The sequence below is a fragment of the Methanoregula sp. genome (assembly GCA_041645435.1).
Classification (GTDB): Archaea; Halobacteriota; Methanomicrobia; order Methanomicrobiales; family Methanospirillaceae; genus Methanoregula.
Genome location: JBAZQB010000001.1, coordinates 519,045 through 634,387 on the forward strand (window position 1 = coordinate 519,045; position 115,343 = coordinate 634,387).

Consider the following 115,343-nt stretch of genomic DNA (forward strand, 5'->3'; position numbering starts at 1 on the left):
CGCATAAATTGGCATACCCGAATCAGCAGCGTGTTTCAGTTCGTGCGTGCACCGGGATGCTTCAAGCGCGGCAAGATGGAGTTCCGGGTAACCCCCGCCAAGATAGACTGCATCGACTACCGGAAGTGAACCGGAGAGAGGACTGAAAAAAACCAGTTCTGCTCCCGCCTTCTGAAAATTATCAAGATTATCCGGGTAATAAAAACAGAATGCTTCATCGAACGCTACACCAATTTTTGTCCGAATCTGCGGTTTGCATTCATGAATATTATTCGTGTTTAGCAAGGATGGAACCTGATGCGCAGCAGCTAACAGTGCATCCAGATCGCAGTTCTCTTCAATGATCTTTCCAAACTCCCCCATACTTCCCGATTCATGTGCCATCCTGAGACCGAGATGCCGGCTTTCCACAGCTAGTTCCTCTTTACGGGGAATAAATCCAAAAGCAGGGATAGTTAATGATGGTTCAATCATTAAACGGTGACGAGGGCTTCCTATCCGGTTGAAGATCACTCCGCAAAATAAGATGGTTGGATCAAAGTTCTTGTATCCGTTGATTAGTGCATGGACGCTGCGGGACATGCCTTTGGCATCCACTACCAGCATAACCGGGGCTTTTAGGATCCGTGCGACATGGGCTGTACTCGCCATATCGGAACCATCAATGCCATCATACATGCCCATAACGCCTTCGATCACTGCAACATCTGCACCCTGCGTTGCCCGGAGAAATGTATCGATGCAGCCGTCTTCGCCCATCATAAAAGGATCCAGGTTCCGTGAAGCCCGTCCGCAGATCCGGGTGTGATGAGATGGATCGATGAAGTCCGGCCCGACTTTGAATGGCTGGACTTTCAATCCCCTCCGGGTAAGTGCAGCCATAATGCCGCTAGCTATCGTTGTCTTGCCACATCCGCTGTGGGTGCCTGCGATAACTATGCGGGGAACCGGATTCATGGCACGCTTCCGTTTTTTTCATTGAGTATTTTTGGCGGTGGTGTGAGTTGATGTACAGGAATATGAACTCCACTTTCCAGGCAATATGCATCCACTCTCTGGTACACGCGTTTGACCATGCTCTCCGTTGTGAGTATTAGGGAATCCTCTCCCAACAGGGCTTTGAGAATACATTTGTCTATAACGCCATAAGTAAAATCCAGATGAATCCGGGAATTTTCCGCACACTGCTTTGCCCGTGTGCCCATGGCACCTGTACAAATTCCGTTATGCATCGATATCCATTCCGACAGATATTCCTGGCAATCCAGATCAACATTGCATACGGTAATCATGCCGTGCTGGTTTTGTGCTCTGGTTTTTTCAAATAACGTTTCGATGCAGTGCATCATATCCAGCACCGTACGGGGTTTTTTCCCGGGTAGTAAAAAACCCCTTTTCTGGAGTTCCATGTGCAATTCAAGGAGAGTCGGAAGGGATAAGTGAGCCGTGCGAACGGATTTAAGATTGCCAAACGCTACTTCAGGAATATCTTCATGAAGGATTTTTCCATCAGTCATCAGGATAGCGCGATCTGCCCACGGGTACGCGAGTTCAACATCATGGGTGGAAATGATGATGGTCTTGCCTTCATGATTCAATTCATCGAGTAGTTCCATAATATCTTCTGATCCTGACGGATCGAGACCGCTGGTGGGTTCATCAAAGACAAGCATATCCGGGTCCATTGCCAGCACCCCGGCAATTGCCACCCGTTTCTTCTCTCCGCCGGATAACTGGTGTGGGGGGCGGCGTTCAAATCCCTCAAGCCCGACATGCCGGAGCGCAGTTGACACGGCCTCTTTTACATTGGCTTCACTATACCCGAGATTTGTCGGCCCGAATGCCACATCCTGGTACACGGTCGGGGCAATAATCTGGCGGTCCGGGTTCTGGAGGACAAACCCTACGCGTTTTCGCAGCATCCTTAACGATACAGTATCATAACGGATTGGCTGATCATCAAAGAGCATAACTCCAGAGTCCGGGCGTATCATGCCATTGAACATAGTCAGGAGCGTGGATTTCCCAGCACCATTGGGACCGACAAGAGCAATCTTCTCTTTTTTACGGATATGGAAACTGATACCACAGATTGCTTCCATTCCCCGCGGGTAACGATAACGGATATCGCGGGCTTCAAGTATGATGCTGCTCATGGTCTGGTCCTTAAATTATCGTGATAGTTCCTGATACAATCACAACAGCGGCAGAAAGCGTAAGAAATATCGCTACTGCAAGACAGGGAATTTTTTCGACAGGCCGGTTTTCCCCCAGCAGGGCAAATTTCCCGTCATAACATCGGGCATCCATTGCCCGAATAAGGTCATCCCCGGCATCCCAGCTGGCAATAAATGCAGCCCCACAGAGCGATGCAAACGAGTGTATGGATTCCTTTAACGTGGAATAGCCAAGACGCATGACTTGTGCCTGGTAAATCTGGATAACCTGGTCGATGAGGATGAAGATGGACCGGTAGATGATCATCATCAGGTCAATTACAACTTCGGGAATCCTGCACTGGCGTAACACAATGAAGATATCTGTCATGGGAGTTGTCAGGGCAATAAAACACATTGCAGACATTCCGCCAATCACCCGACAGAAGACAAACATGCCCTGATTTATGCTTTCCCGGGTGATGGATAATGAGAACCCGGGCAGGATATCCCATCTCCAGAATATATCCTGTCCACCTGTGATGAGAACGATGCCGGCTACACTCATTATAGCAAACCAGAGAGGAAAAATAAAGAGCTCTGAATAGGTTTTTGCATCCACCCGTGCCAGGATAAGAATTGTTGCGGTGAGAATAACGGCAATAAAAAGCGGAGCAATATAACTCGTTGAGAAAAGACAGAGAAGGATTGCCCCAATACCGGCTGCCAGTTTCAGGTATGCATTTACCTCACGGAGTCCGTTCTTCTGGGCAATATCTTCCAGAAGTTCCTCAAACATAGATAGTAGTCACGCTCTGTATCGATTATGCTTTCTTTTTCTGTCCAATCCAGAAACCGAATACACCGCCAACAAGAATCCCACCTATGGCAGCCTGGAATGCAAACAGGCAGGACTCGATCTCTTTGCTTGGCGGTTCCCACTGGGGGATCAGTGGTTGGAATTTTTCCACTGGTGTACCGGAAAGTTTTGCGATGAGTCCTGATCCGACATTATCGGAGCCGGAAAATTCTGCCCCGCTCATTGTTGAACTCGTGTATAGAAATATTGCACAGAATGCAAAAATCGCAATCACGGTCAGGACTTCAAGTGAATAATTGAATCTCATGAGATCTCATTCCGTGCAGCATTGATTTTTTCTTCAGAGAAGATTTTCAGCCGGATCAGGATATCCGGTTTGAGGGCTACGATATATTTGAACACCAGGGCAAGGACAATACCTTCGACAATCGCAAGGGGAATCTGCGTAATGGCAAATATGCTCAGGAAAAGGACAAATGAGCTGACAAATCCCCCGGTCTCTGCAGGGTATGCGAGTGCAAGTTCTAGTGATGTTGTTATATAGGTAAATATATCGGCCAGGGCAGTTACCAGGAATACGGTAATGTAGATATTGACAGAAGTATCCCTCAGGATCCGGTATAACGCATACCCAACCAGAGGTCCGATAATTCCCATGGATACGATATTAGCACCAAGAACCGACAACCCCCCGTGTGCGAGAAACATGCTCTGGAACAGGAGAACGATTGCGCAGACAACTGCGGTGATCCATGGTCCAAAGGAAATAGTTGAGAGTCCTGTTCCGGTGGGATGTGAACAACTGCCGGTAACGGAAGGAAGTTTCAAGGATGACAGGATAAAGATAAATCCTCCCGTAACCCCGAGCAGGGGAAGTGCCTCCCGGTCAGTTGCAAGGATTTTTTTCAACTGAAATATTCCGAGCAGGAGGCAGGGCAGAGCAACAATCCACCACACCAGACACCATTGCCACGGTAAGAACCCTTCCATAATGTGCATTATATCTCCTCATATGATCGGATCTTTCCACTCAAACAAATTCACTTGAATTAACTCAACTAAATTTTCATCCAAATGTTGAATCGACCTGTATTAATAATTTTTGACCTTTGAGGGAATGTGCAGAAAATTCCACCAGTTTCAGCGAGGAGCAATGATGTTAATATATATTAAAAAAAATTCTATTCCAATATTTTGTGCTTTCGTTCATTGAGCTATGCAGTGAACTATCTCTGATTAAAAAAAATCAGTAAAAAATTATTTTTTCTTCCGGAAATGATAAACTAAGTAGACTGCACCAATAATAATTGCAACGATAATTGAGAGATAGATCGGGTTGGAGAGAATGGCAGTTGCACCGGTGGGAGCGGTTACATCCACTTTCACTTTCATAGTATCGGAGATATACGTATTGTCGAGTTCATCCCGGTACCGTATTTCCGAGTCAAGACCATATTCCTTGATGGTTGCTGAACGATCAACGCTCATGACATACGACACAGTCCGGGATTCGCCGGGTTTCAGGTCGCCGATATAGGCAATATCATCATTGCTGGTAAAGGGATCAACCGCACTTATCCGTGCCTGCGCACTTTTTACCGTGGTATCTCCGGTATTTTTATATTCGACCTTAATAACTTTTTTATTTCCGGGATTCATTTCAGAAGGAGGTGATGTCACCGCAAAATCTGCTTTTCCCCCAACAGGTACCCCAACTGTATCACTACGGGAGGTAACAAAGTCCCCTTCATTATCCTCATACACAACGGTAACATCAATTGGATAAGTTTGTTTTTGCGCATCCGTGGAAACGGATACTTTATACCGGCAATCCACGGTGCTGCCAGGAGGAAAATCTCCGATATACACACTACTATCGGTTGGGATGATGGGACTATTACCATTTCTGGTAATTTTTACAATAGATTTAGAACCGTTGTCGGATCCTGTATTTTTTATTTTCATGTTGATGTACCCTTCAGTTCCTACGTTCAGGTGCTCCGGAACTGCTGAAAGGACATCAATTGAAACCTCCGGTTTAATTTTTATGGGGATAGTGACTGATTCGTTAATTGTTTTATAAGAGTACTGTATTGTATCAACGCCATATTGGTCGGCAGTCTGGAGGTAAGTATAAGTTACATCGAGCGGCAGATTGTAAGTTCCAGCAGGTGCATCTGCATTGATCTTGGTTGTGAAGACGGCATTTACACTGCTCGCTCCTTTAAGATCGCCCAGCATCTGGGTTTCGGATTTGATGACAAGGGGGGCATTTCCGGGTTCTAACCTGACGGTCAGGAACTTTGCGGTATTTGGCTGATCATCGCGATCAACGATGCCAGAATCGACAAATTTGAATTCATTGAGCCCGGTATTTTCAATAACAACGGTCATCTGGACCTCAGTACCCGGACTGAACTCGTTGGTACCAGAAATATATGCTGACAACTCAGGACTGCCAGCCATGTATTTTGTTCCTGCCATTGCAGGTGTAATCAGGCATGCATAAAGAATAAATAGCATGCATAATATCTTGAGATAATTTGTCATCGATTGAGCCTCCACGGTTTTGTTGTTTCCACGTTACAGTTTTTGTGTGTTAAATTTGTGCTGCAAGCGTCTTTGTTTTTGCTTTGACATTGTTAGTGTGGTACTAATAATGGTTTGATTCGTATTTATATTTTCTTGTTATATGTAATCAACAAGGGTTACATATATGTGATACCTTTATGGGGTACTCAAACAAAATAGGATAAGAATTTGAACGGAAGTTTTGCTACAATGGAACCTGTTAAAGAAGAGCTCATTCAGATTAAAGAGATATTAAAAAACTCCTCTCATGGTATGAGTATCACAGAAATTGCACGCGCACTTAACAAGAACAAACATTCGGTGGGGCACTATCTCGGGATCCTGCAAGTTTCCGGTCATGTCCAGATGCGTAATTATGGAAAAGCAAAAGTTTTCTCTCTCGCATCCCGGGTTCCTTTGGATTCCATAATAGGTTACACTAATAATATGATTCTTATTCTCGATGAAGAAGAACGTATTATCCGGATCAATGATCCATTCCTTGCGTTTATTCAACAATCACGGGAAGAAATTCTGGGAAGCCGATTTTCCTCGCTAAAAGTAATAGGATCATCGGCGGAAGGATTTATTAAGCAGGTACAGCAATCATTGAAAAAAGGGATTTTCGATTCGGAGATTGGGATCATAAAACCAACACCCCGGTTTTATTACCAGAAGATTCTTCCTACCGTTTTCGATGACGGTAAACAAGGAATGATCATTATCCTTGAAGATATTACGGTAAAAAAAACTGCCGAACAGGCTTTGCATTCAAGTGAAGAGAAGTTCCGCCTGATGGCAGAAAATCTTCAGGATGGTATTTTAATTTACAACAATGGCAGGTTTCTTTATGCAAATGATCGAGTAGAAGAGATCTTCGGGTACTCCCATGATGAGTTATCAACACTTACCCCCCAGGATCTTGCTGCCCCGGAAGATCGAGGACGGGTCAAAAAGAATATTGATGACTGTCTTATTTCCCGGAATGTGCCGTCTGATCTCAGGTTCTGGATTATCAGGAAAGATTGCACACGGCGTTATATCTACAGCCGTATTATATCAGTAGAACACGATAACTCGATTTTGCATTATATTATAATTACTGATATCACTGAGTGGAAGCACGCACAGGATGCACTTGAAAACCAGCTGGGCTTTTTACAGCATATAATCGATATGTTTCCCAGCCCGTTATTTTATATGGATACTCATGGCAGGTACCTGGGTTGTAACCGGTCCTTTTCCCGGGCTATCGGCAAGAGTTTTTCTGAGATTGCCGGAAAAACCTGTCATGAAATCCTTGATCCAGAAGATACCCAGATCTTGACTTCTCATAATGATGATCTCTTGAAAAAACCGGGTATGCTGATATACTCAGGCAATATTACCCTTTCCGGTAGAACGCAGCACACAATCACAATTCAGAAATCCACCCTCTCTACAAAAGACGGGGTCCCGGCTGGAATAGTTGGATTTATCCTGTCCACCAAGGAAAATTAAGAAATCTTCCTGAAATTTCTTAATAATACTTAATTACGATAAAAAACTCAATTATTGACTAATGAAAAAATTGTCTGGTTCTCTCATTTTGGGGATCATAATCGTTCTCATTATCAGTGTAACCGGATGTGTGGCACCTCCTGTCGAACAGCAGGATAAACCAGGAAGTAATACAACAGCCGGCCAACTTTTTCCTCCTGGGCCGATTGTTCCTACAACATCTCCAATATATGTAACGATAGAAACACCTTATGTTACAATAGCACCCACGTCAGCATCCAATACCACGAATTTCGATGGATATCATACCTTTCCCTCCTTAACCCAAATACCGGAAGATTATGTGATTATTTATTCCGTTAGAAATCAACCCTTTGCTTATAATAAATCTGCAGTTTCCTTCGATCTGAAAAATCCCCCTATGTTGATTGATTTTACCCTCTCTGTGACCAATACAACAAGAAAGGTTGCTGGTGATAGTCGAGTACTCTCCAATGAATTCACCACCGTTCAAGTCAATGATTTTGATCCGAATGCATATTTTGAAGTGACGGTTCGTGAAAAGTCCACCGGTAAAATCGTACTTCAGGATGGGTTTGGTCAGAGTAAACAATATGGGACAGTGAATCCCCGTCGCTTAACAATCCGTACCATGGGAAATTATCTTATTGAATTTGGTGGCAACAAGGTTGCAGCAAATATAAATATATCTGTAAAACGACAAGGGAATATTAATTAATCTAAGGAATAACCAATTACTTTTTTTTAAGAATCCTGCTAAAACAATTGAATATTTTTTTAATGGTGAATTATTTAAGCGATGAGAACATTTTATGTAAAGCAGAAAGTAATCGGGTCCCGGTAGGGTAGTGGACATCCTAAAAGATTGCGGATCTTTTGACCCGGGTTCAAGTCCCGGCCGGGGCGTACTGACCGTTGGTTAAGGTCTAAATCATTTTTGCTGCTCAATTCGCGCTTATTTCTGTAATGCTCTTTTCACATAGAAAAATGTGTCATTTTTACTTGCTCAATCTCATAAAATTTCAGTAAAAATTTTAGGTAAGCCGGTCGCGGAGCAGTGCGAAGCATGCGAAACGGGCGGCGATCCCAGCGTGATTACATGCAGCATCGACGAAGATTTACCTAGGAGGTTGCACTCAACGGGGCCCTGCCCCTCGCCGCGCAGGCTTCCCCGACGAGAACTTGTTTTGAGATTCATGAAGATCGGTCGGTCATGTTCACTCGTCTCGCTGATGCTCCGACTCGCTTCACATCACCTCCCTTGCTTTTCCGGAGTTGCCCGGTTGAGATGCAGTACGCCCCTGGCTTGTCGCAGGCTCCGGCGCCAGCGGCTGCTCTCGCCCGCTCCTCACATACCGCTTCGCGGAATGTTCGTCGCTGTTGATCGTACTCATGCAGTACGCTCAGTGACTCATCCGCACGACGCATCAGGGGCTCGGACTCACCGCTGATGCGGTTCGTTACCTTCGCACCCTGAAGCGGTGCTCCTTCGGGCCGCTGGGCCGGGTCAGGATAGCCCCCTGATGGGGGCACGGGATCGGTGTACGGGTGGGAGGACAAAGCGACGGTTACCGGACGCATCAGCGATCGGTCGCTCGCTTTGTCGGGGGGGCTCAACCGTGACAAGATGCATTTCCCTAAACAACCAAAAACGGGCCCCGGTCCGGGGGGGAGGGCGCGAGCCGGAACACGGCGACCTTCGCCGTGTCGCGTGAGCGCCGGGCGGGTCCTGCTCTAGCGATCTCATGCCAACAGGAAACCGGAAAATATCCTGCAGCGTGGGCGGGTCATGGCTACACGGCGCGGTTACGGGGCGCATCAGCGACCTGTCGCGCTGTGTGCCTGGGTGGGCCAAGCGTGAACAAAATTCTACGCAAAATCTTTATTTCGCAAATCGGACGGCGCACCGCCTTCACTTTCACACTGCGCACGGCGGAGACATATAAGCGCTAACGTCGATAGATGTATGGTGAATATCACCATGAGGTCAACAACAAACACAGATGTAAAGTTCGAGCACATAGGGGCAGCCCGCCTCTATAACGGCTCGGTCCGTATCGATGTCAAAACTATGCAAGCGGTTATTCCTGCCGGGGAAGTCCGAAGGCTCGAAGACCACTGGCCCGCACCGGTCTTTGATATATCTGATGTAATGAAAAACTCGGAAGCGGCACCGGTCGGGAAGGCATGGATCACCCGGTCCGGTAAAGCGGTGATGATAACGATCAACGATGTGCAGTACGTCTCCCCGCTTGCGCAGATCAAAGGGATGCTCAAGGGTGAACGAAAATACGCGAACGTTTCAACCATGCAGGCCATGATTACAGCCACCCAGCCCGCCGGGGTTCACGCATGAAAGCCGCTGATGTAAAAGCACAGATCAACGAACGAATTATAAAAGCCCTCTCTGAAGGCAAAATTCCCTGGCTGAAACCGTGGACCGAAAACGGCCCGCGAAATCTTTTCAGCAGCAGATCATACACCGGGCTTAACCGGTTAATTCTCGGGCTCAGTCCCTACCCTCTTCCTTTTTGGGCAACCTACCGGCAGTATCTCGCCGCAGGGTTACAGGTCCAGAAGGGCGAACACGGCCACGGGATTATCTACGCGGGCCGGACCGTAAAGACCGAGACAAAGACGGATAAGAACGGCAAAGAGACGGAGAACAAAAAACAAATCCGGTTTCTGAAAGCCTTCGTTGTTTTCAACGTCGCACAGACCGATTACATAGAGCAGGGGTACAAACTCCCCGATGTGAAGGAGAACGCTCACCTTCTCGGATGCGATGCGGTCATTCATGACTACACAGGCCGGGAAAATATAACAATCACCGCAGGAGATCGGGCCGCATTCCTCCCGCAGATGGATAGGATCACCATCCCGGATATCTGCCAGTTCAGAACATCCGAGCACTATTACGCCACGATGTTTCATGAGTGCGTCCACTCCACCGGGCCACGGCTCGACCGGTTCAAGCGGACCGATCCGGTCTGCTTCGGTTCCGACACCTACGGGCGCGAGGAACTGGTCGCCGAGATCGGGAGCGCTTACCTGGCAGCTCTCACCGGTATTGATTCATCGGCGATTGTCCAGAATCAGGCAGCCTATCTCCAGAACTGGGCGACAGCGATCAAGGCGGATGCCGATCTCGTGATGTATGCAGCAGGCAGGGCAGAGAAGGCAGCGGATTTTATGATCGGGGCTCCGGCCCCGGTCCCTGCCAGCGCCAGCGGGACCGATGCGGTGGAAGGGGTGACGGCATGAACACTATTTTTGATGCCCTGCCAGTGAAGGTCCTCGAAGAACTCGAACGCATCGAGATCACGATACACGAGAAGGAGCAGCGGGCTTTTCTGGATCAGGCAGATGCGCAGGATCTCCGCAGCAGGCACGATGAGATCATAGCTTCATGGAAAGCCCGGGCCGAGCGGGAAGGGCTCGACAACCTTATCGCAGAACGACAGCGGCAGGATATGATCGCATGGGTCTGCGATCCGCTGCCGAGCGGGATCCCAGCAGAGGCACAGGGGCGGGAGCGATGATCGCAGCATTGGATCTAAAATCCTCCCTCTCCCATTTTACCGGGACTTCCCGGTACATCCGCGACCCGTTCACCGGTCTGATGCACACGGACGGGATCGGGCACCTGGCCGACCGTGCGGAGGCACACTGGCTGCTCTCCGATATCGGCGCTGTCTTCGGGCATCACCCGAAAGTCAAAGAAATGCCGTTTCAGTTGTGGGCGCTCGTTGTCGATGAGGATCGAAAAGCGATCCTGACCTGCCGGGAAGATTGCGATATGCCGGCGATCTACGAGCAGAACTACGAGTACACGGATTTCCCGGTCGGGACCTGGAAGATGTACCTTGTCGATGGTGTGCTTATGCTGCCATCGGAGTACTGAGGGTGCAGCATGCTGACCATGAAGGAGATACGGCAGCACAAAAGAAATCGGATCACCCTCTGGGGACTGGGGAAATTTTTTGTATGGTGGCTGCACAGGATGAAGAAAAGAATTATTTTTTGTTGCGGGTAAACAGTGGCCCGGACAGGGTCACCATGAGGTCAATCAAAAGAGCCCTGCCGGGTTGATCTAATATTCGTCGTCCGGCAATATCTTTTTGTTCATGCTGGCCCACCCAGGCACACAGCGCGACAGGTCGCTGATGCGCCCCGTAACCGCGCCGTGTAGCCATGACCCGCCCGGACTGCTGCCGTGTGCCTGTCCTGTTGAGCCGCTTTGATCTGCCTTGGCCCGCCCGATGCTCACGCGACACGGCGAAGGTCGCCGTGTTCCGGCTCGCATCCTCCCTCCCGGCTCGGAGCCCGGTTCTCCAGTTAATCGGAAAATGTGATTTGCTCCGGTTGGACCCACCCGACAAAGCGATCGACAGGTCGCTGATGCGCCCTGTAACCGTCGCTTTGTCCCCCGCCCATACAAGAAGCCCGTGCCCCCATCAGGGGGCTATCCTGTCCCGGCCCAGCGGCCCGAGGGAGCACCGCTTCAGGGCGCGAAGGTAACGAACCGCATCAGCGGTGAGTCCGAGCCCCTGATGCGTTGTGCGGACGAGTCACTGAGCGTTAGTCATGTACCTGCATCACGAAGTCTTCACGGTTATTGTATAGTAATGCCTGGCTCCCTCTCTCACTTCGAAGCAGGTAATTGTCTCACGCTTCTTTTTGATCTGGTCCGCGATGGTTCTTGGGACGAGGTAGAGGGGTATGCCTTCGATCTGCTCCACGGTGCTTTCTGGAGATTTCGTTTTACCGGGCATCACGACCTCCATGGAACATCAGTATCGAATCGGGTTTCAATCATGGTAATTTCTTTACAGGTTACGTGCCCAGGAACCGGGTGAGAACAAGAATTTTTAATCTTTCGACACAACATTTGAGTCAGCCCCTACTGTTTTACTTCGTATTCGGTGGGTGGTTGCAGGGGCGATTTGTTTAGCGACGATGGCCCCTGCTTTTCCTTCTTCGTCATTCACGTTCTCACCCGGTGCATGAGTGCGTGAACTTTCCCCAATGGTTTTTAGTTTTTTCATAAGGTACTCCTTCGTACCGGATTTTACGGGGGACACGTCCTGGAATTGCAGGAATTGCAATGAGCCCCTGGACCCGATTGTAAAAGATAGATTTGTGTGAATTTAAGGTTTCGGTTTTAGGGGTTTTACGGGCTTTAAATCGAAAAAGGAGGGCTATACACTTTCACACCGCACACTCCATAATATATATTTAGGTGCAATTATTTTGTGGGTCGCGTGAAACGATGAGTAATCGAATTGCCCGGAATTGAACGCACTATTTTCGATAAAATCGGTGGGGGATTGTCAGGCCGCAGCGGCCCACGTTCGCACCGGGCGAGTGCATCAGCGCGAGGTCGGGGTGAATGTGTCACTGAGCGTACTGCATGAGTACGATCAACAGCGACGAACATTCCGCGAAGCGGTATGTGAGGAGCGGGCGGGAGCAGCCGCTGGCGCTGGAGCAGCGCGACGAGCCAGGGGCGTCATCGTGTGCCCGGTCAACCGCGAGAAACAGGGAGGTGATGTGAAGCGAGCCGGAGTGCAGTGAGCGCAAGCGAGCGGAACGAGGACGAGTGAACATGACCGAGCGTCTTCATGTCACCCCAGGACCGATCCCGGTTTAGTAGATCCGAAAGTAAAAATATAGTCTAATATAAAACTACAGGAAAAAATGATGAACTGTTTAAGACATAACGACTTTGCACCTAAACTCGATTCTACACCTAAAGTATGAGACTTGCACCTAATGTCTGGGGGATCGTGAAATCTGTTAATTGTAATGAAAAATTGATATTATCTTCTTAATTCATCTTCTTGTGCTTTGAAGAAATCAAAAGTAAGTTGCCCGGTAACCTTGTTTAATTTATCTTCATCGACTTTTTCAAACATTGCCGATAATTTATTTTTAATATCATAATCAGGATCTGTGATTATCCGCGAATTGGCAGCAACGGCTAATACATCAAAGAGGAATTTTTGACCGTTTTTGTTCGGTGCTATAACTAAGATCCCGTCTGAAAGTGGTTCTTTGCTTATAAGACCCATCCCATCCAATGTATTCCTGACCGATTGAACAATTGACACTTCATATTCATCCAACAAATCATCCTCAGATAATGTACCGTGTCTTCTTAATGTCTCTAGTATAGATCGCGAATCAGGAACACTCCTAATCAATCGTAATATATCGGTGGCATTATTGTATTCGTAATAATTCATATTTAGTAAAGTGCCACTTGTGGGTCGACTAAGTGCATCACCCATTTGGAGTGTACGGGTTTTTAATGCTAATCCCATATTACTTATATTTCTGATTAGTCGATTTACAATCCTCGGAGGCATCCCAGTTATTTCCGAAATCTCCGTTTGTGTAATATAGCCTCCCATTTCACCTTGAATTACAAGCAATTCTCGTAGACCAATCCTCACATTATCTACAGATTCTAGAACTGCCTCCCAAGTTTTAAACGACTTCTCGCCGGATATATAAGTTTGTGAAAATGTGAACGGTCTTCCTCCAATATTATATGGGAGAATTACATCTATGCTCTGTAATGCAGAAAGATCTCTTGGAAAATCACCCGGATTGGGAGCGTTTGTCTCAAGAACGGAGGTTAATTCGGGAAAATCTTGAACACTGTGAATAATATTGAAATGGTTTTTCTGTTGATCGAAAATGACAGGTTTATGTAAAAAATGATCGTAAATGTATAATTTGCTGCTCACTGGGTATGGCATTACCTGTTGTACTCTTTGTTTTGAGGCATCAAACTGAATTGTTCCGCTTGATATCATATTGGACATTACAGTACCATACACACTATCGTTGAAGCTCTTCCTTTGGGTAGTGGTTGGTGTTACGTTCCATATTCGTTCAACAATTTCATTTACAGATTGTGTGGAATGGGCTGTATCCAGAAACGCGAGGGCACGAGCAATACTAATTGTTGCACTAAAGCGCCCGGTCGTTGTTTGATGATTTCTTAATGGGTGTATTCTAGAAAAATCTCTAACACCCCGGGTAATCTGATCTAACGCCCTAATTACATCATTCAATTTGGGGTCATTCAAATGTGAAAGGGATCTTTCAGGAATTTTTTGTACCATTGGATCTGAAAGGTATGGTGTAAAAATATCATCTGCCATATCATTTCATCCCCTTAAGGATTTTATTTTTGGAATCGTTAAAAAAATCTTTAGAGATGATAATATTATCAGATTTTGAATCAAGTGAGACAACTGAAGAATTTTTTAATTTCAATCTCCAATTCTCTTGTTTGTATAGTCGATCAAGATCCTGAGCAAAATCGTAATTTTTGAGGGATTTCGTAAGAATATCTCTGTCTTCAGGTTGTTTTACTGACAATACAATATCAGAGAATAATTCAAAAATTTGCTCATTCAGATCAAGAATAGGTGCGAATGGATGAATAGAGTTGTCAGATGCCTTTCCCTCTAATTTATAACTCATAGCTGACGCCAAACCCCGAATCAGCGTTAAATACTGCATATATTGTTTATTAACTTTTTCAATTTTATATAAAGGCTCAAAAAGTGCGGAAATATCTTTGCCGGCAGAATTACGAATTGTTTTTATAGAAATTATGTTGTGGGTTGAACTGATAATCATGATTCTTCGAATTGTATCTAATGATGTAGCTTTACCTAACCGTTGAGATAATTCGAGATCGTTAAGTCCCTCTGCGAAATTCTCTATTACCTCCCAACAATGATTTTCAAAAATTAAGGAGAAGGGTGAAAACGGATCACATATCATTGAATCGTAACTTTCTACCAGTAGTGCGCCAGTAATATGATTTTTCGTCGAAGATTCCAGATCGTCTTCTAAGGCAGGAACCCCACCAACCCATTTAACAAAGGCTTTATTATTTTTGCTTCCTTTATATTTTATTATAAGTCCCTCATCTTGAAGTTTATTTGCCCTGACAGCAACATTTTTGGGATTAAGATCTATTTCAACAGCTAAATCCTGAATAGAGATTTCTTTTCTCTCGGAGATTATCTTTAATATATTTCTATTAACAGAATCAAACTGATTGTTCACTATTTTTGCCATTCGGGCTGTCTTAGAGCTGCTTGCTTTTTTTGGTTTAGACTTCATAATATCTCGATCTCCTTATGCGATTCTCCACTTTTACGACCTTTACACTTTTACGCACCTTTACGCATGACACATTAATTAGCAATTCTATTTGCTCTGCTATATCTTATTTCTTTGAGATTGTCTTAGGAGAGTCTCAGTACTTCTCTAATTTTTTTTTAGTTGATTAGAGTGTGATGTTGGTTGATGATTATTCAATATTCACGGAGGAAATTTTAAAGAAGCACTGAACCTGTCACAAGCCGGCAGACTTACCAGTATTTCACGGGTAGGGGCATCTCTTTTATTTTTTCATTCATGTAAATGCTCGACATCTGAAGAACACCGACAGCAAAAAAACCTGAAACTACTGCAAAGTAGCTGAGACCATTATTGTCGAATTCATACATCATGAAGCGAAGAGAAACTGCAATCAAAACAGCTGTGAGGATAACCACAGGATATAATTTTCCCAAAATACTCATAATCAGATTCTTCCATGCTCGTGTTTAATTCTGTCTACATTGGTTGACTCGGTCGGGGAAGCCCACGCGGCGAGGGGCGGAGCCCCGTTGAGCGTAACATCCTCAAGAAGAAAAACTTAATTTCTTTTGAACAGGTTCTGGTGTTGATCGCCGCCCGCATCGCCCGCATCGCACAGCTTCGCCGTGCTCGCCCCTGCTCCGCGACCGGCTCCCCGTATTCCAGGCTAAAACCCTGTTTTTCAGACCTCCCCCGGAAAAAACGACCCTCATATTCGCATTCCGGCAGGGTTTTCGGGGTCCGGATGGGGTAAAATAGGTGGCTAAAATCACATCGATGTACGGGCCTTTGGTGGGCTTTAAGAGAGATGCAATTCTGCCGTTTTTTGGCAAACGGAGGGAGAATCAGGAGTATTTTTTATACGTACTGAATCGGACCGTTTTACGGGGTTTTCCGGATTGGAGTCTAGCAAACGGAGCCCGAATTGGGCTTATTTCCCCTCATGGTTTATACCCCCAGATAAAAAGGGGACTCTGACGGAGGGTAAATGAAGAGGGGGAGATCGTTTCATCCCCCCATCCCGGTAATAATCCCTACCACCTGGTGAGCGGTCACCGGGTCCACCACCCGGGCCAGGACCAGCCCGGCCATTGCAACGAACAAAGTCCAGAAGACTCTCTTCACCTGCTCATTCTTCCCGAACGCCTCGATCGCTGCATCCGCATTCGCCTTCATTGCCTGTTGCATAATTTTCGGTAGGAATACAAACAGCGGCAGGAACAGCACCGCAGCTCCGATGAACGCAAGCGTGATCTCCGCCCGGCCCGCAAGGAAGATCCCGACCGGGACCGCGAACACCCCGGCCAGCATCGCGGCCATCCCGACCTCGCCAAACCAGAAGTAATGCCGCTTATCGGAATAATTCAACCGCTCTGCATCAGTAAGACCGGAGAGATCAAAGATGCCAAGCGTGTTCAGCATCCCGTACCAAACCGCGTGCGTCTCCTCCGGGTCCGCAACGAGACCAAGGAACAGCACCGCGATCGGTACGATGAGAAGAAGAAGAGGAAGATGGGCCAGCACCAGGACAATCCCGAGCAGGACCCCGGTGCCGCAGATGGCACACCGGGTCTGCACTTCATTCTCGAACATCGGGACTCTCCGCAATCCGGATCTCAAAGACCGGGCTGCTGTGCCCGCCATTCCCCGGACTGAAATCCCGGACCCGGCCCATCTGGGCGAACTTGCGCCGACCGGTCCGGATCTGGACCGTGTGGATACCGGGCGCTCGCGGGTAAACCCGGCGACCATCGATGTCATGCATCTCCTCATAGGGCGGGATGTCGAACCAGTCCGGCCAGAACCGGACTCCTCGCGGAATATCCGTACCCCGGCGCAGGTCCTGCAGGCGGATGGGTACGAGATTATCGTAAATCACATCGATGATCAGGTTCTCATCGCCCTGCTCCGGGTGCAGGTCCAATTCATAGAAGATGGGATTACGCCGCACTTCATCGCGGGTGAGCGGCTTATCTATGGTGAGCGGTTCGAGCCCGCCGAATTTCCCCCGGTACAGACCGGTCACGGTTGCGACCGGCTGTTTAGCGATTTCAGGTTCCATGATAGTTCTCCTTGTGTCGTTCATGTTCCGCCCGGAGTTTCTTGAACTCCTCGACAATCTCATCATATTTGCCGATCTTCTGATGGATCGTAAACAGGACGGGATAAATCGGAAGCACAGATCCTAACAAAATTCCTAATGTTTCAATATCCATAATGTTCCTCCGCAAAAGACGAGAGGACCAAAAAGAGAGGGGACCTGGGGGGTCTTCTCCCCTCCGGGTCTTATCGTCGGGCGATTCTAGGCGAGTGCCGTTACGGTATCAGCCCAGGTCTCGACACGGGTCCGGATGGCTTCATCCGAATAGGATGTCAGGGTCACCCGGTTGCGGCTGAAATTCACCATGTACAGTTCGCCGTTCGGGTCGTGGCACTTGAGAGTTGCGCTGAACGTTTCGTTATCAGTGTCGCGGAACGGAGTTCCGCCGTGAGCCGTTGCAAGGGCTGTGTTTGCGAGAATTGCTGCGGCTCCCGCATTGAATCCTGCGATGGTTGTGAACTTGTCCGACAGGTTACCGACAGTATTTGCTTCGGCGTCCTGGAAGACGATCTTGGTCGTGTACCCTTCCTTGGTCTTTTCAACCGGGTCATGGGTCACCCCGGCGGTCATATACGATACACACGCAAACGGGTTACCGGTGATAACCGACTGGATGATGGTGTTGAACGCTGCAACATCTGCAATCGGTTCCGCGAGTTCGCGGATTGCGCTCTTGGTCTGTGAGTTCTGTACGAAATCTGCCATTGTTTTTCCAATTCCTGCCATCATTGTGGCATCACGCCCCGGGCCCTCGGGCTATATTCATATTTTCCTGACGGCGATTTATGCGTGACTTGTTGATGAGCGATAGAGTTGGGGGGATGGTGGGGATGGGGAAAATTCAAAACAGAATCTTTATCGGACTTGTAGAATGAATTAACGTTTGAATATTCAAATGCCTCAAATCGTTATTGAAAACCCTGTAATCAATTCTCCTTTCACCGAACCGGACAAACATTTCCGATTCACTAATGAAGGAATTACTGATGAAGTAATTACCGGTAGGCGAGCGAGTTCCCGGTTTGTACCTATTGCCCAGCCTAAGAAGAAAGGCAAGCAACTCACCTTTGATACCGAATGGACGCAGGATCGGATTGAGGAAAACGCGATGGTTAACCGGATCCGTGAACGGATCTCGCTCTGGCGTAATGGGGGCTATGCCGGTGTTACGTCAACAACACGGAGACTTCTCGATTACTGGACGAGTGCCGAACGCGAGAAGAAATTCTTTTTCTGCCAAATCGAGGCACTGGAGACAGCGATCTACATGACGGAAACCGCATCCCGCTATGGAGACAGCTGGATGGAGGCTATGCTCCAGGAGGCTAATGAGAGCTCGAATCCAGGTCTGCCCCGGATTGCATTCAAAATGGCAACAGGCACCGGCAAGACCGTGGTCATGGGGATGCTGATTGCATGGCAGGCACTCAATAAACTTGAAAATCCGCAGGATGTCCGGTTTACTAATTCGTTCCTCATCATCACCCCGGGGATCACCATACGGGATCGTCTTCGCGTGCTGCTCCCGAACGATCCAGAGAATTATTACCGGCAGCGGGACATCATTCCTACCGATCAACTCCAGAAACTCGGGCAGGCGAAGATTATTATCACAAATTTCCACACGTTCCTGCCCCGCGAGAAGATCAAAGCGGGGAAACTGACAAAATCCCTCTTGGCTGACGGGAAGAACGGGGTATTTACCGAAACTCCCGATCAGGTTGTGCGACGTGTTTGCCGCGAGTTCGGCACGAAGAAGAATATCATTGTGATAAACGATGAGGCGCATCACTGTTACTGGAAGAAGGCAGAAGGAGAAACAGAGAAGGTCACGGGTGATGAACGCAAGGAGGTTGAGTCACGAGACAAGGACGCGAGGATTTGGATTTCCGGTATCGAATCGGTAAAGGCGAAGATTGGTGTGAAAAATATCTTTGACCTTTCAGCCACGCCGTTCTTCCTGAAAGGTTCAGGATGGTCGGAAGGTACGCTCTTCCCGTGGGTAGTGTCGGACTTCTCATTGATCGATGCGATTGAAGCCGGGATCGTGAAAGTCCCACGTGTGCCGGTGGCCGACGATTCTATGGCCGGTGCATTGCCCACATACCGGAATATCTGGATGCGGATCCGGGACGAACTCCCGAAGAAAGGGCGCAGGACCGATGCGATAATAGGTGAGCCGGTGTTGCCAAAGGAACTGGAAGGGGCCCTGCACAGCCTGTACAGCAACTATGAGAAATATTACCGGTTATGGGAGGAGAATGTCGAGGCACAGGCCAAAGGCCGGACTCCCCCGGTGTTCATTGTGGTCTGCAACAATACGAACGTGTCCAAACTGGTGTTCGATCATATTGCCGGCTGGGAGAAGAAGATTGGCGAGGCAACGGTGGTTCAGGCCGGGGCTTTGCCGATCTTCCGGAACGATGATGAGCATGGAGGATGGCTTTCGCGCCCGAATACGATTCTGGTGGACAGTGAACAGCTGGAGTCCGGGGAGTCGATGAGCGAGGAATTCAAGAAGATTGCATCCCGTGAGATCGAGGAGTTCAAGGCGGAATACCGGGTCCGCTTCCCGGGCCGGGATACCGACAAACTGACCGATGAGGATATCCTACGCGAAGTGATGAATACGGTGGGGAAACAGGGAAAACTCGGTGAGCATGTCAAATGTGTGGTGAGTGTCTCGATGCTGACGGAAGGCTGGGATGCGCAGACGGTGACGCACGTTCTCGGTGTCCGTGCGTTCGGGACTCAGTTGTTGTGCGAGCAGGTGGTCGGGCGTGCGCTGCGCCGGATGAGTTACGCGACGAACGAGAAGGGGATGTTCACACCGGAATATGCAGAAGTGTATGGTATCCCGTTCTCATTCATCCCGTGCAGCGGTTCGACCACAGCACCGGAACTGGGGCCAACACCGACGCGTGTGCGGGCGCTGGATGAGCGGATCTCCTGCGAGATCACATTTCCCCGGCTGCGGGGCTATCGGTACGAGCTCGGGAGCGAGCAGCTAACGGCAACATTTTCGGAAGATTCCCGGATGGCGCTGAGCACGGCTGATATTCCGACTAAGACGGAGAATGCGCCGGTTGTGGGGGAGAGTAGTTTTCACACGTTGGATGACCTGAAGCGCCGGCGCCCGAATGAGGTTGCATTCCTGCTGGCAAAGGTGACCCTGGAGAAATATTTCCGGGATGAAGACGGGAACGACAAGCCGTGGCTGTTCCCGCAGCTGCTCGGGATTACCAAACGATGGCTGGAGGAGTGCGTAGATTACAAGGATAACGCATTCGTACAGCTGCTCTGGTTCACTCAATCAGCGAATACTGCCGCCGACCGGATCTATCATTCAATCGTGCAGTCCGCTACCGGAAACCCGCGATTGACGCCTATCCTTCAGCCATACGATACACTGGGGACAACCCGGTTTGTGGATTTCGATACGATTCGCGGGACCTTCCAGACCCGGGCTGATAAGTGCAACGTGAACTATGTTGTCGGGGACACGCAGGATTGGGAGCAGAAGACGGCGATGGCGCTTGAGGATATGGACGAGATGATCCGGTACGTGAAGAACGATCATCTCGGATTTACGATTCCTTATACCTTCGAAGGTGAGGAGCACCAGTATATACCGGATTTTATCGCGGTGATGGATGACGGACATGGCATTGATAACCCGCTCAACCTGATCGTTGAAGTGACGGGGGAGCGGAAACCGGAGAAGGCGGCGAAGGTCAGTACCGCTAAGACGCTCTGGGTTCCTGCGGTGAACAACCACGGCGGGTTCGGGCGCTGGGCGTTCTTTGAAGTGACGGACCCGCACAATGTGAAGAATTCGATCAGGGGATACCTGAAGACGAGAGTTTCGGAGTGAGTTATGGCACGGAAAAAAGCAGTAATGGAGAACACACCGGTTGATACGATCCGGCACGCGGACAAGCGGACGAATATCCCCACCGAGGAACTCCGGGACTTTGTGGATGATGATGAACGAGCTCCCCAGATCATGCGATATCCCCGCGATACCTCGCTCGATCCGCAACTTGTCTGGAAGGGCAAGGACGAACAGGACGCACAGGATCTGGAAGTACCCGTGCTGCCTATCTACATCCAGGAGAAAATTCACCCGCAAGTGATCATTGAGGATTTCCTTGCCCATTCAAAACCGGGTGGGTTGAGTGAAGCACTTGGAGATTACCAAGCGGATCTCTTTTCAGATTTCAACGGGCTACCAGAAGATTTCGACCAGCGGGTAGACTTTTACCACCATGAGCAGAACTGGTCGAACCGACTGGTGCTCGGTGATTCGTTACAGGTGATGACATCGCTTGCCGAGAAGGAGGGACTGAAAGGTAAGGTCCAGATGATTTATCTTGATCCGCCGTATGGGATCAAGTTCAATAGCAATTGGCAGGTAAGCACACGGAAACGTGATGTTAGAGATGGTAAAGCAGAGGAAGTTACAAGACAGCCGGAACAGATCCGTGCATTCCGAGATACATGGAAAATTGGCATTCACAGTTATCTGTCATACCTTCGCGAACGCTTAACGAGTTCTCACGAATTGTTAACGCAATCTGGCAGTATTTTTATTCAAATTGGTGACGAGAATGTTCATCTTGTACGCTCGTTGTTAGATGAAACATTTGGAAGTGAGAACTTCATTTCCCAAATTACCGTTCAAAAGATGGCTGGATTATCCTCTCAATTTTTGAAGGGGGCGTGTGATTTTGTTTTGTGGTATGCTAAAGATATCACTCAAGCAAGATATCATCCAATATATCAAGAGAAAAAATTGGGAGTGGGTCATGGATCTGGAGCTCGGTATGACCAATTAATATCGCCGAAAAAAGAGAGATGCCCCATTCCGAAAACAACAATTGAAATTGATACGCTATTACAGCAAGGCTGGAAAGCATTTCAGGCAACAACTTTAACAACGTTTGGTTCCGGGGGTTCATCATTTTTTGAATTCAAATATAACGGACAGGGCTATCTCCCTGCGATAGCAAAAGGTTGGCTTACAACTGAAAGGGGATTAGGTCGATTATCTAACGCAGAGCGAATAATTCAAACCGGTAATTCAATTAGGTACGTAAGAAAAATTGATGATTTCCCATTTTTTGAATATAATAACATATGGACGGATATTGCGAGTACTCCTGATGTAATTTACGTTGTTCAAACATCCAATCAAATCATCGAACGTTGCCTCCTTATGACCACCGATCCCGGTGACATTGTGCTCGATCCTACCTGCGGCTCTGGCACCAGTGCCTATGTCGCCGAGCAATGGGGGCGCCGATGGATCACCATCGATACTAGCCGAGTTGCCCTCGCCCTTGCCCGTACCCGACTCATGAGCGCCCGGTTCCCATACTATCTTCTTTCCGATTCTCCAGAAGGGCTCGCCAAGGAAGGCGAGATCACCAAACAGCGCCCGCCGTTGTATCCCACTATGTACGATATTAAGAAAGGATTCGTGTACCATCGCGTTCCACACATCACGCTCAAATCAATCGCACATAATGAAGATATTGATGCCATTTACGACAAGTACCAGGCAAAACTCGAACCCATTAGGGCATCGATTAACAAGACGGCAAAGAAGCAGTGGGAAGATTGGGAAATCCCCCGCGAAGCGCAGGAGAACGAAAAACTCGCCGGGCTTATCTCGCAACTGTGGGATCTTCGGCAGCAGCGGCAGAAGGATATCGATGTCTCGATTGCGTTGCGGGCAGATACCGAGATGCTCTACGATCTACCCTACGATGATCCAAAACGGGTCCGGGTCACCGGGCCGTTTACTGTCGAGAGCCTCTCGCCGCATCGCATCCTCCCCGCTGACGAGAACATGGACGGGACAGTCAGCGAGAAAGAGGCTCACGACCGACAGGATTTCACCACCATCATCCTTGACAATCTCCGTAAGAGCGGCGTAGATAACCGGGTGAAGAACGAGCGGATCAAATTTGTATCGCTTGATCCTTTTGCCGGGAAATGGATTCATGCGAAGGGGACCTATATTGACGCAGAAGGTACCACAAGAAGCGTGGGTATCTCTGTCGGACCTGAACATGGAACTGTTGGTCCGTTGCAGCTCAAAGAGGCGGCGAAGGAAGCGGTGAAGGGGCTCGGATTTGACCTCATGATAGTCTGCGGGTTTGCCTTCGATCCGCACATCAGCGATGAGATAAAACAATACGGGAAACTCACTGTGCTTCCTGCCCGGATGAACAATGATCTCGGCATGGATGAGCTGCTCAAGAAGACCGGCGCCGGTAATTTGTTCGTAGTCTTCGGAGAGCCTGATATTGCGATCAAAAAGCAGCCGGGTAAGAAGATCGTTGTTGAGATCAAAGGTGTCGATGTCTATGATCCAACCACCGGGGCAATCCGGAGCAACTCAACCGATGATATCGCTTGCTGGTTCATCGACACCGATTACAACGGGGAGAGCTTCTTTGTCCGGCATGCGTACTTCACGGGTGATAAGACCAAAGACCCATACGAGAAACTGAAGAGGGCGCTCAAAGCGGAGATCGATGAAGCGGCATGGGAGAGTTTGTACCGGTATGAGAGCCTTCCATTCGCTATGCCGGATACCGGGAAGATTGCTGTGAAGGTGATCAACCACTACGGCGATGAAGTGATGAAGGTTTACTCAGTTTAAATTTTTTGATTCCCCCAATTCATTGAACAATTTAATAATGTTCTGACCCCGGGATTTCAGATCCGAGTAAGACAATACTTCAATTCCATGAAGAGAATAATTGAGTTTTCGTAACGCTTTGATTTTCTTTTCTTCCCAATCTTCAGAATTCCCAATGAGGATGAATGCTCGGGGCTTGATCGTAAATACGTCGATATGATATTCTTCCCGAATTTTCTGCTGAATTTGAAGTTGATTCAATTCCATCTCATGCAGATAATTCACAGCCTGTCCAATTGCCTCAGCACTTTTTGATGTCCATTTGTAGGATCCGTGGTGCGAGGAATCTTCATCAATTACATCATGTTGAGGGAGTTTGATTTCGAGGATATCCAAAAATCCATCGTGGGTTAGGAAAAGAAAATCGGGTAAATTATCAAAACCGACTTTTTCTTTTTCAAAAATTGCCTGGTACTTTACCCCGAATAACCACGTATTAGCATAGATCCATTTTTGCCATGAGCTATCACCGGATGTTTCAGGATATCTTTTCTTTAATCTTTCAACAAAATCATCAATCTTAATCTGAAAAACGGCAATATTCGATTCTTTCCTTAATTCTTCCAGACTTTTTATTTCTTCTTTGAGTTTTTTTCGCGTTTCCCTTAATTTTTTTATCCCCTTTGAAGTCTGATCATATAAATTTCCACGATTCTTTGAGTTTTTCAAAAACCCTTGGATTGATCGATTGAATGATCTCTCAAAAAGTTTTGGAGGGATTTCAGGATCTGGTAATGATGAAGAATTAAACGATTCTGGAAAGGTCCCGGAAAGGAATAGCTTTGCATTTTTTATTCCTATTTCTCGATACAAAGGAAAGAAAGATTTAGTCGCAGCTTTTCGATAGTCATTATAATTGATGAAGTAAGTATTGTCCACTTTATGCGAGAGTTCAGTAGTAAGGATAATTTTATTTTCAGGATTCTGAAAATTGATGGCTTCAACAAGGTGTTTGAATCCCTTTAAAAGTTTCCCGGTTTTAAAAAGGTTAATAGCAGATTCACCACGAATCTGTTCCTCGGTCAGTTTTTGATTTATTTGCAGGGTGACATAGATTCGATGTCCATTAAGATTTCCCCATGTGGGACTTGAAATTTGAATTTCAATTAAATCATTTGTCATTTCAATATGATGTTATTGCAAACTAATATGGCAATAATTCTTTTGATTTGATTACCAAATTTAAGTCTGCTAGAAGATTGCCGATAGTCTTTTAGTTTTTCAAATACGGGGGTATCCCACGCGGCGAGGGGCTAAGCCCCGTTGAGCGTAACATCCTCAAGAAAAAAACTCTATTCGTTTTGAACAGGTCCCGGTGTTGATCGCCTCCTGGCCCCCGCTTCTTCTCAGGCCGTTTGTCCTTATGCACATCCTCGCACTCCAGATCCCCGATTATATCGAGCGGCTCGGTGTTGCACTTCTTCAACCCGATAATCTCCAGCCGCCACTCCTCATCTTCACTTCCCCGGCACCACCCACACTACCCCGATCCCGGCAAACGCCTTCTCAAACCGCTCCGGTCCACCCCCAACATAGAACAGCGCCGGTGAAAATGTCGGTCCGGGTCCATCATCACCGGAAGGACCGACAAACCGGATCCTTGTAGAAGGAAAACACACCCGACACGATAGTGCCGTCAATGTCTTCCACGCTGCGGTCTCAGTCGCCGACTTCCACAACACAATCGCCTCAGTAGTCCGGCCAGCGGACCACTCCAGGTAAAGTTTCGAGAACCATCGCTCCACATCATGACCAAAAGGGGGATTGAGAAAAACCCGACCCTCCCACGGCTGCACAAGCCCGTTCTCCTGAGCAGTGTAATGCCTCGCTGCCGGCACGTTCGGGATCTCCCGGCTGTTGCTGCACGGGTCCAGATCGATCGCACCCATGCTGGCGATCACCGCATCGAGGATATACTGCGGCGTGTAATGCTCCGTGCTCTCGTGCGAGAGCAGGGCCGGGGGGACCGTCAACCGACACCAGCCCCCCGGGCTTTCTCCCTCACACCCCTCCCGTAACAATGCTCGCAGAGCTTCACCCCCGCCTCGCGGTCAATCCACTCAGCCCTCACTAGCCCACAGACCGAGCACTTCCCGATCGCCGCTGTCACCCGCTCACACCGGGAAACATCCACGGTGCCCGGTAAAGGAATAGAAGCCTCCTGCTCCGCCTTCACCGCTGCCTTGTAACACGTTTTGCAAATCCGTCGGGCATCCTGCTGATCCTTGGGCCGGGCCTTCCGTTCTGCAGTAAACTTTTCCACATACGATGAGCCTTTCTTCCCGCACACCGAGCACACCGACTTCGGCTCCGGGAGTTCAAGCGGTTTGTAGTCCCTGGCCCGGATGGTTAGGGAGCGTTTTGCAGCGGATGCTGCCGGGTGATCGCCATCTTTCAATTGTTTACAACAGGTGCTGGAAGAAATCGGAGCGCAAGCAGGTGCACTATCTGGCGATTGCTGGGCACCGGGCGGAATTTGATTATTGTTTGCAGCATTTCCGGATTTATGGACACACTGCATTACGTCCGGACCCGGTTGCTGAGTTACTCCATAATTCTCTTTCTGCTGAAAAGTACTATCTCTTAGTACATTTGTACTTTTATTCTTAGTAGTACCCGGGGAAACAGAAACCGAAAAATTATTTTTTTTATTTTCAGCAGGTTCCGCAACACTGCTGGAAGCCTGCTGCAATGATAAAACCGGATCGCCCCCATCCTTCGGATCGCGGTCAAGCCAGCATGCATCGCCACAATTCCACTCCCGGAACAGTGCCGTATCCCACTGGAAGGCATCGCTCCTGCGCCGGATCGAATTACCCTGCTCTTCAGAGATCGTCACGGTCCGGTCGGTAAAGGAAAGTGCCGGGCACTTTTCGAGAAGCCCGGTATAGTTCTTCCCCCGGCTCTCGTAGCCTTTCAGGGCCCGGTAGATGCTGATGTAGGACCAGCCGGTGAGCCGTTGCAGGTCCTGGATCGTGAACTCTTCCTGCCGGGCCTGCTGGATAGCATCGAGCAGATCCGACTCTTTCTTGGTCATCTTCGATTCCTGCCCGCCCGCCATACCGTTGAGGAGCGTGAAGAGATCTTTTGCCGATATAAAATCTGCCTCGCTCGCGTACACGCAGAGCGTCCCGTCTTCTGTGGTCTTCTGGTCGCGTTGCTGGTAGTAAAGTGCTGTGTGGCTCTTGATCAGGTCGTAAAGCATGTCGGGGTTTCGCCGGTTATTAATCGCATGAAACCGGATCCGCTCCGAGAATGGAATGATCACCCACATCATCTGCTCGTGCATGATCTGCCAGATGGCCCGGCAGGTCACGAGTTCGGGCGATTCATCGACGATCATGTCCGGGTCCTGCTGCTCCTTCTTCTGCTTGGCCGCAAGCACCTTTGCATCCTGCTCCGGGGTTTCGTCAATCCAGCAGGTAAGCATCCGGTTCATCACCTGGTCATCACCGGTCCCTTCCTTCTTTGCAATCCACCAGACGCACCGCTCGGGAATCGAGCAGACCCGGGGGGTCAGGTCCTTTGTTACGGTCGTATGGGTGATCGGTTCATCGAAGTTCGAGGTCGCCGACTTCAGGATCTCCTGGATGGCATCGGACAGATCGGTGTCGTCACTCATCAGCACGGTCCGGGGGGAGAGGTCGGTCATGTAATAGAGCGCCTTGTTGCTCATCGTGCCCTTTACTTTGTACCGGTCCGGCACCTGCCGCATCATCTTCTTGAACGCATGAGTCTTGCCCTTGCCGGATTCACCCGTAACCGAGACATGCAGTCCGTCCGAGTTCTTCACTGCCTGCGATGCCATCGTGAGGATCAGGCATCGTGCAAGAATCTCATCCCCGATATGCTCCTGCGCAAAGGCAGTGAGCATGAGTGAGAGCGGGTCCCCGTGAGCAAGCACTTCGGCAGCCTCTGCCCGGAGTTCCGGGTTCTCCGGAAGTACCGGACCTGCATCGCCTCTCGCCTCTGCCTTCATCTTCGCTTTTACTTTCCTCTGTGCAGTCTGTACCTGGTCCCATTGTTTCCGCCGGTCCCCCCGGCCCGGCTCGAACTGCTCCCGTAACTCCTGCCACCGCTGAGTACCGCCGCCACAGGAGGAATGCTTGCATCCCGCGAAGATCGCCCCGCTCCCGAACTGAATTGCAAATGCCCCGTCCTTGTGGGCCGAGGAGAACGGGCACTGGTCGAGAATGAAGAGTGTTCCGCCACTGTACGGTTTTTCGGACCGTACCCCAAGCCCGTGATCGGATAACCATCGGCACAGGTTGAAACCTTTGTCCTTCGCTGCGGTCGGCTGCTGTGCATGCTGCTCGGTCGGGAGCCGGGCCGTGAGGTCCCGGAGCTGTTCCGGACTCACGATCATCAGTTCATCCGGGGCCGAGAGGATCCGGCTCCGCCGGTACGGGCGTTCGGGTGTATTGTCACCTTTCCGGGAGACCGTGCCGTAGAGCTTCCAGATGCGGGCCGCGTTGAAATTCGCCGTATCCACGTTCACCCGCTCATCCGAGAAGAGCGTGTCAAGCGTAGTGAGGCACGCCTTCACGAGCGCGGTTGCGGCCTCATCGTTCGGCAGGTCAATGCGGTACAGCAGGTGAGCCCCGTTACCGGAGTCCGCACGGACCGGGTCCGGAAAGCCGAGCCCGGCAATCCACCGGGCGATCTCATCGGCTTTCGCCAGAGCGAGGCCATGCTCTTCATCTGTACTCGATACGCCGCTCGGTCGCAGCGGGTCGATGTCGATGGGCAGCCAGCGGCGGCGCAGGATATCCGCGTCACTCGTCGTGCTGTCCTTCTTGCCGAGCCGCATCTTGATCCGGTTCGCCCGGCGCGAGAGCAGGGCCGGGTTCACTTCATTGAGCGTGACATAGATGCCGTGGACCGAGCCATCGGCATCGAGCGGCTCCACAGACCGGACGAGCGCTTCATGATCGCTGAAGTACCCGCTATGGGTGAACTGGTCGGTGAGCGCCCGGATCTCGACAACCAGCCCGGGCCCGGCTATCCGGGCAACTGCATCACGGAGCGGGCCATCCACAGGCCACCCCCGTGCTCCGGTCGCTGCCGGTTGTCCGGAAAGAGGAGCGGTTATTCACCGGTCTCTCCCCCGGTCTCTGCGGCACCGGTGCGCCGGAACACGCGGCGTTCGGAGGTTTTTATCGTGATCGTGAAGAAGTGCCCTTTCTCCGGTCGCACTTCGATGTAGGCAACCGCCTCACGTTTCTTCCGGATCTGGTCGGCGATCGCTCTGGGGATGAGGTAGAGCGGGATACCCACCATCTGTTCGGAAGCCAACTCCGGCGAATCAACGCCATCAGTCATACCGCACCTCTTCGAAATGTTCAGCGAGTCGCCACCTGCCGTCTTTGAGACATGCTATGGCGACAAGGTAGTGTATCGGGCTGGTTGTCTTCAGGTGATCCAGGGTCTCCTGATCGATTGTGAAATTCGGGATTATCCGGGGTTTGGGTAATGTTGATGTGCCAGAAGAGAGAGACATCATCTGTCCACCTCTTCACGAGCTCTGGACAGGGGTGCCGGGACCACGGTGTTGGTAGCTAAGGGGTCCCGTGCATCGCCTTTCTTTTTTCTTTGAACCTCTTTCATACAATTCCCCCCGGGGTTGCAACAAATATGCGATTTCTTCCACAGGGATATTCCCGGACCGTGCCTTTTTTGGCCAGACGGGAGAGGTGTTTGGTGGCGGTGATCGTGGTCGTTTTTGCTGATTTTGCAACTTGTTCGATGTTCATCACCGGTGTGTTCTGGAATGCTCCAAGAATCCGGTTCGTAATTTCCGGGTCGGGTGTCGGCTTCATACACTTTAGCGTATTGAAGGTATTGTTAATATACGAAAACTCCCCGATTTACCCCTTTTTTGGGATATATACTAAAAATTGAAGATTTTAGGATATATCACTCAAAGAGTATATGCTCTCAACAACAATCTTCTTTTGATGTTATCAAAAACCTGGACAGAGACCTTTGATTCTGAAGCGAAGACTGTCCTGTTTCTCTATCTTATGATCAAGGGGAGAGATTACGCGTACAATATTTCAAACATTTTAAAAAACGGGGGAGTTGCTGGCAGGGAAGGTCTGAAACTTTTAGCACGACCGAATAAGGTAAGTGGTCTTCTGAATGAGATGGAACGCGATAACCTCCTGGTAAAATGGTCTGATTTACCGGATTATGAGCAGAAGTTCAAATTACTTTGTCACCCGGGAAATACACCATCGGATCGACAAAAAAAATCTGAACCCGTCTATTTCGTGATTAACAAGAATATTTTATTTCTTCGTCTGAACTACATGCCGGATGAAGAAGAAGTCCAGAAACTCTCACTCCGTGAAAAGGCGGAGTCAGGACCGATTTTAAATGACAGTGGTGAAGACGAGTGGGTTCCGTTCTCAAAAAATGATCTGATATACCGCTATTGCGGAGAGGAAAAATTCTCGCCAATTTCTGACGATATCTCCTATGGCGGGGGTTGGCCCCGGGTTATTTTTGATGAGTTTTTGTTTACGGATACTGAGATTGTAAAAATTCTCACCCGGTTAAAAAAATTCGATTATTTTACGGTTTTATTGTTAAACAAGCAGTTCCTCTTTCACATCATCGCCGTTTTGAATAATAAGATTGCAAGCATTGAACCGGGATCATCCGGTGTGGGGATCCAGATTGATCAACTCCCCCAGTCCGAATCCGAGAAACGGCAGTTTGTCCAGAAATCCCTCGACCAGGTGCGACTGATGCGGAACGGGTTTACCGGGGATACGGAGGTCACCGTCGATAAGATTCTCCGTGAAATTTATGCGAAATCGCAAAGAGACATCCGGCACTATTCTACGCTATTCTCCTTCATTGATTTAAAACGCACATTTGAGTCAACGGTGATAAACTGTAATTATTCTATGGCGGAGAAAGAGGATTTTCCCCCGCTGAATTTTGTGATTAATGATCAGCGGGTTTATGAGGAGTTGCTGATTTTTAACGATTCGTTGATTTCGGCAAGTCTGTCGAATGACCGGATAAAGGAAGGGGGATTTTGAGAATGGTGGGGGGTGTTGTGAGCAGGGACCCCGGGTACGGTTGGGCTGATGAACGCTTCCATCATGGTGACAATCCTCAACAAAGCGTCTCCGTTGATAATTACGGAACTCGTCATAGATCAGCATTCAGGTTTAGTTCAAGTTTAGACGATTCTGTTGCGTTTATTGTATCACAAGATGGCGGCGTTAAAGCAAGAAAAGGAGTTCAGGATAAAGTGTTTCTTTGGCCAGATATTATCTAAATTTTTTATCGAGCTAATAACCAAAATATTATGCTGAAATAAATTGTTTAGACTAATAAACAAGGGAAAGTGAAAATGTATCTCTCCGAGCTAAAAATTTGGAATTTTCGAAAATATGGAATGGTTGGAGATCAATTTGAAGGATCTTCACCCGGGATTTCGATTGAGTTCCATGATGGAATGAATGTCCTTATCGGAGAGAATGATTCTGGAAAATCTTCGATTATCGATGCAATCCGTTACACATTAGGTACCCAGAGCGGAGAGTACACTCGTATTGATGAAACTGATTTTCATGTTGTAGAAAAAACGAGAGCGCTAGAGTTGCGGATAGAATGTATATTTCGTGGTCTTACAGAAATTGAATCAGGAAAATTTCTTGAATGGCTTGAAAATGAGGATCTTGGGGGAGAGCCTGCATTTATTTTAAAGGTGAATTTGAATGCATGGATCAAAGGAAATAGAATTTTTTCCAGTGTAAGAGCGGGTTCTGATACGGACGGCTCACAAATTGAAGGGGAAGCGAAAGCTCTTCTCCGGACGACATATCTTAAACCTCTTCGAGATGCTGAAGCTGAACTAATACCTGGGCGACGTTCAAGGTTTGCTCAAATCCTTAAAGCACATTCTCTGTTTCAAAAAGAGGCTGACAGTGATCATGACTTAGAGGTCATTTTTAATGATGCTAATCAAAAAATCGAAGAATATTTTAAAATCAAACCCGATGATGCAGGCGCCAGCAAGTTAATGAAATCACTTAATAATTATGTTGAAGCATTTTTTCCGCAAGGTGATGATCATAACCCCTCCGTAACCATTTCTGGTGGAGATTTATTCGACATCCTTCAACGTCTTACGCTTTCATTAGATACAAACCCATCCGGTCTTGGGGCGTCGAATCTTTTGTTTATGGCGACGGAACTTTTACTTTTGCAATCTGAAAATAATATTGGGTTAAAACTCGCCTTGATAGAAGAGTTAGAAGCTCATTTACATCCTCAGGCACAACTTCGTCTAATCCACTTTCTCGGAGGAAAAGCAGACAAAGGGCAAATTATACTTACCACACATAGTACGACACTTGGATCGAGTATCCCTCTTGAAAACCTTATCATTTGTAAAAAGGATAGAATCTTTCCAATGGGAAAAAAATTCACGAAACTTGACCCAAAAAATTATGATTTTCTCTACAGGTTTTTGGATGCAACCAAGGCTAACCTCTTTTTTGCACGGGGAATTTTAATCGTAGAAGGTGACGCTGAAAATCTCTTGATCCCAACAATAGCAAAAATTATCGATAGGCCCCTGCATCGTTACGGTATCTCGATTGTTAATGTTGGTAGTACAGCATTTTCACACTACGTGAAAATTTTTCATCGTGAGAATAATGAATCGATGGGATTTAAGGTAGCTTTGATCACCGATATGGATATAAAACCATTAGAATTCAACGATGATTCCGAATTGAAACAAACCGAAAAGGAAATTGCTGATAATAAAATTAAAAGGGTTTCCTCACTTGCCCATCTAAAGAATTCAGAGGTTGAAGTTTTCGTTTCTCCTAATTGGACTTTGGAATATGAAATTGCAATGTCGTCATTTAAAACTGATTTCTATCAATCTTTACTTTGGGCTGAAAAAATCGGGAATTCAAAAGATGGTATTCCCCTTGAATCTTTGAAAGAATCTGTCAAAACAAAGGTAGGTACTGATATTGCTGAATGGGAACGGTCTTTGAGTAGAGATACTAGAAAACGGGAGAGAATTGCATACGCAGTATATAAAAAATACATGTTGGACAAAAAAGTCTCTAAAGCAATAACTGCGCAGGTATTCGCACAATCTTTGGAAGAAAAAAATAATTCTTCAGCTCCAGGTTCAGTAAAAACAAGTCTACAATCGGAAAAAACCTTAGAGTATATACTAAACGCCATCTATCATGTAACCGAATGTCGGGAGACCTGAATGCCCATTGAAATTTCTGACGATGATATCAATTACGCTGAGAAATTATTGCTCCATGACGGTCAGAAATTCGATGAAGAAAGACGAGCATTCATTCAATGCATGGAATCACGAGATGTTGTTGCATGTCCGGGGAGTGGAAAAACAACTGCATTATTAGCCAAAATTTTGATCTTATCGAAGAAGATGCCATTTGAAGACGGTCGAGGAATTTGTGTTTTAACCCACACAAATGTAGCTATTAACGAAATCAAACAACGAGCTGGATCTGCTGCCGATTCATTATTTCAATATCCAAATTTTTTTGGTACGATACAAAGTTTTGTTAATCAATTTCTTACAATCCCGGCATACCGATCAGAATTCCATAAATCAATTACTGCAATTGATAACGGACGATTTCTTATTGAACTATCCAAGTTATATCGGGCGGATCGAAAATTTCAGTACTGGATGGATAAAAGAGGCGGAATTCCGACGTTAGCAAATTACTGGCTGCACCCACAAACATTATCCGTTTGGAAAAGTCTCGATGAAAAAATCACGAATCCGGGGGAGCATACTCCTTCATATCAAAAAATATTCGGAATGCGAAAAACACTTCTTGAAGAAGGGGTTCTTAGTTTTAATGACGCTTACTCAATCGCATTACGCTATGTCAATACGATTCCGAATATTCATAAATCATTTATGGGTCGTTTCTGCATAATCCTCCTCGATGAAGCTCAAGATACTCACGAACATCAGTTTCGTGTTTTGGATCGTATCTTCCCAACCGATTTTTTTATTGTTCAACGTATCGGAGATCCCAACCAAGCAATATTCAATTCAAATATTGGAAGCGAAATGATTTGGTCCCCACGAAATTCACTTCATTTTTCTGCATCGCAGCGTTTTGGAAGAACAATAACTGCATTATTAAGTTCGGTCAGAGTTAACGACGATATTAGCTTAAAAGAAAGTCAATCAATGGAGTCATTTCCTGTTCATATTCTAATTTTTTTACCCGGAGAAGAGGAACAAGTACTCAAAGCATTTGGGAAATTGATCCAAATGTATGAAATCCAAAAGGGATTATATTGCGCGATAGGATGGATAGGAAAAGATAATCGTGAGGCTAAAAAACTCTGTATTCCTTCGTATTTCCCTCAATTTTGTAATCAGCGTCAGCGTTCAAATAACGTTTTTTTCAATTTAATCACTTGCTCTGCATCTACAATACAAGATGCGAAGTCTCATTCTGTAAAACATTTTTTTGATATTATTTTTCAAGGGATTGCATGTGGACTTAATGTTGCTGGCATAAAGAATGAAGAAAATGATCGTATCCATTCCCCAAAAACTATTAAAAAATATTGGAAAGAGCAAAATGAGGTCTCCTATTCAGAGTTTCGTGCAAAAATCGCGAAGGCTTATCTTTTAGCTTTAATATCTGATATCTCTCCGAAAAATCTTCGTGATACAATTAGTGACTGTGTAAAAACAGTATGGTCAATCACTAATAGTAATGGAAAATCATTCCTGACAGATGATGAAATTGATCCTTCAATACAACCTGATGTTGATGGACCCACAAATCAATTTGTTTCGGATTATGGTTCTACAATTAATGTAGGAACAGTCCATTCTGTCAAGGGTGAAACGCATATCGCTACTCTATATTTAGAAACATATTATCAAAAATTCACCGATTCACAGCGGTTAATTGATTTTTTAAAGGGTAACCGACCAAAAAAAGATCTTGAGAAATCGTATCATATTCAAAATCTACTGATGGCACATGTTGCTTTTAGTCGGCCGAAACATTTGTTAGTTTTCGCATGTCAATCTTCGAATATTTCTGGTCATGAAGATGATTTGATAAAAAATGGATGGGAAATTCATTCTGTTTCAAATCTGTTAAAAAAATAGTGTAATTTCATCATTCTTTTTTCTTCAAGTTACTTGCTCTAGTAAAACCATCAGAAGCGAATTCCTGTTTTTGAGGGAGATAAGTTCGAATAAGCGCCTTATTATCTGCATTTCGGCGCTCAATTGCTTTTTCTGTACGTGGAGTCTTTTCTATGCTACTCATTACTTTTTCGACATGCATGTCGATATATTGGTTGTAGTTAGCGAACGCGGTTTCCAATTTCTGAAGGTCCTTTAAGAGAAATTTGTTCGATTCTGCACTTAATGCTGCATTCTCAATGAGGTCAGAAATTTCTTGCTGAATTTTTTGCCTGCGATAGTTATCGGGGGAAATAGCTTCAAGGTGACTGGCAATATCCGCGTCATCTTTCTGGCCCCCCATGTATCAAAATATCGCGGGAGCTATGATAAATTATATCTATCGAAAACATTTGCAACATATTCATCAATCGATGTAACCGACGAAGATATACATAGTGTAGTAAGGAAAGGAACAAGTGTGATATCCATCACTTCCTTTAATCAGAATTTTGATCCCCTCGGTTTCTTCAGACAACAAGAAAAAAATATTGATTGGCAAAATGATTGTGAAGATAAACTAATTCCATTCTACTTATGCAATTCATTATCTCGTCAATAACCTCTCAAGCCCCGTCCCCTCACACCGATTTTCGAGACCATTTAATCAGTTGGGCATCACGTCCAACCCGTCTATGGATGTCATACGCACAGGAGAGGAACGACGGGGATTATCTCCCGGACCGCCCACCCAGGAGTCCCGCCCACCACGCCGGAGGGCGGGAGCCATCGGGTCCTGCTGACATGAAGATCGGTCGGTCATGTTCACTCGTCCTCGCTAACGCTCCGGCTCGCTTCACATCCCCTCCCTTGCTTTCCCCGGAGTTGCCCGGTTGAGATGCAGTACGCCCCTGGCTCGTCGCGCTGCTCTGTCGCCAGCGGCTGCCCCGGCCTACTCCTCACATACCGCTTCGCGGAATGTTCGTCGCTGTTGATCGTACTCATGCAGTACGCTCATTGACACATTCACCCCGACCTCGCGCTGATGCACTCGCCCGGTGCGAACGTGGGCCGCTGGGCCTCGATTCTGATGTACTTGAGAATACGGGGGTATGGACCCTGAAGGAAAATAACCCCAATTCGGACTCCGTTTGCCATGCCCCTATCCGGAAAACCCCGCAAAATCGTCCTTTTGGGGGCCGATGGAAACGGAGGCAGTATATCACTCTGTTTGCCAAAATACGGCAGGAATGTATCTCGTTAAACGTCCACCAAAGCCCCTTAAATCGAGGCAGTTTTTGCCACTTAGTTTATCCCATCCGGACCCCGAAAAGGCTGCCGGAATGCGAATATGAGGGTCGTTTTTTCCGGGGGTCTGAAAAAAAGAGTAATTTTCAGAGGTGATTACCCAAAAAATCAATGTTTTTGAGCATTTTGCATCTGCGACATGCACCCCATTGCGGGCAGTCCGATCGCAGGTCCTCCCTCTAACTCGTCACCATTTTCTTAAACGCTTCAAAGGGCAGTGTTTCCGGCTTCACATAATCCGACTCGTTGAGCCGGCGGGGGATCTTGTATCTGATCAACGCATCATCAGAGGTAATGAAGTAATCACAGTCATACGCGATCGCGTATGCAAGGTGTGTCCGATCTGTCTTCTGACTCATCATCCGGCCATCGGTCAGGTCCTGTGAAAATTCATAACAGATAACCGCTACATCGTCAGTGGGAACGAGAATCGTAATATTCCATTCACTGAGCAGAGAGAAAAAACCGGTCAGGTGTTCGGCAAATTTCGCATCCCGTTTCATGATCAGGATTACTTCACCGATTACTGACAGGGAAGTAAAAATCTGATATTCCCGGTTTATCGCGTGATTGATGAGGGTTTTTCTGTCCTGGCTTTCCAGGCAATCAAAAAAGATTCCGGTATCAAGAAATACCTTTTTACTCATTATGCGAGAGCCCGGTATTTCTGAACGCGCCGCTCTGCCTCATCACGGCTTCGGGCAAAAACCACCCGGCCATCGGGACCAACGCCGCCACCATACGGAAGCATCCCCCGGTGATAGGGAGTTCCTACAACTTTTTTTGGGTCGTACTCTTCAGTCATTGACACCACTCTAATACTCATCATATATCATCAACCCGTAATCAATGTTTTTGAGCATTCTGCATCTGCATCAATTCCCCTCTGAACCGGTCCATCATCGCCTGGAACTCCGGCTGGAGTTCTCCCTGCGTCTTTGCCTGCATTATTTTATTTGCCGCTTCTTCGGTGAGTTCGCATCCGCACGTATCACAAAGTCCCCGTGTCGGACCGTTGACCGTGAAACACCGGGGGCACTGCCGGGCCTCAAGAGTCTTTGATCTCTCCTCTTTGGTAATGATCCCAGCCTTCTCAGCTACTACCCGTTCCACATCGGAATCAACCAAGTGAAGGTACGTTGAAAACATTTTGCTGTTGAGATTCCCCCACAGTAATTTCTTCACTATGGCCTCACCGTATCCCTGCCGGATAAGGATGGTTGCCCGTGTGTGCCGGAAGATGTGCGGAGTGATGTGCTTTGTTATTCCCGCTCTCTTGGCGATGACACGGATTTGTTTTGCCAACCCGTTATATCCAAGCGGGGCCTTCTTGTTTGAAAGGAATACGAATGCATCCGGCGTTACGGAAAGAGGGTAATCATTGCGCCAGGATGCGAGGTAGGCCCGGGCCATGACAAGGGGAACGGTCCGGTTCTTTCCGGTCTTAAACGCGGTCGTGATGGTGACGTTCCAATCGGTAAATTTTACATTTTTCCAGAGAAGTGTACCGATCTCCCCGATCCTAAAGCCACCTTCATAGAGTGCAGCGAGTATTGCCCGGTCCCGTGAGTTCTGACAGACTTCTATCATCGCTTTGACTTCTTCTTCGGTCAGGAGCATCTCGGGGCTCTTTGTGTTGGTGTCGTAGGCTGGAGGCTGAATTTTCTGGATTTTCTTTTCCTCTATGGTTGTGTAATGGTTTTCACACATCCAGAGGTAAAACCGTTTCAGGAACCGGACAAAATCGCATATTGAGTTCTGTTTATACCGGGGAATTCCGTTGGAGTCTTTTGCATTTCTCACACTATCGACGGCAGTGTAGATGTCTGCAACGGTATTCTGTCGGTAGGGGCCGAGATATTCACGGAGGTTTATCAGCGTGTGATTGAGTTTGAATGCTCTCCCGGTGCTGATATGGCGGGTTGCGCTTATCTCGGCAACAAATTCCCGGATTAACAGGGCGTCATCTTCGGTAATTCGTTTTTCTTCGATACCCCGTATCATTACGCTCTTGGAATATCGCATAAAAGTCGCATCGTCCGGATGGAAGTGCGATATTTGGGTGGTGCTGGTAGCTGCCATGCATCTAACATGGGTCGGAACTTTATATCATTTTGCTTTAGCGTTTGACCATGAGTGCATACGCCCGGCCGGGGCGTATTTCCTTTAAAAAATAAATTTCTGCGGAATCAGATTTTCTGTTTTAAAGTACCAACTTCATAAAAAATCTTGAAAAACGTTTTCAGTGATTATTATATTTTCTGAATCTCTCTAAAAAATGGATTCTTTTGAAAAAATGGATCAGAGTACCTGTTGTACAATTAATGTTGCATATCCACAGCAAGCGGCAATGAGGATCATGAACGTGGCATAATCCCTTCTCTGGAATACAAACTCCCTGATTCGTGTCCGTGTTCCTGTACGATAACCCCGGATATCGATCGTAAGCCCCAGTACCGTTGCCCGGGAAAGAGCGTTAGACACAAGCGGGATTATAATCGGTGCAATGCTACGGATTTTTCCCAGTATGCCGCTGCCCGGGTTATACCCGCGTGCCAGCTGTGCTTCATGAATCCGTTTCCCTTCGATCTGGAGGGTTGGGATGAACCGCAGGGCGATAAGGAACATAAGGGTATAGTCAATGGGAATTTTCATACGCTCCATAGTATGAACAATATCCCGCGGCTGCGTCGAGATTACAAAAAGTTGGAAGACGCAGATGAGGATCATGAATCGGAGGGTGAGAACAAGCCCGAAGTCGATCGCACCGGTAGTGATCGGGAAATGTCCCCCGATTCCTGGAATCACTGACGGAATCAGATAACCAATCGTCTCTCCGCTGGGCATCGTGATGATGGTGAGACCAAGGAGAATGACACTCATAAAGGCGATCAGCTTGAACTGCTGCATCACTTCGGTACTAAGGCTGGCTCCATATGCAATAATAAGGATAACGATGACCAGCAGGAAGAGGAACAGCAAATTTGTTGACAGGATCGACATCAGACCAAACAGGAGTATGAATGCGATCTTGGTAAACGGGTGGAGTCTATGGAAGAATCCGTCTTTGTGGACATAGGCAAGAATCTCTGCCATTTATGCACTCCCCGTCATGATAGTGTCAGAAACAATCTTTCCTTTCTCCATGGTTACAACCCGGTCTGCACAGATTGCGGCAATTTCCCGGTTATGGGTGATGATAATAATCGTATGCCCCTTCTGCTGGAGGGCTTTTAATATTTCAAGGACAAGGCGCGCCTCATTTCCGTCAAGGCCGGTGGTTGGCTCATCCAGCACAATGATTGCCGGTTGCATGGCAACCACACAAGCGATGGCAAGCCGCTGTCGTTCACCGCGGGAGAGCCACCGGGGGTAGAGATCTTTTGTATGTTCGAGCCCGACTTCAGACAGGGCTGCATCGATGATTCTCTCCCCATCGGTTATCCCGAGGTTCTTTAACCCGAATTCCACCTCCTCTCTTACGGTATCGGCAAAGAACATGTGATCCGGGTTCTGGAATACAAGACCGACATGCCGGGCAAGATCGGTAATTGTGCATTCACGAGTATTTTTACCTTTGACCATTACATCGCCACGGGTGGGTGTCAGCAGACGGTTAAAATGCTTGACCAGCGTGGTTTTCCCCGATCCATTCTCCCCAACGAGTGCAATAAATTCCCCCGAGTGGATGGTAAGGCTAATAGAATCAAGAGCCAGGATGTCCCCATATGCATAGGAAAGGTCCTGAACCTGAATAATGGGGCTGGATAATTCCTCGGTTTTATCGTCATGAGTAATTGCGTTATCAGGGGTTCTGATGCCCGAAAAGTCCGCTATCACGATCTTTCTTAAACGATCATCGGCCAGCACATCACCGGGTTTTCCGATAGCACTGATAGTTCCGTTCTCCATCACCACAAGGGTATCGACCATGTCCTTGAAATGAGCGTACTTGTGTTCGATGAGAAGGATGGTTTTTCCCTGTTTTTTCAAATCGGTAAGTATTGCAACGATTCGCCTGGTCGCATGCTCATCCAGTTCGGACGTGGGTTCATCAAGAATTAGGATATCATTTCCCAGCGCCAGTGTTGCGGCGAGTGCTACCCGCTGCTTCTGTCCCCCGGAGAGATTATGTGGGGAACGATTGCAGAGCTCCGTAAGATACGTAGTGGTTATGATAGAAGCGAGCCGTTCTTCCGTTGCGGCAACATCCAGCCCCCGGTGTTCGATAGCCGAGATGATCTCTTCTTCAACCGTTGTGAAGATCATCTGGGCTTCAGGATCATCAAAGACAATGCCGATCTTTTGTGCCAAAGCCGTAAGATTGGAATAGTCTTTGACATCCCGTGCATCAACCATTACCCGCCCTTCTTTTTTCCCTCCATATTCGTGGTGGAGGATACCTGCAGCTGCAAGACAGAGTGTGGTTTTACCGGAACCAGATGGCCCGGTCACCATGATACAACTGCCCTCTGGTAAAGAAAAAGAGAGATTTTTCAGAGCTTTTTGCACGGAGTGGGGATATGTATAACTAACGTTCTCGAGCCTGATCATTCCTGTCCTCGTGACAATACCCTGCTGGAAGGTATGTAGAGGATTTGGACGATAATCGCATTAAATACCGCAGTTATGACAACGATCGGTACAAATACAATAATAAATCCTTCTAAGGTGGCGTACTTTGCAAGGATCTTGGGCGCAACTGCGATGAGTGCAAGAGCAGCAAAGGCAAATCCGCTTGCAAGTGTTGAGAGAAACGTTGTGACAACGGGTGCGAACTGTGACCGGTTCTTTAAGACAGCATATATGCCGAAACAGACCAGTGCCCCTATAGGTTCGCTGATAAGGTTGGCAGGAGGGAATATGGAACCGGATATCAGCATCGAGAGGATACCAGCAACAAGCCCGATACCCAATGCCTCAAAGACTTTCGGCCGGATAAGGATGATCGCAAGACAGTAAAATGCGATGATCATGTTCGGTGTGAGCGGCGTATGAAGCATTGCAAGGAAATAGCGAAGGATCGCTCCGATGGCAAGCAGGATTCCGACAATGGCGATATCTTTTGATTTCATGGTAAACACATCATTTGACCGATTTGGGTTAATGGATTAGGGAGCACATAAGGATTCTGGAACGGATCCAATTGACTAAGTTATACGCTGATGTATATTTTTATTCATTCGTGTATTAAAATGTAACTTATTTTAAAATGGAACAAATCCGGATTTTGCTACACCGGCACGCACATCCGTTTTAATGTCAGGTATTATGTTCCGGATAATCTTTACGAGGTATGGAGGTAACCTGTATGACACTCCTTGTCCTGTATTATTCGATGTTTGGCCACGTACACGCAATGACAGAAGCAGTGGCAGAATGTGCAAGGCAAGTATCTCGCACGGTAGTAATTCTAGCCCGGGTTCCTGAAGTCCTTCCTGTACCAGTCCTGGAAAAAATGGGAGTCGCAGAAGCCTAAAATTTTTCGCTCACATTCCTGTATGTACGCCCCAGCAACTCGCAGAGGCCGATGCAGTAATTTTCAGGAACCCTACCCGTTTTAGGAATATGTGCGGCCAGATGCGCCAGTGCTTTGATGCTACCGGGGGGATCTGGAAAGCAGGAGCCTTGTCAGAAAAAGTCGGGAGTGTATTTACCGGTTCGGCAACCCTGCATGGGGGGCAGGAATCCACAATCCTGAGTTTTCATGTAACTCTCCTGCATCACGGCATGATCATTGCCGGATTGCCCTACGCCTTTGAAGGACAGCAGCGAATAGATAAGATAACCGGTTGTTCCCCGTACGGATTGTTAACAATTGTAGGTAATGACGGGCAGAGATGGCTAAGCGAGAACGAACTGGCCGGGGCACGATTCCAGGGCAATTATGTTGCGGGAATTGCGTTGAGACTTGTGCAAAAAAATCCGTAATAATTTGATTTTTCCAGCATATTCCATTACCCCGGAATAAAACTCTTTTTCATCATCGCTTTTTAATAAATTCTCTTCATTGCCATGGCAAGGTTCATTGCCTTTCACATGCACTTTTCGTATAAGGAAGGGTTGCGATGCTGTTTTCTCCGGGAAGTGATGACATTTACAAAGAAGCGCTTGCCCTGCATGCGAAACACAAAGGAAAACTTGAGATCCGTTCAAAGGTGCCTTTAAATAACAAACACGATCTTTCCCGCGCATACACCCCCGGCGTTGCAGAGGTCTGCCGCGAGATTGCCAAAGACCGGAATCTCGCGTATAAATACACGTTAAAAGCCAATACGATTGCCATCGTTACTGATGGTTCAGCAGTTCTGGGCCTCGGAAATATCGGCGGGTATGCAGCTATTCCGGTAATGGAGGGAAAGGCAATTCTTTTTAAGGAATTTGCCGGTATTGATGCATTCCCGATCTGTTTTGAGAGTTATGAGACCGATTTTGCCGACCAGGTAAAAAACATCGCGCCGGTCTTTGGCGGGATCAATCTTGAGGATATTGCCGCTCCTAAATGCTTCGAAGTCGAAGATGCGCTCCAGGATATCGGTATTCCGGTGATGCACGATGACCAGCACGGGACAGCAGTTGTCGTACTTGCAGCACTGCTCAATGCCTGCAAAGTGACCGGCAGAAGATACGAGGATCTTAATATTGTAATATCCGGGGCAGGAGCAGCGGGTTTTGCCATCACCCGGCTCTTAAAATGTATAGGCTACAACCCGAATGTCTGCACCCGGGTGAACGAAATTATTGTCTGCGACACCAAAGGAACGATCTGCCGGGGAAGAGAGGGGCTATACAAAAACAAGTACAAGTTTATCCTTGCTGAAGAGACAAACCGCCCGGGGCTCTCCGGTAAACTTGAGGATGCGATGAACGGCGCTGATGTCTTTATCGGTGTTTCGGCCCCCAATATTGTCACGGAAGATATGGTACGATCGATGAACAAGGATGCTATTGTATTTGCAATGGCAAACCCGGTGCCGGAGATTTGGCCGGATGCAGCAAAGAATGCCGGTGCTGCTGTTGTCGGTACCGGCCGGAGTGACTTTCCCAACCAGATCAATAATGTGCTGGCATTCCCCGGCATTTTCCGGGGGGCCCTTGACGCCCGTGCCACCCGGATAACCGATGAGATGAAGATCGCTGCTGCCCATGCGATTGCCAGTTGTGTCCCAAAACCCCAGCGCGAGCGGATTATGCCCAATATCCTTGATAAAGATGTGACCCGGGTCGTCGCAAAAGCAGTGGAAGAAGCAGCAGTTAAATGCGGGTGCAGCAGGCCTCTTTAACAAAATTAACAGAAGTACTGTGTCAACAAGCACTCATAAAGAATATTTTGGGAAATTTCAGAAAAAAGATCAATGGGCTTCGTGTGCATATCGTTGAGCAGCTTCGCTTCCGGTTACACAGAAGTCATGATACATGAGACCGAGTTCGGCCTGGACGGGACAATTCCTGCAACTGCAATCATGAGCCTCCGATGTGCTAACCGGGCTTTTTCCGGTAATACAATAGATGAGTTCTCGGTCGTCACATGATTTCTGGGGATATGATGGGCATTTCGAACAGGAACATGCAGACTTTTTAACTGCCATACATTCCTTTCGGTCGCGGGCATTTTTCTGCCAGGAATTATCAAGCCATTGTTCAAAGGCATCCATACTAATCGCTATCCATATCCGGTTATCTCGTAATCGATAGCTGTCGAGTTCTTTGCACATTCCTTGCCATGGATAAGCACTTCTTCAACCATTTTTTTAAGGAGTGCCGGGTATACTGCACCGACCATTTCCTGCACAGCTTTGCCATCGCAGAAGAACTTGAATGTTGGCGTGCTCTTCACGCCATAGCGTTCGGATGTCCACGGGTTTGTGACAATATTGATCTTTGCAAAGAAAACGGCATTTTTAAATTCTTCTGCATAATTTCTGAAATACGGCTCCATCTGGTGACAAAAAGTACATGAAGGGCTATAGAACATAACGGCAACAGGTTTTGTCCCTTTCTCCACCATTTTTTCCCAAACAAGATCATCGACTTCTACAAGCAGTTCTTCGGTCATATGCATCCCCGCTCAGCCAGACATTAGGGGATGCTGTTCAAATAGTTTGTCCTGCCGGCATAAGGAGATCGGATCCCCACTTTGGAACTGCGGAGGCCCGAACTACTGCGCTCTCGATACCCAGAATATTGATTATGCATAGTCCTTCATCAGCACATTATGATTTTAACGCGCTCCGCTCAGCACGAAATGCAGGATAAGTCAGCTCTCTCCTGTCACTTTCTTTTATTGCACTTGCGATGCATATGTCCATCAGGTACTAAAGGAGGGATAGTTGAATGCTGATGCGGATTGGCGGGAAAGATGCCGGAGGACCTCATGGCAGCTGGATCGAAGTAAAAAATCCGGCTACCGGAGCATTTATTGATCGGGTGCCGTCCGGAACACCGGAGGATGTCGCTCATGCTGTAGATGCGGCGGATGCGGCGTCCGGGGGCTGGAAGAAAAAACCCATGCGGGAGCGGGGAATGATCCTGTTTCGTGCCGCCGGGCTGGTACGGGAGCAGCATAAGGATATCGCTCACATCCTGACCCTGGAGCAGGGAAAACCGCTCCGCGAATCAATCGATGAGGTCAGGGGTTTTGCCAATATTTTAGAGTTCTATGCCGGGATCTCGGCTCACTCAACCGGTGAGGCTGTTCGCCTTGGCCCGGCCGGTGACTGCATCATTGTCCATGAACCCTTAGGAATCTGCGGAGCGATCATTCCGTGGAATATGCCGGTTATCATCATGGGCTGGAAGGTGGGTCCTGCACTCCTTGCCGGAAATACAATGGTGCTCAAACCAGCGTCAACGACCCCCCTGTCCACCCTGAAACTCGCAGATATTCTTGATAAGGCCGGTCTTCCACCGGGAGTGCTCAATATCGTGACTGGCAGCGGGGAGTCCGTTGGAGCGGCTATTGTCCGTCACCCCCTTATCCATAAAGTTTCCTTTACGGGCAATTGTAAAACAGGTGAAAAAATCCGGAAGATGGCATCGGGAACGTTAAAAGATCTTACGCTGGAACTCGGGGGATCTGACCCGATGATTGTTATGGATGATGCCGATATAGACAATGCTGTAGAAGGAGCGCTCCGTGGCCGGTTCTACAATGCAGGTCAGGTATGCTCCGCTGTAAAACGCCTTTACGTACACGAGAAAATTGCCGATACCTTTGTCAGGAAATTACAGGTGCGGGTAAATGCCCTGAAAGCAGGAAACGGCCTTGAACAAGGAATCGATCTGGGACCCCTGAACAGCGCAGGACAGCGAGAACAGATTTCTGACCTGATTACTGATGTTGCGGACAAACAAGAAGGAACAATTCTTTCTGGGGGTTTCTCTCCTTCCGGACCTTCGTACAATGCCGGGTATTTCTACAATCCTACCCTGGTCTCGGATGTCAGCCCGGGCTCACGGCTCCTGACCGATGAGATCTTCGGGCCGATCCTGCCGGTGATGAGGATACCGGATCTCGATACGGCAATTATTGAAGCAAACCGTTCTCGGTACGGACTTGGCGCCTCGGTCTGGACAACCAATCTTGCAACAACAAAACGCGTGTTTGATGAGGTCCATGCCGGTATCATCTGGGTGAACCGCCACCTTACCGTGCCTCCCGAAATCCCATTCGGGGGCATGAACGCAAGTGGTATCGGCCGGGAGAACGGCTCTCATGCACTGGAGAGTTACAGCCGGACCCGGACACTGTTTCTGGGGTGGTAATTTTTTTGGCCGGTAAAAAGGTGGATCTTTATTATTTAAATGAACAAAGCATGTAAAAAAATATGATGTTTTCCCGTTTCAGGGCCTTTTTGAGGTACGACGGGATTAGGATTATTAAATTTTTACTTACCAAAATCGCCGGGAGCGTGTCCTATTGGGGGCGGCAACGGTCATCGTATTTGAGGTATGGAGGCATCAGCCCTCATCATATCTTTAGGTAAATACCAGCGATACCGATACAAAATGGCAATTGATCAACAAAATGTGTTGAAGAACTAGGATTGTTCTTGGCAAGTGGTGTTAACCCAAATCTATTTTTTCTTGGCAGAAATTTTCTCTCAAAAAGATATTGCACATTTTTTTTTAAATTACGTAGCATCCCCATCCAAATAATTGCGGTTGTTAAAATTGGTACTCCGGTGCTTTCCGGTACTGCTCGAAATAATTCCCAAGAAGATCATTTTCCCGTTCCTTAAGCTGATGCGGGAGGACTGTTTTTTCCATTGTCTGGAAAGAAAACTGCAGTTCCTTACCGTCCCAGGAGTTCCTGCTAAGATCTGATAATTTTTCAGCACAATTCCCGGACTGGCCGATAGAGCAAATCTCCTGCGAACCGGCATCGAACAGGATATACACGCCCGGTCCTGCGGGAACCGTCAGTGTTTTTTCTGCCACGAGTGTTTCACGAACACTCCACGTGAGCCCCATCCAATCCGGTTCCCCGGGTTTTCCTGCAGGAGGCAGCGGCAGGAGACTCGGTCCCCCAGCCGGGTTATCCTTCTGGTCAGCATCTAGTTTCCCTCCCCGTAAATTTTCTTTCCTTGTCGTGGACTTTCGGTAACGCGGGTGGAACCGGCCGAAATTGCAGAGTGTTGATTCCCCGCATTCCTGCCGGCACTGGTACAGGAGGTAGTTTTGCATGCCCCGTCTCCCGTTTGTCGTGGCATCGAGCGGTGCGGCAGAACACTCGTATTCAAAACCTTCTGCATCCTGCCAGGCCCACAGGGCCGGAGCTTCCGTGTGAGGGTCAGTCCATGGCATCAGATCCCTGCCCCGGAGCTCCATGCGGAGATCATGCAGCCGCTGGTGGAGCGTCCGCCGGGTCTCCCCAATGTACATGAGGATGTCTTTTCCCACCGGCCGTATGCGATAGAGCCCGGGCTCTTTGGGAATCATTCGGAATTCGGGTTTGTCTGCGGTGAACGGGACCCACGGGGTCCAGGGAAGAGCAGTCCTGATTTCCGGGACGTTCTCCGGCTCATTGACCCCTGACGGGGATTGCTGGTCGGGATGGGGCATCATTCGTAATCATAAATAGGCGGGTGACAGGATAATGGTGGCGGGGATTTGTAAAAAAAGTCTCTTCCCGGTGATCTTTTCCTTACCTGTGCACCCGGGAAGTGAGAATCCCATCAATCTCCCGCTTGATCAGTTCTTCCGGGGTTCGACTGAAAACTTCAAAATCCGCTTCAGCTTGGGCAAGTTCCCGCGCCCGTTTTTCGACAGAGGACCGGAGTATGATCCGTTTCTTCAGGATATCCTGTTGTATCCGTTGCAGCTTTAAAATCCCCCTCTGGAGCTCCCGCTCTACTGGTCTCATCATAGGCTGGTACTTATGGATGAGGGGTTTGATATCGGACTGCTCGATCCCCTGGGTTGAATCATAAAGGAAATTTCTCTCCATTTTTTCGCGCCAGGCAAGAAGCTCGTTGGTCAGGGTATTGTCGAGCTGGGGAATATCGACTAACCTGTTCCGGGTAATATCAGCGGCAGTGACGATCCCGACAGACTTTAAGACATTTTTCAGCGGGGAATTGATATGGGGTGAGGAGCAGGAATCTATGCTGCAGCGCTCAAGGAACTTGTCCCGCTGCCGCTCTTTTTTTGTGTGTTCCAGCGTCAGAAGGCCGGCCCTGTATCCTCGGTCTATGCCCTCAAATTTTCCTTTGAGCTCCCGCAGATGATTCAGCTGCGCAAAAAATGCAGAATCACCTGCTTCTGCCGTCCACTTCTTGTTCCACAGGTCCCACATGTAGCGTGCACTGTCGAGATTTGCCCTTCTTCGTTTCTTCTCACTGGCTGCTTCCCCGGGATACAGGAACAGTACCGCAACGATAATAGCTACGGGAAGGAACGCGAGATAATCCGTAACCATCTCCATCAGTGCCATAACGACACAGCCCGCGATAATCACCATGCCCGCGAACTGGCGGAAATTCCTCCAGTCAAGGGAACGTCCAATTGCCGGAGAGATGGGTTGCGGGCAGGAGTAAAAATTGCCGGGGCTGATCTGCGGGATTGGGCCCGGGGGGTTTATCGCATCTACTTTTTGCCACTCGCGCCGGAGATCGATCTTTGTTATCCGGTCGGCACTGAGGAATAACAGGAGACCGGATCTCTCTTCGAGCCTGCACCACGGACATGCAGAGAGTCCTGAATAGTAACTGTGGACGGAATCCGCACCGCACTTGCGCATTCTCTGTTCGAGTTCCTCAAGAGCGTCCCACCAGTCCCCGGCACCGGGGCGGCCGGCGGGCCTGGCCCCGTTTTCAGTAAAAGCACTTTCAAAGAGCCCGGCCACTTGGTTGGGGACAACGGACAGGTCGACGGAGTTCGGTGGCGGGGCGATCGATTTGAGCGGCGCATTTTTTCCGTAAGCAAACCGGAATTCAGCTATTGCTTTTTCGAGTGGCATGTCTTCTTTTCCTGCGTACACGCCCGAATAGGGATGCCTGCCGAAAAAGAGGAGCTGGAATAAGAGGATGGATAGTCCGAAATTGTCGTGGTTTGCCGTCCGCTCCATTTTAAAATGTTTTGAGTTCTGGATTTCCGGCGGGGTAAACTGGGCCACCCCGACTTCGCAGCAATAGAGCCGGTTATTTGTCCGGACCTGGAACGAGTCGCAGTCGATAAGCCGTACACACGCCTCGTCATTGACAAGGATATTGCCCTCATTGACATCGCCGATAACGTACCCGAACTTGTGGATCACGAAGAACGCAGCGGCAAGGTTTTTTGCCGTGCGGACGAGAAAACGCCAGTCCGCATGAGGGAAGTGCTCTTTTCTGTGCGTGGGTCCGTACACCTTGTGTACGGGTTCGTAGTCACTGATCTTCGGCATGAGGAAGCCGATAACCGGTCCGCTTTCGGTTGCATGGAGCACATCGGTCGGCCATGCCGAGATGCTCTTAAGCTCATCATTGCATCCCCTTGCCATAAGGAGCAATTTCTCCTGTTTCTGTGTCTCGAGCGGCTTGTGATAGATCTTGGCAACGACATTTACGTGCGACGGAAGCGTCTCGTACACGTCCCCTTCGCCCCCGCTCCCAATCTTCCTGCCAAGGAGGATACGGTTGCCGGAACTATCAAAAAACGGCCTGAAGGGAACAGACGCCATAGATTAACCTGTCATTCGCACGGCAAGGACGAGTGTCTTGTCATCATCGCTTCTCTCGCTGATATCGTCACGGCAGAGAAAGTTTTCCAGTTGCGTCGAAAATGACTGGGACCCATTCACCGGGTGTTGCCCGAGTGCGGAAAAGAGTGGCTGGAAAAAGCCGGGGTGGGCTTTTTGAAGCGCAAACGAGAGGACAAGGTTCTGCAGACCATCGGTGAACAATGCAATCTCATCCGGTAATTCCGCGTGGAGGATGTGCAGGTGATCGAGATACTGCTCATCCGTAATGAAGTAGGTCGTATTGGCATACTCTCCCTGCTCCGGCCAGAAAATGGTCCGGTAGTCCGTGCCAGAACCGGTCACGATTGCGCCATCGCCGATCTGGAAAAAGACAGATCCACCGTTTCCCGCAACCGAGCCCAGGATGGTACAGGCATATTCCCGCAGCGGTTTTCCTTCTGGCTGCGTTTCGGCAATGATCGCATCCCGGGCAGCGGTGATCCAGGCTTTCACATCATCATCAGTGATGCCGGAAAGGTCGCCGTTTTTGCGGAGCGTTTCAGAGATTTGTGTGTACAGCATTTCACAAGTGATCTCTGCCCCCTTGCCGCCATCGGACGTGCTGCCGGCGCCATCAGCAGCAATGCCAATAAAAAATTCAGAATCTGAAATCTGGATTGTACCGGCCCGGGAGGAATCCTGGCCATTCTCACCGCGCCGGGTATGGGCTTTTCCGGTAACAGATGCGCAGGTGTACTTCCATCTCATATCTCGCTCCAGCCGAGGGGGGGAGCGAGCTGGATACGGTCGCCGGGATTGCTCCGTGAGGCCGATTTCATCGAATTGGAGAGCCACTGGAAGAATTCGCGGAACTTCAGGCCCTGGAGTTTGACCGGGTCCCGTACCGAAATCTGCTTTAAGATCTTCATGTCGGCCTTGTTGACGCCAATGGCAAAGAACGCAAAGGATTTTGCACTCTCGCCTTCGCGGACCATGGCAGCAGCACTCTGCCACTCGTCGGTTGGGGCGCCGTCCGTGATTAGGAAGATCCAGGGGCGGTAGAACGAGATGCCGTTTGCCCGGTACTGTTCTTTGCGGGTTTTAATAAGATCGATGCCCTTTCGTATTGCTTCACCCAGAGGTGTGTCGCCATCTGCCTGGAGCTGGGGATCAAAGAAACATTCAGCGGTATTGAACTCGGAGATGAGCCGGACCGGGCCAAACGAGAGTAAGGCGACTTCGACCCGTTTAATTGCGAGCGAGTCGTTCTGCAGCTCATTGTAAAAATCACGGATCCCGGCATTCAGTTCGGTGATGGGCTGTCCAGCCATCGATCCTGATGTGTCGAGCAATAAGAGGCAGGGGCACCGTGGCTCGGGGTTCTCTGCAAAAGTCACCGCTCCCAGTGGCTGCTGGTCGGGGAGTATCGTGTTGAGATCATCACTCATTGTATTTCACCGTAAAATGTCGGTAGTAATACTATCGGCTGTATATTCTTAGTTAGCGTTCTTTTGTTTTAAATTAAATTTCTTGTCCTGAACTAAAAAAATATGCAAAGGGAGGTGTGGGAGGAAAAATCCGGAGTAATTCATTAGCTCGTAATCCGGTATTAATTGGCATTTTCTGGAATGTGGTGGGAGAAGACTATTACGCGATCAGCCGGAAAACGTCGTCCAGATGTCTAAAAAGATGTATACTAAATACACGTCAGGTAAAATACAGGAATACTATGAGCCCCGCTGTCCGTTCACAGAAGGTGAGTTCTGTATGCAGGAGATGAAAAAACCGTTAATTCTTCTCGCAGGACTTCTTGTCCTGCTGGCCGGTATTGTTTTCCCGGTGACCGCTGCCATAACCGATTCTGCCAACTGCCCGGCCTGCGGTATGGTATGGAAGGATACCTGCATACCGTTCGAGCGGAACAACGAGACTGCGTATAACGAGGAAATTACTGCTTCCTTTGCACCCGTTGCGGCAAACCAGACCCCGGTTCCCGATTACAGCACCCGGTCCTGGAGCTCGGCGTTCCTTGCCTTTCATAATCTCATCAAAGAAAAGTATGCCTTTACGCAGTGGCGAGCGGTTGATTTTGATGCACTCTATGCTACCTTTGCGCCGGCTATCGCAGATGCAGAAAAAAAACAGGACAAGGCCGCCTATTACCGGGCCCTCAGGGGATACCTGTTTGCCATCCCGGACGGGCACGTTGACGTACTCGACAACCGGCGATTTCGGGGCTAAGTATGCCGACATCGGCGGGGGGTATGGGCTTGCCGTGACCAGGCTCGATTCCGGAAAAGTGATCGTGAGTTATGTGGCAAACGGGAGTGCAGCAGAAACTGCGGGAATCCGGCCCGGGGATAGAGTGACCTCATGGAACGGCAGGCCCATCATGGATGCCATCAGCGCCACGTCTTACATATGGGCCGTGAAGAAACCTTCCACCGCTGAGGGGATCCTGCTCCAGCAGCAACGGCTCCTGACCCGGGCCCCGGTCGGAACACCGGCTACCATTACCGTAACTGCAGGTACCGGTTCGAATCCTCGGACTGTGAACCTCACGGCCTACGATGACGGGGCCGACACTCTGAAAAGGACCACCTTTTTCCTCGGCAAACAGATCAATGATATTGGAGCTCCCAGTATCCTGACCGATATCAAGCCGCAGATCAGCAATGATACGCTCACGTACCGGATCTTGCCCGGAGGGTACACATACATCGCAATCTACGATGAGTCATATGAGGTCTACCAACCGTTTAAGGCCGCGATGCTTTCCGCAATTGCGAACAAGTCACCCGGCATGGTGATCGATCTCCGGTACAACAGCGGTGGGGATGACAACATCGCGTCCTGCTTTGCCGGCTGGTTTGTGGACAAGCCGGTATTCTACGAATATGCCACCAAGTATGATACCGGTTCCCGGAAGTTCATGGTTGTGTCAGAAGCCTGGACCGTGCCCCGGCCAATCGGGTACCATGGGCCGGTAGCGGTGATGGTCAGCCCGGACACCATCAGCTCCGGGGAAGGAGTCCCGATGATCTTTGCAAAGTCCGGAACCGGCACGATCATCTCCTGGTACGGGACCAACGGGGCTTTCGGCATGAACGGCCTCCAGGCTATCCTGCCGCTGGGCATGTACGTAGTCTTCCCGGACGGGGCATCGCTCAATGAGAAACACGTGATGCAGGTCGACAGCAATGCGTCTGGCATCGGCGGCGTGTCGCCGCAGATCCGGGTTCCGCTCAACGAGGATACGGTTGCACGCACGATGTCCGGAGAAGATGTCCAGCTGACCTATGCGCTGAATTGGTTAATTGAGCAGCAGAATCCAAAAACTCCGTCAGCAACTGCGGCAACAGCTATGCCAACACAGAAATCTGCACCGGGTATTACAATGATTGTCGTTGCGTTCGGTCTTCTTGTCGTGATTGCCGGACGGAAGTAATTTTTTTTCTTTTCGATAGTCTTCTTTCAGATAATCGGATTGATGAGAAGTAATTCCGTTCTTACCGGGCAGATACTCATCGAATTATCCGCGACCCTGTGCCGTTACCTGCGGCAGAGGATCCCTGTCAATCTTATTCACTAAAAAACCATGATTGAAGGATTTGTAAAATTTTGTCACCCTTGAATGAGGGGCGGGAATGAGGTAAAAAAATTACGGGGATACAACCACATTTTCAAAACGGATCATCAAATCCTGGCTGTTGAGACCAGAGGGCAGCGTGCAGGATATTATGGTATCTTTTGTGACATGGCTGCCGGCATTCAGGGTCCCGAGGTAGATCGTATTCCAGCAGACCTGCCGCCCTTCATAGTACAGGTTAGCCGAGACCGTTACTTCCCGGGCATCAGTATACCCTACATTGAAGCTGTCGACATGTACGAGAACCGAAGACGGGTTGGAAGTACCGGCAGATGGCGGCCATGTCCAGTATCCGTCAACATGGATCTGGGGGAGATCGGTTTTCGCTATGCCCGGATTTACGATGGCAAAAGTTACGGGCAGGGTAGAAGGAGCGCTCACCAGCGCAACCGGGATTTCTGAAAGATTTTCGTCAACCTTGATGGTGGCAGACCAGCGCTCATACCCGCGCTCCCGAACTTCAAGCGTGTGGTTACCGGTCGGGATTGCTGTTATGGTGGCCGGTGTGGTACCCCGGTATTCATTGTCCAGGTAGATTTCTGCCCCGGTCGGCGAGGAGGTGATCCTGACAGACCCGGTCTCCGGTGCCGGAATGGGTGCCGTAGTGCACCCCGATAGTAAGACTCCCAGTATCACAAGGCAGATGACAATATTCCTGAGACGGGAAGACTTCTGCTGCATAGGTACCAGATTTCATACACTTTTTGTCTATATCTTTTGTGTATGTTATTGCCGCTCACGATAATATTCCGGCAGGTAACCCGGTATGTACTAAGAATTCCCGGTGTGGTCACGATCGATATTCCTGTCTTGCTGTTCGCTGTATCGGAACCAAAGCATCAGATATAGGGAATGTCTGTGAAAGAACAAACTAAAAAAAAAGAAAAATTAACCGTAAATACACTCAGAAGCGGGGCTTCCGGTGTTTCGGGAGGCAGTCTCTGCAGTAGACGGGCCTTCCCTCAGTTGGCTTGAACGGTACTTCGCATTCTTTTCCACAGTCTGAACAGACTACTTTTGTCATTTCACGGGGACCGAAGTCACGGGGACCGCGGTTTCCGCCAAAATTTGATTCTCCATACATGATAAATTACTCAAACAGTCTGATTATAACTGTGCCACTATACAGGTCTCCAGAGTATAAAAGTGTCTGTATTGGGACAGATATTCGTACGGGGTGACCCGGTCTCCCCGATAACCCTGCTTATGATCAGCTAGGGCTGTTTCAGAGATCATCAATGATTCTTTTTACAATAATCTCAAAATCTTCTTTGGAACAATCGATGGTTATATCGGCATACTTTTCATACAAAGGAATCCTCTGGTCATACATGTGACGGAGGCTCTGGCCCGCAACCAGAACAATTCCCCGGGTCGTGATATTTTTGAGTCTATTTTCCATCTCCTCATAAGAGATCTTCAGGTAAACGACAATGCCATCCTTTTTGAGATGCGCCATTGCATTTTCATAAAAAACCACACTACCCCCCGTCGCAATAACCGTATTGAGGCGATGGAGGGACTGGATCGTTTCTTCCTCGATTTTTTTAAATGCATCAGGTCCGTCCTCATCAATAATTTTCTGCAGGAGCCTTCCAGCCTGTTCCTGTATCATAAGATCGGTATCAGTAAATTTCATTCCCAGGGTTTTTGCAAGGATCACGCCAGCAGTACTCTTCCCTGCGCCAGGCATGCCGATGAGGATGATGTTTTTCATAAGTTTTCCTTTTGATTGAAAGAGAATATTTCCGTGGAAGGATATGAATGGTGGGGGCTAGAGGGATATCTCTCCAATACATATAGCGAAGATTAGGGAGCGGAGTGTCTGACACTTAAGGGGAAAATACCGCTTATTAGTATCGATGCTTCCTGCAAAGGGCCATATGCCACCAATCCCATCTCACAAAATTTCTCCGTCATATGTCCTCTCTAAATAAAGTGGTTCGGGCACGAATTATTACTTAAATTGAGCGAATTCCGGAACACTTATTTTAGGAAACTTCATAATGATCTCTGTTTGGCCGGATTCGGCATGTTTCGGGCTCAGAAAAAGACGCTAATAGAGCCTTTTAGATTGACAATCGCTTACTGGATGGGCTGGAACAGGGTCTAAATGAAAGGAAGGGTTGTTTTGGGGGTAAAATCGGACCTTGCTCTCATCGAACTGCGTCAAAAATTTCAGGTATGTTTTTAATCCCCTCTTCATGCAATTCCTCCAGGAGTTTTCGATAGAACTGGGGATGATCTTCATCCAAACGGGGGTCATTTTGGGCTTTGTCAGGTCTTTTCTGGCAACGGGGGTTATTGCGCAGCCGGATTAGGGGGATTGTGAACTCTGAAAACAGGTGATTTTGACCTCCGAAAAAAAGATCCTCACATTCGCTTTCCTGCAGGCTTTCCGGGCACCGGAAGGGGTGAACTAAGTGGCGAAAATCTCCTTAACCCCAGGCCCTTTGGCAGCCATTGGGCGAGGTCTTTTCCACCCGTATTTTGACAAACCGGTCGAAATTTAAACAGATTTTTCAAGTGAACTGAAACGGGCGGTTTTGCGAGGATTTTTGAAATGGAATTTTGTAAAAGAAGCCCGGTTTGGGCTTAATTTTACTCAGGGTCAATACCCCCCATTCCGGCACAACCTCCCGCCTCCTCTCAATACCCGTTCTTCCCCATCACAACCCCGCGTATCCCGCCACGGGGTTCCTTGACATCCCCGACATACCGTGGGATCATGTGACAATGGCAGTGCATCACAGTCTGCCCGGCTGCCACACCCGTATTGAATCCGATGTTGTACCCGGCTGGAGTGAAATTCTCCTCGATCACTTCTTTACAGTCATCGATCAGGGCAAACATTGCCAGCTTCTCCTCAATCGTCATCGTAAAAAGAGTCGGTGTATGGCGGTAGGGAATCAGGAGCAGGTGCCCCTTGCTGGCCGGGAACCGATCCCAGCGGGCATAGCAGAGCTCGTTCTTTGTTACAATATCATCGGCAAATGGTTTGCAGAACGGGCATTTGGCAGGTTCCATGAAGACATATTTTTGATATTGATAGGGTATGAATATTTTTTATTTACCGTGCCGGTCCCGACCCCCAATCTCAAACCATAAATGCCGTGAACTATAACATCAAGCGCCGATGAGCGTAAATTCCTCATCCTCTCAATTTCCAAAATTTTTCCCGCGAGACTGTACTTTCATCCAGACCTTGCCGCGCTTTTTCCGGTTAGCCAAATATCTCAAAATGAATCATAATCGTGTCCCGCTTCACAAAAACTTTTTCCCCCGTTCCGCCCAACAATTCGATTGAGCATTCATGGATATCCAGCAACTCTATACCACCTTCACCAACAAAAAAGTCGTGACAAGCATGCTCGTCCTTGGCATGGCCCTTGGAATCGTCCTCTCGGCCTTGCTGCGTTACCTCGCGGGGCAGTGGTACATGCCAACAGCCTTTGTCGGCATCTGTCTTGCCACGGCCATCGTGTACATGTACTGGCTCGACAGGCAGGACTGGCGGGATGAGTAATACTATAGGTTGAGTTCCGGGCCGGCTACAACCCGATTAATTTATCTTGGATATCCCACAATCTCCTGTTCATGAAGATCGCACCTACAATTCTCATGGTAATTCTTGCCCTGCTTGCCTGCGGGTGCACGTCAACGGTAACACCCTCGTCTGCAACACTGGCTGCGGCTACTCCGGCAGCCGCTTTCCCAGCCACGCCGAACCTGATCGGCACCTGGACCGGCACGATGTATGGCTATGAAGAGAACATAGGATTTACTGACTATGGTAAAATGCCCATAACCCTGGTTGTGACGGAACAGCAGGGGCGGCTCTTTTCGGGTCATCTGAAGTTTGGGGTTAACCGCACCGAAACACTCGCGATGGCCGGTGTTATTGGACGCGATGGTAAGACGTTTGCCATGGTCGAGAACGTTAACGGGTATACGACCGGTGAAATTATCGGAACCGACACTATCGAATTGACCCATGTGGACGACGCCGACCCCTACAGTGTTGCTCTGGATACGCTGAAGAGAGTGTAGGGCGATTTTCTTTCGAGCAATGGTTCTGGGAGAGCAAATCTCCTTTTATTTTGTTCTCCCTGCAGATGATGAGGTGCAGACCCCCTCTCCTATGCGGGTTATGGAGTAAACGTTCCGGCTTACACATGCAATTGTTTTGCAAAACTTATCAGCCCATACTGCCAAAATAAGAGGATGCACCCGACTCTCAAAGACACGATAGCTCTCGGTGTCATACTCTGGGTTATCGGGTATGCAATTTTAATGGGGTTGTATTACTCGCCTTTTGCAAGCAGCATGAGCTGGATAATCATCGTTGTTTCAACGCCTCTCGCCATTCTCTACACCTGGTGGTGGTTCAAAGAGCGGGATCATCATCCCCTTTCGTATTATGTGATTGTGGGGTTGGTGTGGGTGTTGATCGCATTAGTGCTCGATTACCTGTTCATTGTCTTCCTTTTCGGGATTACGAATTATTATTCCCCTGATGTGCTCCTGTATTATGCACTTATATTCCTTGTTCCCGTAGGCGTAAGCTGGTACCTGGACTGGGCTGATATGGTAAGTTACCCTGTCGAATCGTGATACCGGGAGTCGTATTCCTGAACTGAAATGATCGGCAAGTCTTTTTAAAACCGATTGAGTCCCGGTCGTTGGAGCATCCCGCAACATAACCGGAGTATATCACCTTTTATCCGGCCGCTACCGGGTCTTAACACATTCCTGATGCACTATACATGCACCCCCAAAAAATGGTATTGGCGACAGGCAAAGAGGGAAACATTCCTTATAATGGCGAACCATTTTTCCCTAAAAAAATAAGCAACTTTGAGCGTCCCAAACCACTGCAACCGGAACATACCATAAAGGTTCTCCATCAGTATTATGATTCAACGAGAATCATAGAATAGACGATGGTTGATAAGAAGTACGAATCTTTGAAGATTGAGAATATCGTAGCATCCGGAGTCATTGCCGAATCCATTGATCTTGTCGAGTTGTCAAGCAAGGTCAAGAACTGCGAGCTCAATAAGAAACGGTTTCCCGGAGCGGTCTATCGTATCGAGGATCCCAAGATTGCATCCCTGATCTTTTCGTCGGGCAAGATCGTGCTCACCGGCATCCGGAATAATAAGGCGCTTGTTGACGGGCTTGCAATTATTATCAAATCGTTGAATGAGGCAGGTATTGCGACCCTTAAAGAGCCAAAAGTTGCGATCACCAATATGGTCTGTTCCTACGATCTCGGTAAATATATCAATCTCAACAAGGTTGTCGTCACGCTCAATGTTGAAAATATCGAGTACGAACCCGAACAGTTCCCCGGCTTGGTCTACCGGATTAAGGATCCCAAGATTGTCGTTCTTATCTTCTCTTCAGGAAAGATCATTCTCACGGGTGGCAGGAATCTTGAAGATATCCGGAAGGGCCTTGGCGTTCTCGAGCAGAAGCTCGAAAGCATTATGTAAATCATTTTTTTACACCGTAATATACTCCCGGGATAGCAGCAATTTCATGGGGACACGACATTTTAAAAAAACCGTTTGTGATCTTATCGCAGATGGGGTAACCCAGCCGGCTGATGATTTTCTTTCATACCTTCCCCGTAATTATCGACCGGGATTGGCAAAATCAGTACCTTCTTTGGTATATTGATTTTATGCAGGTTCCGATACCCCGGCTTTTGAATCTCTCATGCCGTGAATTTCCACTGCCGCACCTTTTCGAGCAAATCCTCAGGCAGCTGCCTTATAACCTGAACGGGTCCTTTGAATACGGCGCCGGAGTTGCCGTCCAGAGAGAGGATATCGCCTTCATGGAAGGAAACATCCTTGATGGTACACCGGTGCTGTGCTGGTTCAATGTTCAGGTCTGTGCAGTTTACCACGCATACTTTGCCCCGGTGCCGGGCAACGACAGCCGCATGAGAGGTGCGGGCCCCGCGGGCAGTGAGAATTCCGGCAGAAACAACGATACCGGCAATGTCATCCGGTGTAGCAGTCTCTCTCACCAGGATAACTGGCCCCGTCTGACTGTCAAGAACTGCCCGTTCAACAGAAAACGCGATAGATCCCTGCGCTACTCCTCCGGAGGCGGAGATGCCATATGCAATCGGGGGAGAATCAGAAAGAACCGTCTGAAGTTCAAGAGACTCGACCGGGATTTTTTTGACCCGCTCAAGCAATTCCTGTCGGCCGATAATTCCCCCTTCGCACAGTTCAACAACAATCCGTAGTTCGGCCAGCGGAGATCGTTTCCCCGTCCGGCACTGGAGAATGAACAACCTCCCTTCCTGAACCGTGAATTCCATGTCCTGCATGTCCCGATAATGCTCTTCAAGTCGTGCACCAATCTGGAGAATTTCGCGGTAGACATCCGGCAGCAGTTCGACCAGTTCAGCCTGGGTGATTGCCGAGCGTGCACCGGAGACAACATCTTCACCCTGGGAAGCAAACCGGAAATCGATAAGAAGTTCTTTTATACCGGTCCAGGGGTTCCGGGTAAACGCAACCCCGGACCCGGAAGTTGCGCTGAAGTTGCCAAAGACCATCGCCTGGACAGTAATTGCGGTTCCTATGGATTCATCAATGCTGTGAAGGCGGCGGTATTCCACCGCTCTTATGTTCATCCAGGTATTAAGGACGGCACCAAAGGCACATTCCAGTTGCCTTCGTGCATCCGTAAGGCAGGAACGTTCCTCATCGGTCACATACAGGGATGCGTATTCACTGCAGAGCGTCCGAAGGCTCAAAAAGTCAAGTTCGCGTTCATCTGCCAGATCTTCCTCTTGAAGCGCGTTTTGCAGCAGCCGGTAATATTCCTGTTTATCATGATTAAATACACAGACACCAAAATTTTCCAAAAAACGCCGGTAGGTATCGTACGCGAAACGGGGACTGCCGGATTTGGCAATCATCCCGTGAACTGATACCGGGGTAAGACCGACGTTGAGGATGGTATCCATGATCCCAGGCATGGAGACCGGCGATCCGGAACGGACTGAGACCAGCAGTGGCCGTCGCTCACCCCCAAAGACCGTGCCTGTAGCCCGTTCAAGGAAGGTGATGCCCTGACTGATGAACTGGGGTGTTTCCGGAGGTAGTGTCCGCTGACCTTCATAATATTCCCGGCACAATGCTACGGACAGGGAAAAACCGGAGGGGACCGGTATCCCCAGCGTAGCCATCGTGGCCAGACCGGCAGCCTTGTTGCCGAACTCTTCTGCCGGAAGTATATTCTGCTGCCCGAATCCGAATGTGGCAAGCCTGACAGGTTCCTTCTCCATGGTATACTACCTGTTCATCTCCTCGAGAATGTGGTCATGCATGATATATACCGCTTTCATAAGAGAATTGGTTGACTCCTCGATAAGTCGTGCAAGTTCACGGTATACTTCCAGTTCCCGGAAATCCTGGCTTTCTTTGAAGATGATCTTACCGGTCTTCCGGAGTGCCTCATCACATTCATGCTCAAGGCCGATCACCCGGTTGACTGCCATGAGAAAGTCCTGCATCTCGTCCTGGTTGTATCCTTTGTGAAGCGACTGGGCGGAAATGAGGACTTTTAAGTACTCCTGGCTCCCCCGGATGGAAATATCAGCCATGTTTGCCAGCTGTATGTCGGCATTTTTTGACCGGGAGATAGACGGAAGGAGCGTTATAAAAAAAGACGCTTCTTCTAAGAAGTCCAGCGCATCATCGGCTGTATGAATTAGGGAGAAGAAGAACTCCGCCTCTTCTATCCTGCGGGATAATATCCGCAGCTGCATCACCAGCTGGTCAGCTTTACTCTCCCACAGTTTGGCATGTTTTGCATTACGTTCGAGAAAGTCCCCGTTACCCGCCTGCCTGATATGAAACAGGGAATCGCGTATTACCGTCCCGACTTCGATAAGAAGGGAGGCATGCTCAACACAGATATCCATCATTCCCTCATGGGCGGAACGGAAGTTCCGGAGCAGTTCTGTCTTGATCTCGTCCTGGAGAAGGAGACTGGGCTGGTTCTGCAGGAGACCTGAAGAGGCAGTCTTCAGTACCCATTTGAGATATTCGACAGTCCGGTCCCGGCCGAGTAGCTGGTGAAGCGGTTCTCCGTACCGGAGCGGTACTTTGGCGGCCAGTTCGAGAGCGGAATAGACCATCTTGTCACCTCCCAGCTGGAGAAAACCGATATGGCCGACATCGTTATCCGCCGCCCACTTGAGGATCGCGATACAGTCCTTGTTCAAGAGAAAGTTCCGGAGTTGTTTTCGCGCCCGGTTCCAGTCAACAAGGAATACGATCCGTGAGCCAAGGAATGACAGGAACTTCTCGAGGTCTGCGTTTGTGGTGGCAGTAAAGGTTCCCACTGATAAGTGGTACACCTTTTTCTCAAACTGATCGCTTCCCCGACGGGTGAGCGTATCCTGCCACCGGACCTGCCAGTCATTGAACAGGCTCTGGAAAAAATCGAGCCGCTGCATGTGGATATCGGTATAGACAATTGAAACGGTCATTCCCTGGACCGTAATTACCAGCACATGGGCATCAGTAATGCCGATATCATTCTGGATCAGGAGTTTCTCACCGGCCCGGGTTGCCGTGGTACCAAGGCCCGGATGATCGAATTTCAGGGGGGCCGTGCGATTCACTCCGGCCATGAATGCCCGGACAAAGACCTCGTCATCCTTCTCAAGCATGTAGGTCAGGGCGCCATCAATGGTCTCCCGCGCAAGGGATGCCTGGAGCACGTTGAGCTCCCGGTGCAGGTCCATAACAAGGAGATGGAGACTGTCACCCGCCGACCGGTCACCAGAGGTTAAAAGACGGATTTCCTGCCGGTCGATACAGCCACTCTTTCTGGATTGCACGCTACTGAAGAGAGCTTTTTTCCGTTCTGCAAAGGTACTGTCGACAGGTTTCTGCCCGGTAAGGAACGGTGCAATCATCTCGTCCGTGCAGGTCTCCATTGATGAGATAATTTCTGCGAGAAAAGGAATTGCATATTCCCCCCTGCCTGTTGCCTGTGAAGCCGCTATGACCGAATCGAGATCACGGTTCTCGATCCCCGCTGTTTCACGTTCTGTCCTGAGCGTCGGGTAGTCGCGGTCAGGGTGAGCTGCCCGTTCTGCGGCTGTCTGAAGTAATGTAAAATAATACTTTATCCGGTCATTGGCCAGCAGGGAAGTATTTACCAAGGCCGGCAGGAGCAATCCGTCTTCTCCAAGTTCCCGGATGATGACTTGTTTTTCTGTCATGGTGTATCTCTGATGGGATCGACTATTGTTCCAACGATATGATATTATAAAAAAGTATTTTTACATCAATCGTTCCGCCAATATCGTGACAGGAAAACATATGCGTCCTGTCTGGTGTGCATAATAATAGGTCATCCTGCAGGAATCCTGACTGGACAATGGGAATTGATACCTTGCAGAAAAAACCCGGAGAAAATCCAGACCCTTGAATAAAAAAACTGAACTCTGGAGAGAACCTTGTTTTTCAAAACTAAATAAAACACATCTTGATGAAAGCGACGGTGAATATTTTCTGAACAAACCCGGTGCTTAGCAAAGTCCGTCTGATCGTACTAGAAATTCTGACTTGATTCTTGTTTCCATGATTGTATGAAAAGGAGTGACTGCTAGAGTTCTGCCTGGCGTTAAGTGAATTTTCGAATGATTTTACGAGGGTACGTAAAAAAGAGGACTTATTTTGTACTACTGACGGTCTTTGACCCGCGGAGGATCCCAATCGTTCCGGTCCGGACAAACTCTTTGACGCCGTACTGGCGCAGGAGTTTTTCGAGTGCATCGATCTTTTCCGTATCGCCGATTACCTGGAGGATGATTGACTTCGGGCTCACATCAACAATCGATGCCCGGAAGATCGTAGCGATCTGCATGATCTCTGCCCGGGAGGATCCCTGTTCCGCGGTAACCTTGATAAGGGCGAGTTCCCGTTCCACCCGCTCGTTTTCGGTCAGGTCCGAAACCTTGATGATATCGATCAGCTTGTTGAGCTGTTTCATCACCTGCTCAACCTTGGCATCGTCACCGATCACCACAATGGTGATCCGGCTCATGCCCGGTTCTTCACAGGGTCCGACAGCCAGGCTCTCGATGTTGAACCCCCGGCGCGAGAAGAGCCCGGTGACCCTTGAGAGGACACCGGCCTTGTTCTCGACAAGGATCGACAGGGTGTGCGGCTTCATCGCGGGTGCCCTCCGATCATCTCGTTGATGGCAGCACCGGCCGGGACCATGGGGAACACATTCTCTTCCCGCTCGATCCGGAAGTCCATGACAAACGGGCCATCGCAGTCGAGCGAAGCATGGAAAGCCGGAAGTACATCTTCAGGCGTCTCGACCCTCATACCTTCGATGCCGTATGCCTGGCCAATCTTCACGAAATCAACGGGTGGAAGTTCGGTAAACGAGTAGCGGTGGTCGAAGAAAAGCTCCTGCCATTGCCGGACCATGCCGAGATACATGTTGTTTAAGATCGCGATCTTCACCGGGATCTTGTTCGCTGCAACCGTTCCCATCTCCTGGATGTTCATCTGGATACTGCCATCACCGGCAATCACAAAGGTCGGGACATCCGGCCTTGCAAAATGTGCGCCAATGCCCGCAGGGAACCCAAAGCCCATGGTACCCAGTCCGCCGGAGGTAATCCAGGTTCGCGGGTTGTGGAAGCAGAAGTGCTGCGCAGTCCACATCTGGTTCTGGCCGACTTCTGAGACGATCACCGCTTTGTCCTTCACCAGATCGCTCAGGGTCCGGATGACAAACTGCGGGTGCAGGCCCCCGGTTGACGGGCACTTAAGCGGGTGGTGCTGTTTCCAGTGCTTGATCTTCTTTAACCAGATGTCATGGGCATCCTGCTTCTTCATAAGCGCAAGAATATCCTTTAAGACCGCTTTCACATCCCCAACTATCGGCACGTCCACCCGTTTGTTCTTGCCGATCTCGGCCGGATCGATATCGATATGGATGATCTTTGCGTGGGGAGCAAACGTATCGATCTTCCCGGTCACGCGGTCATCAAACCGGGCCCCGATGGCGATGATGAGATCACATTCCGTGACCGCAAAATTTGCATATTCTGTGCCATGCATACCGAGCATGCCGAGATTGAGCGGGTGGTGACAGGGAATGCAGCCGATGCCCATCAGGGTAGTCGTGACCGGAACCGATGCCAGTGTTGCAAACTCTATGAGCTCGGGCGAGGCATTGGATGAGATGATGCCACCGCCGGCATAGATGAGCGGGCGCTCTGCATGACCGAGCAGTTCGAGTGCTTTTTCGATCTGGCGCTTGTGGCCCTTATAGGTGGGATTGTAGCCGCGAAGTGTGACCTTCTCAGGTAACTTCACATCTTCGGCCATGCCGGTACTCACATCCTTGGGGATGTCGATTAAGACCGGGCCCGGCCTTCCGGTTCCGGCGATATAGAACGCTTCCTGGACAACCCGGCTGACATCGCCGGCACTCTTTACCAGGTAATTGTGCTTGGTGATAGGCAGGGTGATACCGGTGATATCCGATTCCTGGAACGCGTCGTTGCCGAGAAGATTTGTCGGAACCTGGCCGGTGATAGCTACTACCGGGGTGGAGTCCATGTAGGACGTGGCAATACCGGTGACAAGGTTACATGCACCGGGGCCTGATGTGGCGAGGCATACCCCTACACGACCGCTAGCCCGTGCATACCCGTCTGCGGCATGCGCTGCTGCCTGTTCGTGCCGTACGAGGAGGTGCCGTAATGGTGAATCATAGAGTTCATCATAGATCGGCAAGACCACTCCGCCAGGATATCCAAAGATAATTTCAGTACCTTCGCGCAGGAGTGATTCAACGAGTATTTTTGCCCCGGTTTTCATGTTTTTCCCTCTAGTAGTCTGTTCATGCCGGCGATCATCGCCTCGACGCTCGCCATGATAATATCCGTGCGTGCGCCGCGAGAAGTAATTATCTTCCCGTCTTTACTTAATCTTACTGTCACTTCGACCAGCGCATCGGTTCCGCCACTGATGGCATCGACGTGATATTCTTCGAGCCGGATATCGGCCAGTTCTGATACCGATCTTCTCAGCACCTGCATGGCGGCATCCACCGGTCCGTCTCCGGTAGCTGCGCCGGTGATCTCTTCGCCGTTTACCAGCAGGGTTACCGATGCGGTAGGTAACATGTTGCTTCCCGAAATTGCGGTGAACTGCTTCATCCGGATCACGGGTTTGCACTCGATCGCAAGTACTGCATCGGCAACCGCCATGAGATCGGTATCGGACACCCGCTTGCCCTCATCGCCGAGCTGTTTGATCCGTTTTAAGATCTCCTTGAGTTGCGGTGCATCCGGCGTGTATTTCATCTCGTTGAGGGCTGCCTCAACGGACGCAGAACCGGAATGCTTGCCGAGCACAATCCGCCGCTTGCGGCCGATCTGCTCGGGCTTGATCGATTCATAGGTTGATGGTTCCTTTATGACCCCATGAGCATGGATGCCGCTCTCGTGGGTAAAGGCCATCTCGCCGACAATCGCTTTGTTTACCGGTAATGGTACACCGGTCAGCCGCGAAACGAGCGTTGAGAGATGGTAGATCTTCTCTTTTTTGATCCGGGTCGGGCACTCGTACAGCACTTCCAGCGCCATGACGAGTTCTTCAAGCGGGGTATTGCCCGCCCGCTCACCCAGCCCGTTCACCGTCACATGCGCACACCCGGCCCCGGCTTTTAGTGCGGCAACCGTATTTGCGAGCGCAAAACCAAGGTCGTCATGGCAATGGATGGACAGGGGCGCTATCCGGCTGAGCGGTGGGATGATCCCGGCAATTTTTTCCGGGGTCAGGAGCCCGACCGTATCACAGAAACAGAGGCGGTCTGCTCCCCGCTTGATGCCTTCAGAGAAGATATGGTGGAGAAACTCTTGGTCCGCACGTGAGGCATCCTCACCGGAAAGTTCCACAATAAGTCCCCGTCCTTTTGCGTACTCGACAGCCTCCCATGCCATCAGTGCCACCTGATCGCGGGTCTTTCGCATCTTCTTTTCAATATGAAGATCGCTGACCGGGATAACGAGGTGGACTGAATCCGCGCCAAAATCGGCAGCCGCATCGATGTCGAGGTGCAGGGCACGCACGAACGTGCAGATCTCTGCAGAAAGGCCGGCCTCCGAGATCATCTTCATTGCATCCCGTTCGCCAACAGATGCGGCAGCTGAGCCGACTTCAACGACATCCACGCCAATATCAGAAAGCGCAGTTGCAATCTCAAGTTTCTTTTGCGGGGTTAAAGAAACGCCGGGCGTCTGCTCCCCGTCACGTAATGTTGTATCAAAAAAACGCAGCCTTTGGCCCAATAAAACACTCACTCATGGCAAATCACCATAGATACACGTGGGAAAGTGAAATATATATATTCTCTGCTATTTTCCCGATCGGAGCCAATAAATGCCTTCAGCGGCTACTATCGATATATATGGGCAGAACCTGCTGCCCGTGACGGGGGAATGAAAATGTTTACCGGGCATAGGCCGGACAACCAGTCTGCAGTTGTTGAACAGATCCGTTCGGATATCACCCATCTCAAATCCGCACGGAACCGGGGAGAACTGGGTACAATTATCTCCTCAATAGTTCTCCGGTATTCCCCCAAAGATATCGAGCAGATGCGGTGCAATTTCAAAGAGAAGATCCGCAATGTATCCCCGGAATACCGGGACCACCTCCAGGCAAAGATCACCGAACACCTGCTGGGCACGTGGCAGACCCTGCGCCTCATGCAGCAACAAGGCGCTTTCTCTCCCATGAAAGAACCGGTATCCGCAGAAATGAAAACGTACTGGGATATGGTTACTACACAGTGCAGTAGAGAAGAAGAAGGGGATGATAACCGGCTCCGGTTCTTAAAATTCCTGATAGCCGGCTTTAACATGTTTGTGCAACACGAACCGGGGCATCCGGTCGGTACGCTGTTTCCCGGGGGTGACACGGTCCAGTATATCGACGGTGTGTATTATTGCCCGGTGCGGGAAAAGGCAAACGATGTGGATGCAGCACTCTGCCCATTCTGTCCCGCCCTCCAGAGTCCGGTGATCGGGTACCTCAAACCCCCGGTGAATGCAAGCGAGCACCGCAAACAGGAGTTCATAAGAAACTGCCATGATTTCCATCATTTCAACGGGTGAGTCCAACCTGGAACTAACGGACCTAAAAAAATTCCTAATTCCCTTTGTCACACGATCGGAGAATCACAGACCCGGGTACGTTTTTCTACCATGTCGATGGGGGTATACACGTTATATTCTCCAGCCAATACCTTTTTAATAATTAAAATTTTGACGGTTCGAAAGTATCCTCCCGAATCCGATTTTTCTTAATAAGGTATTTTTGATCGCACATCATAAGAGAAAATTATACCGGAGACGATATGAGTCTGGCACGACTTTTTAAATGGATCGGTTTGATGGCATTGGTTATAGGAATAATCGGTTTTCTGCTCCCGGGACAGTTCATCTATTTCCCGTTACTGGAAGAACTGCTCACCAAGTATGGCAATGCCCTTTCCCCGGGGATAAGTTCAAACCCGTCCGTAAAAATGCTCATTGTAAAAGCCCCGGTCATCGGTATCGCGGTAATCGGATTTGCCATGTTATTCTGGGGAATAATGAAAGATATAACAGAGCCCCCGGAGACAATGGCAACAAAACCTCAGGATAGCAGGAAGTCGATACAAGATCTGATAGATGCTCAGGATGCAGAGAAAATGAAAAGCAAGCATCCCCAGAAATCGGTAAAAGAGCTGGTAGATCGCAAAAAACTCTGAGTGAGGTACAATAGCCAGATAAGAAAGATAATCCGGAAAAACCCGGTTTTACTATCTTCACTTTTTCCCTTAAAAAAGGTTGGATTCCATGATTCCTGCCGAGGCCCTGACTGTTTAATGATTGATGTTTAAAAAAACCCGGGTCATCTTCACGCGCTACCTGTTCGCAATAAATTCGCCTCTTTTTTCATATTTGTCCCCAGATTCCCGTAAATATCAAAGAACGGGTAATAACTGTTATATTTCACCGGTACCCATTCTAGCATTGTCATTACCCGGAAATAATTCCTGCCAGGTGCAGCCTTATGGATACCGCCCCGACAATCCCTCTTGATGATCCCGCATTGTATATCAACCGTGAACTCGCATGGATCAGGTTCAATCGTCATGTGCTGGACGAAGCCATGGATCCGTCCCACCCCCTGCTCGAACGGGTAAAATTCCTGGCGATTTTTTCCAATAATCTCGATGAATTTTTTATGGTCCGGGTATCCGGGCTCCAGCGCCAGTATACAAAAGGTGTCCGGAAATTTCCCGCTGATGGCATGACTCCTGCCCAGCAGCTGGATGGAATCCAGAAGATGCTTTTACCGGAACTCGAACAGGAATACCGATGCTGGCATGAAGACATCCTGCCAAAACTTGACCAGACTGGCGTCCATATTCATGCGTACCGCGATCTCGATGTGCGACAGAAATCCGCGATGCATCGCTTTTTTGTCGAAGAGGTATTTCCGGTACTCACACCTCTTGCCTTTGACAGTTCGCATCCGTTCCCTTTCATTTCCAATCTTTCATTAAATCTCGCGATTATTGTCCGGGACACCAGCAATAAAGAATTTTTTGCCCGGGTGAAAGTGCCGACCAATCTTTTCTCGCGGCTCATCCGCATTCCCGATGCTGAAGAGAACTGTCGGAATGATCAGAATGTGCACTTTGTCTATCTTGAAGAGATCATTGCCGCACATCTCGACATGCTCTTTCCAGGGCTTGAGACGGTGGCATCGTTTCCCTTCCGGATTACTAGAGATGCGGACCCGGAGATTGAAGTGGACGATGCATCTGATCTCCTTACAACAGTCGAAGAGATCATGGAACAGCGTGCGCATGGAAACCCGGTACGTATCGAAGTCGAGTGTTCCATGCATGACAGCATCTGCCATATGCTTGAAAAGAAGTTAGTCGTCACGTCGGCGATGATCCACCGTGTCGGTCATCCCGTGGGTATGGCTGATCTCATGCAGCTCCTTTCGCTGGATCGCCCGGATTTAAAGGATCGGCCATTCAATCCTTCACTACCAACGGATCTTGCGGAAGGCAAGGATATTTTTTCTGCAATCCGCCACCATGACATCCTCCTGTACCAGCCTTATGACAGTTTTACACCTGTAGTCAATTTAATCCGTCAGGCAGCTCAGGACCCGGATGTTCTTGCCATTAAGATCACCCTCTACAGGGTTGGCTCCAATTCCCCGATAGTAAAAGCGCTGATGGAAGCCCGGGAGAATGGCAAAGCCGTTGCTGCCCTCATCGAACTCAAAGCACGGTTTGATGAAGAGAATAATATAGGCTGGGCCCGCGCCCTTGAGCGGGAGGGCGTGCATGTGGTTTATGGTGTCGTCGGCCTCAAGGTGCATGCAAAACTCTGCATGATAGTCCGCAGGGAAAAAGACGGCATCCGGCGCTACATGCATCTCGGTACCGGCAATTACAACGCCACAACGAGCCGTATCTACACGGACTTTGGATTTCTCACCTGCGACAAGCAGATCGGAGAGGATGTGGCAAACCTGTTCAATTTCCTGACCGGGTATGCACGGATCGAGAGTTACCAAAAACTCCTGGTGGCCCCCTTATCCCTGAGAAAAGGTATCCTTTCGATGATCGATCGCGAGATTGCCTGTCACCAGCAGAATGGCGGGGGCCACCTCATATTCAAGATGAATGCACTGGTTGATCCATTATGCATCGCGGCGCTCTACCGCGCTTCACAAGCTGGCGTGAAAATCGATCTCCAGGTACGGGGTATCTGCTGCCTTCGTACAAAAATCCCGGGTGTCAGTGAAAATATTGAAGTAACGTCGATCGTTGGCAGGTTCCTGGAACATGCCCGGATATACTATTTCCGCAATGGCGGGAACGCGGAAGTATTCCTGGGAAGTGCAGATCTTATGCCCCGTAATCTCGACCGGCGTGTGGAAGTGCTCTACCCGGTCCAGAATCCTGCTATCCGGGATGCCATTATTGAGAAGATCCTTCCGGTGCAGCTCAACGATAACATCAAACTGAGATTGCTGCAGAGTGACGGAACCTATGAACGTCGCACCATTCCGGATGGGGCAGAACCCCTCAATGCCCAGGCATGGTTCGTGGAACACAGTGGTTGCTGGTATGATGGCATTCTCTAATCTGTCCGTCAACAGCGTAAAGAAGCAGACGGAACCCGTTACCGCGGCCTGTATCTTCGGCAAAAAAGGATTACTCCCCCTCTTAGAAGCATTTGCAAAAGAGATTCCGGGAGTAAAGGCGGCAGAAGATATCGAATATATCCACCGGATGCGGGTGGCATCCCGCCGTCTCCGGGCTGCGCTTCCCCTGTTCCGTTCCTGCTTCTTGAAAAAACCGTACGTTAAATGGATAGAAGAGATCAAGGAGATCACCCGGGCATTGGGAGAGGCACGGGATTGTGATGTCCAGATTGCGTACCTGACAAAATACCAGAAGCGGGCTGAGAAAACCTGGAAAGCCCATAAGCATGAGGGTGCGACAGAATTTCCCACCGGTCCTGCTGTGAGGTACCTGCTGACCGATCTCCAGAAACGCCGGGGTACGTTACAAAAGGAAGTGCTCAAGGCACTTGATAACCTGGAAAAAAGCCATGTCATTGAGGATATGCGAACTGCCTTAATTGAGGACCCCCGCGTAAGAAGGGGAATGAAACGGGCCTTTGCGTATGGCATTGCTCCCATTGCAGCCATCCGGATTGAACGAAGATTATGTAACCTTCTCTCATTCGAGCCCTGGGTTTCCCACCCGGAGGCGGTTGCCGAACACCATGCCACCCGGATTGCGGCAAAAAAACTCCGGTACACGATGGAAGTCTATGCCCCGGTCTACCGGCTCAACTTAAAAAAACCGCTCTCACGGGTCAAGGCCGTGCAGGAAGCATTGGGCAATCTCCATGACTGTGATGTCTGGATTGACACCATTACACGCCTGCTCCTCCATGAACGCTCTCTCCTCCGGTCTGAAAATGAAGAGAAACGCCCGGATACGTTCACCTTATCAAGCCTGAAACTCTTTTTAGCTGAGCGGGAGAAGGAGCGTATGGCGCTGTACCGGCATTTCGTACGTTACTGGGCCTCGCTGAAACGGACTCATATATGGGAAGCACTCCGTACCGCCCTTGACACCGGAAGGAAAACAAGCTTCAGATCTCATGAACAGGTTCCGGAACCGGAACTACGGGAAATTGTCGCGATGATATCGGGCGAATATCCTGAAGGACAGAAACACTGCCAGCTGGTGACAAAACTTGCTCTTCTGCTGTTTGACAGTCTTTTGCCTCTCCACAATCTCGATAAACGGGACCGGTTCTTACTCGAATGTGCAGGCATACTGCATGATATCGGTTGGAAATACGGGCAGAAGAACCATAACAAACGCAGCGCAGCCATGATCTTTGCCGACGAGCGCCTGCCCCTCGACCTTGCCGAACGGGGGATTGTTGCCCTGACTGCTTTAGCTCACCGGGGTCAGGTAACCGTGGAATCGCACAGTTTCTTTACACTCCTGTCTCCAAAAGACCAGAAGAAAATTCTCCTGCTTTCGAGCCTCCTCCGCATTGCTGATGGCCTCGATTACCTGCACCTCGGAACCGTTCAGGAGATTCACTGTGTTATCGATACCACGATATTCTGCGATGTCATCGGTTCTGCTGATATATCGGTTGAAAAAGAGCGTGCACGATCAAAAGGAGATTTGTTCAACCGGGTATTTGGCAGGATCCTGGTGATCCGGTGAAAACAAAAACCCCGGGCATCAACGGCCGCGTTGTTGCATTTGTCGATATCGGGACCAATTCCATCCGCCTTTTGGTTGTCCGGCTCAACCCGAATCACTCGTACACTATCCTGACCCGGCAGAAACAGCAGGTGCGCCTGGGCGAAGGGGAATTTGATGATGACGAGATTCTTCCTGAAGCTGTTGAACGGGCGGTTATGGTCTGCAAAAAATTTACCGATCTTGCCCGCACGTTCAATGCTGAAGAATTCGTTGCTGTTGCCACATCAGCGATGCGGGAGGCTTCCAACCAGCAGGAGATCCTGCACCGGCTGCGACAGGAAGTGACGATAGATATCCGGGTTATCTCCGGCCAGGAAGAAGCCCGGTTGATCTACTTGGGTGTTGCAAGTGGCATGCACCTCGAAGGAAAATCAACGTTCTTTATCGATATCGGCGGCGGAAGCACAGAAATCGCGGTGGGTGATGAGCGCAATTACCAGTATCTCGACAGCTTTAATCTGGGAGCGATACGGCTTGCAAACCAGTATATATCCCCGACAGATACCGGCCCGGTTACCCCGGAACGCTATAAAAAGATCCAGCAGCACATAAAAAACGTCATCATCCGGTCCATAAAGAAGATCCATAGACTGGACCCGGTCTGTGCTGTTGCAAGTTCAGGGACTGCAGTAAATCTAGCCGAGATTGCCTTTAAAAACCTGCACCCGGACCCGGGTCATGAAGGAATGATCACGCATCACGAATTAAAAAAAGTCATAGGCATGATCTGCTCCCTGCCTCTCGAACAGCGCAGGAAAATTCCCGGGATCAATCCTGAACGGGCAGATATCATCGTGCCGGGTGCTGCCATCCTTGACACGTTCATGCAGGAACTGTCCCTCAAGTCGATAATGGTGACGGGCAGGGGTTTGCAGGACGGGCTTTTGGTTGATTATCTCTCACGGATGGACGAGTTTCCCCTCTTAGGCGAGTTGTCACTCCGCCAGCGCAGCATCCTCCAGCTGGGCAGGTCCTGCGGCATCAATGAGTCCCATGCACGGACGGTCACGGCACTGGTCCTTGCCATGTTCGATAGCGCAAAGGAGCAGGGGCTTCATACCTATGGCGATGCGGAACGCGAGCTTCTGGAATATGCAACGTTTCTTCATGACATCGGCTCGTTTATCTCGTATACCAATCACGAGGCACATTCGTATTACATGATAAAAAATTCCGAATTACTGGGCTTTGACTTAAAAGAAGTAACATTCATGGCCAATCTAGCCCGGTTCCACCGGAAAAAAAGCCCGCGGAAAAAGGATCTCGAGATTCCTGAGCTTGATATGCACGACAGAGAAGCCCTGCGGGTACTTTCAACATTCATCCGGCTCGGTGAGAGTCTTGACCGGAGTCATGCAGCCCTGATCCGGCATGTCCGTTTCATTGCCGACGGCAATGATACTGTCCGTGTCGAGATTGTTGCAAGAGGTGACTGCCAGCTCGAGATATGGGGGATCGAGAGCGAGAAGAAGGCCTTTGAAAAAGTGTTTGGGAAAAAAATTTTCTTTGAGATTCTCGGAAATCCCTCCCCTGCCTGAAAAACAGGGTATTGTGGGATCCCTCAAAAAAACAGAATGGTTACGCAGTTGGACCCATTGCGTTTTTGACGGCTTCTTTAACTGCCGGCGGGAGATTGAGCCCGTCGAGAACGACCGGAAGGATGCTGATCATTGTTTTCTGTCCTTCGGGGGATCCAACGAATCCTTTGAGCATGGCAATCCCATCGGGGGTTGCCAGGTATTTCTTTGCTGCTTCCTGTCCTTCGGGAGTTGCAAGATAACTGCCAACCGCTCCGCCCATACCACCAAGACTTCCAAAATTCATATGTTTACACTCCTTTTTTGATTGTACACTTAAGACAGTAAATGAATTAAAATATTGGGGCGTGACATCAAATATTCAGAAAAAATCTGCAATGATTAAAAAAAGGTTTCTTATTGTGTTCCTACCAGCATCTGGATATCCGCATTAACCTCATTTCCTGACATCACGATCAGGTAATTTCCTTTCTGCCTTACCATGAAACTATGTTTTGTGATATCAGGGTAATCATTCCCATATCCCTGCTGGTCGATAACTGCTCCGGATCCTGCATCAAGCACCTTTACCTCAAACCATGCATAGGGACTTGCCTCGGTAGTATTTTCATAGTGTTCATTGCTCGTCCCGATGGAGACTAACCGGTGTTTGACAATCATTGTCGGAGTAAGATTGAACTTGATATACAGGGGGGGACGCGTAAGATCATAGGGAAAATTTACTTTCTGCCCAAACGAAAACTTCTGGTTAAGGGCATATACCGGCTCGTAATCCTCCTCCAGTCGGTCATCCCGCACCTGAACCGGAATGCCGGTTGTATCAGGAACGGGTGTTGTTTCCTTAATTGTGGGTCGTGCAGACGGGACAGGGGGGGGTGTAATTGCAGGTGTTGGTACCAATCCATCAACCGGTTTCTGGGCGCCGTTTTTCAGCATCGGCAGTCCCACGAAATAGATTGCGGCTATAATCACAATGATGGCAATAACTCCTCCGATGATAACCATATTTTTCGGAGTCTGGGGTTTTTTAAGAGGTGGCGAAAAGACCGGAGACGGGATTGCGGGAGCTTGTTGCTCAACAGGTATGACCCGTGTGACAAGAGCTGCCGGTGCAGGGATGGATTCAACGGGAGCTCCGCACTGCCCACAGAACTTTTTATCTGCGGCAATCTCTGCACCGCAGGATGTACAGAACGGCATATGATCAGCATTAGTTGCGAAGGTTTGATACTTTTTTGTATTGGTCATTAAAAAAATGACCCCAGAAACCGGTAAAAATTAACGTAAAAAAAAGAGACTGCTTATTCTTCCCGCAACATCTTATCGATCGCGTGTGCAGCACTCTTTGCCGCACCCATAGCGAGAATAACGGTTGCGGCGCCGGTAGCCACATCGCCACCGGCAAAGACCTTGCGCATTGACGTGTGGAATTCATTGTCGACTTCTACATTGCCGCGTTTGCCGCGTTTGAGATCCGGAATCTCGCTGATCAGGAGCGGGTTGGGGCCCTGCCCTATTGCTGCAATGAAGACATCGGCATCGATCGTGAAATGGCTGCCCTCGATTGGAACCGGTTCCGGCCTGCCGGACTTGTCCAGCGCACACATCTCCATCCGCACGCATTCGACACCGGTTATGGCCTGGTCGCCAAGTATCTTTATGGGGTGTGAACACATGACAAATTCAATACCTTCTTCCTTTGCCCGCCGGGTCTCGGCCTCGCGGGCAGGGAGGTCTTCTTCGCGCCGCCGGTACACGAGCATGACTTTGCCCCCAAGCCTCCGTGCGACCCGGGCTGCGTCCATGGCCACGTTCCCGCCACCGACAACGACAACGCGGCTTCCCCTCTTAATCGGGGTATCAAAGACCGGGAACTTATCTGCATGCATCAGGTTTACCCGGGTTAAGAACTCGTTTGCCGAGTACACCCCCGGCAGGTTTTCTCCGGGCAGTCCCATAAAATAGGGAAGACCGGCACCGGTGCCTAAAAATACTGCATCGTAACTGAGCAGTTCTTTTACCGTGACACTGCGGCCGACAAGATGATTGAGTTTCAGTTCAACGCCAAGGGAGAGGACCGCATCAATCTCTGCCTTTACAATCTCTTTGGGCAGCCGGAATGACGGGATACCATACATGAGTACCCCGCCGGCAGCATGAAGCGACTCAAACAAGGTGACCCGGTAGCCCATGCGTGCCAGCTCAGCAGCTGCAGTCAGCCCGGCCGGGCCTGCGCCGACAACGGCGATCCTTCGCCCGGTGGATGCCTTTTTCTGAGGGAGTGCCATGCCGTGTGCCCGTTCAGTATCAGCCACGAACCGTTCCAGTTCACCAATCGAGACGGGTTTTTCCTTGATCCCGAGAATGCACTGCCCTTCGCACTGGACTTCCTGCGGGCAGACCCGGCCGCAGATGGCCGGGAGCATATTCTGTTCCTTGATGATCGCGGCCGCCTTTTTGAAATTGCCGGATGCAACTTCGCGGATGAACGCGGGAATATCGATAGTGACCGGGCAGCCTTTCACGCAGAGGGGTTTTTTGCACTGGAGGCAGCGTTCAGCTTCGATCATCGCTTCTTCAGGAGTCATTCCGGCATCGACTTCGGAGAAATCATGGATGCGTTCACCAACAAGTCGGTCATGCATGCTGATCACCGCCTTTGCAGGAACAAATATGCGCATTGTAGCGCTCAAGCGACTCTTTCTCTTCGGGCTGGTACGTGCGGAGCCGTCCCATCAGCATATTGAAATCTACCTTGTGGGCATCAAACTCCGGGCCGTCAACGCAGGCAAATTTTGTCTCGCCACCAACAATCACCCGGCAGGAACCACACATGCCCGTCCCGTCAACCATGACCGGGTTGAGACTGACAAATGTTTTTATTCCTGCGGGACGGGTTACTTCGCAGGTCACTTTCATCATCATGGCAGGACCGATGATCCAGACCGCATCGACCTTTTCCCGGGCCATTACCTGCTTGAGCAGGTCAGCGGCAAACCCGTGAAAGCCTTTTGTGCCGTCATCGGTGGAGATAAGGAGTTCATCGCAGGCTTTGCTCATCTCGTCTTCCAGAATTAGGAGACCTGCATTACGGGCACCGACAATTCCTATGACCCGGTTACCCGCGTTTCTCAGGGCACGGGCGATAATAGGGAGACTTGCAGTTCCAACGCCCCCGCCAACGAGCACGCACGTGCCAAAACGGGAGAGATCGCTGGGTTTGCCAAGAGGACCTGCCACATCCAGTATATGATCGCCGGCCCGGAGAGCGGCAAGGTGGGTGGTGGTCTTTCCGATTGTCATAAAAATGACCCGGAATGAATCTCCATCGACAGCAGAAATGGTGAGAGGGATACGCTCACCTTTCTCATCAATCCGGAAGATCACAAACTGTCCGGCCTGTGCGTGGTGGGCGACATGCGGTGCCTTAATCCACATCTGGTACACTTTATCGGCAAGCTGCTCAGATTTTTCAACAGAATACAACCCTTTCACTCCTTAGTATAAATAATCCGGATAAATCAGGAATTCCTGATTAGAAATTTTCTTTACAATCGCTTAATCTTACGCACCCGGACTGCAACCCCGCGTTTCGAGCGGAGCATCTCATCCGCCGGCATGGCTGCCCGTCCCGTTGCAAGGGCACGCGCACCTACAACCAGCACTTCATCGCCATCACGGATATTCGGATCTGCCCGCATTACTCCCGGTGTCAGCACATCACCTTCGGGAATGAAGTCGTCGATATACACCCGGTAGCCGTCAGGGATCAAGTTCCATCCATCAACAGTCGGGCGGAGCATGCCGGTTCCGGTGTCGATGGAGAAAAGCTGGAGATTATTCCGGCTGTAAAAGACTTCCGGGAAGTGTCCCCGGAGCGTAGTCCCCTTGGTATCGAGATCGATATTGAACTGGTACGACGCCATGCCGTGCAGCCGGTCATCCTTGATCCGGCGTTCCCCGGCAAGCGCACTGTCCAGTGCATTAAGTGCGGTATCGCTGGTCGGATGCTCCTCGCAGGTACATTCGAGCATGATTCCCGCTGCCTCGGCTGCCTGCCGGGCAACTTTGAGTGCCCCGTCTTCAAGGTGAGCGATAATGCGGCGGTACGGGTGTCGTTTGAAATACCGGGTGAGGATGCTGCTGATGAATGCACATTCTTCTGCATCCCAGTAACCTGTGACGGGAACATCATAATGACCTGCCGGGTAAACCGTTTCGAGTTCACGGGGCACCAGACCGAGCGGGGAGGTAACGATCAGTTCGTGAGCCCGGGCGCCAATGGCAAGCTGGAAGCGCTTGTGGCTTTGGGAGAGCGAATAGGGTTTCCGGGCAGAGCAGGGTAACAGAACGGCAACATCGGTCTTGGGCGGGAGATACCGGGTCAGCACGCGTTCTGCAAACCTGCGGACTTCCACCCGCTGCATGGAATCGCCGGAATTCGCCCGCATCACGCCACTACGGGCAACCGGTTGGGCAGCATCCATGAACGGGTACTGGTTGTCAAGATGGCGCATGATTGCTACCTGGCTTGCGTTCATACGGCAGCGGGACTCAATAAGATCCCGTAATTGTCCCAGTTCGATGAAACGCCCAATCAAGGCAAGCTCCTGCCGGAGTGCATTCCGGTTGTGTTCTTTAAGATCTTTTACTGCACAACCGGTACAGGTGCAGATGCCGCTGTTCATTGCATCAGCGGCAAACTCGCCGTCAGCAGTGCAGAAAATGCCTTGCGCAGATTTCAGATCAACGCCGATGAAATCGAAGAGATCAAACCCGGAGTAGCAGAGAATGGCAGCCGTTGAGGGGATGGCAGCAGCAGGTGCGTACCATGCGGTATCGGCTGGTGTCTTTTTCTTGAGCGTGACTAACCAGTCCACATAATTCCGGGGATTTGCAAATGTGGTATGCCAGTTGGCCACCATTACGCAGTCCCCGCTGATGGCGGTGTTGTCCAGCTGGGGATGAATGGTGACTGGTATTACACCCGATGCCGGAGGAAATTGCCGTGCAACTGCTGCCGGAGCACAGACCGGCATATTGGCGTTGTGCAGGTTGCCAAGCGCGGGGAATAACGTAATTGTATCCGTAGCAGCCGGAAGTCGCAGTTCTGTCCCCTCGTGCCTGAATAAGCCGGTCCGGCCAAGACCGTCCCGCTTCCGGATATTAAACTGGCTCAATGCGCACCTCGCAACCAGTCACTTCCTGTCGCAGAATAGTTTCCCACCGTGGGCTGCAGGATACAACAACATGGGTATCCGGGTGGCTCTCTACGAGCGCCCGTATTCCCCGGCATCCCTGCCGCACCATCGCTTCGTCCCATTCGGGAATCTCGCTCTGGCCTATGGGAAAGGTCTCTTTGAGTTCCTTCTGGTAGGGGCCGAACGGGGGTTTGAAGAGAAGGGTATCTTCAAACTCTTCACGTGCACCGCCATCGAATGCTACCAGCACTTCCCGGCCGAGCCGGAGCCGTGCAAGCTGCTGCTGGTAGCGCAGCACTTCAGTCCGGGCACAGCTCTCGTCGCCCCGGTAGAAGAAGCAGCGCTTGGAGGTCCGGTCGGTCTTTTCAAGTTCGGCATTGCGGAGGAGAAGGGCCCGATAACCGGCAAGCAGCTGCGGGTGACCCCGGCAGCGCTCATCAACCAGTTCCCAGAGAGAACCGTCCGTGATAGCCTGGCGGATGCGGGCGATCTCGGCAAGAGTCACATGCAGGTTGTGGAGCGCGAGCAGGCGGTCGCGCTGGGGAGATGTGCGAAGTTCTTCAACCGTGTGAGTGCGACAGACATTGCAGGCGCAGGGGAGATCGGCGAGTTCATCGATCTTGTAACTGCCATGGACGGTCATGTACCGGCCTTCCTTGGCATAGAGGGCATAAGCTGCCGAGTCAAAGAGATCGCAACCCATCGCAGTTGCGAGCGCGAACATGGCCGGGTGACCGGCTCCAAAAAGATGGACGCAGGCAGACGGAGAGATCGTACGTTTTGCTGCTATAACAACACTGACGAGATCCCGGTATCGGTACTGCTCCATGATAGGGACTACGGCCCCTATCGGGCAGAACGTAAAACCGAGATCGGTAACTGCCTTTCCTGCCCGTTCCCTCAGGTCTTCAAAGATGCCGCCCTGTACCGGCCCGGCAATCGGGGCATCGCTGCCAAAGACCTGTTTGGCCTCGGCAAGGCGCTGCATGGTGATCGCAAGTTCACCTTCGGCAGTCTGCCGGTCAGATGCGGGGGAAGTGGGGATATCGAGCGGTACCCAGATATCACTTTTTATGTCGCGCTGGAACGAGAGGGTCTCGGTATTGGTGATCGAGACTTCACCATAGACGGATAACTGGAATGAACCGGAGTCGGTCATGATCACCCCGTCATAATCAAGGACCTTGTGCAGACCTTCTGATAGGGCGCGTTCCCGATATTGTTTGCTCTGGGAAAAAATGTAAGCGTTTGTTATAATCGCCTCTACGCCCATCTTCCGGAGTTCTTTTGGGGTGACAAGCTGAAGGTGGGGGTTGATGACCGGGAGCAGCGCGGGAGTCTTTACTATCTTTTTGCCTACGGTAAGTTTCCCGCAACGGCCGGCGATATCGCTGTACAAGCTCTCGAATGAAATTCCCATAAGGCATCCTGATGTGCCTTTATATGTGCGCTCTGGAGGTTAAACGGTTCCCTTCTTTTCGGAAAAGATCTGGCCTTCAAAAGTCATCACTTCAACGTTCTTGGAAGTCCAGCATTTGCCCGACAACCCGGCTTTGGCACAGGTATGGTCAAGGAACGTAATGGTATCCCAGCCATACTCGGTGGCCACCTGGGGGAGCAGGAGACCACTCGAACCCATCCCTTTCACAATCAGTCCGTGTTTTCCCACTTTGATATTTGCCGGGCGTTCTGCCGGTTCACAGAGAAGCGGTAACGGTACGGTGAGAATGGTAACTTCCAAATCGATAATTGCAAGCTCGTCTTTAATTACCGGCGGGAACCGGGGATCTTCAAGTGCTGCGGCTTTGGCAGCATGTTCAATAGCATCACCAAGAGGCATCACCGGGTACGGTAGACCGATACAGCCGCGCAGTTCGCCATTTTCTGTGAGTGTAACAAAGACGCCCCGTTTTGCGTTGAAAACCCGACTGAGTTTAAGTTCGGGTTTTGGTTTTTTCCCTACTGCGTGTTCAAGTGCGCCGCGTGCGAGCCGGATTGCCAGGGTTCCTTCTTCTGCTGTCAGCATACCATCACTCCCTCGTTGTGACTCTGCTTAGCGCAGGTTGGATAACTATGTTTCGAACGGTGCAGTATTCTCTAATACAGGTACTGACGGAATCTACTCTCTTACATATAGTAGGAGGGGGACCTCCCCTCTTACCTAGGAGAAACAGCCCAAAAGGGGCCTCCCTTGACTCCCCGCGTTTTTGGAATTTCTTCAACGTTTCTGCTGATCGCTGGTTCGTGTAGATCACTTTTTCATTCAAATGAGAGTTGGCACGATGCAGATGAAACAGAAAATAATTCATGTATTTTTTGCATCGACATGACCGCTGCGGGGGTACCCCTTTGGAGCGGCGTTTCATGCTAACAAAAAAATCTGGAAACCAAAGATAGTCTGGTCAAGAACTTTTTTATAAACCTGACCAGAAGTTGGTCGCTGCGCTTATCTGCCCGGCCGAACAATATATAGAGCGAGAGGGAGAGAGCGGCCGACGGTGACTTAAGTGTCGCTGAGGAAAGTCCCCCCACCCACCGGTCACGCAGCCGTACGCAAGTACGGGTGGCGAGAGTCACGGCAATGGCACAGAAACGACACGGCCTGTTTTTAGCAATGATGCGATCGAGCCTTTACCGGCAAGAAGTGCAGGCAGCTGCACGAGTAACTCGCTGAGCGTCTGAGGAACAGGATACGTTGGAACGACGAATCCCTGCGGGTGCAAGCCAGAACAGGGCCAGAGGATAGTCCGGTATCCGCCCGGGTATGGCGCAGAGCTGAATGCCGCTAGAACAGAAGGAGGCTTACTCCTCCCACTCACACTTTTCATCAATGTTATTGATTAATCTCGTAATGCAATACTCTCAATCGGATAAGAGTACCTGAATTTGACTGATTATTATTCCAGAAAGGAATGTATCGTTAATCCTGTAATCCCGAAAAAACTATCGCAATTTTCGATAGTTCCTATGATAAGCACTTTTGATGAGGATCCGTAAAAGCAAAATGCGTACCGGATTTTTGCCGACAAGTTCCGATACTGAATAACCTCTCCTTTTTTATGCCGCCGCCCTATAACCATGTATGGATAAGAACCATCAGGGAACGGATCAGGCGGGTTTTAATCTCCTGATTATCTCCATCTCCCTTGCTGCATTCATGTCGGCACTAGACGGGACGATTGTCAATATTGCCCTGCCGACTATATCATCGGTTTTCAATATCTCGACAAGTACCGTAAGCTGGGTGTCGACCATCTACCTCCTGGTGATGGCCGGTTGTGTCCTTATTTTCGGGAAATTATCCGATGGCATAGGGTTTAAGAAAGTTTTCCTGTCAGGATTTCTGATCTTTACGATTGGATCGTTCTCCTGTGCTCTCTTGCCCGATCTCTTATCTTCCTTTCCCGTGCTTGTAGGTTCACGTGCATTCCAGGCTGTGGGGGGTGCGATGATAACGGCAATTGCACCGGCCATGGTCACTGCGTACATCCCTATGAAGCAGAAAGGAAAAGCGATGGGCATTATTATGACGGTCGCCGCACTTGGGACTGCCATCGGACCGACCATCGGGGGTGTGCTCACCCAGTATCTTTCCTGGCACTGGATCTTTTTAATTAATGTGCCGGTGGGAATCTGTGCAATCCTGCTCGGAGCAAAAGTTATTCCGGCAACTACGCCGCATGACAGACCTGCAGGCTTTGACAAAGCCGGGGCATTATTGATCTTCACCGGTCTTGCATCCCTGCTCTTTGCAGTCTCTGAAGGTAACGAACTCGGGTGGACCTCGCCGGTTATTCTTGGCACTCTTGCCCTTGCCATCATCACTCTTGCTTACTTTGTCTGGCACGAGCTCCGCGTTTCCGACCCGTTGTTAGAACTGCGCCTGTTTAAGAACCGTAATTTCTTACTGACCAATCTCATTATGTCACTGGTCTTTTTCAGTTTTGCCGGAATTAGTTACCTGCTCCCGTTTTATCTCCAGTACGTAAAAGGTTACGGTGCTTCTGATGCCGGGCTCATTTTAACAGCTCTTTCGGTAGCAATGATGATATCCGGTATCCTGGCAGGAATGCTCTATAACCGGGTTGGGGGAAGAGTGCTCTGCATTGCTGCAGGAATCTTCCTGGTAGCCGGTTTTTATATGATGACGCTTCTCCGGGTTGGTTCTTCAACCGGATTTGTAATCCTCTGCCTGCTCGTTATTGGTTTTAGTCTTGGCCTGATGATAACTCCGGCATCGAATATGATCATGAACTCGGTGGGTAAGGGATACCAGGGCATGGTCTCCAGCCTCACTAGCCTTGAACGGTTTGCCCCCTTAACCCTGGGGATCGCTTTTGCAAACCTGGTATTTACCCAGGGAATCATAGCAATTGCCGGTCAGCGTGGAATCACCAAGCTAGCACCGGCTAACATCAAACTGGAGCTGATCACTGCGGGATTTGACCTTGCCTTCTTCTTCTCGTTCATTATTGCGATTGTCATTCTCATCCTTGCCCTGTTTGCACGACAGGAGATTCACCCTGACTACCTGTCAGGCAGTAACGAAGAAGCGAAGACCGTAATCATCTGAATATTTTTTTGAGATCCGGGTTCATCATCAAGATTCTTAAAAAAAGGTTGGGATCAACTATAACAGTGTAATGTTGCATTGTGTCCCAATAACGTTCAAGAACCGGTGAAAGAAATTTTAAAATAGTTGCCACGCTACCAATGAAATAGTGTTATCCCTCATGTTTGGCATTGGTGCAGGAAAAATTGAGATCCGTATCCCTAAAATTGCCTATGTTGTAGGAGAGGCGATTGAGGGGGACCTTATCCTCTCGATGAATTCCCCGCAAAAGGCCCGGGGAGTATTTCTCAGATTATATGCTGAACAGAAATATCGGGAATATACCCACGGTTCCGGATCGCATCATTCACATGGGCATTGGGAAACAACCAGTCGGAGAGTGCATGAATTTGTTCTCCAGTTCGATGGCGAGCGGGAGTATCCCAAAACATCCCAGCCCTTAGTATACCCGTTCAGGATCTATGTGCCACAACAGGCACACATACTCAGACAAAATGCATCTGGTGGATTTACCGGGGGGGCAGGTCCCGTTGGGTACCCGGAATGGTTTTTGGAAGCGTATCTTGATCTCCCCCTGGCATTTGATGTCCAGACCCGCGTTCAGCTGAGTATTTAGGCCATAACTGCAACCTGAAAAAAGCCATCAGGTATCTAAAAACACCGTATACTAAAAAAGAACCCTCCCTCTTATTTTTTCAACAGATCAAAAAAACCTTTTTTCGGCTTTGCCGTTTTCTTTTCCTTGGGAGGTCCGGGGTAATAAGGAGTCTCAATTTCAAGACGCGGGGATTGTTTCTCTTTGAGTTCATCGGCTATTAACGGGATATGACCGTATTTTTTTGCGTTTCCTGGAATTACAATGCTCTCATCCCGGGTTTTCCCCCCGGCAAATTCATCTGCCACAAGGGGGAGATGGGCATATTTTTTCCGGGGGGATATTGTGGAGGGTGCTACTGCGGGCGGGTCATATGTTTCAGCGAACTCCTCATCCGGGGTCTGATCCCAGAGATCTTCCGGAGTAATAACCGTAGCGGGAATCTGTTTCTTTTTGGAAATTTTGACGGAGACCTGCTGGGCCTGTTTGTGTGCTGACAGGTGCACGGGTTTTGGATTGGAAACTGAACGAGTGAACGGTGTTCCGCACCGGTTACAAAAAAGGGTCTCTGCATCTAGAGCAACAGCCCCGCACTTTGCACAGACCGGTTTTTTGTTTACGGGTTCTATGCCGATGGTTGCTCCGCACCGGTTGCAGAACTGCGATTGATCATCGGGAAGGGTATAACCGCAGCGCGGGCAGAGCGGGATTGTGTTCTCCGGTTCCTTTTTGTACCCTGTGCCGCACTTGTTGCAAAAAAGCGCTTCAGCATCTGGTGCAGGGTTGCCACACCTGCTGCAGACCGGCAACTCGGGTTCCGGTTCTGACCTCACAGAAGCACCGCACCGGTTGCAGTACTCTGACAGTTCATCATGAATTATATACCCACAGCGCGAGCAGAGCGGGTAGTCCTGCTCTGGTTCTGCCGCCGGGTATTCCGTACCGCACCGGTTACAGTAGAGCACATCAGCATTGGGAGCCGGGTTACCGCACCTGCTGCAGACCGGCACATTGGATTTTGGCTCTTCAATGACTGAAGAACCGCACCGGTTGCAGTACTCTGACAAGTCATCAAGCGCCGGAGTACCACAACGTTCACATTTCTTTGTCATGCGACTGCTTAGCGTATTATGGGATTGTGTATATATTCTGCGGTTATCCTCACATTGCCCCTATTGTAATGGACTTCCATTGATATCCCGAGACTTAAAGTCCATATAGGGGTTCAGCGTAACAATGATTACCAAAAGATATCTGGGATCTGTTCATGGCCCCTTCTTTCCCGTCAGATTATATGAACCGCTGGATGATTGGCATCGTCTTACTTGGAATCCTGGCCGTTATCGTTATTCTCTCGGTGATAGGCATCCCTCCTTCTTCCACCTGCCCTGTCATGATATGCAGCACTGAGTGTTCAACAAGCATAATCACGGGGCCGGTCTTTCCTGATCCGACGGATAAGATTGCAGCCTTCAAAAACCCGGCATTTACAGCACAGCTTTTTTCAGAAGCACTTGTCACTGAACCGTTGCTCGGTGTTCCGGGTACACAGGTGCATATGGGGTTCTGGTCTGGCAAAGGAAATCATGGCAGCATGCTCCGGCTGCTGGATGCTATAAACGAAGGGCCGTCAGCATCTGCTGTTCCGCCCAACCGTGCAATCTGGGATGAAGGCAGCTCTGCCTACTATAATTATCCGTCCTATACCCGGCTCCTCAATGAACACTGGTACGAGCGGGCTTCCGGCATTAACGGGTCGGTCATCATTTTTGGCAAGATCTATACCGATCCCCAACCCGTCACATTTGGCGAAGCAGACGAAATCTGGGGACAATATTCAGCCCGGTACACAGATATGGCAGAACTGATCGCACAGGCAACCGGAAAACCGGTCAATGTCTGGTGTTTTGTTCAGGGTGCACGGGAAAACCGGATCTTTTACACCTACGAGCTGCCACAACTCCGGCTGATGGAACAGAAAGGATTCGTGCAGGTCTATTTTGCAAAGACACCAGATGCTGACTGGACAAAACCGGAGGATTGGATTAACGGAACAGCCAACGCCCCCACTCCATCCAGATGAGGAACATTCCTATGCCCGCAGTACCCCAGAAACCCAGCCCGGAAGTGATGAGTATCGCATTCGACCTGATCTTCCGGCAGGGCCGGTCGCCACCTTCGTGTCCTACTCCCAATGACACGGATCTCCTCAACCGGATCCGGGACAAGGTTCAGAATGAATCCCCGGCCATGTGCCGGGATGCTCTTATCCGTATCCAGCGGCTTTCGCACGATGTATATGATGTCAGTAATGCGTTTCGCGACGGGGAGTGCGGGAAAGGAGATGAGGCGCTGGGAAAGGCGCTTGCTTTGCTTGAGAAGAAATGCCCCGGGCTCTCAGAAGAGGAGTACCGGACAGCGTTTGCTGTGGGAATGATGTGGACTGCGTTCTGAGGGTTTTAGTTTAGACATTCGTGTTTTCTTTTAACGGATACGTTTTATCATGAGATCGGCAGAAATCATTGTCTTAACGGAGATAAACAATTTAAGAATCAGTTCGTTAGATTAAACGAGTTCTTCTCAAGCATCCTTGTTCTTTGCGATAGTGTCGTAATACCGGTTTCGGAAGTTTTATCACCTACAATAACCGGGTTGAATTTTCCACGAACATTTGTTTTACGAAAATTTTCCTTACGCACAATACCTAAAAAGGGATTTTTACCCGGGACTATTGATAATACTCACTAAAAACAGCATTAACCGCGACATCTTTTTTTGCATTGGAACCGGTTTTCGGCCAGTAGCTGTTATCAAAAACAAAATAATAGGTATCCAACTGGGGAGCGACAAACGTGTAATCATCTTTGATAATGTTCCGTAGGCCCGAGTAGCGCACGGTATCTGGTGTAGGATTGGTATTTTCATATATTCCAAAGTTTGCGGAATCCATTACGAGAAGATCGATAGGCGCACCATCCGTTGAGACCGCAACTTTCACCTTATCTCCTTTGGCTAAGGTGAACATCTGATATTCGTAAGAAGCTTCCGGAAGCTTAGTATTGAAATCAAACGGGGCATACCATGTGGGTGTGGGGGTGGGATAGATCGGATAAGGGTCCGGATAGATAATTTCCGGTGAATAGGTTGCATAGATACCGATCGCAAAAAAGATACCTAATACCAAAATAATTACAACCAGGATTTTTACAAAAGCGGATCCTTTTTTTACCGGGGGTGGGGTAATGATCCCCGGTTGAGGTACAGGTACCTGGATCGCCGGTTCGGGAATAAACTGCGGTATCAGTGCTCCGCAATGTTCACAGAATTTGCCAATGGGTGTGTTTCTTCCGCAATGTGGACAGACGGGCATTTGTCCCCCCTCATTTTTTTGATTCGGTGAATACCAATTGATCACGGTAAACATCGATTATGAGTATATGCCGATAGTCAACCTAGAGATTTCATCTATATAATAATTTCTTCTAAATAACAATTCCCGGTTTTATGTTCGGACGACTAAAACACCCTGCATCAAAAACTCTTAACTTGTTATAATAAAGATACGGTCTGGAGCGGGAAGCCGGATAAAAATTGCTGGAAATATCCATGAACCTATTTGCGGATCCCTACAAAGGTGTGTTAACCAATTCCCGGAACATCCATTCCTGATTTGCCGGTTTCACCTACGGCATCTATTTTGTAATTGCAGTCCTACATAGTACGGTATGGAGAGTTGTGTCCACCGGATAGAAGTGCACTATACAACCGATCCCCGGTTAAAAACCCGGACAAGCAGGATCCGATCGCTGGGTTTTCCCATCGATGAACTGCATCTCATCGATGTCTATACTATCGCCACCAGCACCCGTAATTTTTCCGGTACAGAACTTGCTGATATCGGATCCCAGCTGATCAATCCGGTTGTCCAGAAATTTTTAATTGACACCCCCACCCGGATACCGTTTGATTATGCAATTGAAGTGGGATTTCTCCCTGGGGTAACTGACAATGTCGGCACGACGGCCCGGCAGACTATTGAGGATTTCTTTGCTATAAAATTTGTAGAGGGAGAAGTGGTCTACACCTCGCAGCTCTTTTTGGTCTGTGGGATTATATCTCCTGCAGCACTACAGAAACTTGCGGCTACCCTCGCAAACCCGCTCGTAAACCGGGTCCATATCAAAACCCGGGCGGAATATGGTAACAAAGGTATGGATCCGGTCGTGCCCGTTGTCCACCTTCACGAACTCCCGAACGCCGAAACGGTAAACCTCGACCTTGATAACAGGGAACTCTCACGGATTGGGAAAGAAGGGATTGTTGATTCCCTGACCGGACAGCGAAGGGGGCCCCTGGCACTTGATCTCGCTCAGCTGTCAGCCATACGCACCTATTTTGCCGCACAGGGACGGATGCCGACCGACATAGAACTAGAGTCGCTGGCCCAGACGTGGAGCGAGCACTGCAAGCATACGATCTTTGCCTCGGCAATGGATGATGATGTCCCCCGTGGGCTTTACAAGACATATATTCAGGACGCTACCAACAAAATCCGTGCCGAAAAGGGAAATAAGGATATCTGTGTGACGGTCTTTACGGACAACTCGGGTTCGATTATTTTTGATGACACGTATCTCGTGACTCACAAGGTCGAAACCCACAACTCCCCCTCAGCGCTCGACCCGTTTGGCGGAGCCCTGACTGGGATCGTTGGAGTCAACCGCGATACGATCGGGTTTGGGCTCGGCGCAAAACCCTGTATCAACTTCTATGGGTACTGCGTGGGCGACCCGGAACTGGATCCCGCTCTCTTCCGCGGGAAGAACAAGACAACGCCAATCCTCTCCCCCCGCCAGATCCTTGACGGGGTCGTTCGTGGCGTTGGTGTTGGGGGAAACTGCTCGGGCATTCCTACCCCGCAGGGCTGGTGCTGGTTCGATAACCGGTATGTCGGAAAACCGCTCGTCTTTGCCGGTACTGTCGGTATCATGCCACGGGAACACTCAGGCCGGAAGCTCTACGAGAAAAAAGCAGCACCCGGAGATTTCATTGTTGTTGCCGGGGGGCGTGTGGGCAAGGACGGCATCCATGGTGCCACGTTCTCATCTGAAGCCCTCGATCCGGCAAGCCCGGTGACAGCAGTCCAGATCGGCGACCCGATTACCCAGAAGAAACTCTCCGATGTGATTGTCAAGGAGGCCCGGGACCTGGACATGTATCGTAGCATAACAGATAACGGGGCTGGCGGGATTTCGTGTTCCGTTGCCGAGATGGCAAAAGAGTGCAACGGTTGCTATGTCTATCTCGATAAAGTCCCGCTGAAATATCATGGCATGGCCCCGTGGGAGATCTGGATCTCGGAGTCACAGGAACGGATGACCCTTGCAGTCCCCCCGGAAAAACTCGACGCGCTCTTGAACCTGATGGAGGACCGGAATGTCGAGGCGACCGTTATCGGGAAATTCACGGACTCCGGTAAATGCATAGTAGAATGGCATGGCAGTCTAGTGATGGATATCGACCTTGATTTCCTTCATGACGGGGTGCCAAAAAAGCACCTGAAGACTACCTATACAAAAAAGACCTTCCCTGAACCGGAATCTCCCTGCCCGGAACGCCTTGATGCAACGATGCGCTCGATGATCAGCCGGAAAAATCTCTGTTCAAAAGAGTTCATCTCCATCCAGTACGACCATACAGTGCAAGGCGGTCATGTGCTCGGGCCGGTACAGGGTGTCGGCCGGGTGCAGGCAACCGCTACGCTCACCAAAGTTGTTCCCGGCTCAAAAAAAGGCGTTGGTCTTTCGCAAGGTCTCTTTCCCACCTATTCCGAGATCGACCCGTACCTGATGGCGGGAGCAGCGATCGACACGGCCATCCGCGGCCTCATTGCGATCGGTGTCCCGCTCGATACGATTGCTATTCTCGATAACTTTTGCTGGTGCTCATCGGATGACCCGGAACGGCTCGGCCAGCTGAAACTGGCAGCACAGGGATGTTACGATTATGCGGTAGCCTTTGGCACCCCGTTTATCTCCGGAAAGGACAGCATGTACAATGATTTCTCGGGGTTCGATGCGGAGAACAACCCGGTCAAGGTCTCGGTGCCTCCGACACTGCTCATCTCCTCCATCGGCATTCACGCAGACGTTGCAAAATCCGTCTCCATGGATGCAAAGATCGATGGCGATCTTGTGTACGTGATCGGTGAAACTGCTGAAGAACTGGGCGGGTCAGAGTATTTCGCCCTCTTGGGCGGGACGGGAAATACACTACCAAAACTGGATGTTGCAACCGTAAAAGCCCGCTATGGGCGGCTGACGGATGCCCTCTCCCATGAACTGGTGGCCTCGGCCTTTCCGGTCAGTCACGGGGGTCTCGGGATCGCTCTGGCAAAAGTTGCCATTGCCGGCCAGCTGGGGATGGATATCACCATTCCGCCTGCCATGCGTCCGGATTATTATCTCTTCTCTGAATCGCTCGGCAGGTTTGTCGTCACGGTAGCCCCGGACCATAAGCGGGAATTCGAGCGGTATTGCGGGGCAGATGCTCTCCTGCTCGGCCGTGTGGGTGGCAAAAACTTCCGGATCACTTCAGATAAACTATTGCTGGATCTTCCTGTTGCCGAGATCGAAGCGGTGTACAAAGCACCCTTCCGGGGGTACTGATCATGGCGATTGCTGCAAAACGAATATCTCTCCGGGCGACTGGTGCGATCCGCCGATCGATCCAGGTGAAGATAGGTGAGAAAGCACTGATAATGAGTGGCTTTGGGATCAACTCCGAAATGGAAACAAAAGAGGTGCTCGCCCGGGCCGGCATGGATGCAGACATTGTCCATATCAACGACCTGATCGCAGGACGCAAGCGTCTCTCGGAATACCGGCTGCTGGTATTTCCGGGGGGGTTTTCCTATGGAGACGATACCGGTGCCGGCAATGCCTACGCCAACCGGGTGAGAAATAATCTCTGGGATGACCTGCTGGAGTTCCTTGACGGGGATAATCTCGTGCTGGGGATCTGTAACGGTTTCCAGATCCTTGCAAATCTCGGGCTGGTTCCGGCGTTTGACAAACACTATACCCGCGACATCGCCCTGATGCCCAACCGGGGCGGCAGGCTGGAATGCCGGTTTGTCTCGTTAAAGCCCGTTGCTGACAATCTCTGGACCAAAGGTATCGAGCGGTTGTACTGTCCGGTCGCACACGGGGAAGGTAATCTCTCCTGCACCCCGGAGACCCTGCTGCGCTTAAAGCGGCAGAAGATGATCGCGTTTACGTACTGTAAGGATGATTTAACTCCAGCGTACGGAGAATATCCCTGGAATCCGAATGGCTCGGTGGAAGATATTGCCGGGATAACATCCGCGGACGGTAAGGTGCTGGGACTCATGCCTCACCCTGAAAGAGCTATGGAGTTTGTCAACCTGTATGACTGGCCGCTGATGAAAGAAAAGATGCGGCGCAACGGTGTGCCTGTGCCGGCCGAATCCATGAATATGCACCTGTTCCGGAATGCAGTCGGGTATTTCCGGTAAACGGGATTATTTTCAGAAGATTTGAAATTAAGGGGATCCCCTATCTGAAATTGAACGAGACGTGGGGGTACGAATGGATTATTGCCCGCTACCTCCGTACCGGAATTTCCCACAAGGCACACGACATTCAAACCGTGCCCCTCTGCCCAGCTCACCGGTTTCATTGATTGTGATGTCAGTGATGGCAAGGATCTCCTTGGAAAGAAACAGCCCAAGCCCGGTATTCTTCCCAAACCCGCGTTCGAATAGCCGGGCTTTATCCTCTTTTGTGATCCCTGCTCCGTCATCATCAACGACAATGACCAGATCATCACCGGACTGGTGGGTGGATATGGTTATCGATGAGATCCCTGCGCCGCCATATTTTATTGAGTTTTCGAACAGATTGTAGAATACTTTCTCCAGCATCGGATCGGCATAAACTTCGAGAGAGCCGGTGTTGCTGATTAAAGAGATATTCTTAAGATCCGCATGTTTCTTTGCCCGGTTTATCACCGTATCTACATTCTGCCAGACAGGTACTTCGGTCCCCAGCTGCTGGTATTCCCGGGTAAACGCAATCTGATCACCCATTGCTTCGACAGCCATCTTCTGCCGGTCAAGGTACTCTTTCTGAAGGGGATCGGTGGATAGTTCCTGACTCATTTCAAGGTAGATGGACACAGCCATAAGTTTATTCGAGAGATCGTGACGGGTGATGCTGGAGAGGAGACTGATTTTTTTATGGGCTTCTTCAAGTGCGAGCGCCACTTGTTTCCGGTCGGTGATATCCCGAAACAGGCAAACATAGCCGGCAGCACCTGTCCGACAGAAATCCATGGGAGTGACAAGCACATCATAAAATACCGGGCTCCGCTCCTTCCTGATCTGGATCTCGATTCGGTGCTCCATCACTTCCGACACAGGATCTTCCTGAATGGATGCGAGTCCGGGGAAGACTTCGGCAACGGTCCGCCCGATGGCATCATGCGATGATACTCCGGTAATCTGTTCCGCTGCCGGATTGAGATCAATCACAAGGTTTTTCCCGTTTGCAACAATCACTCCGTCCCTCATAGTAGAAAAGACAAGCGAGTACGCGACCGGTACGGTTGAGAAGAGCTGGTATCGGAGGATACCCACAGCAAGGATAAGCCCGGCAATGAGGAACGCGATGGGTGTCAGGTCGTAATCCGGGAAAGGGGCAAGCCTGAACACATAGGTCATGTTACACAGTGCCGGGATGCATGCTGCGCAGACCAAGAGCATTGTCTGGCGCCGGTAGAGTCCGGTGGGAGCAAAGAGCCTTCCTGCAGCGAGAACGAGCGCGATAAGGGCAAGGATGTAGCAGTACGCGATATGAATCCAGAACAAGGGGCCATGCTCGTAGATCCAGATAACTGATCCGCCGAGTGACTCCTGGTAAAACCCTGAATAATAGAGATGATGCCAGGGATTGGTAAGAACAAGGATCCAGACCAGTACCGGGATAATGAAAAACAAAGGAATTGTGCGCCGGGTGAGATACTGCTCACGCCCGGTATAACAGAGGACAATGAAGAGCCAGGCAATTGGCACAGTTGATACGGCAGGATACTCGATATTGTTGAGGAGGAGGACAGTCGGGAGATTGGTGCTCATCAGTTCCAGGGCATACCCGAAAATCCAGACAGACTCTGCCGCCATCAGCAGGATGAAAGGTTGAAATATTGGTATCGAACGATTGCGCCACGCAATGACCATCAGGACGGTAGAGACCAACCCTGATAGCAGCATGACAATAACGGCAGGAGAGTACTGGATAATCATTTATTCATCTACTGATTGGGGGTATTTTCCCGAGAATGATGTATTGTTGGTGAAATCGGGAATCTTTATTACCGGATCACGGATTGCGTATTGTTGTGATAGGTAGTATAAGTCATTTCTTAAGGCTCATAAATACCCCCCTTTGTATGTCTGGTGTCTGTTACCCGTAATTCAGATCGCACTCCTGTTAGATAACAAAAAATGGTTGGACAAACTCTTGATGTTTGGTAAGGGGTGGGAGTGAGACTCCATTTGGCCGGGTACTATGAGAACAGGCTCTGGACATGTACTTATCGGCACTTTTGAGAGAGCGGACGGTACCCTTACGCTCCAACAATTAATTTTCGGGAGCTTCTTCAAACGCCCTGCTTACTCCCGCTCGCACCACTGGCCCGCACGACTCATCTTCCATCTCACTTCTTACGAGCCTCTTCCTTCACCCGGATTAAGACCGGGCTATCGGTAAATACCCGCTCGAATGGCTGAATCATGTGCTTTTTCATATTCTGCACCGCCTCTTTCCTGACGGGAGGGAGATCGAGAAAGAAGGAGAAAAGGGCAGTCCGGATCCGCTTTCCGGACTCTTTCTGGGGAAAATCATAGAACCCGGTCTTTAAGTAATGGCGATGGTCGGCCTTGAAAATTGCACGCATCTCTCCCCAGATCTCATCCCGGAAGAGTTTGTGGCCGGCAATTGCAGGAAACATTGGGGGGGCCATGTAACCGGATTCCGAGAGCCGTATACACCGCTCTGCAAGGGCATTAATCCGGTGATCGATCACCGCAGAATCTCCGCCTTCATCGGTAACGATCCCGGCAAGGTTTGCACCCTGTACTGCAGGATATGCAGTCAGTACTTCGTTGAGCGTTGCAAGCTGGGAAAGGGGACCTTCGATCAGGTACCCGAACTGTTTCCCGGTCATACGCGGCACATGGCCGAGGAAAAAACTCCGGTCAATTACCTGTTTGAAATCTGCCGACAGGTATCGGTCCTTTACCGTACCGGCAAAAATCAGGATATCGGCCATGAGCACCTGCTCGTTCCAGAACGCACTAAACCCATCGGCATAAACACAGGAATTATCAAAGGCACAGCGGCAGCAGCCAAGGCAGCCTCCTTTCATTCCGGCATCCTGTACGGATAGGACAGAGGCCGATTTCCCAAAACATGCCGCTGCCTGGGTCACCATCCGCTCCAAGTTAGACCCGCTCACCGCATCAGTAAGAATGACGACTTTTATCCCAGTACACTCAAACGGGACCGGAGCCGGGCCCGGAGAGTACAGGACAGTGGGGAAATGAATTTGTGGGTACCTCTCCTGGATACAGGATTTTCTGGAAGCCCCGGTAAAAAAATCATCGCCGAACCTGAAAAGCTGTTCCTGTACCGGCACCGACAAGAGATCCTCCATCTTTGCCGAAAAGGAACCGGTAAACGACATACCAAGATCCTCTGCGATTGCATGCAGGTAGGCATTGGCAGTATGATCAAAGAAATGAATAGAAGTGGTGATTGACGCTGCGTATTTCCCGGTGAATGCGGACTTGGCGTTCCGGGAAAAAACCTTCTCAATAAACCGTTTCATCTGTGAGGGTACCAGCATGTAATAGACCGGGGTTGCAAAGAGCACCGCATCAGATGAAGTGATGGATGCCACCACCTTGTCAAATTCTGCTTCTTGTGTTTCGAGAGAATGAATCCGCTGGCCCACATGCTCGATAATAAATGTATGAACGGGAAATGCCAGTTCCAGGAAATGGACATATTGCATTGTCACACTGTCGCTGCCCTTGGGACTGCCATTCAGTACACAGATCTTCATACCAATCCTCTCTTCACATGCTTCTTCTTTGCATCCTATTAAAGTGACGGATTAACCAGCAGGATTTGCGAAGGCAGGGAAAAAATGATTCCGATGGCCTCCGGCATACTCAGTCAAGGGGCAATCCCAAACTGAAAAATGGATAAGAGGGACGCATTCAGGATTTTACTTTTTTTTCTACAGCATAAATAAAAACGGATAACAAGAGCAGAAAAACCATCCGGGTTTATCGGTCATACCCAATCCAATAAGCCAAGAGAGAGGATATAAAAAAACAGGCGAGATTTCCTTTATCTTATTTCGCGCTGTCGTACCCGCATCGCTTGCAGGTGTAGCTGCCATCAGGTCTGACCTTGAGATTGGTATCCTGACATTTTGCACAGATTGGCTTATCATGCTTTACCCGTATGGTTTGTGGTTTTTGATCCATGAGGATTGGTAGCTATTTTACTATTTAGATATACCGTGAGAAACGGAATGGCAGAACTCATATCTTTTTGACCACATCTTCATCACCAATCAGGCATAATAACGGATGAGTACTATGATACAATCTCCCTTTCGGATATTCCTTTACCTCCTGCTCCTGGGCGTACTGCTGGTCCTGACCCCTGTCGCGGCAATCTCCCTTTCGCCCGGAAGCTCATTTTCCGGTGCACCCTCGATAGCAAACGGTGATTCTGTTTATATCCATGGCATTGCCACTGGTCACCCACAAAACGGCTTGCAGGTCTGGCTGTTTGGAAACAATTATGTAAAAATTTCCACAATTTCCCCGGATTCAGACAATTCCTATGAGTATGAACTCAAACCTGCCGATACCCGGACCCTTGCACCGGGACAGTATTTCGTCCTGATCCAGCACCCGATGATGAACGGGCAGTTTGATATTTACTATGATGCCTCATCCGGTAAAGTATTCAACCGCCAGCTCGGGACCGGAACCTCCATCTTCCAGCTCACCGGAGGTGGCAGCCTTCAGACCCCTTCGGGAGCAAACGCACTGATGCAGGCCATCAACAGCCAGAATGTCGATGATACCTTTGCAACTGCATCGTTTATCATCAATCCCCCATCGGCATTCATCGACCCGGTCGGTTCCCGGGTTGTAGGAGAACAGTTCACTATCACGGGTTCGACCAATCTCGCGGTGGGTGACAACCTGATGGTTGAAATTACCTCATCGTCATTCAAGCCCACGTATAAATCCCAGAGTGCCGAATTCTCGGGAGCCACGGGTATGGTAAAGGTAAAACAGGGAAACGGTGCATTAAACCGGTGGTCGTTTCCGGTCGATGCATCAACTTTTAAACCGGATGAATATATCGTCAAGGTGTCCGGCATCACGGTGGATGTAACGGGATCTACCTTTTTCAATATCGTTGAGAAACTCCCGACCACTCCCGCAACAACGGCACCGTTCATCACAGAGCAACCAATTCTGACAATTGCTACAACTATACCAACACCAATACCAGTATCCACAACAACGAAGTCTCCCTTGCCAGTAATGGTAACTATTGGCGCGATTGGGCTGATTGCCCTGATGACAATCGCCGGCAAAAAATAATTTTATTCAGCAAATTTTTTTATTCACATTTGGGCATTTCACCACATTAAAAAAGTACTTTCAGCAAATTCCGGTTCACAGATTAAGGGCATTATGCCGTTACTTATTGACAACCTGTCGCTGAAACAATTGGAGGTTTCTGCAGTTATTCTGATATCTGCACGGGAAAACTATGTCCGGATAATCATAATAAAAAAGCAATAAAAAAAACTTTTTCTACGCCCTTATTTTCTGGAATAATTTCGATCGTGTTATATGTTAACATGTTAGATTTTAGCAGGGTACTATGTTTGGATTGCCGGATATCACGGTTTTTGTTGTCGGGGGCGTTGTTCTTATCATCGCCGCATTGTTGTTGTACTGGGGAATAACCTTCAAGGGGCATGATTAAATGGCAGCGGACTTTCTCACTATCACCGTTGTCGGTCTGTACTTCCTTGCAATGCTCGGTATCGGGGTCTGGGCATCAAAAAAGATCAAGAACACGGAAGACTACCTTGTTGCCGGCCGCCAGCTCGGTTTCTGGGTTTTCATCCTCTTAATGATCGGCACGGTCTGTTCGGGTATGTCGCTGCTTGGGGTCTCCGGTCTCGGATATAAAGCCGGCTGGCCCACCATCTGGGAGCAGATTTTCGTTCCGCTCTCGATTGGTATCTGTATCATATTCTTCGGGGTCAAGCTGCACAATGTTGCAAAAACCGCAGGTTACGTAACGGTTCAGGATTACCTTGCGCATAGGTACGAAAGCCCGACTGCGCTCCGGACGCTCAGTGCAGTTGCCGGTATTATCGTCTCGTTGATCTATCTCGTCGGGCAGTATACGGCAATTGCAATTGTGCTCATATGGCTCTTCCAGATCCCCCTCTGGCTGGCTCTCCTTATCGCAACGGTCGTTACCATGGCATATACCGCAATCGGGGGACTCTATGCAGTTGCATGGGCATCACTCGTTCAGGCAATTATCCTCATTGTCGGGGTTCTTGTTATGGCACCGATCATCATCTGGAAGGCCGGCGGTTTTACCCATGTAAACGAGTTCATCGCAACCGTCAACCCGAATCTCGTCATGCCGTGGAACCCGGTTGGCGCATTTGCCCCGCCCTATATTATCTCGTTTGCACTCCTGCTGGGCCTCGGTCTTGCCTGCGCACCGCATGTCATCAACAACGTGCTGACGATAAAAGACGTAAAGTACTTCAAGTGGTCCCCGCTGATCGCTTTTGTCCTCTACGGCGCGGTCATTTTCCTCCTGAAATTTGCCGGTTTTGCCGGTCTTGTGATGGTCAAGGAAGGTATGTTTACCCTTCCCGCTGTGCCGAATGCACAGGACTTCGTTATTCTGTACGGCATCGAGTACGCCATGCCAATCCTGGCCCTTTGGGCGATCTTTGCTGTTATAGTACTTGCAGCAGTCATGTCCACCACCGACCGGCTGATGCTAACCATTGGCGCCATGTTCTCGTGGGATATCTACAAAAAAGTGCTCAAGCCGGATGCAGATGACAAGACGGTCCTGCTCCTCTCTAAGATCGTGGTTGTTGTTTCAGCCTTTGCGACCATGATCATCGCCATCAATCCTCCTGATATGCTTGCCATCCTGATCTGGATGGGGATAGGTACCATGCTTGCAACTTTCGCCGTCCCGCTGCTCGCCGGCCTGTACTGGAGAGGTGCAACCCGGCAAGGAGCGCTTGCCAGCATGACGTTTGGCCTGCTCGCCGCACTCATCTTCGGCTTCCTCAATTACTTCAAGGTGGTTGCTCTTGGCATAGAATTTGCCAAGATCCCTCTCCACTTCTCGGCCTACGCATTTGTCATATCCGTGGTTATGATGATTGTCGTCAGCCTGTTGACGAAAAAGAATACGGAGAAAGTGCTCAACGAGACCCAGACCGGCTGGTATATTTCTAAATAATATTCTTTTTCAGGTTTTTGATCTATGCGGTGATAATTAAACGATTATCGTAATATTCGGACTGGCTTTTTTTATGAAAACCTTTTTTCCCCTTCCCGGGAAAGTATCAAACATACATTACCGGTGATTTATTTGCGATTCTGTCCCCAGTGCGGCAATGCTGTGATGCCCAATAATAAATTTTGTACCCGCTGTGGTGCATCCCTCCAGCCGGATCTTACCGGTACCGACGCGATCGCATCCCCGCAACCAGCTCGGCCGAGCCAGTCCCTCTCCCGGACCAAACCCTTTAACATAAAATCGACAACCAGCCTGATCGCCATTGCGGGAGTGGTTGTTATTACCCTTCTTGTCATCTTCATTGGCTATCCCCTTATCACGACCTCGCCTTCCCACCCCTCTGCAGGAACGCCCGCAACCTCATTATCAACACTTGCCACCGCAAACGGGAGCACTCAGGGCGGATCCTATGTAATTATCGAAACAGAAGAACCGACACCGTTGCCCACTACAGAACCGCTTCTCGTAGTCACTACGCTTATACCCACTACACTCATCACTCCCGGCAAGACCATGTCACAGGTTACGAAAGCCGTCTTCTGCCCATCGGACAGATTCGCCTGCAATAATACATGCATCGATCTGCTGACCAACAGCAGCAACTGCGGATCCTGCGGAAATACCTGCTCTGCGGGAAATTACTGTCTGAACGGCAATTGTGTTGTCACCTGTTCTGCAGAACAGATGAGTTGTCCTGACGGTTGTTTTAATCTGATGACCAATCCCCGGCATTGTGGCTCCTGTGGGAATTCCTGTCAGATAGGGCTTATTTGTTATAACGGCCGGTGTGATTCACCTGCAACACCCATGATAGTACCCAAATAATCTTGATGCAAAAGATACGTGGACCGGTACGAAATTTTCCCGTTTTTACACTCAATAATATAAATTCCGGCTGCCAACGTATGTGAAGTGACAATAGCAATTCTTGGCGGCGGACTTTCAGGACTCGCACTTGCCCGCCTCCTGCATGAGAAAGGCAACGATGTGGTTGTCCTTGAAGCGGAACCTGCGTATGGCGGGCTCTGCCGTTCAAAAAACGAACAGGGATTCACGTTCGATATTGGCGGGTCGCATATCATTTTCTCGCGGGATGCTGAAGTGCTCGCGTTCATGCGTCGGATGATTGCCGGAAACGAACAGCGCAATAATCGCAATACCAAGATTTTTTATAAAGACCAGTACGTCAAATACCCGTTTGAGAATGGCCTTTCTGACCTTCCGCAGGATGACCGGTTCTTCTGCATCAATGAGTTTGTAAAAACCCATGTCGCTGTTGAAAAAGGCGAATTGCCGGTACCAGGGAATTTCCGGGAATGGATTTACTATACGTTTGGAAAAGGGATTGCCGAATGTTATATGATCCCATACAATGAAAAGATCTGGAAGTTTCCCACAGAGAAGATGTCCCTGCACTGGGTGGACGGGCGTATTCCCCGCCCCCCTGTCGAGGATGTAATAAAATCAGCCATCGGCATTTCAACAGAAGGTTATACCCACCAGTCGGTTTTTTCCTATCCGCTGGATGGAGGTATTGAAGCACTTGTCAGTGCTATCGCTGAGCCGATTCGGGATCGCCTACGAACCGGGTTCTGCGTTACATCGGTGCGGAAAAAAGCCGGGCATTTCGAGATCAGTAATGGCCGTGACGTCATTATAGCAGATCAGTGCATATCTACAATACCCGTACAGAATCTTTTTTCTGCCCTCAACAGCGTCCCGGCAAAGGTAAAAGTAGCGTGTACTTCCCTCAGGTACAATGCACTTGTCTGTGTGAATATTGGGATACGGGGAGCAGTACCGGATATATCCTGGCTCTATATTCCGGAGATCGCACTGGGCATGACCAACCGCATCTCGTTCCCGTCCAATTACAGTGCCCACGGAGCCCCCGAAGGCTGCGGATCGGTGCTTGCCGAGATCACGCACCTGCCGGGCGATGAAGTGTCCCGCATGAATGATGAAGAGATCATTGCCCCGGTAATAAAGACATTAGAGGCAATGCACATCCTGAAAAAAGAACAGATTGTCTATACCTCGGTAGAACGCCAGCCATATGCTTACGTGGTCTACGATCTGGATTACCAGAAAAATATTGCCGTAGTTAAGGACTATTGCACATCGATAGGTATCCCCTTAGTCGGCAGGTTCTCACAATTTGAGTATCTCAATATGGACGGCTGCCTCCGCAGTGTTATGGATTTTGTTGCACGGCAACGGGATTTCTGATCCTTTTTTTTAGATCACGCTTATAATCCGTAAACGTGAAAATGGTACAGGAGTTTTTCCCTTCAATGATATCAGTCATCATTCCCACGTTTAACGAAGAGGAGAATATCGCCCAGTGCCTCGTCTCGCTGTCACATCAGGATATCCCGAGAACCGATTACGAGATCATTGTTGTTGATGGTGGTTCAAAAGATACAACCTGTGAGATTGCAAAAAAGTATGCCGACAGGGTATTCACCCAGACCAGCAAAAAAGTGGGGGGAGCCCGCAATGACGGGGTCAGGGAAGCGAAAGGTGATATTGTCGCAACAACGGATGCAGATTGCATACTTCCTCCGCACTGGATCAAAAACCTTGCAGAGGATTTCAAGGATCCCAATGTTGTGCAGGTCTATGGTCCGGTGTATCCCATCGAAGAAGGCATAGGAAACGGTTTCTCGCTCCTGCTTGCCAATACCTTTGCCCGCATCGGCTATTACAGCAAAACCTTTTACTATACACTTGGATGCAACACCGCATTTCGAAAAGATGCTTTCATCAAAGCTGGCATGTATCGCTGCATTGATGCCGGTGATGATCTGGAGATCGCGATGCGGATGAAAGATGAGGGAAAGATCCTTTTTGACAACCGGCTCAAGGTGGGCTTTTCCATGCGGAGATACCAGAAATTCGGCACCCTCCAATCCCTTTACGAATGGGTTTATATTGTATCCAAAGGGGGAGAATCCGAAAAATATTCTTATTCCCAGAAAAAATACAAATGATTTTATCACATCTCACTTTTCATTCGTAAGGTTATGGTATGCCAACAGCAGATCAACCCGATATAAAAAAAGAGCATGAAATGCGCCGGATCACCGCATTCAACGACAGCCCTTTTGCACAGTTGCTCAACATGAGCGTCACAGAAGCTCATGATGGTTATGCCCGTGTTGTGATGGATTGCTGCCAAATCTTAAACCCGCATGACGTAGCGCACGGGGGCGCAATATTTGCAATTGCTGATCAGGCATTTGGTATTGCCGCAAACTGCGGAAACATTGACCGGGTTGCCGTGTCTGTGCACATCCAGTATATCGCACCTGCAACAGGTACTCTTGTTGCAATCGCAAAACGAGTTGCAGATAACGGCAGGTACTCCACATTCCGGGTGATGGTCTATGAAGGTGAACGTATAATTGCTGAATTTGATGGGGTAGCAATCCAGGTTAGTCCCTCTCCATCGTAAAAACAGATTTTTACATTACCCTGATCATTTTTTTAATTACGACTCTATTAAAATTGTCATCTTCTAGGGTCCGTTTATTCTTTTAACCGTGGTTTGAAGGGAGATTCGACCCCTAATCCATGCATGCTCGCAATACATACGTTACCTGCATAATACCGGGAATAGCCAAAAATCCTTGTCATTATAATGAAATCGAAAAAAATCCTTGCCAAAATTTTTGGAATGATAAAAAACGAGAGGGCGCATGCTGCTGGATCAGAGCTGCCATCTGCCACTATGGCTGGTTTTTGCCAGACCCTTGCACCGGTTGAAGTATGTCTCACCCCAGATCCAGGGCTGATAGGTACAGCACATGTCGGGTTTCACCAGATGGATGCCGCAGAGATATCGCTCTTTTGCTACGCGACGCAGGAAAGGACAGACAGTGACATACTCACCGGTGTCGGGATTGCGCATTTCTATTGAGACAATTGTCCCAAGGTCTTCAGCCACAAGGTCGGTACAGTTTATTGGTGTGCCTCTCTCCATATACGCAATAAACCAGCGCAGGATATCAGTTCGCTCCTGCTCCATCCAGATATATACATTCGGCACTGTCGGTGTAATACCGGGACCGAAAATCCGGCAGCAGAGTCCACACTGCTCACAGGGTTCATCTTCGGTAATTTGGTAATCCATTGAGTTCCCATCCACTATTCATCCGGCAGCTGGATAATGTTTTGCAGTTCGGTTCCGGCAGGACGTGTTGCCTCAAATAAAGCGGCAGATCTTTTCCAATTCTGATGTGAAAAAATCCTTTAAAAAATTCCTGAATATTTGTTGATAACCGGATCCGTTCCGGCTAAATTCACGACTGATAAAAAAACAGGTAAAATTGATTATTTTCGGTACGTGGTAAAACCCATGGGAAAAGATCCATTTGCTCCAATCTGGGTCAATACACAAGCATTGGATCCTTCATTGTTATTGGCGCAGATTTTGAGGTTTGTATCTTCAAGGGAATAGGTCCCCGTGAAATTTCCCGCCCCGTTTAAGAATTTCACGGTTCCATCTGGATTCAGTATGATAACACTTGATGGATCATCGACACAGGTATAGGTGCCCGTATATCTTCCTGCAGAGGTACAACCGGAAAATACAAGGAACGATACAAGTGTACCCAGCAGGAGTGCATTTATGAGATGTTTCATTGTTATCATAATAGACGTAATCACTATGCATTCCGGGTATTTACGCATTATTAAGAGCCCGGATTACCTGTTATCATCCGAATCTTTTCTGCTAATTATCTTTTGTTCCGGCAGACTCGTGCCTTGCTGAGAAGGGCCATTCCGAGGAATCAGATGCGTTCAAGCGTCTTCGTTGTGAAAAATGTTCCGGATATCGCACTCAATTATTCATTACTTCCGGGTAGTTCTCATCTTTGTGTCGTTCATCTTCGGCACTCACAGATTGAATAACCTGAAAGCAGTATCAGTATTCTGATGCTGGGGTAAACGGTGATTCTTCCTCGTTTTTCTGCTGGTGATGCTCAATGAGTCTCCGCACCTCATCGTACGCTTTCTGTTTATCCTTTATTCCCGTAAAGAGAATGCGGACTTCATCGATATCGTCTTTTATGTAAACAGCTTCGTCATACGCGATCAACAGGATCTTTCCTTCCGGGCCAAAGGTGTGCTCTTCGCGTTCTCCGGTCATATACCGCTCGCGTTGTTCTTTTGTCGGCGCCGCATATTTGTTCTCGTACCGGTAGACTCCCATTTCCCTTCCCCGTGATTACTATTCTAAACACAGACACATTAACATATTGACTGACAGGTTGGTGATGACTATTGCCCCCTTCTCCCAGTTGTGGGAAGCTCCGATACTATTTCCGTCCAATACCGGACAATATTCAGAAGATGACCAATATCAACCCTCGATTAAAACAAAAAGATTTGCTCTGTAGAAAACCTTTTTTTATAATATATTGCCCCCCTCTTGCGCCACCAGTCCCCCGTTGGGGGACGGGCGCAGTGCGATAGCCCGAGTAAGGTTACAGGTAATACATCGTCATCGCAATGGGGGGTGCCCCAGTGGCGGGGGCGAAGCTCCCGAGAGCGATCAGAGTTTTCTAAATGAATTCTACAGAGCAAAAAGATTTGCAAAGGATCAGTACACATTATGCATATACATGGATAATTACCGGAAAGAACGTATAGGTCCTCATCGGCAACAGGAGCATTTTTTTCCGGCCTGTCAATGCCTGCCCCTGACATCGGATATGGTTGATATAACCGCCCGTCTTTATGCGGAGGTTTTTACTGCGGACGAACCCACTACCCGATGGCATGGGGTAGTACTGGAGGAATTTTTACCCTTTGCCCGGCGCTATGTACAGTATTGCGCAACCAGCGGTTTGAGTTTCATTGCCCGGGATAATACATCCGGAAAGACGATTGGGTTCATTTTCTGCACGGATCTCACTACGAATCTGGAAGCACTCGGACCTGAAATGAGCGCATTTCTCTCCCACTTTGATGCAACGATCCAGCTTATCGAAACACTGGAAGCACAGTATCTTAACATCGGAATCGTAGAACCGGGCCAAATCCTGCATATCTACCAGCTGGGCGTGTGCCGGAAAGCGAGGGGGAAGTCGGTATCTGCTGTTCTCATCCAACGGGTACTTGATTTTGCCCGGGAACGGGGATACCGGACAATCGTTGCGGACTGTACCGGGTCGGTATCCCGCCATTCGTTTGAGAACTGTGGATTTGAAAACGCCGGTTCTCTTACCTATGCAGATTTCCTTTTCCAGGGCATCGCATTCTTCGATGGGCTGGAAGGAGAAATTTCCCTGATGGTTCGGAATATCTGATAATTTTCCTAAATATGATGATCCCTGTTCTCTCGACGATAAAAATCCAGCTATTTTAGATTTTTCTGAAAGGAAAAATCTGTCTTACGATACGGTTTTTTCACCCGGGTTGAATGATGGTAAATACCGGTAATTCTTTACCACATTAAAAAAGATTATTTCTCGTTTTTCGCAATTTGGAGATTCATCTATCAGTGTACCTGCGGGAAGAATGTTCATACCCGATAACGGTCAATTCTTGCACAGGAGCAGGGTAATGGGATCACGGGAAAGAACAATTCAGGGAGAGATCATCGACTTTTTACCGGATGCCACGTTTGTGATTGATGGCGATGGGAAAGTGATTGCATGGAACCGGGCCATGGAGGTGATGACCGGTGTACCTGCACAATCTATGATCGGGAAAGGGAATTACGAATATGCCCTCCCGTTTTATGGCGAACGCAAACCTATGCTGGCAAACCTCATCTTCATGCCGGAAGTGGAGATCGAGAAACGGTATGACACGGTTGAGAAAATTGGTGATACGTTAGTCGTAGATATTTTCATCCCGACATTCCGTCCCGGGGGTGTATATTTCTGGGCTAAAGCAAGCCCCCTATTTGATCCGCAGGGCAATATCTCCGGCGCAATTGAAACGATCCGGGATATCTCTGACCGGAAACGGGCAGAGCAGGAGATGGAGAGAACCCACCAGAGAATGGCGGAGATCATCGACTTTTTGCCGGATGCCACGTTTGTGATCGATGGCGATGGGAAAGTGATTGCATGGAACCGGGCCATGGAGGTGATGACTGGTGTACCTGCACAATCTATGATCGGGAAAGGGAATTACGAATATGCCCTCCCGTTTTATGGCGAGCGCAAACCTATGCTGGCAAACCTCATCTTCATGCCGGAAGTGGAGATCGAGCAACGGTATGACACGGTTGAGAAGATTGGTGATACGTTAGTCGTAGATATTTTCATCCCGACATTCCGTCCCGGGGGTGTATATTTCTGGGCTAAAGCAAGCCCGCTGTTTGATCCGCAGGGCAATATCTCCGGCGCAATTGAAACGATCCGGGATATCTCTGACCGGAAACGGGCAGAGCAGGAAATCACCCGCTCCCGGCAGAGTCTTGAAGAGATCATCAGTTTTTTACCGGATGCCACGTTTGTCATCAACCGTGAGGGCATTGTCATAACATGGAACCGGGCCATGGAAGAGCTGACAGGAGTGTCTGCCCAATCCATGATGGGAAAGGGGGATTATGAATATGCCCTCCCGTTTTATGGTGAGAAAAAACCCATGCTGGCCAATCTGATTCTCATGCCCGAAGCTGATGTAGAGAACCTGTATACGCATGTGCAGCGGGAAGGTGATACACTTGTGGTGGACACGTTCATCCCGAAACTGGGAGAATCGGGACGTTTTTTCTGGGCCAAGGCAAGCCCGCTTTATGATCCCCAGGGTAATATTACCGGGGCTATTGAAACAATCCGTGATATTACCGAACGACGTGAGATGGAAGGACGCCTTGCCCGTTCGAAAGCCGAGCTCCAGATCGCAGCAGAGATCCAGCAGAGTTTCCTCCCCGAAGTTATCCCCCAGATCACCGGTTTTGATATCGCTGCAAAAAGTGTGATGGCAAAGGAGGTGGGCGGTGATTTCTTTGATGTGATACCGTTTGAGATCATCCCGCTGGAAAAAGGAACCCTCGGGATCATTATTGCAGATGTATCCGGAAAAGGAGTACCGGCTGCGCTGTTCATGGCATTATCCCGGATTGTGGTAAGAGTGAATGCTCTCTGGCACCGCGACCCGGCCCGGGCTATCTTTGATGCAAATAATGTCATTGCGCAGGATTCCAAGGCCGGCATGTTTGTCACCCTCTTTTACGGCACGCTTTCTGAAAAAAACCGGACCCTGACCTACGTCAATGCAGGGCATAATCCCCCGGTGGTATTCAGGAACAAGGATGGATCCTTAGAAGAACTCATGCCCACGGGAATTGTGCTGGGTGCTGTTGAGCACCGTGAATATTTTTCCCGGACTATCGATATTGGACCGGACGATATCATTGTCATGTATACCGATGGTATTACCGAATCGATCAATGCACGGGAAGAGATGTTTGGTGAAGAGAGATTGTATACCATTATAAAAAAGAGCGCCCGGTTGCCTGCGCGTGAAATCCTGGCAGATATCCTTGAAGCGGTACAACAGTTCACCGGTGATGTGCCCCAGTTCGATGACATCACCCTGATGGTGATAAAAGGGGTTTGATGGATATACTGCTAGTCACATAGTATTCTTTTTTTTTACCTGTCGCGCCCGGACCCGGTTGTCAATTTTAAAGTATTCGCCCTGTCTTTTATAACAGTCGTGGTGATTGCTTTCATTACACTGATTCAATAATTCTTATAGAACAACGGGGCCTCATACACCCCACATTTTTTTTTATCTCTGATCAGTTTTACTGATCTCAGCAAGATTCTGGCGCAACTCTTCTTCCGTGACGGTCAGTTCTTCATAGGCTGCATTGAGCTCTTCGTTCTTTTTGAGCAGATCCTGTTCGGCCATAACACGGTCATTGATGTCGACAACTGATGCAACACTTTTTGTTGTTCCGGGTATAACAGCAACATTATTGAAACAATATTTGATCGTGCCATACCGGTCGATAAACCTGAAGTCGTAGATTCCCGGTGCGGAGAGGGGATCATTGCGCCGGTCATAATGGTACTTTTTCATCCGCTCAAGATCTTCTTTTACCACAAATTCCGTCCAGCTCCGCTTTCCCTCCAGTTCTTCTTTGGAATATCCTGATAACCGGGCAAATCCTGAGTTGGCAAGGGAGATGGTTGTGTCTTTTTCGATGATGATGGTGGCTGCCCCGGTTGTTTCAAAGAGGGTCCGGTAAAAATTTTCTGATTCCCGGATCGCCAGTTCTGCCTGTTTGCGATCAGTAATGTCCACAATGGATGCAATACTGGTAGTTGTACCGGGGATAAGGTCTACATGAATGATACAATCATGAACAGTATGGTTGACATCGATTAACCGGGCTTCGTATTTTTTTGGAGGCTTGGTCGGATCAATTCTTCTCTGATAATGATGTTTTTTCATCAGATCCACATCATCCGGATGAATGAACTCCGTCCAGCTCCTGCCGGTTTGTTCCTGTCGGGGAAGCCCGGTTAACGATGCCCAGACGGAATTTGCCTGAATAATCGTGGTATCTTCGGCAATGATAATCGATGCGTTGCCGGTAGATTCAAAGACCGTGCGATACAGGTTTTCAGATTCCTTAACTGCCCGCTCTGCCTCTTTGCGATCAGTGATATCCACTACAGCAAGGAGACTCTGCTGCGTCTCCGGAATCATTGTAACTGAAATAATGACATCCCTGACGGTCCCCTCGCGATCTTTTAACCGGCTCTCATAAACGGGAGGTGCCAGTGACGGGTTGATCCTGCGCAGGCGGTGGTACTCGTTCATCCTCTGAAGATCTTCTGGATTTGCCACAAAGTCGGTCCAGCTTTTTTTGCCTTCTATTTCTTTCTTGCTGAATCCTATTAATTTCTCAAATTTTTGATTGACGAGAGAGATTGTAGTATCTTCCTCAACAATCACTACGGGATTTCCATTATTTTCAAAAATTGTCCGGTACAGGATCTCAGATTGACGGAGTTCATTTTCTGCCCTGCGGCGAACGAGAGCATTGGTAATAACTTCAGAAAAAATTTTTAAAATATCAATATCCTCTTCGGTCCACACAGCTTCTTTTTGTATCGATGACAGTCCCAGCAGCCCGATAAAGGTATCTTCCGTAAAAAGGGGCACCTGGATGAGAGTCTGTTCCTTCTGCCGTAAAAGCCGCTCTTTTCCCAATGCAGGAATATCCGGTATATCCTTCAGTCGGGGAATATGAACAATTTTTTTCTGGCTTAACGGGTCCATGAACCAGCGAATCTCCTGCAGGGAGAGATGCTGACTATTTACTTTTTCAGGAAGTATTCCCTGATTATTCCATTCATGGGTCATTGACGCTGAAGCCTGTGCCGGACTATCCCACTGGATGATGTAACTGCGATCTGCAGAACAGAGCTTGCCGACTTCTTTTAACGCATGAAGGATCAGATCATCCATCGAATCAGAGGGGACATAGATGAATTTGGTTGAGATTTCTGCGATACTCTGGATTAAGGTGATTCGTGCATTGAGGGATCGCTCTGCTTTCCTGCTACGGATGGAGTGCCTTATTTTATGCGCCAGTTCAGCAAACTGGCTTTTGGGATCCCCGCCTTTTTGCATATAGAAATCAACCCCGTTATTAATTGCCTGGATTACAATCTCTTCCCTTCCTCGTCCGGTGAAGAGAATGAACGGGAGATCGGCCATGCGGGATCGAACTTCTTGTAAAAACAAAATTCCATCCATTTCAGGCATCTGGTAATCAGAGATGATCACATCAAATGTTTCGCGTTGTAAGAGTGCCAGTCCTTCCGGGGCAGATGTCAGTGTGGTGACGGAAAATTCCCCGGATTGTTCCAGGAAAATTTTTCCAATATCCAAGAGGTCTGGTTCATCGTCAACATAGAGCACTGAAATCATGTAATCCCCGGAAGATTATTTGATCAAAGGTGAATGTGAATCAACGCTATTTATGTATTTGTCCCATTTGAAAAATTTGCATACTGTTCAGCAATACAAGCCCTTAAGAATGGTAGGATGAGGTCACCTTTTTGGATTTGATCACGCATGAAAACAATACTCCCCGTTTTAAGTGCAAGACTGGTACTGATTATTCATTTCGGGGGAAAAAAATAGAAAATCTAACCTGCCGGTATATTTCTTTATGATCTATAAATTTCCCCTGACGATTTTTTCCATTTCAGCATCCTGTTCATCAAAGTAGGTATCAAGATAGGCAAGCGTCTCAAGATCTACATCCGCATAGGTATGGGTCCCGATCTCAAACGGGTTGTCCATGTCCCGGATAAGAAGCAGGAGACCAATCAACATACTGCTGATGACGCCAAAGATGATCGTTCCTTCTAACAGGGGATCAATTTTCACAAATAACAAAAGAAGGATCACACCCGCAGTTGCAACTTCGGCAAGGGCATAGGCAGCGGGAATGAAATCCGTCCGGATAATCACTTCAACCCGGTTGGTTATCCGGTCGATGGCACCCAGTTCATTTCTCAATTTTGCAATCAACGGAGGAGCGACATTGAGGTAAGCCAATGTCCTGATATCATTATTGATTTTATTCATCTCGCGGTTGATATCGGGAAGGTTGAATGTGTTCTCTTTAAAGCAGGTACTTATGGTGCGGTGGAGGTCGCGGACATGGACCCGGAAAATCCGTGCCGGTGCTTCGTCGGTAAGGGGGAGGACACAACTGTCATTATACAATGCCTTTAAAGACGCTGCCAGTTCTCCTCCAATCTTCTCGCTCTCCTTGAAATCGGTAAAGGTACCGGTGAAGATGATTGCAATGGTGAAGATGGCGCCGGTAATGAATGCACCAACCACCGGATTGATAGGTACGGTGTCATAACCGTAGATGTCGATCAATGTTCTTGGCACAAGCAGGATCAGCATGATGATCAATGCCTTGAACATGATACCCCATTTCTTTTTGAACTCCAAATCCATACAAATGAATTCTCCTTCATTCATTTTAGGAAGATCGGTCCAGGTCCACTTGCGGGCATGTGAAAAGAGGGAGAAGTGTGATGAGTGAGGATCCAACTCATTTATGTCCCGCTCCATAATTCCCCAATTATTGTAAGGATTTGTCAGGATCGAACTAATCCATGTCCGTATATCGGTACCGTGGGACATTGAAACCGTCGTTTGACGAATTATTTAAGTGATGAATTGCAACCCATTGATGGTTGAACTATGAGGAATACATCTGATCTGGTTAACGAGATGCTCAATGAAGCAAAAAATACCTTTCTCGCTGCAATTGCGGTCGGGTTTCCCAATGAGACGAAGTTTGTTTTCAGTTCCGCAAAACTTCCTTTAAAGGATTTGAACACACTCGTCCAGATGGGAGGATCGCCAATCGGCCTGCTGCGGTTTGAGAAGGAAAATGCGGTCATTCAGGGCATGTACCGTCCTTTTTTTGAATATGAGAAAGAACCCTGGGCAGGAAAATATCTCGCGGGTCTGCTGGAAAATACTCAGGAGATTATTAACTTAAGCCAGCAACCGGATTTAATGGATTATTAACTAAATCCCCAATCCCTCTTTTTTTAGACATTTTTCTTTTTCAATCCTGAAATTAGAAGCAATTTCAGCATTTCTGAAGATTGATCGTCCTTATTTCCTGTTGCCGGTCATATACACTGGTTCAGTACTCCCCCTTTTTTTATAATCCGTATTTTTTATTTATCACCGATAATCCGTAGAGAACTCACCATATCTGCTTCATCTGTCATAGCTGCAAGCGATACCTATATTGGCATAAACAACACTCGTCCATGTAACCAGGTGGATCAGCACCTGGGCAACAAAAAAGAGGAGGTAGAGAAATGGTACGACGTTTTCACAGATCAATCTATGATGAACTCGATGAACTAAAAGCATCCATGGACTACCTGTTCCAGCTTGCTCTTGAACCAACTGATAACCCGCTGTTACCTGCAGAAGAACAAACTGAGATCGTGTGCCAGTACCCGCATAACCTGAATGCGGAAGTGACAGAGTACGATGATGAAGTGATGGTGACCGTGGATATGATCCCGGGAATTGATACAACGGTAATCTCTGTAAACCTTATAGACCCCACAACTTTGAAAATTTCCTGCGATCGACAGGAAGATGAGTCAAAGAGGTATGACGGATACTACCAATCCGAGCAGCGATCCTTTTCCCTGCACCATATCATATCGCTACCCGTATCAGTTACAAAGAACGGGGCAAGGACCACTCTGAAAAATGGCGTGCTGGATCTTCAACTGAAGAAATTAACGCCATAAAAATCTTTTTTACTCCTTTCATAGCGATACAAATATCCGGTCCGTTGTTATCAGAAATGGCAACTGAATTTCACGGTTCATGCACACGTGTGTATAAAAAAAGCGATTACACGGAAGTATATGCCGTGTGATGCATGTCGGGGGTGATGATTCGGGAGCGCTTCTTGCACTGCTTGCACGCTGCATCCCGAGTTGCTTTATAGTGATCTCGCGGGGATTTGTTGACAATGGCATTTTCTGTAGAGCACTCAGGGCAGGTGAACCGGATAACATACCCGCTTCGGGTTCCGGTAATTTCAGGTTTTATGGAGTTCTTTATCATCGTTTTAAGGATTTAATGGGTGTTCTCTCAGGGTGAAATTGACCTGATCTCGCGTTCGATTCATGGGGATAAAAAGGGTTTTGCAGAGTATTGGGTGTGAACATAGCCTGGATGAGGGAAAGTTCCTGTTTGCCAAAACCGATTGTTATAGTATATGTATTAGAGTTCATTGGGTATAGCATGTTGGGTGGCAAAAATCAGCAATGGACTAATAAACGGGTAAGAATTTGTCAGTTTTTTTGAGCAGGGGGCGCTTTTACCTCTTTTCCACCCCCTATCTCATCAAAGAGGTGACCGACACCAAGAACGATATTGATCCATCGGAGATCATCGCACATCTGGAAAAACAGCAGGACCAGCAGGGTTATCGGAATGGCAAATAGCATGCCCACGAGACCCAGCAGCCAGCCCCAGAAGATCACCGATACGATGACAATAAGAGCCGGCATATCGAATTTGCGTGCCGCAAGATAGGAATAAACCGGATTTTCCACAATCAGGTTTAGTACGCAGACTGCGGCAATTACGGCGACTGCGCCCGGTATACCAAACTGGATCCAGGCAAAAAAGATGGCTGGCACAGCAGCGATTACGAGGCCGAAATAGGGGATATATCCAAGAAGAAAAGTCAGAACTCCCCACAGGATTGCTCCATGGACTCCCATAATGCCTAAAAAACTGCCAAAAAGACATCCATGGACAAAGTTCGTTTCAGTTCTGACGACAATGAAATCAATAATATAACCAGTCATACGGGAGAACTGCTGCATTGTTTCCGAATCTTTTCCGAATCTCTGTTCGAGGCGTGCAGATATGTTCGGGGCATCGAGCAGCATAAAAAAAGTAGTTACCCCGACAAAGAAGAGGAACATAATCCCTTCAACTATACTCATAGCCCCGACAAGTCCCATGGACAGGATATCACTGAGATTGATGGTCGGAGTTCCGTTTGTGATACTGGAGATGCCCATGGATGAGAGGATGGCCGAGATCTCCTGGAGACGGAGATTGAGCTCTGCCTGGTAGAGGGGAAGATCCGCAAGAAGAGTATGGAAAGACAGGATGGTTAAGAAAATGAAACCAAGTACTACAAGTGTTGCACCAGCAGTGAGGATCAGCACTGCATGAAAATCTGACAGCCCTTTATTTTTCAACCAGAACAGACCTGGCAAAGCAAGGAGAGCAAGGATGAGTGCCATTATAAAAATGGTGACAATGAATGCAGTCATCTTTACGGCAATGATTATGATAAAGATGAGTGCGATGAAGAGCACAACGCGCTCGGTCCGCGACATGGCTGCGGGAAACATAATCATTACTTTGTCTTCTGGTTAATATTATTCACCCGCAGATCCCTGTACAAAAATCTGACGTTTTGCTATTACAACGACAATTTTTTTGCTCTGTAGAAATCATTGAGAAAACTCTGACGCTCTCGGGGCTTCGCTCCCGCCACTGATGCACCCTCCATTGCGATGATGACGTATTACCTGAACCTTGCTATCGCGCACTGCGCCCGTCCCCCAACGGGGACTGGTGGCGCAAGAGGGGGGCAATACATTATGTAAAAAAAAGGTTTTCTAGAATGCAAATTTTTTTAATTGCTGCTAAAAAAAAATCCTTTTTTGTAAAACAATTCTCATAATACACGATATAGAAACGTAAAAAAAATCCCGGTTATATTCAGGAAATCCTATTCCTGCGGAGGGGTTTTATCGTGTGAGTTCTGGCGGGGAGTCCCGGTATATTTCTCGAGATACGCAGTGATGTATGGCATGACCATCGGGATGAGTGCCGACAGGATATCCATCATGGGATCGTGACGGCGCTTTGCCTTCTTTTTTTTGCCGTGCTTTTTTCCATTTTCTTTACCACTGCTGTGCGGAGTTATCATTCTGGCAATCCCGTATGCGGCGATCCCTCCCCCGACTGCTGTTGCCGCAGCTTCGAGCGGGTGCTCGCTGATGGCTTGAGTTATGGGTCCAAGCGCCTTAGCCGGGGCCTGCATAACACTCTTTTTCAGCTGTCCGTAGGATTCGGCGATCAATGCTTCGGTGACGAGAAGATCCTCTTCGGTTATTCGCTTACGGTTTTCCATGGCTAATCGTCTCCGCAGTCGGGGTCTTTAATATGATTTTATTCGATAGGACAATATACGCGATAATTCCGCCCAATGCAAATAGTACCGCTCCCGTGATCAGGAGGGCTGCCCAGAGAGGGACAAATACGGAGAGGAGGAGGATCATTCCCAGTACGAGAGCCAGAGTACCTGCTGCAAGCAATGTGATAATTACTGACAGATACATGGTCCGTTTGAACAGAAAGTCAAACGGTTCGAACACATAGTGCTGCAGGAACAGGTCAGTTTTTTGCTGGAAGTATAGATCGATGTACCTGAATGTTCTGGCAAATTCTGATTCTATCGACGGATCATCGATGCCGGCGGATGAGTCCATGTGATCCCCCGTTCAGTCGCGGGATTTGAAGATCAACACACCGATCAGAAATCCAATACCGGCCGCGATCAGGACTGCTGGAATGGGATGCTCGATGATGATATGTTCAACCGGCTCGACCTTTTTATGATAATCGGCTTCAATTTTTTCATACCCGGCGCTTACTTCGGTTTTAAGCTGGTTTACCCGGGATTCAACATCGGTGAGGATATGCCTGACATCCTCGCCTTTTATTGAAATGTCAGCATTCCGCAGTTTGCGAGCCGCTTCCTCGAGTGCTTCTGCGGTCTGGATTTTATAACTGTCCGCGCTGGGAACTCCCACAGTTATTGTCTTGTCTGCAGTATCATTTGACACAGGTATTCACCAACTCCTATCATGTCTTTGGTTTTATTATACATTTTTGTTTT

General features: G+C 49.1%; 108 protein-coding genes, 1 tRNA gene and 1 other RNA gene (1 of these 110 only partly in view). 46 read left to right on the top strand and 64 right to left on the bottom strand.

From position 1 onward, the window contains the following. From WC593_02425 to WC593_02450, 6 genes are all read right to left on the bottom strand, one after another. On the bottom strand, window positions 1-957 hold the 5' portion of the coding sequence (locus WC593_02425) for a cobyrinate a,c-diamide synthase (GenBank protein ID MFA4823992.1). 375 nt of this gene lie to the left of the window's left edge; 957 of the gene's 1,332 nt are visible here — the first part of the coding sequence; its start codon is at window positions 955-957; its stop codon lies beyond the left edge, outside the window. Next, on the bottom strand, window positions 954-2,156 hold the full coding sequence (locus WC593_02430) for an ATP-binding cassette domain-containing protein (protein ID MFA4823993.1): 1,203 nt from the start codon (window positions 2,154-2,156) through the stop codon (window positions 954-956). Before WC593_02430 ends, WC593_02425 begins: the two co-directional genes overlap by 4 nt. Window positions 2,157-2,166: 10 nt before the next feature. Continuing rightward, window positions 2,167-2,955 (bottom strand): cobalt ECF transporter T component CbiQ, encoded by a 789-nt coding sequence (gene cbiQ, locus WC593_02435; protein MFA4823994.1) that lies wholly within the window; start codon window positions 2,953-2,955, stop codon window positions 2,167-2,169. A 25-nt stretch (window positions 2,956-2,980) separates the two neighbouring features. Further along, on the bottom strand, window positions 2,981-3,283 hold the full coding sequence (locus WC593_02440; protein MFA4823995.1) for an energy-coupling factor ABC transporter substrate-binding protein: 303 nt from the start codon (window positions 3,281-3,283) through the stop codon (window positions 2,981-2,983). Next, window positions 3,280-3,975, bottom strand: a complete 696-nt coding sequence (locus tag WC593_02445; GenBank protein ID MFA4823996.1) for an energy-coupling factor ABC transporter permease — start codon at window positions 3,973-3,975, stop codon at window positions 3,280-3,282. Before WC593_02445 ends, WC593_02440 begins: the two co-directional genes overlap by 4 nt. Before the next feature lie 258 nt (window positions 3,976-4,233). Continuing rightward, entirely contained in the window at window positions 4,234-5,442 is a 1,209-nt protein-coding gene (locus WC593_02450) for an S-layer protein (protein ID MFA4823997.1), read from the bottom strand. 378 nt (window positions 5,443-5,820) lie between these two features. Between WC593_02450 and WC593_02455 the strand changes: the two genes are divergently transcribed. The 3 genes from WC593_02455 (at window position 5,821) to WC593_02465 (ending at window position 7,974) form a co-directional block, all read left to right on the top strand. Beyond that, window positions 5,821-7,047, top strand: coding sequence for a PAS domain-containing protein (locus WC593_02455; GenBank protein MFA4823998.1), 1,227 nt, complete (start codon window positions 5,821-5,823; stop codon window positions 7,045-7,047). 130 nt (window positions 7,048-7,177) lie between these two features. Beyond that, window positions 7,178-7,786 carry a hypothetical protein gene (locus WC593_02460; GenBank protein ID MFA4823999.1) on the top strand — a complete coding sequence of 203 codons (609 nt, stop codon included), beginning with the start codon at window positions 7,178-7,180 and terminating at the stop codon, window positions 7,784-7,786. Between the two features lie 116 nt (window positions 7,787-7,902). After that, window positions 7,903-7,974 (top strand) — tRNA-Arg (locus WC593_02465). A 288-nt stretch (window positions 7,975-8,262) separates the two neighbouring features. Here WC593_02465 and WC593_02470 read toward each other — a convergent pair. Next, entirely contained in the window at window positions 8,263-8,694 is a 432-nt protein-coding gene (locus WC593_02470; protein ID MFA4824000.1) for a hypothetical protein, read from the bottom strand. A gap of 355 nt (window positions 8,695-9,049) precedes the next feature. Here WC593_02470 and WC593_02475 point away from each other — a divergent pair, with 355 nt between their 5' ends. Genes WC593_02475 through WC593_02490 form a run of 4 tightly spaced genes read left to right on the top strand, consistent with a single transcriptional unit; the run spans window position 9,050 to window position 10,972 of the window. Further along, on the top strand, window positions 9,050-9,424 hold the full coding sequence (locus tag WC593_02475; GenBank protein ID MFA4824001.1) for a hypothetical protein: 375 nt from the start codon (window positions 9,050-9,052) through the stop codon (window positions 9,422-9,424). Next, window positions 9,421-10,332, top strand: a complete 912-nt coding sequence (locus WC593_02480; protein ID MFA4824002.1) for an ArdC-like ssDNA-binding domain-containing protein — start codon at window positions 9,421-9,423, stop codon at window positions 10,330-10,332. Before WC593_02475 ends, WC593_02480 begins: the two co-directional genes overlap by 4 nt. Continuing rightward, window positions 10,329-10,610, top strand: a complete 282-nt coding sequence (locus WC593_02485) for a hypothetical protein (GenBank protein ID MFA4824003.1) — start codon at window positions 10,329-10,331, stop codon at window positions 10,608-10,610. The genes WC593_02480 and WC593_02485 overlap by 4 nt, the downstream gene beginning before the upstream one ends. Further along, complete coding sequence (locus WC593_02490; protein ID MFA4824004.1) at window positions 10,550-10,972, top strand: DUF6876 family protein; 423 nt, start codon at window positions 10,550-10,552, stop codon at window positions 10,970-10,972. Before WC593_02485 ends, WC593_02490 begins: the two co-directional genes overlap by 61 nt. A gap of 694 nt (window positions 10,973-11,666) precedes the next feature. On the opposite strand, the gene WC593_02495 is transcribed toward WC593_02490, so the two are convergent. Further along, window positions 11,667-11,843, bottom strand: a complete 177-nt coding sequence (locus WC593_02495; GenBank protein MFA4824005.1) for a hypothetical protein — start codon at window positions 11,841-11,843, stop codon at window positions 11,667-11,669. A gap of 96 nt (window positions 11,844-11,939) precedes the next feature. Next, window positions 11,940-12,116, bottom strand: a complete 177-nt coding sequence (locus tag WC593_02500; GenBank protein ID MFA4824006.1) for a hypothetical protein — start codon at window positions 12,114-12,116, stop codon at window positions 11,940-11,942. A gap of 346 nt (window positions 12,117-12,462) precedes the next feature. Here WC593_02500 and WC593_02505 point away from each other — a divergent pair, with 346 nt between their 5' ends. Continuing rightward, the gene (locus tag WC593_02505; GenBank protein MFA4824007.1) at window positions 12,463-12,645 is read left to right on the top strand and encodes a hypothetical protein; all 183 of its coding nucleotides are present in this window, start codon (window positions 12,463-12,465) and stop codon (window positions 12,643-12,645) included. A gap of 245 nt (window positions 12,646-12,890) precedes the next feature. Here WC593_02505 and WC593_02510 read toward each other — a convergent pair whose 3' ends face one another. From WC593_02510 to WC593_02540, 7 genes are all read right to left on the bottom strand, one after another. After that, a complete protein-coding gene (locus tag WC593_02510) occupies window positions 12,891-14,243 on the bottom strand; it encodes a hypothetical protein (GenBank protein MFA4824008.1) in 1,353 nt (450 codons plus the stop codon). 1 nt (window position 14,244) lies between these two features. After that, the gene (locus WC593_02515) at window positions 14,245-15,219 is read right to left on the bottom strand and encodes a winged helix-turn-helix domain-containing protein (protein MFA4824009.1); all 975 of its coding nucleotides are present in this window, start codon (window positions 15,217-15,219) and stop codon (window positions 14,245-14,247) included. Between the two features lie 251 nt (window positions 15,220-15,470). Further along, window positions 15,471-15,683 carry a hypothetical protein gene (locus WC593_02520; GenBank protein ID MFA4824010.1) on the bottom strand — a complete coding sequence of 71 codons (213 nt, stop codon included), beginning with the start codon at window positions 15,681-15,683 and terminating at the stop codon, window positions 15,471-15,473. 565 nt (window positions 15,684-16,248) lie between these two features. Then, complete coding sequence (locus WC593_02525) at window positions 16,249-16,833, bottom strand: hypothetical protein (GenBank protein MFA4824011.1); 585 nt, start codon at window positions 16,831-16,833, stop codon at window positions 16,249-16,251. Beyond that, complete coding sequence (locus WC593_02530) at window positions 16,820-17,302, bottom strand: hypothetical protein (GenBank protein MFA4824012.1); 483 nt, start codon at window positions 17,300-17,302, stop codon at window positions 16,820-16,822. The genes WC593_02525 and WC593_02530 overlap by 14 nt, the downstream gene beginning before the upstream one ends. Further along, window positions 17,292-17,456 carry a hypothetical protein gene (locus WC593_02535; GenBank protein ID MFA4824013.1) on the bottom strand — a complete coding sequence of 55 codons (165 nt, stop codon included), beginning with the start codon at window positions 17,454-17,456 and terminating at the stop codon, window positions 17,292-17,294. The genes WC593_02530 and WC593_02535 overlap by 11 nt, the downstream gene beginning before the upstream one ends. Before the next feature lie 86 nt (window positions 17,457-17,542). Then, window positions 17,543-18,046 (bottom strand): hypothetical protein, encoded by a 504-nt coding sequence (locus WC593_02540; protein ID MFA4824014.1) that lies wholly within the window; start codon window positions 18,044-18,046, stop codon window positions 17,543-17,545. A gap of 178 nt (window positions 18,047-18,224) precedes the next feature. Here WC593_02540 and WC593_02545 point away from each other — a divergent pair, with 178 nt between their 5' ends. Together WC593_02545 and WC593_02550 are read left to right on the top strand one after the other, a co-directional pair. Then, window positions 18,225-21,215, top strand: coding sequence for a DEAD/DEAH box helicase family protein (locus tag WC593_02545; protein ID MFA4824015.1), 2,991 nt, complete (start codon window positions 18,225-18,227; stop codon window positions 21,213-21,215). Window positions 21,216-21,218: 3 nt separating this feature from the next. Continuing rightward, window positions 21,219-24,014 carry a site-specific DNA-methyltransferase gene (locus WC593_02550; GenBank protein ID MFA4824016.1) on the top strand — a complete coding sequence of 932 codons (2,796 nt, stop codon included), beginning with the start codon at window positions 21,219-21,221 and terminating at the stop codon, window positions 24,012-24,014. Here WC593_02550 and WC593_02555 read toward each other — a convergent pair. The 6 genes from WC593_02555 to WC593_02580 all read right to left on the bottom strand — a co-directional run bounded on the left by WC593_02555 (window position 24,006) and on the right by WC593_02580 (window position 29,872). Further along, window positions 24,006-25,175: a Shedu anti-phage system protein SduA domain-containing protein gene (locus tag WC593_02555; GenBank protein ID MFA4824017.1), complete on the bottom strand. Its 1,170-nt coding sequence runs from the start codon at window positions 25,173-25,175 to the stop codon at window positions 24,006-24,008. The genes WC593_02550 and WC593_02555 overlap by 9 nt on opposite strands. A 335-nt stretch (window positions 25,176-25,510) precedes the next feature. Further along, the gene (locus WC593_02560) at window positions 25,511-26,026 is read right to left on the bottom strand and encodes a DNA N-6-adenine-methyltransferase (protein ID MFA4824018.1); all 516 of its coding nucleotides are present in this window, start codon (window positions 26,024-26,026) and stop codon (window positions 25,511-25,513) included. Beyond that, on the bottom strand, window positions 26,023-29,091 hold the full coding sequence (locus WC593_02565; GenBank protein MFA4824019.1) for a hypothetical protein: 3,069 nt from the start codon (window positions 29,089-29,091) through the stop codon (window positions 26,023-26,025). The genes WC593_02560 and WC593_02565 overlap by 4 nt, the downstream gene beginning before the upstream one ends. A 50-nt stretch (window positions 29,092-29,141) precedes the next feature. Continuing rightward, window positions 29,142-29,375: a hypothetical protein gene (locus tag WC593_02570; GenBank protein MFA4824020.1), complete on the bottom strand. Its 234-nt coding sequence runs from the start codon at window positions 29,373-29,375 to the stop codon at window positions 29,142-29,144. Next, complete coding sequence (locus WC593_02575; protein ID MFA4824021.1) at window positions 29,368-29,556, bottom strand: hypothetical protein; 189 nt, start codon at window positions 29,554-29,556, stop codon at window positions 29,368-29,370. The genes WC593_02570 and WC593_02575 overlap by 8 nt, the downstream gene beginning before the upstream one ends. Window positions 29,557-29,656: 100 nt before the next feature. Next, complete coding sequence (locus WC593_02580) at window positions 29,657-29,872, bottom strand: hypothetical protein (protein ID MFA4824022.1); 216 nt, start codon at window positions 29,870-29,872, stop codon at window positions 29,657-29,659. Window positions 29,873-30,010: 138 nt separating this feature from the next. On the opposite strand from WC593_02580, the gene WC593_02585 reads away from it, so the two are divergent. From WC593_02585 to WC593_02595, 3 genes are all read left to right on the top strand, one after another. Next, window positions 30,011-31,105, top strand: a complete 1,095-nt coding sequence (locus tag WC593_02585; GenBank protein MFA4824023.1) for a hypothetical protein — start codon at window positions 30,011-30,013, stop codon at window positions 31,103-31,105. A gap of 317 nt (window positions 31,106-31,422) precedes the next feature. Beyond that, window positions 31,423-33,312: an AAA family ATPase gene (locus WC593_02590; GenBank protein ID MFA4824024.1), complete on the top strand. Its 1,890-nt coding sequence runs from the start codon at window positions 31,423-31,425 to the stop codon at window positions 33,310-33,312. Further along, entirely contained in the window at window positions 33,313-35,223 is a 1,911-nt protein-coding gene (locus tag WC593_02595; protein MFA4824025.1) for a UvrD-helicase domain-containing protein, read from the top strand. 10 nt (window positions 35,224-35,233) lie between these two features. Here the strand turns inward: WC593_02595 and WC593_02600 are convergent, their stop codons facing one another. The 7 genes from WC593_02600 to WC593_02630 all read right to left on the bottom strand — a co-directional run bounded on the left by WC593_02600 (window position 35,234) and on the right by WC593_02630 (window position 41,624). Next, on the bottom strand, window positions 35,234-35,605 hold the full coding sequence (locus WC593_02600) for a hypothetical protein (protein ID MFA4824026.1): 372 nt from the start codon (window positions 35,603-35,605) through the stop codon (window positions 35,234-35,236). A 1,123-nt stretch (window positions 35,606-36,728) separates the two neighbouring features. Continuing rightward, the gene (locus WC593_02605; GenBank protein ID MFA4824027.1) at window positions 36,729-37,196 is read right to left on the bottom strand and encodes a PIN domain-containing protein; all 468 of its coding nucleotides are present in this window, start codon (window positions 37,194-37,196) and stop codon (window positions 36,729-36,731) included. Continuing rightward, window positions 37,196-37,354 carry a hypothetical protein gene (locus tag WC593_02610; protein ID MFA4824028.1) on the bottom strand — a complete coding sequence of 53 codons (159 nt, stop codon included), beginning with the start codon at window positions 37,352-37,354 and terminating at the stop codon, window positions 37,196-37,198. Before WC593_02610 ends, WC593_02605 begins: the two co-directional genes overlap by 1 nt. A 41-nt stretch (window positions 37,355-37,395) precedes the next feature. Next, entirely contained in the window at window positions 37,396-38,631 is a 1,236-nt protein-coding gene (locus WC593_02615; GenBank protein MFA4824029.1) for a tyrosine-type recombinase/integrase, read from the bottom strand. Between the two features lie 219 nt (window positions 38,632-38,850). Continuing rightward, complete coding sequence (locus WC593_02620; GenBank protein ID MFA4824030.1) at window positions 38,851-39,645, bottom strand: energy-coupling factor transporter transmembrane component T; 795 nt, start codon at window positions 39,643-39,645, stop codon at window positions 38,851-38,853. Further along, window positions 39,646-41,103: an energy-coupling factor transporter ATPase gene (locus WC593_02625; GenBank protein ID MFA4824031.1), complete on the bottom strand. Its 1,458-nt coding sequence runs from the start codon at window positions 41,101-41,103 to the stop codon at window positions 39,646-39,648. Then, on the bottom strand, window positions 41,100-41,624 hold the full coding sequence (locus WC593_02630) for a tryptophan transporter (protein ID MFA4824032.1): 525 nt from the start codon (window positions 41,622-41,624) through the stop codon (window positions 41,100-41,102). The genes WC593_02625 and WC593_02630 overlap by 4 nt, the downstream gene beginning before the upstream one ends. A gap of 236 nt (window positions 41,625-41,860) precedes the next feature. On the opposite strand from WC593_02630, the gene WC593_02635 reads away from it, so the two are divergent. The 4 genes from WC593_02635 to WC593_02650 all read left to right on the top strand — a co-directional run bounded on the left by WC593_02635 (window position 41,861) and on the right by WC593_02650 (window position 44,081). After that, window positions 41,861-42,028, top strand: a complete 168-nt coding sequence (locus tag WC593_02635; protein MFA4824033.1) for a hypothetical protein — start codon at window positions 41,861-41,863, stop codon at window positions 42,026-42,028. Window positions 42,029-42,042: 14 nt separating this feature from the next. Continuing rightward, a complete protein-coding gene (gene wrbA, locus WC593_02640) occupies window positions 42,043-42,480 on the top strand; it encodes an NAD(P)H:quinone oxidoreductase (protein MFA4824034.1) in 438 nt (145 codons plus the stop codon). Window positions 42,481-42,617: 137 nt separating this feature from the next. Then, window positions 42,618-43,832 carry an NADP-dependent malic enzyme gene (locus tag WC593_02645; GenBank protein ID MFA4824035.1) on the top strand — a complete coding sequence of 405 codons (1,215 nt, stop codon included), beginning with the start codon at window positions 42,618-42,620 and terminating at the stop codon, window positions 43,830-43,832. A 126-nt stretch (window positions 43,833-43,958) separates the two neighbouring features. After that, window positions 43,959-44,081: a hypothetical protein gene (locus tag WC593_02650; GenBank protein ID MFA4824036.1), complete on the top strand. Its 123-nt coding sequence runs from the start codon at window positions 43,959-43,961 to the stop codon at window positions 44,079-44,081. A gap of 131 nt (window positions 44,082-44,212) precedes the next feature. Here the strand turns inward: WC593_02650 and WC593_02655 are convergent, their stop codons facing one another. Next, window positions 44,213-44,605, bottom strand: coding sequence for a thioredoxin family protein (locus WC593_02655; protein ID MFA4824037.1), 393 nt, complete (start codon window positions 44,603-44,605; stop codon window positions 44,213-44,215). Window positions 44,606-44,883: 278 nt separating this feature from the next. On the opposite strand from WC593_02655, the gene WC593_02660 reads away from it, so the two are divergent. After that, a complete protein-coding gene (locus WC593_02660) occupies window positions 44,884-46,314 on the top strand; it encodes an aldehyde dehydrogenase family protein (protein ID MFA4824038.1) in 1,431 nt (476 codons plus the stop codon). A gap of 402 nt (window positions 46,315-46,716) precedes the next feature. Here WC593_02660 and WC593_02665 read toward each other — a convergent pair whose 3' ends face one another. The 4 genes from WC593_02665 to WC593_02680 form a co-directional block, all read right to left on the bottom strand. After that, the gene (locus WC593_02665) at window positions 46,717-47,616 is read right to left on the bottom strand and encodes a hypothetical protein (GenBank protein MFA4824039.1); all 900 of its coding nucleotides are present in this window, start codon (window positions 47,614-47,616) and stop codon (window positions 46,717-46,719) included. A 79-nt stretch (window positions 47,617-47,695) separates the two neighbouring features. Beyond that, entirely contained in the window at window positions 47,696-49,711 is a 2,016-nt protein-coding gene (locus WC593_02670) for a hypothetical protein (protein MFA4824040.1), read from the bottom strand. Between the two features lie 3 nt (window positions 49,712-49,714). After that, window positions 49,715-50,479, bottom strand: a complete 765-nt coding sequence (locus tag WC593_02675) for a PP2C family serine/threonine-protein phosphatase (GenBank protein ID MFA4824041.1) — start codon at window positions 50,477-50,479, stop codon at window positions 49,715-49,717. Continuing rightward, complete coding sequence (locus tag WC593_02680; protein ID MFA4824042.1) at window positions 50,476-51,159, bottom strand: VWA domain-containing protein; 684 nt, start codon at window positions 51,157-51,159, stop codon at window positions 50,476-50,478. The genes WC593_02675 and WC593_02680 overlap by 4 nt, the downstream gene beginning before the upstream one ends. A 319-nt stretch (window positions 51,160-51,478) precedes the next feature. Here WC593_02680 and WC593_02685 point away from each other — a divergent pair, with 319 nt between their 5' ends. Further along, window positions 51,479-51,952 carry a hypothetical protein gene (locus WC593_02685; protein MFA4824043.1) on the top strand — a complete coding sequence of 158 codons (474 nt, stop codon included), beginning with the start codon at window positions 51,479-51,481 and terminating at the stop codon, window positions 51,950-51,952. After that, window positions 51,897-53,159, top strand: a complete 1,263-nt coding sequence (locus WC593_02690; protein ID MFA4824044.1) for a S41 family peptidase — start codon at window positions 51,897-51,899, stop codon at window positions 53,157-53,159. Before WC593_02685 ends, WC593_02690 begins: the two co-directional genes overlap by 56 nt. A 213-nt stretch (window positions 53,160-53,372) precedes the next feature. Here WC593_02690 and WC593_02695 read toward each other — a convergent pair whose 3' ends face one another. The 4 genes from WC593_02695 to WC593_02710 all read right to left on the bottom strand — a co-directional run bounded on the left by WC593_02695 (window position 53,373) and on the right by WC593_02710 (window position 56,387). Then, entirely contained in the window at window positions 53,373-54,041 is a 669-nt protein-coding gene (locus WC593_02695; protein ID MFA4824045.1) for a PEGA domain-containing protein, read from the bottom strand. 223 nt (window positions 54,042-54,264) lie between these two features. Beyond that, window positions 54,265-54,444, bottom strand: coding sequence for a CxxC-x17-CxxC domain-containing protein (locus WC593_02700; protein MFA4824046.1), 180 nt, complete (start codon window positions 54,442-54,444; stop codon window positions 54,265-54,267). A 141-nt stretch (window positions 54,445-54,585) separates the two neighbouring features. Then, window positions 54,586-55,077 carry a shikimate kinase gene (locus tag WC593_02705; protein MFA4824047.1) on the bottom strand — a complete coding sequence of 164 codons (492 nt, stop codon included), beginning with the start codon at window positions 55,075-55,077 and terminating at the stop codon, window positions 54,586-54,588. A gap of 932 nt (window positions 55,078-56,009) precedes the next feature. Further along, on the bottom strand, window positions 56,010-56,387 hold the full coding sequence (locus WC593_02710; GenBank protein MFA4824048.1) for an HIT family protein: 378 nt from the start codon (window positions 56,385-56,387) through the stop codon (window positions 56,010-56,012). Between the two features lie 286 nt (window positions 56,388-56,673). Here WC593_02710 and WC593_02715 point away from each other — a divergent pair, with 286 nt between their 5' ends. The 4 genes from WC593_02715 to WC593_02730 all read left to right on the top strand — a co-directional run bounded on the left by WC593_02715 (window position 56,674) and on the right by WC593_02730 (window position 58,858). After that, window positions 56,674-56,886, top strand: coding sequence for a hypothetical protein (locus WC593_02715; GenBank protein ID MFA4824049.1), 213 nt, complete (start codon window positions 56,674-56,676; stop codon window positions 56,884-56,886). 71 nt (window positions 56,887-56,957) lie between these two features. Next, complete coding sequence (locus WC593_02720) at window positions 56,958-57,410, top strand: hypothetical protein (GenBank protein ID MFA4824050.1); 453 nt, start codon at window positions 56,958-56,960, stop codon at window positions 57,408-57,410. A gap of 174 nt (window positions 57,411-57,584) precedes the next feature. Continuing rightward, complete coding sequence (locus tag WC593_02725; protein MFA4824051.1) at window positions 57,585-57,974, top strand: hypothetical protein; 390 nt, start codon at window positions 57,585-57,587, stop codon at window positions 57,972-57,974. Window positions 57,975-58,303: 329 nt separating this feature from the next. Further along, the gene (locus tag WC593_02730; protein MFA4824052.1) at window positions 58,304-58,858 is read left to right on the top strand and encodes a TATA-box-binding protein; all 555 of its coding nucleotides are present in this window, start codon (window positions 58,304-58,306) and stop codon (window positions 58,856-58,858) included. A gap of 224 nt (window positions 58,859-59,082) precedes the next feature. Here WC593_02730 and WC593_02735 read toward each other — a convergent pair whose 3' ends face one another. The 5 genes from WC593_02735 to WC593_02755 form a co-directional block, all read right to left on the bottom strand. Next, window positions 59,083-60,675, bottom strand: coding sequence for a PEP/pyruvate-binding domain-containing protein (locus tag WC593_02735; protein MFA4824053.1), 1,593 nt, complete (start codon window positions 60,673-60,675; stop codon window positions 59,083-59,085). Window positions 60,676-60,681: 6 nt separating this feature from the next. Beyond that, window positions 60,682-62,625, bottom strand: coding sequence for a hypothetical protein (locus tag WC593_02740; GenBank protein ID MFA4824054.1), 1,944 nt, complete (start codon window positions 62,623-62,625; stop codon window positions 60,682-60,684). 452 nt (window positions 62,626-63,077) lie between these two features. After that, window positions 63,078-63,581 (bottom strand): acetolactate synthase small subunit, encoded by a 504-nt coding sequence (ilvN, locus tag WC593_02745; GenBank protein MFA4824055.1) that lies wholly within the window; start codon window positions 63,579-63,581, stop codon window positions 63,078-63,080. Then, window positions 63,578-65,251, bottom strand: coding sequence for a biosynthetic-type acetolactate synthase large subunit (gene ilvB / locus WC593_02750; GenBank protein MFA4824056.1), 1,674 nt, complete (start codon window positions 65,249-65,251; stop codon window positions 63,578-63,580). The genes ilvN and ilvB overlap by 4 nt, the downstream gene beginning before the upstream one ends. Further along, the gene (locus WC593_02755; protein ID MFA4824057.1) at window positions 65,248-66,726 is read right to left on the bottom strand and encodes a 2-isopropylmalate synthase; all 1,479 of its coding nucleotides are present in this window, start codon (window positions 66,724-66,726) and stop codon (window positions 65,248-65,250) included. The genes ilvB and WC593_02755 overlap by 4 nt, the downstream gene beginning before the upstream one ends. Window positions 66,727-66,882: 156 nt before the next feature. Between WC593_02755 and WC593_02760 the strand changes: the two genes are divergently transcribed. From WC593_02760 to WC593_02780, 5 genes are all read left to right on the top strand, one after another. After that, window positions 66,883-67,554 (top strand): DUF2115 domain-containing protein, encoded by a 672-nt coding sequence (locus tag WC593_02760; GenBank protein ID MFA4824058.1) that lies wholly within the window; start codon window positions 66,883-66,885, stop codon window positions 67,552-67,554. Between the two features lie 242 nt (window positions 67,555-67,796). Next, window positions 67,797-68,192: a hypothetical protein gene (locus WC593_02765; GenBank protein MFA4824059.1), complete on the top strand. Its 396-nt coding sequence runs from the start codon at window positions 67,797-67,799 to the stop codon at window positions 68,190-68,192. A gap of 305 nt (window positions 68,193-68,497) precedes the next feature. After that, entirely contained in the window at window positions 68,498-70,600 is a 2,103-nt protein-coding gene (ppk1, locus tag WC593_02770; protein MFA4824060.1) for a polyphosphate kinase 1, read from the top strand. Then, window positions 70,584-72,215, top strand: a complete 1,632-nt coding sequence (locus WC593_02775) for a CHAD domain-containing protein (GenBank protein ID MFA4824061.1) — start codon at window positions 70,584-70,586, stop codon at window positions 72,213-72,215. The genes ppk1 and WC593_02775 overlap by 17 nt, the downstream gene beginning before the upstream one ends. Further along, window positions 72,212-73,795 (top strand): Ppx/GppA phosphatase family protein, encoded by a 1,584-nt coding sequence (locus WC593_02780; GenBank protein ID MFA4824062.1) that lies wholly within the window; start codon window positions 72,212-72,214, stop codon window positions 73,793-73,795. Before WC593_02775 ends, WC593_02780 begins: the two co-directional genes overlap by 4 nt. A gap of 40 nt (window positions 73,796-73,835) precedes the next feature. Here the strand turns inward: WC593_02780 and WC593_02785 are convergent, their stop codons facing one another. The 7 genes from WC593_02785 to WC593_02815 form a co-directional block, all read right to left on the bottom strand. Continuing rightward, the gene (locus tag WC593_02785; GenBank protein ID MFA4824063.1) at window positions 73,836-74,081 is read right to left on the bottom strand and encodes a hypothetical protein; all 246 of its coding nucleotides are present in this window, start codon (window positions 74,079-74,081) and stop codon (window positions 73,836-73,838) included. 110 nt (window positions 74,082-74,191) lie between these two features. Next, a complete protein-coding gene (locus tag WC593_02790) occupies window positions 74,192-75,043 on the bottom strand; it encodes a zinc ribbon domain-containing protein (protein MFA4824064.1) in 852 nt (283 codons plus the stop codon). A 53-nt stretch (window positions 75,044-75,096) separates the two neighbouring features. Next, a complete protein-coding gene (gene gltA / locus WC593_02795; GenBank protein ID MFA4824065.1) occupies window positions 75,097-76,440 on the bottom strand; it encodes an NADPH-dependent glutamate synthase in 1,344 nt (447 codons plus the stop codon). Beyond that, on the bottom strand, window positions 76,433-77,281 hold the full coding sequence (locus WC593_02800; protein ID MFA4824066.1) for a sulfide/dihydroorotate dehydrogenase-like FAD/NAD-binding protein: 849 nt from the start codon (window positions 77,279-77,281) through the stop codon (window positions 76,433-76,435). Before WC593_02800 ends, gltA begins: the two co-directional genes overlap by 8 nt. Window positions 77,282-77,343: 62 nt before the next feature. After that, window positions 77,344-78,975 (bottom strand): archaeosine synthase subunit alpha, encoded by a 1,632-nt coding sequence (arcS, locus tag WC593_02805; protein ID MFA4824067.1) that lies wholly within the window; start codon window positions 78,973-78,975, stop codon window positions 77,344-77,346. Next, window positions 78,962-80,416, bottom strand: coding sequence for a tRNA guanosine(15) transglycosylase TgtA (gene tgtA, locus WC593_02810; GenBank protein ID MFA4824068.1), 1,455 nt, complete (start codon window positions 80,414-80,416; stop codon window positions 78,962-78,964). Before tgtA ends, arcS begins: the two co-directional genes overlap by 14 nt. Before the next feature lie 39 nt (window positions 80,417-80,455). Further along, window positions 80,456-81,022, bottom strand: a complete 567-nt coding sequence (locus WC593_02815; protein MFA4824069.1) for a TIGR00296 family protein — start codon at window positions 81,020-81,022, stop codon at window positions 80,456-80,458. Window positions 81,023-81,472: 450 nt separating this feature from the next. On the opposite strand from WC593_02815, the gene rnpB reads away from it, so the two are divergent. From rnpB to WC593_02830, 3 genes are all read left to right on the top strand, one after another. Next, window positions 81,473-81,813: RNase P RNA component (gene rnpB / locus WC593_02820), an RNA gene on the top strand. A 265-nt stretch (window positions 81,814-82,078) separates the two neighbouring features. Continuing rightward, entirely contained in the window at window positions 82,079-83,569 is a 1,491-nt protein-coding gene (locus WC593_02825; GenBank protein MFA4824070.1) for a DHA2 family efflux MFS transporter permease subunit, read from the top strand. Window positions 83,570-83,717: 148 nt separating this feature from the next. Continuing rightward, entirely contained in the window at window positions 83,718-84,185 is a 468-nt protein-coding gene (locus tag WC593_02830) for a hypothetical protein (protein ID MFA4824071.1), read from the top strand. Between the two features lie 71 nt (window positions 84,186-84,256). On the opposite strand, the gene WC593_02835 is transcribed toward WC593_02830, so the two are convergent. Next, window positions 84,257-85,276: a zinc ribbon domain-containing protein gene (locus tag WC593_02835; GenBank protein ID MFA4824072.1), complete on the bottom strand. Its 1,020-nt coding sequence runs from the start codon at window positions 85,274-85,276 to the stop codon at window positions 84,257-84,259. 155 nt (window positions 85,277-85,431) lie between these two features. Between WC593_02835 and WC593_02840 the strand changes: the two genes are divergently transcribed. Both WC593_02840 and WC593_02845 read left to right on the top strand, forming a co-directional pair. Then, a complete protein-coding gene (locus WC593_02840) occupies window positions 85,432-86,247 on the top strand; it encodes a hypothetical protein (GenBank protein MFA4824073.1) in 816 nt (271 codons plus the stop codon). An 11-nt stretch (window positions 86,248-86,258) separates the two neighbouring features. Continuing rightward, window positions 86,259-86,618 (top strand): hypothetical protein, encoded by a 360-nt coding sequence (locus WC593_02845; protein ID MFA4824074.1) that lies wholly within the window; start codon window positions 86,259-86,261, stop codon window positions 86,616-86,618. A gap of 274 nt (window positions 86,619-86,892) precedes the next feature. Here WC593_02845 and WC593_02850 read toward each other — a convergent pair whose 3' ends face one another. Then, on the bottom strand, window positions 86,893-87,534 hold the full coding sequence (locus tag WC593_02850; GenBank protein MFA4824075.1) for a zinc ribbon domain-containing protein: 642 nt from the start codon (window positions 87,532-87,534) through the stop codon (window positions 86,893-86,895). A 355-nt stretch (window positions 87,535-87,889) separates the two neighbouring features. On the opposite strand from WC593_02850, the gene WC593_02855 reads away from it, so the two are divergent. Both WC593_02855 and WC593_02860 read left to right on the top strand, forming a co-directional pair. After that, entirely contained in the window at window positions 87,890-90,832 is a 2,943-nt protein-coding gene (locus WC593_02855) for an AIR synthase-related protein (protein MFA4824076.1), read from the top strand. A 2-nt stretch (window positions 90,833-90,834) separates the two neighbouring features. Next, window positions 90,835-91,701, top strand: coding sequence for a phosphoribosylformylglycinamidine synthase subunit PurQ (locus WC593_02860; protein MFA4824077.1), 867 nt, complete (start codon window positions 90,835-90,837; stop codon window positions 91,699-91,701). A 78-nt stretch (window positions 91,702-91,779) separates the two neighbouring features. Here WC593_02860 and WC593_02865 read toward each other — a convergent pair whose 3' ends face one another. Together WC593_02865 and WC593_02870 are read right to left on the bottom strand one after the other, a co-directional pair. Continuing rightward, complete coding sequence (locus WC593_02865) at window positions 91,780-93,489, bottom strand: histidine kinase N-terminal 7TM domain-containing protein (GenBank protein ID MFA4824078.1); 1,710 nt, start codon at window positions 93,487-93,489, stop codon at window positions 91,780-91,782. 413 nt (window positions 93,490-93,902) lie between these two features. Continuing rightward, window positions 93,903-95,312: an NAD(P)H-dependent oxidoreductase gene (locus WC593_02870; protein ID MFA4824079.1), complete on the bottom strand. Its 1,410-nt coding sequence runs from the start codon at window positions 95,310-95,312 to the stop codon at window positions 93,903-93,905. A 544-nt stretch (window positions 95,313-95,856) separates the two neighbouring features. On the opposite strand from WC593_02870, the gene WC593_02875 reads away from it, so the two are divergent. The 6 genes from WC593_02875 (at window position 95,857) to WC593_02900 (ending at window position 102,314) form a co-directional block, all read left to right on the top strand. Continuing rightward, the gene (locus WC593_02875) at window positions 95,857-96,882 is read left to right on the top strand and encodes a hypothetical protein (protein MFA4824080.1); all 1,026 of its coding nucleotides are present in this window, start codon (window positions 95,857-95,859) and stop codon (window positions 96,880-96,882) included. 391 nt (window positions 96,883-97,273) lie between these two features. Beyond that, complete coding sequence (locus WC593_02880; GenBank protein ID MFA4824081.1) at window positions 97,274-98,797, top strand: sodium:solute symporter family protein; 1,524 nt, start codon at window positions 97,274-97,276, stop codon at window positions 98,795-98,797. A gap of 132 nt (window positions 98,798-98,929) precedes the next feature. Beyond that, window positions 98,930-99,682 carry a zinc-ribbon domain-containing protein gene (locus tag WC593_02885; protein ID MFA4824082.1) on the top strand — a complete coding sequence of 251 codons (753 nt, stop codon included), beginning with the start codon at window positions 98,930-98,932 and terminating at the stop codon, window positions 99,680-99,682. An 87-nt stretch (window positions 99,683-99,769) separates the two neighbouring features. Next, window positions 99,770-101,086: an FAD-dependent oxidoreductase gene (locus WC593_02890; protein MFA4824083.1), complete on the top strand. Its 1,317-nt coding sequence runs from the start codon at window positions 99,770-99,772 to the stop codon at window positions 101,084-101,086. A 65-nt stretch (window positions 101,087-101,151) separates the two neighbouring features. After that, complete coding sequence (locus WC593_02895; GenBank protein ID MFA4824084.1) at window positions 101,152-101,850, top strand: glycosyltransferase; 699 nt, start codon at window positions 101,152-101,154, stop codon at window positions 101,848-101,850. Window positions 101,851-101,888: 38 nt separating this feature from the next. After that, on the top strand, window positions 101,889-102,314 hold the full coding sequence (locus WC593_02900; GenBank protein MFA4824085.1) for a PaaI family thioesterase: 426 nt from the start codon (window positions 101,889-101,891) through the stop codon (window positions 102,312-102,314). 255 nt (window positions 102,315-102,569) lie between these two features. On the opposite strand, the gene WC593_02905 is transcribed toward WC593_02900, so the two are convergent. The 3 genes from WC593_02905 to WC593_02915 all read right to left on the bottom strand — a co-directional run bounded on the left by WC593_02905 (window position 102,570) and on the right by WC593_02915 (window position 104,075). Then, the gene (locus tag WC593_02905; GenBank protein MFA4824086.1) at window positions 102,570-102,992 is read right to left on the bottom strand and encodes a YkgJ family cysteine cluster protein; all 423 of its coding nucleotides are present in this window, start codon (window positions 102,990-102,992) and stop codon (window positions 102,570-102,572) included. 200 nt (window positions 102,993-103,192) lie between these two features. After that, complete coding sequence (locus tag WC593_02910; protein MFA4824087.1) at window positions 103,193-103,513, bottom strand: hypothetical protein; 321 nt, start codon at window positions 103,511-103,513, stop codon at window positions 103,193-103,195. A gap of 274 nt (window positions 103,514-103,787) precedes the next feature. Further along, on the bottom strand, window positions 103,788-104,075 hold the full coding sequence (locus WC593_02915; GenBank protein MFA4824088.1) for a hypothetical protein: 288 nt from the start codon (window positions 104,073-104,075) through the stop codon (window positions 103,788-103,790). A gap of 502 nt (window positions 104,076-104,577) precedes the next feature. Between WC593_02915 and WC593_02920 the strand changes: the two genes are divergently transcribed. Continuing rightward, on the top strand, window positions 104,578-105,174 hold the full coding sequence (locus WC593_02920) for a GNAT family N-acetyltransferase (protein MFA4824089.1): 597 nt from the start codon (window positions 104,578-104,580) through the stop codon (window positions 105,172-105,174). Window positions 105,175-105,430: 256 nt separating this feature from the next. Beyond that, window positions 105,431-107,443, top strand: a complete 2,013-nt coding sequence (locus WC593_02925) for a SpoIIE family protein phosphatase (GenBank protein MFA4824090.1) — start codon at window positions 105,431-105,433, stop codon at window positions 107,441-107,443. 174 nt (window positions 107,444-107,617) lie between these two features. Here the strand turns inward: WC593_02925 and WC593_02930 are convergent, their stop codons facing one another. Next, on the bottom strand, window positions 107,618-109,774 hold the full coding sequence (locus tag WC593_02930) for a PAS domain S-box protein (protein MFA4824091.1): 2,157 nt from the start codon (window positions 109,772-109,774) through the stop codon (window positions 107,618-107,620). A gap of 249 nt (window positions 109,775-110,023) precedes the next feature. Continuing rightward, window positions 110,024-110,824, bottom strand: a complete 801-nt coding sequence (locus WC593_02935) for a hypothetical protein (GenBank protein MFA4824092.1) — start codon at window positions 110,822-110,824, stop codon at window positions 110,024-110,026. Between the two features lie 249 nt (window positions 110,825-111,073). On the opposite strand from WC593_02935, the gene WC593_02940 reads away from it, so the two are divergent. Beyond that, the gene (locus WC593_02940; GenBank protein MFA4824093.1) at window positions 111,074-111,406 is read left to right on the top strand and encodes a hypothetical protein; all 333 of its coding nucleotides are present in this window, start codon (window positions 111,074-111,076) and stop codon (window positions 111,404-111,406) included. Window positions 111,407-111,708: 302 nt separating this feature from the next. Continuing rightward, entirely contained in the window at window positions 111,709-112,155 is a 447-nt protein-coding gene (locus WC593_02945; protein MFA4824094.1) for an Hsp20/alpha crystallin family protein, read from the top strand. A 106-nt stretch (window positions 112,156-112,261) separates the two neighbouring features. Here the strand turns inward: WC593_02945 and WC593_02950 are convergent, their stop codons facing one another. The 5 genes from WC593_02950 to WC593_02970 all read right to left on the bottom strand — a co-directional run bounded on the left by WC593_02950 (window position 112,262) and on the right by WC593_02970 (window position 115,290). Then, window positions 112,262-112,477, bottom strand: coding sequence for a hypothetical protein (locus WC593_02950; GenBank protein ID MFA4824095.1), 216 nt, complete (start codon window positions 112,475-112,477; stop codon window positions 112,262-112,264). A 230-nt stretch (window positions 112,478-112,707) separates the two neighbouring features. Continuing rightward, window positions 112,708-113,793 (bottom strand): AI-2E family transporter, encoded by a 1,086-nt coding sequence (locus WC593_02955; GenBank protein ID MFA4824096.1) that lies wholly within the window; start codon window positions 113,791-113,793, stop codon window positions 112,708-112,710. 377 nt (window positions 113,794-114,170) lie between these two features. Further along, the gene (locus WC593_02960) at window positions 114,171-114,575 is read right to left on the bottom strand and encodes a hypothetical protein (GenBank protein MFA4824097.1); all 405 of its coding nucleotides are present in this window, start codon (window positions 114,573-114,575) and stop codon (window positions 114,171-114,173) included. Next, entirely contained in the window at window positions 114,562-114,933 is a 372-nt protein-coding gene (locus WC593_02965; protein MFA4824098.1) for a phage holin family protein, read from the bottom strand. The genes WC593_02960 and WC593_02965 overlap by 14 nt, the downstream gene beginning before the upstream one ends. A gap of 12 nt (window positions 114,934-114,945) precedes the next feature. After that, window positions 114,946-115,290 carry a DUF883 C-terminal domain-containing protein gene (locus WC593_02970; protein ID MFA4824099.1) on the bottom strand — a complete coding sequence of 115 codons (345 nt, stop codon included), beginning with the start codon at window positions 115,288-115,290 and terminating at the stop codon, window positions 114,946-114,948. Between the last annotated feature and the right edge of the window lie 53 nt (window positions 115,291-115,343).

Coding starts and splice junctions, on each gene's coding strand:
- WC593_02430 (MFA4823993.1), bottom strand. CDS start 2,156: ATGAGCAGCATCATACTTGAAGCCCGCGATATCCGTTATCGTTACCCG.
- cbiQ (MFA4823994.1), bottom strand. CDS start 2,955: ATGTTTGAGGAACTTCTGGAAGATATTGCCCAGAAGAACGGACTCCGT.
- WC593_02440 (MFA4823995.1), bottom strand. CDS start 3,283: ATGAGATTCAATTATTCACTTGAAGTCCTGACCGTGATTGCGATTTTT.
- WC593_02445 (MFA4823996.1), bottom strand. CDS start 3,975: ATGCACATTATGGAAGGGTTCTTACCGTGGCAATGGTGTCTGGTGTGG.
- WC593_02450 (MFA4823997.1), bottom strand. CDS start 5,442: ATGGCTGGCAGTCCTGAGTTGTCAGCATATATTTCTGGTACCAACGAG.
- WC593_02455 (MFA4823998.1), top strand. CDS start 5,821: ATGAGTATCACAGAAATTGCACGCGCACTTAACAAGAACAAACATTCG.
- WC593_02475 (MFA4824001.1), top strand. CDS start 9,050: ATGAGGTCAACAACAAACACAGATGTAAAGTTCGAGCACATAGGGGCA.
- WC593_02480 (MFA4824002.1), top strand. CDS start 9,421: ATGAAAGCCGCTGATGTAAAAGCACAGATCAACGAACGAATTATAAAA.
- WC593_02485 (MFA4824003.1), top strand. CDS start 10,329: ATGAACACTATTTTTGATGCCCTGCCAGTGAAGGTCCTCGAAGAACTC.
- WC593_02490 (MFA4824004.1), top strand. CDS start 10,550: ATGGGTCTGCGATCCGCTGCCGAGCGGGATCCCAGCAGAGGCACAGGG.
- WC593_02495 (MFA4824005.1), bottom strand. CDS start 11,843: ATGCCCGGTAAAACGAAATCTCCAGAAAGCACCGTGGAGCAGATCGAA.
- WC593_02500 (MFA4824006.1), bottom strand. CDS start 12,116: ATGAAAAAACTAAAAACCATTGGGGAAAGTTCACGCACTCATGCACCG.
- WC593_02510 (MFA4824008.1), bottom strand. CDS start 14,243: ATGGCAGATGATATTTTTACACCATACCTTTCAGATCCAATGGTACAA.
- WC593_02515 (MFA4824009.1), bottom strand. CDS start 15,219: ATGAAGTCTAAACCAAAAAAAGCAAGCAGCTCTAAGACAGCCCGAATG.
- WC593_02520 (MFA4824010.1), bottom strand. CDS start 15,683: ATGAGTATTTTGGGAAAATTATATCCTGTGGTTATCCTCACAGCTGTT.
- WC593_02525 (MFA4824011.1), bottom strand. CDS start 16,833: ATGTTCGAGAATGAAGTGCAGACCCGGTGTGCCATCTGCGGCACCGGG.
- WC593_02530 (MFA4824012.1), bottom strand. CDS start 17,302: ATGGAACCTGAAATCGCTAAACAGCCGGTCGCAACCGTGACCGGTCTG.
- WC593_02535 (MFA4824013.1), bottom strand. CDS start 17,456: ATGGATATTGAAACATTAGGAATTTTGTTAGGATCTGTGCTTCCGATT.
- WC593_02540 (MFA4824014.1), bottom strand. CDS start 18,046: ATGGCAGATTTCGTACAGAACTCACAGACCAAGAGCGCAATCCGCGAA.
- WC593_02550 (MFA4824016.1), top strand. CDS start 21,219: ATGGCACGGAAAAAAGCAGTAATGGAGAACACACCGGTTGATACGATC.
- WC593_02555 (MFA4824017.1), bottom strand. CDS start 25,175: ATGACAAATGATTTAATTGAAATTCAAATTTCAAGTCCCACATGGGGA.
- WC593_02570 (MFA4824020.1), bottom strand. CDS start 29,375: ATGACTGATGGCGTTGATTCGCCGGAGTTGGCTTCCGAACAGATGGTG.
- WC593_02575 (MFA4824021.1), bottom strand. CDS start 29,556: ATGATGTCTCTCTCTTCTGGCACATCAACATTACCCAAACCCCGGATA.
- WC593_02580 (MFA4824022.1), bottom strand. CDS start 29,872: ATGAAGCCGACACCCGACCCGGAAATTACGAACCGGATTCTTGGAGCA.
- WC593_02585 (MFA4824023.1), top strand. CDS start 30,011: ATGTTATCAAAAACCTGGACAGAGACCTTTGATTCTGAAGCGAAGACT.
- WC593_02590 (MFA4824024.1), top strand. CDS start 31,423: ATGTATCTCTCCGAGCTAAAAATTTGGAATTTTCGAAAATATGGAATG.
- WC593_02595 (MFA4824025.1), top strand. CDS start 33,313: ATGCCCATTGAAATTTCTGACGATGATATCAATTACGCTGAGAAATTA.
- WC593_02600 (MFA4824026.1), bottom strand. CDS start 35,605: ATGGGGGGCCAGAAAGATGACGCGGATATTGCCAGTCACCTTGAAGCT.
- WC593_02605 (MFA4824027.1), bottom strand. CDS start 37,196: ATGAGTAAAAAGGTATTTCTTGATACCGGAATCTTTTTTGATTGCCTG.
- WC593_02610 (MFA4824028.1), bottom strand. CDS start 37,354: ATGACTGAAGAGTACGACCCAAAAAAAGTTGTAGGAACTCCCTATCAC.
- WC593_02615 (MFA4824029.1), bottom strand. CDS start 38,631: ATGGCAGCTACCAGCACCACCCAAATATCGCACTTCCATCCGGACGAT.
- WC593_02620 (MFA4824030.1), bottom strand. CDS start 39,645: ATGGCAGAGATTCTTGCCTATGTCCACAAAGACGGATTCTTCCATAGA.
- WC593_02625 (MFA4824031.1), bottom strand. CDS start 41,103: ATGATCAGGCTCGAGAACGTTAGTTATACATATCCCCACTCCGTGCAA.
- WC593_02630 (MFA4824032.1), bottom strand. CDS start 41,624: ATGAAATCAAAAGATATCGCCATTGTCGGAATCCTGCTTGCCATCGGA.
- WC593_02635 (MFA4824033.1), top strand. CDS start 41,861: ATGACACTCCTTGTCCTGTATTATTCGATGTTTGGCCACGTACACGCA.
- WC593_02645 (MFA4824035.1), top strand. CDS start 42,618: ATGCTGTTTTCTCCGGGAAGTGATGACATTTACAAAGAAGCGCTTGCC.
- WC593_02650 (MFA4824036.1), top strand. CDS start 43,959: ATGATACATGAGACCGAGTTCGGCCTGGACGGGACAATTCCTGCAACT.
- WC593_02655 (MFA4824037.1), bottom strand. CDS start 44,605: ATGACCGAAGAACTGCTTGTAGAAGTCGATGATCTTGTTTGGGAAAAA.
- WC593_02660 (MFA4824038.1), top strand. CDS start 44,884: ATGCTGATGCGGATTGGCGGGAAAGATGCCGGAGGACCTCATGGCAGC.
- WC593_02665 (MFA4824039.1), bottom strand. CDS start 47,616: ATGATGCCCCATCCCGACCAGCAATCCCCGTCAGGGGTCAATGAGCCG.
- WC593_02670 (MFA4824040.1), bottom strand. CDS start 49,711: ATGGCGTCTGTTCCCTTCAGGCCGTTTTTTGATAGTTCCGGCAACCGT.
- WC593_02675 (MFA4824041.1), bottom strand. CDS start 50,479: ATGAGATGGAAGTACACCTGCGCATCTGTTACCGGAAAAGCCCATACC.
- WC593_02680 (MFA4824042.1), bottom strand. CDS start 51,159: ATGAGTGATGATCTCAACACGATACTCCCCGACCAGCAGCCACTGGGA.
- WC593_02685 (MFA4824043.1), top strand. CDS start 51,479: ATGCAGGAGATGAAAAAACCGTTAATTCTTCTCGCAGGACTTCTTGTC.
- WC593_02695 (MFA4824045.1), bottom strand. CDS start 54,041: ATGCAGCAGAAGTCTTCCCGTCTCAGGAATATTGTCATCTGCCTTGTG.
- WC593_02700 (MFA4824046.1), bottom strand. CDS start 54,444: ATGTATGGAGAATCAAATTTTGGCGGAAACCGCGGTCCCCGTGACTTC.
- WC593_02705 (MFA4824047.1), bottom strand. CDS start 55,077: ATGAAAAACATCATCCTCATCGGCATGCCTGGCGCAGGGAAGAGTACT.
- WC593_02710 (MFA4824048.1), bottom strand. CDS start 56,387: ATGGAACCTGCCAAATGCCCGTTCTGCAAACCATTTGCCGATGATATT.
- WC593_02715 (MFA4824049.1), top strand. CDS start 56,674: ATGGATATCCAGCAACTCTATACCACCTTCACCAACAAAAAAGTCGTG.
- WC593_02720 (MFA4824050.1), top strand. CDS start 56,958: ATGAAGATCGCACCTACAATTCTCATGGTAATTCTTGCCCTGCTTGCC.
- WC593_02725 (MFA4824051.1), top strand. CDS start 57,585: ATGCACCCGACTCTCAAAGACACGATAGCTCTCGGTGTCATACTCTGG.
- WC593_02730 (MFA4824052.1), top strand. CDS start 58,304: ATGGTTGATAAGAAGTACGAATCTTTGAAGATTGAGAATATCGTAGCA.
- WC593_02735 (MFA4824053.1), bottom strand. CDS start 60,675: ATGGAGAAGGAACCTGTCAGGCTTGCCACATTCGGATTCGGGCAGCAG.
- WC593_02740 (MFA4824054.1), bottom strand. CDS start 62,625: ATGACAGAAAAACAAGTCATCATCCGGGAACTTGGAGAAGACGGATTG.
- ilvN (MFA4824055.1), bottom strand. CDS start 63,581: ATGAAGCCGCACACCCTGTCGATCCTTGTCGAGAACAAGGCCGGTGTC.
- ilvB (MFA4824056.1), bottom strand. CDS start 65,251: ATGAAAACCGGGGCAAAAATACTCGTTGAATCACTCCTGCGCGAAGGT.
- WC593_02760 (MFA4824058.1), top strand. CDS start 66,883: ATGTTTACCGGGCATAGGCCGGACAACCAGTCTGCAGTTGTTGAACAG.
- WC593_02765 (MFA4824059.1), top strand. CDS start 67,797: ATGAGTCTGGCACGACTTTTTAAATGGATCGGTTTGATGGCATTGGTT.
- ppk1 (MFA4824060.1), top strand. CDS start 68,498: ATGGATACCGCCCCGACAATCCCTCTTGATGATCCCGCATTGTATATC.
- WC593_02775 (MFA4824061.1), top strand. CDS start 70,584: ATGATGGCATTCTCTAATCTGTCCGTCAACAGCGTAAAGAAGCAGACG.
- WC593_02785 (MFA4824063.1), bottom strand. CDS start 74,081: ATGAATTTTGGAAGTCTTGGTGGTATGGGCGGAGCGGTTGGCAGTTAT.
- WC593_02790 (MFA4824064.1), bottom strand. CDS start 75,043: ATGACCAATACAAAAAAGTATCAAACCTTCGCAACTAATGCTGATCAT.
- gltA (MFA4824065.1), bottom strand. CDS start 76,440: ATGCATGACCGACTTGTTGGTGAACGCATCCATGATTTCTCCGAAGTC.
- tgtA (MFA4824068.1), bottom strand. CDS start 80,416: ATGGGAATTTCATTCGAGAGCTTGTACAGCGATATCGCCGGCCGTTGC.
- WC593_02815 (MFA4824069.1), bottom strand. CDS start 81,022: ATGCTGACAGCAGAAGAAGGAACCCTGGCAATCCGGCTCGCACGCGGC.
- WC593_02825 (MFA4824070.1), top strand. CDS start 82,079: ATGGATAAGAACCATCAGGGAACGGATCAGGCGGGTTTTAATCTCCTG.
- WC593_02835 (MFA4824072.1), bottom strand. CDS start 85,276: ATGACAAAGAAATGTGAACGTTGTGGTACTCCGGCGCTTGATGACTTG.
- WC593_02840 (MFA4824073.1), top strand. CDS start 85,432: ATGGCCCCTTCTTTCCCGTCAGATTATATGAACCGCTGGATGATTGGC.
- WC593_02845 (MFA4824074.1), top strand. CDS start 86,259: ATGCCCGCAGTACCCCAGAAACCCAGCCCGGAAGTGATGAGTATCGCA.
- WC593_02850 (MFA4824075.1), bottom strand. CDS start 87,534: ATGCCCGTCTGTCCACATTGCGGAAGAAACACACCCATTGGCAAATTC.
- WC593_02855 (MFA4824076.1), top strand. CDS start 87,890: ATGGAGAGTTGTGTCCACCGGATAGAAGTGCACTATACAACCGATCCC.
- WC593_02860 (MFA4824077.1), top strand. CDS start 90,835: ATGGCGATTGCTGCAAAACGAATATCTCTCCGGGCGACTGGTGCGATC.
- WC593_02865 (MFA4824078.1), bottom strand. CDS start 93,489: ATGATTATCCAGTACTCTCCTGCCGTTATTGTCATGCTGCTATCAGGG.
- WC593_02870 (MFA4824079.1), bottom strand. CDS start 95,312: ATGAAGATCTGTGTACTGAATGGCAGTCCCAAGGGCAGCGACAGTGTG.
- WC593_02875 (MFA4824080.1), top strand. CDS start 95,857: ATGATACAATCTCCCTTTCGGATATTCCTTTACCTCCTGCTCCTGGGC.
- WC593_02880 (MFA4824081.1), top strand. CDS start 97,274: ATGGCAGCGGACTTTCTCACTATCACCGTTGTCGGTCTGTACTTCCTT.
- WC593_02895 (MFA4824084.1), top strand. CDS start 101,152: ATGATATCAGTCATCATTCCCACGTTTAACGAAGAGGAGAATATCGCC.
- WC593_02900 (MFA4824085.1), top strand. CDS start 101,889: ATGCCAACAGCAGATCAACCCGATATAAAAAAAGAGCATGAAATGCGC.
- WC593_02905 (MFA4824086.1), bottom strand. CDS start 102,992: ATGGATTACCAAATTACCGAAGATGAACCCTGTGAGCAGTGTGGACTC.
- WC593_02910 (MFA4824087.1), bottom strand. CDS start 103,513: ATGATAACAATGAAACATCTCATAAATGCACTCCTGCTGGGTACACTT.
- WC593_02915 (MFA4824088.1), bottom strand. CDS start 104,075: ATGGGAGTCTACCGGTACGAGAACAAATATGCGGCGCCGACAAAAGAA.
- WC593_02920 (MFA4824089.1), top strand. CDS start 104,578: ATGGTTGATATAACCGCCCGTCTTTATGCGGAGGTTTTTACTGCGGAC.
- WC593_02925 (MFA4824090.1), top strand. CDS start 105,431: ATGGGATCACGGGAAAGAACAATTCAGGGAGAGATCATCGACTTTTTA.
- WC593_02930 (MFA4824091.1), bottom strand. CDS start 109,774: ATGATTTCAGTGCTCTATGTTGACGATGAACCAGACCTCTTGGATATT.
- WC593_02935 (MFA4824092.1), bottom strand. CDS start 110,824: ATGGATTTGGAGTTCAAAAAGAAATGGGGTATCATGTTCAAGGCATTG.
- WC593_02940 (MFA4824093.1), top strand. CDS start 111,074: ATGAGGAATACATCTGATCTGGTTAACGAGATGCTCAATGAAGCAAAA.
- WC593_02945 (MFA4824094.1), top strand. CDS start 111,709: ATGGTACGACGTTTTCACAGATCAATCTATGATGAACTCGATGAACTA.
- WC593_02950 (MFA4824095.1), bottom strand. CDS start 112,477: ATGATAAAGAACTCCATAAAACCTGAAATTACCGGAACCCGAAGCGGG.
- WC593_02955 (MFA4824096.1), bottom strand. CDS start 113,793: ATGATTATGTTTCCCGCAGCCATGTCGCGGACCGAGCGCGTTGTGCTC.
- WC593_02960 (MFA4824097.1), bottom strand. CDS start 114,575: ATGGAAAACCGTAAGCGAATAACCGAAGAGGATCTTCTCGTCACCGAA.
- WC593_02965 (MFA4824098.1), bottom strand. CDS start 114,933: ATGGACTCATCCGCCGGCATCGATGATCCGTCGATAGAATCAGAATTT.